This window comes from Halomonas sp. McH1-25, assembly GCF_022348165.1.
Lineage (GTDB): Bacteria > Pseudomonadota > Gammaproteobacteria > Pseudomonadales > Halomonadaceae > Modicisalibacter.
This window is the reverse complement of sequence record NZ_JAKRFI010000004.1, coordinates 342159-448050: the sequence shown is the minus strand read 5'-3', so window position 1 is coordinate 448050 and position 105892 is coordinate 342159. Positions and strand designations below refer to the sequence as shown.

Annotated in this window: 101 protein-coding genes, 3 tRNA genes and 1 pseudogene (1 of these 105 running past the window's edge); 59 read left to right on the top strand and 46 right to left on the bottom strand. The window is 62.2% G+C overall.

Going from position 1 to position 105892, the window contains the following annotated elements; all coding sequences use genetic code 11:
• From MHM84_RS13625 to MHM84_RS13615, 3 genes and pseudogenes are all read left to right on the top strand, one after another.
• Positions 1–296 (top strand): annotated as a pseudogene (locus tag MHM84_RS13625) (tripartite tricarboxylate transporter permease); the annotation flags it as partial.
• A 98-nt stretch (positions 297–394) separates the two neighbouring features.
• Entirely contained in the window at positions 395–1435 is a 1041-nt protein-coding gene (locus MHM84_RS13620) for an AbrB family transcriptional regulator (protein WP_239266896.1), read from the top strand.
• A gap of 34 nt (positions 1436–1469) precedes the next feature.
• Positions 1470–1751: a hypothetical protein gene (locus tag MHM84_RS13615; protein WP_239266895.1), complete on the top strand. Its 282-nt coding sequence runs from the start codon at positions 1470–1472 to the stop codon at positions 1749–1751.
• Between the two features lie 120 nt (positions 1752–1871).
• Here the strand turns inward: MHM84_RS13615 and MHM84_RS13610 are convergent, their stop codons facing one another.
• Entirely contained in the window at positions 1872–3215 is a 1344-nt protein-coding gene (locus tag MHM84_RS13610) for an alginate lyase family protein (RefSeq protein ID WP_239266894.1), read from the bottom strand.
• Between the two features lie 525 nt (positions 3216–3740).
• Between MHM84_RS13610 and MHM84_RS13605 the strand changes: the two genes are divergently transcribed.
• Both MHM84_RS13605 and MHM84_RS13600 read left to right on the top strand, forming a co-directional pair.
• A complete protein-coding gene (locus tag MHM84_RS13605; RefSeq protein ID WP_239266893.1) occupies positions 3741–4745 on the top strand; it encodes a virulence protein RhuM/Fic/DOC family protein in 1005 nt (334 codons plus the stop codon).
• A 330-nt stretch (positions 4746–5075) separates the two neighbouring features.
• Positions 5076–5684 carry an AraC family transcriptional regulator gene (locus MHM84_RS13600; RefSeq protein ID WP_239266892.1) on the top strand — a complete coding sequence of 203 codons (609 nt, stop codon included), beginning with the start codon at positions 5076–5078 and terminating at the stop codon, positions 5682–5684.
• A 93-nt stretch (positions 5685–5777) separates the two neighbouring features.
• On the opposite strand, the gene MHM84_RS13595 is transcribed toward MHM84_RS13600, so the two are convergent.
• From MHM84_RS13595 to MHM84_RS13555, 9 genes are all read right to left on the bottom strand, one after another.
• Positions 5778–6509, bottom strand: a complete 732-nt coding sequence (locus MHM84_RS13595; protein WP_239266891.1) for a pirin family protein — start codon at positions 6507–6509, stop codon at positions 5778–5780.
• Between the two features lie 137 nt (positions 6510–6646).
• On the bottom strand, positions 6647–7279 hold the full coding sequence (locus MHM84_RS13590; protein WP_239266890.1) for a response regulator transcription factor: 633 nt from the start codon (positions 7277–7279) through the stop codon (positions 6647–6649).
• A 2-nt stretch (positions 7280–7281) separates the two neighbouring features.
• Positions 7282–10389: a sensor histidine kinase gene (locus tag MHM84_RS13585; RefSeq protein WP_239266889.1), complete on the bottom strand. Its 3108-nt coding sequence runs from the start codon at positions 10387–10389 to the stop codon at positions 7282–7284.
• Positions 10390–10411: 22 nt separating this feature from the next.
• Positions 10412–11185, bottom strand: coding sequence for an alpha/beta hydrolase (locus MHM84_RS13580; RefSeq protein WP_239266888.1), 774 nt, complete (start codon positions 11183–11185; stop codon positions 10412–10414).
• A 120-nt stretch (positions 11186–11305) separates the two neighbouring features.
• Positions 11306–13144 carry an amidohydrolase gene (locus MHM84_RS13575; RefSeq protein ID WP_239266887.1) on the bottom strand — a complete coding sequence of 613 codons (1839 nt, stop codon included), beginning with the start codon at positions 13142–13144 and terminating at the stop codon, positions 11306–11308.
• Complete coding sequence (locus tag MHM84_RS13570; RefSeq protein WP_239266886.1) at positions 13141–13719, bottom strand: antibiotic biosynthesis monooxygenase; 579 nt, start codon at positions 13717–13719, stop codon at positions 13141–13143. Before MHM84_RS13570 ends, MHM84_RS13575 begins: the two co-directional genes overlap by 4 nt.
• A 61-nt stretch (positions 13720–13780) precedes the next feature.
• On the bottom strand, positions 13781–14467 hold the full coding sequence (locus tag MHM84_RS13565; RefSeq protein WP_239266885.1) for a hydrolase: 687 nt from the start codon (positions 14465–14467) through the stop codon (positions 13781–13783).
• A 260-nt stretch (positions 14468–14727) separates the two neighbouring features.
• Positions 14728–15564 carry an alpha/beta hydrolase gene (locus tag MHM84_RS13560; RefSeq protein WP_239266911.1) on the bottom strand — a complete coding sequence of 279 codons (837 nt, stop codon included), beginning with the start codon at positions 15562–15564 and terminating at the stop codon, positions 14728–14730.
• Between the two features lie 476 nt (positions 15565–16040).
• Positions 16041–16883: an SDR family oxidoreductase gene (locus tag MHM84_RS13555; protein WP_239266884.1), complete on the bottom strand. Its 843-nt coding sequence runs from the start codon at positions 16881–16883 to the stop codon at positions 16041–16043.
• Positions 16884–16995: 112 nt separating this feature from the next.
• Between MHM84_RS13555 and MHM84_RS13550 the strand changes: the two genes are divergently transcribed.
• From MHM84_RS13550 to MHM84_RS13540, 3 genes are all read left to right on the top strand, one after another.
• Complete coding sequence (locus MHM84_RS13550; protein ID WP_239266883.1) at positions 16996–17889, top strand: LysR family transcriptional regulator; 894 nt, start codon at positions 16996–16998, stop codon at positions 17887–17889.
• A 144-nt stretch (positions 17890–18033) separates the two neighbouring features.
• Entirely contained in the window at positions 18034–18897 is an 864-nt protein-coding gene (locus MHM84_RS13545; protein WP_239266882.1) for an oxaloacetate decarboxylase, read from the top strand.
• A gap of 82 nt (positions 18898–18979) precedes the next feature.
• Positions 18980–19375 (top strand): hypothetical protein, encoded by a 396-nt coding sequence (locus tag MHM84_RS13540; RefSeq protein WP_239266881.1) that lies wholly within the window; start codon positions 18980–18982, stop codon positions 19373–19375.
• A gap of 44 nt (positions 19376–19419) precedes the next feature.
• On the opposite strand, the gene MHM84_RS13535 is transcribed toward MHM84_RS13540, so the two are convergent.
• The 3 genes from MHM84_RS13535 to MHM84_RS13525 all read right to left on the bottom strand — a co-directional run bounded on the left by MHM84_RS13535 (position 19420) and on the right by MHM84_RS13525 (position 22735).
• Positions 19420–20505 (bottom strand): beta-propeller fold lactonase family protein, encoded by a 1086-nt coding sequence (locus MHM84_RS13535; RefSeq protein WP_239266880.1) that lies wholly within the window; start codon positions 20503–20505, stop codon positions 19420–19422.
• Between the two features lie 365 nt (positions 20506–20870).
• Positions 20871–22298 carry a sorbosone dehydrogenase family protein gene (locus tag MHM84_RS13530; protein WP_239266879.1) on the bottom strand — a complete coding sequence of 476 codons (1428 nt, stop codon included), beginning with the start codon at positions 22296–22298 and terminating at the stop codon, positions 20871–20873.
• Positions 22295–22735 (bottom strand): DUF2231 domain-containing protein, encoded by a 441-nt coding sequence (locus MHM84_RS13525; RefSeq protein WP_239266878.1) that lies wholly within the window; start codon positions 22733–22735, stop codon positions 22295–22297. Before MHM84_RS13525 ends, MHM84_RS13530 begins: the two co-directional genes overlap by 4 nt.
• A gap of 344 nt (positions 22736–23079) precedes the next feature.
• On the opposite strand from MHM84_RS13525, the gene MHM84_RS13520 reads away from it, so the two are divergent.
• Both MHM84_RS13520 and MHM84_RS13515 read left to right on the top strand, forming a co-directional pair.
• Complete coding sequence (locus MHM84_RS13520) at positions 23080–24855, top strand: mechanosensitive ion channel domain-containing protein (RefSeq protein ID WP_239266877.1); 1776 nt, start codon at positions 23080–23082, stop codon at positions 24853–24855.
• Between the two features lie 104 nt (positions 24856–24959).
• Positions 24960–25265, top strand: a complete 306-nt coding sequence (locus tag MHM84_RS13515) for a nucleotidyltransferase domain-containing protein (protein ID WP_239266876.1) — start codon at positions 24960–24962, stop codon at positions 25263–25265.
• 42 nt (positions 25266–25307) lie between these two features.
• Here the strand turns inward: MHM84_RS13515 and MHM84_RS13510 are convergent, their stop codons facing one another.
• The 5 genes from MHM84_RS13510 to MHM84_RS13490 all read right to left on the bottom strand — a co-directional run bounded on the left by MHM84_RS13510 (position 25308) and on the right by MHM84_RS13490 (position 28401).
• Positions 25308–25901, bottom strand: a complete 594-nt coding sequence (locus MHM84_RS13510) for an SCO family protein (RefSeq protein ID WP_239266875.1) — start codon at positions 25899–25901, stop codon at positions 25308–25310.
• A gap of 23 nt (positions 25902–25924) precedes the next feature.
• The gene (locus MHM84_RS13505) at positions 25925–26392 is read right to left on the bottom strand and encodes a copper chaperone PCu(A)C (RefSeq protein ID WP_239266874.1); all 468 of its coding nucleotides are present in this window, start codon (positions 26390–26392) and stop codon (positions 25925–25927) included.
• Between the two features lie 150 nt (positions 26393–26542).
• Positions 26543–26821: a hypothetical protein gene (locus MHM84_RS13500; protein WP_239266873.1), complete on the bottom strand. Its 279-nt coding sequence runs from the start codon at positions 26819–26821 to the stop codon at positions 26543–26545.
• Between the two features lie 146 nt (positions 26822–26967).
• Positions 26968–27369 carry a hypothetical protein gene (locus MHM84_RS13495; RefSeq protein ID WP_239266872.1) on the bottom strand — a complete coding sequence of 134 codons (402 nt, stop codon included), beginning with the start codon at positions 27367–27369 and terminating at the stop codon, positions 26968–26970.
• 117 nt (positions 27370–27486) lie between these two features.
• A complete protein-coding gene (locus MHM84_RS13490) occupies positions 27487–28401 on the bottom strand; it encodes a LysR family transcriptional regulator (RefSeq protein WP_239266871.1) in 915 nt (304 codons plus the stop codon).
• Positions 28402–28514: 113 nt separating this feature from the next.
• On the opposite strand from MHM84_RS13490, the gene MHM84_RS13485 reads away from it, so the two are divergent.
• Positions 28515–29255 (top strand): SDR family oxidoreductase, encoded by a 741-nt coding sequence (locus MHM84_RS13485; RefSeq protein ID WP_239266870.1) that lies wholly within the window; start codon positions 28515–28517, stop codon positions 29253–29255.
• 27 nt (positions 29256–29282) lie between these two features.
• Positions 29283–29501 (top strand): 4-oxalocrotonate tautomerase family protein, encoded by a 219-nt coding sequence (locus MHM84_RS13480; RefSeq protein WP_239266869.1) that lies wholly within the window; start codon positions 29283–29285, stop codon positions 29499–29501.
• A 216-nt stretch (positions 29502–29717) separates the two neighbouring features.
• Here MHM84_RS13480 and MHM84_RS13475 read toward each other — a convergent pair whose 3' ends face one another.
• Complete coding sequence (locus MHM84_RS13475; protein ID WP_239266868.1) at positions 29718–31514, bottom strand: NAD(P)/FAD-dependent oxidoreductase; 1797 nt, start codon at positions 31512–31514, stop codon at positions 29718–29720.
• Positions 31515–31856: 342 nt separating this feature from the next.
• Here MHM84_RS13475 and MHM84_RS13470 point away from each other — a divergent pair, with 342 nt between their 5' ends.
• A complete protein-coding gene (locus MHM84_RS13470; RefSeq protein WP_239266867.1) occupies positions 31857–33851 on the top strand; it encodes a sigma-54-dependent Fis family transcriptional regulator in 1995 nt (664 codons plus the stop codon).
• A gap of 120 nt (positions 33852–33971) precedes the next feature.
• Here the strand turns inward: MHM84_RS13470 and MHM84_RS13465 are convergent, their stop codons facing one another.
• Genes MHM84_RS13465 through MHM84_RS13455 form a run of 3 tightly spaced genes read right to left on the bottom strand, consistent with a single transcriptional unit; the run spans position 33972 to position 37005 of the window.
• Positions 33972–34304, bottom strand: coding sequence for an AzlD domain-containing protein (locus MHM84_RS13465; protein WP_239266866.1), 333 nt, complete (start codon positions 34302–34304; stop codon positions 33972–33974).
• On the bottom strand, positions 34283–34984 hold the full coding sequence (locus tag MHM84_RS13460; protein WP_239266865.1) for an AzlC family ABC transporter permease: 702 nt from the start codon (positions 34982–34984) through the stop codon (positions 34283–34285). The genes MHM84_RS13465 and MHM84_RS13460 overlap by 22 nt, the downstream gene beginning before the upstream one ends.
• Positions 34981–37005 (bottom strand): helix-turn-helix domain-containing protein, encoded by a 2025-nt coding sequence (locus MHM84_RS13455; protein ID WP_239266864.1) that lies wholly within the window; start codon positions 37003–37005, stop codon positions 34981–34983. Before MHM84_RS13455 ends, MHM84_RS13460 begins: the two co-directional genes overlap by 4 nt.
• Positions 37006–37246: 241 nt before the next feature.
• Between MHM84_RS13455 and MHM84_RS13450 the strand changes: the two genes are divergently transcribed.
• A complete protein-coding gene (locus MHM84_RS13450; protein WP_239266863.1) occupies positions 37247–37633 on the top strand; it encodes an ester cyclase in 387 nt (128 codons plus the stop codon).
• Between the two features lie 82 nt (positions 37634–37715).
• Positions 37716–38156: an N-acetyltransferase gene (locus MHM84_RS13445; RefSeq protein WP_239266862.1), complete on the top strand. Its 441-nt coding sequence runs from the start codon at positions 37716–37718 to the stop codon at positions 38154–38156.
• Positions 38157–38224: 68 nt separating this feature from the next.
• Here MHM84_RS13445 and MHM84_RS13440 read toward each other — a convergent pair whose 3' ends face one another.
• The gene (locus MHM84_RS13440) at positions 38225–38476 is read right to left on the bottom strand and encodes a hypothetical protein (protein WP_239266861.1); all 252 of its coding nucleotides are present in this window, start codon (positions 38474–38476) and stop codon (positions 38225–38227) included.
• A gap of 97 nt (positions 38477–38573) precedes the next feature.
• Here MHM84_RS13440 and MHM84_RS13435 point away from each other — a divergent pair, with 97 nt between their 5' ends.
• The 3 genes from MHM84_RS13435 to MHM84_RS13425 are packed head-to-tail and all read left to right on the top strand — an operon-like array spanning position 38574 to position 40555.
• A complete protein-coding gene (locus tag MHM84_RS13435; RefSeq protein ID WP_239266860.1) occupies positions 38574–39392 on the top strand; it encodes a helix-turn-helix transcriptional regulator in 819 nt (272 codons plus the stop codon).
• Positions 39393–39404: 12 nt separating this feature from the next.
• Positions 39405–39833, top strand: coding sequence for a VOC family protein (locus MHM84_RS13430; protein ID WP_239266859.1), 429 nt, complete (start codon positions 39405–39407; stop codon positions 39831–39833).
• Positions 39834–39841: 8 nt separating this feature from the next.
• Entirely contained in the window at positions 39842–40555 is a 714-nt protein-coding gene (locus tag MHM84_RS13425) for an Atu4866 domain-containing protein (protein ID WP_239266858.1), read from the top strand.
• Positions 40556–40742: 187 nt separating this feature from the next.
• Here the strand turns inward: MHM84_RS13425 and MHM84_RS13420 are convergent, their stop codons facing one another.
• Positions 40743–41915, bottom strand: coding sequence for an MFS transporter (locus tag MHM84_RS13420; RefSeq protein ID WP_239266857.1), 1173 nt, complete (start codon positions 41913–41915; stop codon positions 40743–40745).
• 113 nt (positions 41916–42028) lie between these two features.
• On the opposite strand from MHM84_RS13420, the gene MHM84_RS13415 reads away from it, so the two are divergent.
• A complete protein-coding gene (locus MHM84_RS13415; protein WP_239266856.1) occupies positions 42029–42883 on the top strand; it encodes a helix-turn-helix transcriptional regulator in 855 nt (284 codons plus the stop codon).
• 38 nt (positions 42884–42921) lie between these two features.
• Here the strand turns inward: MHM84_RS13415 and MHM84_RS13410 are convergent, their stop codons facing one another.
• Positions 42922–43473 carry a thioredoxin domain-containing protein gene (locus MHM84_RS13410; protein ID WP_239266855.1) on the bottom strand — a complete coding sequence of 184 codons (552 nt, stop codon included), beginning with the start codon at positions 43471–43473 and terminating at the stop codon, positions 42922–42924.
• Positions 43474–43617: 144 nt separating this feature from the next.
• On the opposite strand from MHM84_RS13410, the gene MHM84_RS13405 reads away from it, so the two are divergent.
• Both MHM84_RS13405 and yghU read left to right on the top strand, forming a co-directional pair.
• Complete coding sequence (locus MHM84_RS13405; RefSeq protein WP_239266854.1) at positions 43618–44238, top strand: NUDIX hydrolase N-terminal domain-containing protein; 621 nt, start codon at positions 43618–43620, stop codon at positions 44236–44238.
• A 95-nt stretch (positions 44239–44333) separates the two neighbouring features.
• On the top strand, positions 44334–45212 hold the full coding sequence (yghU, locus tag MHM84_RS13400; RefSeq protein ID WP_239266853.1) for a glutathione-dependent disulfide-bond oxidoreductase: 879 nt from the start codon (positions 44334–44336) through the stop codon (positions 45210–45212).
• A 9-nt stretch (positions 45213–45221) separates the two neighbouring features.
• Here yghU and MHM84_RS13395 read toward each other — a convergent pair whose 3' ends face one another.
• Positions 45222–45812 (bottom strand): NAD(P)H-dependent oxidoreductase, encoded by a 591-nt coding sequence (locus MHM84_RS13395; protein WP_239266852.1) that lies wholly within the window; start codon positions 45810–45812, stop codon positions 45222–45224.
• Positions 45813–46029: 217 nt separating this feature from the next.
• On the opposite strand from MHM84_RS13395, the gene MHM84_RS13390 reads away from it, so the two are divergent.
• Together MHM84_RS13390 and MHM84_RS13385 are read left to right on the top strand one after the other, a co-directional pair.
• Positions 46030–46482 carry a DUF2846 domain-containing protein gene (locus MHM84_RS13390; RefSeq protein WP_239266851.1) on the top strand — a complete coding sequence of 151 codons (453 nt, stop codon included), beginning with the start codon at positions 46030–46032 and terminating at the stop codon, positions 46480–46482.
• A gap of 78 nt (positions 46483–46560) precedes the next feature.
• On the top strand, positions 46561–47070 hold the full coding sequence (locus MHM84_RS13385; protein ID WP_239266850.1) for a hypothetical protein: 510 nt from the start codon (positions 46561–46563) through the stop codon (positions 47068–47070).
• A gap of 124 nt (positions 47071–47194) precedes the next feature.
• Here the strand turns inward: MHM84_RS13385 and MHM84_RS13380 are convergent, their stop codons facing one another.
• The 3 genes from MHM84_RS13380 to MHM84_RS13370 form a co-directional block, all read right to left on the bottom strand.
• Positions 47195–47503 carry a hypothetical protein gene (locus MHM84_RS13380; protein WP_239266849.1) on the bottom strand — a complete coding sequence of 103 codons (309 nt, stop codon included), beginning with the start codon at positions 47501–47503 and terminating at the stop codon, positions 47195–47197.
• Positions 47504–47671: 168 nt separating this feature from the next.
• On the bottom strand, positions 47672–47959 hold the full coding sequence (locus tag MHM84_RS13375) for a hypothetical protein (protein ID WP_239266848.1): 288 nt from the start codon (positions 47957–47959) through the stop codon (positions 47672–47674).
• 264 nt (positions 47960–48223) lie between these two features.
• On the bottom strand, positions 48224–49069 hold the full coding sequence (locus MHM84_RS13370) for an MBL fold metallo-hydrolase (protein WP_239266847.1): 846 nt from the start codon (positions 49067–49069) through the stop codon (positions 48224–48226).
• 343 nt (positions 49070–49412) lie between these two features.
• Between MHM84_RS13370 and MHM84_RS13365 the strand changes: the two genes are divergently transcribed.
• Positions 49413–49904, top strand: a complete 492-nt coding sequence (locus MHM84_RS13365) for a ferritin-like domain-containing protein (RefSeq protein ID WP_239266846.1) — start codon at positions 49413–49415, stop codon at positions 49902–49904.
• Positions 49905–50019: 115 nt separating this feature from the next.
• Here the strand turns inward: MHM84_RS13365 and MHM84_RS13360 are convergent, their stop codons facing one another.
• The 4 genes from MHM84_RS13360 to MHM84_RS13345 all read right to left on the bottom strand — a co-directional run bounded on the left by MHM84_RS13360 (position 50020) and on the right by MHM84_RS13345 (position 53229).
• Positions 50020–50631 carry an rRNA adenine N-6-methyltransferase family protein gene (locus MHM84_RS13360; RefSeq protein ID WP_239266845.1) on the bottom strand — a complete coding sequence of 204 codons (612 nt, stop codon included), beginning with the start codon at positions 50629–50631 and terminating at the stop codon, positions 50020–50022.
• A gap of 161 nt (positions 50632–50792) precedes the next feature.
• A complete protein-coding gene (locus tag MHM84_RS13355) occupies positions 50793–51839 on the bottom strand; it encodes an aldo/keto reductase (RefSeq protein ID WP_239266844.1) in 1047 nt (348 codons plus the stop codon).
• A gap of 278 nt (positions 51840–52117) precedes the next feature.
• On the bottom strand, positions 52118–52306 hold the full coding sequence (locus MHM84_RS13350; protein WP_239266843.1) for a DUF3008 family protein: 189 nt from the start codon (positions 52304–52306) through the stop codon (positions 52118–52120).
• A gap of 194 nt (positions 52307–52500) precedes the next feature.
• The gene (locus MHM84_RS13345; RefSeq protein WP_239266842.1) at positions 52501–53229 is read right to left on the bottom strand and encodes a YebC/PmpR family DNA-binding transcriptional regulator; all 729 of its coding nucleotides are present in this window, start codon (positions 53227–53229) and stop codon (positions 52501–52503) included.
• A 230-nt stretch (positions 53230–53459) separates the two neighbouring features.
• On the opposite strand from MHM84_RS13345, the gene dbpA reads away from it, so the two are divergent.
• Together dbpA and MHM84_RS13335 are read left to right on the top strand one after the other, a co-directional pair.
• Positions 53460–54860: an ATP-dependent RNA helicase DbpA gene (gene dbpA, locus MHM84_RS13340; RefSeq protein WP_239266841.1), complete on the top strand. Its 1401-nt coding sequence runs from the start codon at positions 53460–53462 to the stop codon at positions 54858–54860.
• 12 nt (positions 54861–54872) lie between these two features.
• On the top strand, positions 54873–55730 hold the full coding sequence (locus MHM84_RS13335) for a PA4780 family RIO1-like protein kinase (protein ID WP_239266840.1): 858 nt from the start codon (positions 54873–54875) through the stop codon (positions 55728–55730).
• Here the strand turns inward: MHM84_RS13335 and MHM84_RS13330 are convergent.
• Positions 55727–58015: a DUF255 domain-containing protein gene (locus tag MHM84_RS13330; protein WP_239266839.1), complete on the bottom strand. Its 2289-nt coding sequence runs from the start codon at positions 58013–58015 to the stop codon at positions 55727–55729. The genes MHM84_RS13335 and MHM84_RS13330 overlap by 4 nt on opposite strands.
• A gap of 132 nt (positions 58016–58147) precedes the next feature.
• Between MHM84_RS13330 and MHM84_RS13325 the strand changes: the two genes are divergently transcribed.
• The 4 genes from MHM84_RS13325 to MHM84_RS13315 all read left to right on the top strand — a co-directional run bounded on the left by MHM84_RS13325 (position 58148) and on the right by MHM84_RS13315 (position 61076).
• On the top strand, positions 58148–59155 hold the full coding sequence (locus MHM84_RS13325) for an NAD(P)-dependent alcohol dehydrogenase (protein WP_239266838.1): 1008 nt from the start codon (positions 58148–58150) through the stop codon (positions 59153–59155).
• Between the two features lie 75 nt (positions 59156–59230).
• Positions 59231–59974 (top strand): carbonic anhydrase family protein, encoded by a 744-nt coding sequence (locus MHM84_RS13320; RefSeq protein ID WP_239266837.1) that lies wholly within the window; start codon positions 59231–59233, stop codon positions 59972–59974.
• A 12-nt stretch (positions 59975–59986) separates the two neighbouring features.
• Positions 59987–60121 carry a hypothetical protein gene (locus MHM84_RS21460; RefSeq protein WP_275445764.1) on the top strand — a complete coding sequence of 45 codons (135 nt, stop codon included), beginning with the start codon at positions 59987–59989 and terminating at the stop codon, positions 60119–60121.
• A 94-nt stretch (positions 60122–60215) separates the two neighbouring features.
• The gene (locus tag MHM84_RS13315) at positions 60216–61076 is read left to right on the top strand and encodes a pirin family protein (RefSeq protein WP_239266836.1); all 861 of its coding nucleotides are present in this window, start codon (positions 60216–60218) and stop codon (positions 61074–61076) included.
• A 54-nt stretch (positions 61077–61130) separates the two neighbouring features.
• Here the strand turns inward: MHM84_RS13315 and MHM84_RS13310 are convergent, their stop codons facing one another.
• Complete coding sequence (locus tag MHM84_RS13310) at positions 61131–62159, bottom strand: MerR family transcriptional regulator (protein WP_239266835.1); 1029 nt, start codon at positions 62157–62159, stop codon at positions 61131–61133.
• 147 nt (positions 62160–62306) lie between these two features.
• On the opposite strand from MHM84_RS13310, the gene MHM84_RS13305 reads away from it, so the two are divergent.
• Positions 62307–63533 (top strand): MFS transporter, encoded by a 1227-nt coding sequence (locus MHM84_RS13305; RefSeq protein ID WP_239266834.1) that lies wholly within the window; start codon positions 62307–62309, stop codon positions 63531–63533.
• Between the two features lie 99 nt (positions 63534–63632).
• Here the strand turns inward: MHM84_RS13305 and MHM84_RS13300 are convergent, their stop codons facing one another.
• Positions 63633–64925 (bottom strand): diguanylate cyclase, encoded by a 1293-nt coding sequence (locus tag MHM84_RS13300; protein ID WP_239266833.1) that lies wholly within the window; start codon positions 64923–64925, stop codon positions 63633–63635.
• Positions 64926–65157: 232 nt separating this feature from the next.
• On the opposite strand from MHM84_RS13300, the gene MHM84_RS13295 reads away from it, so the two are divergent.
• Positions 65158–65898, top strand: coding sequence for a sulfite exporter TauE/SafE family protein (locus MHM84_RS13295; RefSeq protein WP_239266832.1), 741 nt, complete (start codon positions 65158–65160; stop codon positions 65896–65898).
• A gap of 11 nt (positions 65899–65909) precedes the next feature.
• Here MHM84_RS13295 and MHM84_RS13290 read toward each other — a convergent pair whose 3' ends face one another.
• Positions 65910–66836 carry an AraC family transcriptional regulator gene (locus tag MHM84_RS13290; protein WP_239266831.1) on the bottom strand — a complete coding sequence of 309 codons (927 nt, stop codon included), beginning with the start codon at positions 66834–66836 and terminating at the stop codon, positions 65910–65912.
• Between the two features lie 182 nt (positions 66837–67018).
• On the opposite strand from MHM84_RS13290, the gene MHM84_RS13285 reads away from it, so the two are divergent.
• Positions 67019–68077: an NAD(P)-dependent alcohol dehydrogenase gene (locus MHM84_RS13285; RefSeq protein WP_239266830.1), complete on the top strand. Its 1059-nt coding sequence runs from the start codon at positions 67019–67021 to the stop codon at positions 68075–68077.
• Between the two features lie 74 nt (positions 68078–68151).
• Here the strand turns inward: MHM84_RS13285 and MHM84_RS13280 are convergent, their stop codons facing one another.
• Positions 68152–68961, bottom strand: a complete 810-nt coding sequence (locus tag MHM84_RS13280) for an acyl-CoA thioesterase II (protein WP_239266829.1) — start codon at positions 68959–68961, stop codon at positions 68152–68154.
• A gap of 94 nt (positions 68962–69055) precedes the next feature.
• Here MHM84_RS13280 and tadA point away from each other — a divergent pair, with 94 nt between their 5' ends.
• A complete protein-coding gene (gene tadA / locus MHM84_RS13275) occupies positions 69056–69514 on the top strand; it encodes a tRNA adenosine(34) deaminase TadA (protein ID WP_239266828.1) in 459 nt (152 codons plus the stop codon).
• 14 nt (positions 69515–69528) lie between these two features.
• Here tadA and mltF read toward each other — a convergent pair whose 3' ends face one another.
• The gene (gene mltF, locus MHM84_RS13270; RefSeq protein ID WP_239266827.1) at positions 69529–70986 is read right to left on the bottom strand and encodes a membrane-bound lytic murein transglycosylase MltF; all 1458 of its coding nucleotides are present in this window, start codon (positions 70984–70986) and stop codon (positions 69529–69531) included.
• Between the two features lie 166 nt (positions 70987–71152).
• Here mltF and purL point away from each other — a divergent pair, with 166 nt between their 5' ends.
• A complete protein-coding gene (gene purL / locus MHM84_RS13265) occupies positions 71153–75076 on the top strand; it encodes a phosphoribosylformylglycinamidine synthase (RefSeq protein WP_239266826.1) in 3924 nt (1307 codons plus the stop codon).
• A gap of 217 nt (positions 75077–75293) precedes the next feature.
• Here the strand turns inward: purL and eat are convergent, their stop codons facing one another.
• The 3 genes from eat to MHM84_RS13250 are packed head-to-tail and all read right to left on the bottom strand — an operon-like array spanning position 75294 to position 78998.
• Positions 75294–76724 carry an ethanolamine permease gene (eat, locus tag MHM84_RS13260; RefSeq protein ID WP_239266825.1) on the bottom strand — a complete coding sequence of 477 codons (1431 nt, stop codon included), beginning with the start codon at positions 76722–76724 and terminating at the stop codon, positions 75294–75296.
• A 38-nt stretch (positions 76725–76762) separates the two neighbouring features.
• On the bottom strand, positions 76763–77593 hold the full coding sequence (eutC, locus tag MHM84_RS13255) for an ethanolamine ammonia-lyase subunit EutC (protein ID WP_239266824.1): 831 nt from the start codon (positions 77591–77593) through the stop codon (positions 76763–76765).
• Positions 77583–78998, bottom strand: coding sequence for an ethanolamine ammonia-lyase subunit EutB (locus MHM84_RS13250; protein ID WP_239266823.1), 1416 nt, complete (start codon positions 78996–78998; stop codon positions 77583–77585). The genes eutC and MHM84_RS13250 overlap by 11 nt, the downstream gene beginning before the upstream one ends.
• 192 nt (positions 78999–79190) lie before the next feature.
• Between MHM84_RS13250 and MHM84_RS13245 the strand changes: the two genes are divergently transcribed.
• The 10 genes from MHM84_RS13245 to MHM84_RS13200 all read left to right on the top strand — a co-directional run bounded on the left by MHM84_RS13245 (position 79191) and on the right by MHM84_RS13200 (position 87384).
• A complete protein-coding gene (locus tag MHM84_RS13245) occupies positions 79191–80231 on the top strand; it encodes a helix-turn-helix domain-containing protein (RefSeq protein WP_239266822.1) in 1041 nt (346 codons plus the stop codon).
• A 151-nt stretch (positions 80232–80382) separates the two neighbouring features.
• Positions 80383–82173 (top strand): DEAD/DEAH box helicase, encoded by a 1791-nt coding sequence (locus MHM84_RS13240; RefSeq protein WP_239266821.1) that lies wholly within the window; start codon positions 80383–80385, stop codon positions 82171–82173.
• An 88-nt stretch (positions 82174–82261) separates the two neighbouring features.
• Positions 82262–83188: a ScpA family protein gene (locus MHM84_RS13235; protein ID WP_239266820.1), complete on the top strand. Its 927-nt coding sequence runs from the start codon at positions 82262–82264 to the stop codon at positions 83186–83188.
• Positions 83188–84069: an SMC-Scp complex subunit ScpB gene (gene scpB, locus MHM84_RS13230; protein ID WP_239266819.1), complete on the top strand. Its 882-nt coding sequence runs from the start codon at positions 83188–83190 to the stop codon at positions 84067–84069. Before MHM84_RS13235 ends, scpB begins: the two co-directional genes overlap by 1 nt.
• On the top strand, positions 84066–84938 hold the full coding sequence (gene rluB, locus MHM84_RS13225; protein ID WP_239266818.1) for a 23S rRNA pseudouridine(2605) synthase RluB: 873 nt from the start codon (positions 84066–84068) through the stop codon (positions 84936–84938). The genes scpB and rluB overlap by 4 nt, the downstream gene beginning before the upstream one ends.
• 70 nt (positions 84939–85008) lie before the next feature.
• Positions 85009–85084 (top strand) — tRNA-Lys (locus MHM84_RS13220).
• 18 nt (positions 85085–85102) lie between these two features.
• A tRNA-Lys gene (locus tag MHM84_RS13215) sits at positions 85103–85178 on the top strand.
• Between the two features lie 48 nt (positions 85179–85226).
• Positions 85227–85302, top strand: a tRNA-Lys gene (locus MHM84_RS13210).
• Between the two features lie 238 nt (positions 85303–85540).
• Complete coding sequence (gene nadA, locus MHM84_RS13205; RefSeq protein WP_239266817.1) at positions 85541–86560, top strand: quinolinate synthase NadA; 1020 nt, start codon at positions 85541–85543, stop codon at positions 86558–86560.
• A gap of 197 nt (positions 86561–86757) precedes the next feature.
• Complete coding sequence (locus tag MHM84_RS13200; RefSeq protein ID WP_239266816.1) at positions 86758–87384, top strand: CBS domain-containing protein; 627 nt, start codon at positions 86758–86760, stop codon at positions 87382–87384.
• 74 nt (positions 87385–87458) lie between these two features.
• Here the strand turns inward: MHM84_RS13200 and MHM84_RS13195 are convergent, their stop codons facing one another.
• On the bottom strand, positions 87459–88904 hold the full coding sequence (locus tag MHM84_RS13195) for a M48 family metalloprotease (protein ID WP_239266815.1): 1446 nt from the start codon (positions 88902–88904) through the stop codon (positions 87459–87461).
• A 97-nt stretch (positions 88905–89001) separates the two neighbouring features.
• On the opposite strand from MHM84_RS13195, the gene MHM84_RS13190 reads away from it, so the two are divergent.
• A complete protein-coding gene (locus tag MHM84_RS13190) occupies positions 89002–89247 on the top strand; it encodes a sulfurtransferase TusA family protein (protein ID WP_239266814.1) in 246 nt (81 codons plus the stop codon).
• A complete protein-coding gene (locus tag MHM84_RS13185) occupies positions 89244–90344 on the top strand; it encodes an AI-2E family transporter (RefSeq protein ID WP_239266813.1) in 1101 nt (366 codons plus the stop codon). The genes MHM84_RS13190 and MHM84_RS13185 overlap by 4 nt, the downstream gene beginning before the upstream one ends.
• Before the next feature lie 7 nt (positions 90345–90351).
• Here MHM84_RS13185 and MHM84_RS13180 read toward each other — a convergent pair whose 3' ends face one another.
• Entirely contained in the window at positions 90352–90828 is a 477-nt protein-coding gene (locus tag MHM84_RS13180) for a peroxiredoxin (protein ID WP_239266812.1), read from the bottom strand.
• Between the two features lie 288 nt (positions 90829–91116).
• Here MHM84_RS13180 and dapA point away from each other — a divergent pair, with 288 nt between their 5' ends.
• The 4 genes from dapA to purC all read left to right on the top strand — a co-directional run bounded on the left by dapA (position 91117) and on the right by purC (position 94707).
• On the top strand, positions 91117–92001 hold the full coding sequence (dapA, locus tag MHM84_RS13175) for a 4-hydroxy-tetrahydrodipicolinate synthase (RefSeq protein ID WP_239266811.1): 885 nt from the start codon (positions 91117–91119) through the stop codon (positions 91999–92001).
• 83 nt (positions 92002–92084) lie between these two features.
• On the top strand, positions 92085–93059 hold the full coding sequence (gene bamC, locus MHM84_RS13170) for an outer membrane protein assembly factor BamC (protein WP_239266810.1): 975 nt from the start codon (positions 92085–92087) through the stop codon (positions 93057–93059).
• Positions 93059–93871, top strand: coding sequence for an MBL fold metallo-hydrolase (locus tag MHM84_RS13165; RefSeq protein ID WP_239266809.1), 813 nt, complete (start codon positions 93059–93061; stop codon positions 93869–93871). The genes bamC and MHM84_RS13165 overlap by 1 nt, the downstream gene beginning before the upstream one ends.
• A 122-nt stretch (positions 93872–93993) precedes the next feature.
• On the top strand, positions 93994–94707 hold the full coding sequence (gene purC / locus MHM84_RS13160; protein WP_239266808.1) for a phosphoribosylaminoimidazolesuccinocarboxamide synthase: 714 nt from the start codon (positions 93994–93996) through the stop codon (positions 94705–94707).
• 27 nt (positions 94708–94734) lie between these two features.
• Here the strand turns inward: purC and tsaA are convergent, their stop codons facing one another.
• The gene (tsaA, locus tag MHM84_RS13155) at positions 94735–95487 is read right to left on the bottom strand and encodes a tRNA (N6-threonylcarbamoyladenosine(37)-N6)-methyltransferase TrmO (protein WP_239266807.1); all 753 of its coding nucleotides are present in this window, start codon (positions 95485–95487) and stop codon (positions 94735–94737) included.
• 162 nt (positions 95488–95649) lie between these two features.
• On the opposite strand from tsaA, the gene MHM84_RS13150 reads away from it, so the two are divergent.
• A complete protein-coding gene (locus MHM84_RS13150) occupies positions 95650–96216 on the top strand; it encodes a cupin (protein ID WP_239266806.1) in 567 nt (188 codons plus the stop codon).
• A 42-nt stretch (positions 96217–96258) separates the two neighbouring features.
• Positions 96259–96774, top strand: coding sequence for a GNAT family N-acetyltransferase (locus MHM84_RS13145; protein ID WP_239266805.1), 516 nt, complete (start codon positions 96259–96261; stop codon positions 96772–96774).
• On the opposite strand, the gene nadC is transcribed toward MHM84_RS13145, so the two are convergent.
• Positions 96752–97606 (bottom strand): carboxylating nicotinate-nucleotide diphosphorylase, encoded by an 855-nt coding sequence (gene nadC / locus MHM84_RS13140; protein ID WP_239266804.1) that lies wholly within the window; start codon positions 97604–97606, stop codon positions 96752–96754. The genes MHM84_RS13145 and nadC overlap by 23 nt on opposite strands.
• A 77-nt stretch (positions 97607–97683) precedes the next feature.
• Between nadC and ampD the strand changes: the two genes are divergently transcribed.
• The 6 genes from ampD to MHM84_RS13110 all read left to right on the top strand — a co-directional run.
• A complete protein-coding gene (gene ampD, locus MHM84_RS13135; protein ID WP_239266803.1) occupies positions 97684–98241 on the top strand; it encodes a 1,6-anhydro-N-acetylmuramyl-L-alanine amidase AmpD in 558 nt (185 codons plus the stop codon).
• 316 nt (positions 98242–98557) lie between these two features.
• Entirely contained in the window at positions 98558–101236 is a 2679-nt protein-coding gene (gene aceE / locus MHM84_RS13130) for a pyruvate dehydrogenase (acetyl-transferring), homodimeric type (RefSeq protein ID WP_239266802.1), read from the top strand.
• A gap of 71 nt (positions 101237–101307) precedes the next feature.
• On the top strand, positions 101308–103356 hold the full coding sequence (gene aceF, locus MHM84_RS13125; protein ID WP_239266801.1) for a pyruvate dehydrogenase complex dihydrolipoyllysine-residue acetyltransferase: 2049 nt from the start codon (positions 101308–101310) through the stop codon (positions 103354–103356).
• A 288-nt stretch (positions 103357–103644) separates the two neighbouring features.
• The gene (adk, locus tag MHM84_RS13120; RefSeq protein WP_239266800.1) at positions 103645–104304 is read left to right on the top strand and encodes an adenylate kinase; all 660 of its coding nucleotides are present in this window, start codon (positions 103645–103647) and stop codon (positions 104302–104304) included.
• A gap of 124 nt (positions 104305–104428) precedes the next feature.
• Entirely contained in the window at positions 104429–105115 is a 687-nt protein-coding gene (tsaB, locus tag MHM84_RS13115) for a tRNA (adenosine(37)-N6)-threonylcarbamoyltransferase complex dimerization subunit type 1 TsaB (protein WP_239266799.1), read from the top strand.
• Between the two features lie 76 nt (positions 105116–105191).
• Positions 105192–105892, top strand: the 5' portion of a protein-coding gene (locus MHM84_RS13110) for an undecaprenyl-diphosphate phosphatase (RefSeq protein ID WP_239266798.1). Its footprint extends 115 nt past the window's final position; only the first 701 of its 816 coding nucleotides appear in the window; it begins with the start codon at positions 105192–105194; its stop codon lies beyond the right edge, outside the window.

Here is a 105892-nt window from a genome sequence, read left to right as displayed (position 1 = left end):
CGGCGTTCGATCTGTACTTCATGGTCGCCTTCGGGGTGTTCGGCTACCTGCTGCGCAAGCTGGAGATTCCCATGGTGCCGATCATCCTGGGTCTGCTGCTGGGGCCGGAGATGGAGAAGAACCTGCGTCACACGCTGGACATCGCCGACGGCGACTGGACGGCGCTGTGGGACAGCGGTCTGGCCATCGGGCTGTGGGTCGTGGCCATCGTCGGCCTGGTGCTGCCGGTCATCGTCGGGCCGATCCTGCGTCGTCGCATGCAGGCGGCGGCTGGGCACGGCAACCAGACGGATTGAGTCAGCTTTCAGTGTTATTGGCACACCTCGCCAAACTTGTGTCGGGGGCATTTTCGTGTCGTGCTTATAGGCCTGTCGCGAAAGGGTAGCTATTGCTCATGAGAGGAAGGACAACGGCATCACTGGTTAAAGCGCTGGGAATCGGCGCCATCGGTGGTGTGGCATTTCAGGTGCTGGGGTTACCTCTGCCCTGGATGTTAGGTCCTTTGTCAGCCAATCTCGTGGCCTCGGCGCGGGGCATCGATGTCGCAGTCCCCGAGCGCTTGCGTGAGGCCTTTCTCGGTGTGCTGGGACTGGTTCTGGGAAGCCAGGTGACACCGCAGTTGGCCCAGCGTCTGCTCGACTGGCCTGTCTCAGCCATGTTGCTGTTGCTCGGGGTCGCGGCCTCCACCGCCGCAGCGGCGGCCTGGTATCGTCGGTGCGGATTCGATGCCGTCAGCGCCTGGTTTGCCTCGGCCCCCGGTGCCATGACCGCCATGATCATGCTGGGCGACAGGGTTGGCGGCGATCCGCAGCGTATCGCCATTGCCCAGTCGTTGCGGGTGATTCTGGTGATCCTGCTATTGCCGGCGCTGTTCTGGACCTTCGAAGACAGTACGGCCTCGGCGGATGCCGCGCGGGGCGGCCAGGCCGAGCATCTCTGGTTACTGCTGACCCTGCCCGTCGTGATTCCCCTGGGGCGTTGGCTAAACCTGCCGACACCATCGCTGCTGGCCCCGTTGCTGCTGGTGGCCGTATTGGGATTTTTCGGCATCGCCAGCCTGCAATTGCCGGCCTGGGGGATGGACCTCATGCTCTGGATGCTGGGCAGTGCCATCGGGGCACGGTTCCAGGGGCTGACGGGCAAGCGTTTGGGGCGCTATGCCTTTCAAGCCGGAGTTGCGACAGCCCTGGCCCTGGCCGTGCTTGCGGTATTTGCCGAACTCATTCATCTAAGTGTTGGCGTGCCCCGTGACGTTGCACTGTTGGCGCTTGCGCCGGGAGGCATCGGTGAGATGGCGATTGTCGCCGTGGCACTGGGGCTGGACCCGATGTTCGTGGCGTTTCACCATTTGCTGCGCATGGTTGCATTGATGATCGCTGCCCCGCTTTGGGTGCGATGGTTAAACCGGAAAAAACGCATGAGTGATGAGCTATGAGTGTGCGGAACTAAACCCGCAGCTTGAGGCCGCTATGGCGTTGGTGCGCAAGGCGGCCAACAGCCCAGCGCTGGATATCTCCGGGGGGCGGGGCTTGGTGGATATTGCGGCGAGATACGCGCAGACGTTTCTGTTGCTGCAACGCTATGACGAGGGCCTGCTGAGCGAGCCACAGGCGCAGCCGGGTGGTCGATTGCCGTCGCTGGAAGAGGTCCGGGCTGCGCTGAAAAGCTTGAAGACAGAGCTGATAGGGCGGGGCGAGCCGGCCTATCCCAGCGTCAGTGTAATCCCTTATTTTACATGCGGAGCCGCATAGCAGGCGAAATAGGGGCAGCCCGAGGCTTGCTCGTATGTATGATATGCGACGCAGAAGTAGCTAGCGCCTCGGCACCGTAACGAGCATATGCCTGCCTCGGGCTGGAGAAAATAGCAGCCCTTATTCGGTATCGGGAATTATCAATTCGACCTTTTCCTTGACGGTCTCCTGAAGCACTATCAATTGTTGAGCATCTGGGTCCATAAAATAAAGGCTAATATGACCTCCCGCCCCTCGATTACTGACAGGGCGATATTGATTCAAGAAATCATTAACGCGCGAGTCTTCAAAATGGGAGAGGTAAATCTCCATCCAAGTGAAATACTGGCTATCATCGAGGAAGCCAAGATATTGCTCCTGGGTAGCATAACCTTCCAATTCAGCTGGGTCTTCAACTACGGTAAGGAAAAAGTCGACGGCGTCGCTGATGTTTCTTCCATCAATTTCCTTGTCGAAAACATCGTAACCTTGGCGAGAAATAACTTGCATGTTTGTCACTAGATAAAGCAAGGCATAGTTTTGATAATGAACTGCCCTGCGTCCGCGCTGTATTTCCAAGGGAAGCGCCCCGTCCTTCGTGAGATCCGAGAGGGCAGAATAGACAGCGCTGACTCCGTAGCGGAAAAGTTCATTGTCTTCAGTAAGAATACCGACTATCGAGGAGTAAAGGGCGCGACGATAAAAATGGTTGTTGCAACAGCTACCGTTATCTCCACCGATAATTGAAGAATGATTGTGAGCCAGCAGATTGAGCCATTTGTCAATTGTTGTTTTTTCTTGCTCCATCCCTTCAATGCGAGGGCGGACTACGGAATAAGCCATGGCGGCCGCAAAAATCATGGATTCCGTCGAATACCAGGCTTGTCCATCACCTTGTTTATCCTGCCCTGAGTAATAGAAGTCTACCAATGCCTCGGATTCGGCCCATTTGTTTAAAAACTGTATGAGACATCTACCGTAATAAGCGTCACCCATGGTCGCAACATAGTTTCCCGCTAAGCTGCTTACTATATCTTCGAATTGAAAAAGGGGTTCGGTGGCTCGCTCCCAAGCATCAGGTTTTGGATAAAATCCTGGAATGCGTATTTCTTTATCCAATGGTGGTATGGAAAGAAGATAACGGCAGCTTTGCCCTAGCTGTAATTTGTCCTTCAAGCCAATTAATATCGAATTATGCGTGTTTTGTAATTCGTTTATGCGCTTGTCGACATTAAAGTATGAAGCATCAGGGTCGGTTACTTCGTAACTTCTTAGATCCAGTTTTTGACGTTCCTGGTAAGTGAGAGCTTGTGCCTCATTATGTGTTAAACCACTAAATAAAGGTACGGCAAAAGCTAGGGAAAGCACGCGTGCTAGTGTCGTTAGGTTAAGTTTCTTTATCTGCATGGTTTGATCATTCCTTTGATCAGATTGGTCCAGCATATTTGCTGTATTGGGGTTACGCAGAGTAACATATTTCAGCATTTTGCAAAACATACCTTGATAGCGTGCTTATTTTTAGCTTTTGGAATTTCATTGGAAATCCATGCGTCTGACCATGCATGGCGTGAGCGTGGTGCCCGTTTCAACGACCTGCTGCAAGTCCTGGACAACACCGCTGGCGTCGATTGGAATGACGCTGATCACATGCTCATGTAGGCCGCTGCAAACAGGTAAGCGTCGTTCTGGTCGGTATACCCGATCGCCTACATGCCGGGGTATACCTGTTATTGCTGACGGCGGTGATGGTGGTGATGGTCGTCATGCACTGAGTCGAATCGGGGCTTCACGAAGGCTGCATGTTCTCAGACTCTGGGCTATGGCAGCGTGCCGTGGCGAACTCCAGCATATCTTGGGCATACAGCCCCAGTGGCCCGATGGTGTTCATTATCGACGGTTCGATGTCGTAGGCGATCTTGCCGGATTCGTCGGATGAGGCATATATGCGCGTATTGCTCGAGCGGGCGTGTTATCGTCGGTTAAGAGTGGCACTACTCGAACAAAATTGATATGAGCGAACAGCTGCAAATTCTCATCTACGAAGATGCTAACAAGGCCGTCGACGTTCGCCTGGACGGCGGCCGCGAGACGGTATGGCTGACACAGCGGCAGATGGCCGAGGTGTTCGATACATCGACGGACAACGTTAGTCTCCACCTCAAGAATATCTACGCCGACGAAGAGTTGGACGAAATCGCAACTACCGAGGAATCCTCGGTAGTTCGCCAAGAGGGCCGACGTCAGGTACGGCGGCGAGTTCGCCTATACAACCTCGACGCCATCATTTCCGTGGGTTACCGCGTCAATTCTCGGCGCGCGGTTCGCTTTCGCCAATGGGCTACGCGCGTCCTGCGCGATCACCTGACCCAGGGCTGGACCCTGCATCAGCAGCGCTTCGAAGCCAATGCGCGGGAGTTGGAAGCGGCGATGACGTTGATGCGCAAGGTGGCCCACAGCCCAGCGCTGGATATCTCCGGGGGGCGGGGCTTGGTGGATATTGCGGCAGGGTACGCGCAGACGTTTCTGTTGCTGCAGCGATATGACGAGGGCCTGCTGAGCGAGCCACAGGCGCAGCCGGGTGGTCGATTGCCGTCGCTGGAAGAGGCCCGGGCTGCGCTGGAAAGCTTGAAAGCGGAGCTGATAGGGCGGGGCGAGGCGACCGAGTTGTTCGCCCGTGATCGCCACGATGGTTTGGCGGCGTTGCTGGGAAACCTGGATCAATCGGTGTTCGGTGAGCCGGCATATCCCAGCGTTGAGTCCAAGGCTGCGCACCTGCTCTATTTTGTCATCAAGAACCATCCTTTCGCTGACGGGAACAAACGTAGCGCGGCGTTTTTGTTCGTCGACTTCCTGCATCGTAATGGGCGCTTGCTGAACACAGCGGGTGAGCCGGTGATCAACGATATCGGCCTGGCAGCACTCACACTGCTAGTGGCGGAATCCGATCCGTCTAACAAAGAAACGATGATTCGGCTGATCATGAATATGCTCGTTGCTGACTCAGCGTCCGCTTAAATCACCGAAGCATAATAACCAACTGCTTGAACGCACTCAGCGTATGCCTTGGCCTATCAGAACTCCCAAGATAGTGATCGCAATTCCGGTCAGTTGTGCCGCTTGCGGCTCGATGCCCATGGTCATCTGGATCAGCAGAGCGAAGATGGGCACGAAGTTGAAGAATATCGAGGTCTTCCCAGGGCCACGGACCGCAATGCCGACACTCCAGCCGCCAGGGTGAACGAGCCACACTTTTGGGTGGTTCTGGTGCCCCCCATAGTGGGCTTTGCCCACTACACGGCGGCGCGGATGATTGGCTCTCGGATTGATTCCCGGGAGACCGAAATCATGAACATGAGGCATAGCGCTACGGCCGCTGTCGTTATGTACACGGACGCACTGGATGGCGTTCCTACGGGGCAGTGCCTCGCCGGTACATCAGCGGAAACCGTCGAGACCGTGCTTCGGTTGATTGGCGATGCCCAAAGCGTCTTGCGTAACGATAGCGAAACCGCGATCGTGCGGTTGGCCCAGGCGATCGATCTACTGGGTCAAGCTGGCCGAACCGGTTCGGCGAGCACCCGCTTCAGTGGGGGGCTGGCGGGATGGCAAATCAAGCGTTTGGATAGCTTCATCGATCTGCATATCGAGTCCACCATCCGTACGACGCAGTTGGCGACGGTCCTCGGGCTGAGCGTCAGCTACTTTTCCCATGCGTTCAAGCAGGCCATGGGCGTTGCCCCCCAGGTCCACGTTGCGCACAGGCGTATCGAGCTGGCTCGTCAGGCGATGCTGAGGAGCCGGCTGCCGTTGGCCGAAATCGCGCTCAATCATGGGTTTTGCGACCAGTCCCACTTCAGCCGCACGTTCCGTCGTGAAACGGGGCTCACCCCGCAGAAGTGGCGGCGGTTGTACGGCCAACCGGAGAGCACCGAAGGGCATAGCGTCGTGAGTTGATTCGACGGTAACGCATTATTGCTAGCAACGGGCGCCCGCGCGGCGCCCGTTGCCCTATTGCTCAAGGCGGTTGGCTAGGACCGGCTAGCCCCTTCAGTCCATCTCGGGTAGCTCGTTGGGGCGTAGGTCGAATACCAGCACTTCGGCCTGCTCGCCGTTGGCGATCAGCAAGTCTTCGGCGTATCGCAGCCTCATGCCATCGCCTTCGCTCAGCCGATTCCCGTTGACGGTCAGCGAGCCGCTCGCGACGTGGACGTAGACGTGCCGCTCGCCAACGAGAGACAGCTGTTCTCGCTCGCTTCCGTCGAACAGGCCAGCGTAGACCCGCACGTCCTGATTGATGTTCAGCGAGCCGCCTTCGCCATCGGCCGAGAGGATGAGTCGCAGCTTGCCGCGCTTCTCTTCCTCGCTGTAATGCTGCTGTTGGTAGCGCGGTGTGGTGCCCTTGGTGGCAGGAACTATCCAGATCTGCAGGAAGTGCACCGGCTGCGTCTTGCTGGCATTGAATTCGCTATGCGCGACACCGGTACCGGCGCTCATCAGTTGGACGTCACCGGGACGAATCACCGACCCCGTCCCGAGCGTGTCCCCATGCGCCAGTGCGCCTTCGAGGACATAAGAGAAGATTTCCATGTCGCGGTGTGGGTGCTTGGCGAAACCGCCACCGGCTGCCACTCGGTCGTCGTTGATCACCAGCAGATCGGAAAACCCCACCTGATGGGGATCATAGTAAGAGGCGAAGGAGAAACTATGGCTGGACTTCAGCCAGCCATGATCCGCCTGGCCTCGGTCGAATGCCTTGCGAATCTCGGTCGTGTCGATCATTTCGCTATCTCCATGGAGCGACTGACCCTGGGGCAGGGCAGCCAAGCGTGCCGATAGGGGGCTTCATCACGCTTACCATGCCCGAAGGCGGCGACCTCGGCTTGGATCGGCGTGCGGTAATTGTCTGGTTGTGCGGTTCAAAGCTCGATGAAGCCGCGCTGGATGCCGATCGCCACCGCGTGAGTGCGATTGGTTGCGGCGAGCTTCTCCATGATGCTGCGTAGATGCCCCTTGATGGTGTCTTCGGTGATCCGCAGCTGAGAAGCGATCTGCTTGTTCGACTTGCCCTGCGCGACGCACTGCAATACCTGAATCTCGCGGGCGCTCAGGCCATCCTTGTCGAGATGGCTGGCGAGCTCGGCGGCTATTTCCGGTGGGAAATGGCGCTTGCCGGCGGCCAGCAGTCGTATGGTGTCGACGAGTTCCTTGCGCAGCGTGCTCTTGAGCAGGTACGCCATGGCGCCCGCCTTGATGGCATGCAGCGCCCGCACGTCGCCGCGGTAGGTGGTGAGTATGGCGATACGCGCCTCGGGAAATTCTGCGCGTATCGCGGTAATCGCCGCGATGCCGTTGATGTCCGGCATCTGCAGGTCCATCAGGGTGACGTCCGGGCGCAGCGTTCGAAACGTTTCCAGCGCTTCGCGGCCATCGCTTGCCTCGGCCACTAGGATCATGTCGGTTTGTCCGTCGATGACCGCGGCAATACCTTCGCGTAGCAAGGGGTGATCATCGACCACCATGACGCGGATGGGGGGCTTCGCTGACGACACGTTTAGCTCCTTTGATTGCGCAGACGCTGCCACCAACGCTGAAAGCGGGAGGGCAGGCGTCGGTAGGCCGACGAGGCCGGTATGCTGAGGCGAATCTCGGTACCCTTGGGACTGGTGCGCTTGATCGTCAGCTTCGCACCGACATTGCGTGCGCGTTCGTGCATGCCGCGCAGGCCCCAATGCGCCGGGCGTCCGAGTGGTGTGAGATAGGCCGCATCGACGCCGACTCCATCGTCGCTGACCCGCACCTCGAACTCTCGCAAGCCATAGGCGACATGTAAGTGTATGCATGTGCCACTGGAGTGCTTGAAGGCGTTGACGATGGCCTCGTGACCGATGCGGTAGGCTTCCTCCCGGACGAGAGGGTGTAGTGGCCGGCGACTCCCTCGGGCGAATGCCCTGAACTCGGCCGCGCCCTCCAGCGCGCACTCGCGGCCTACCCTGGCCAGGGCCGCGAGCAGGCTCGTGGATGAAGCCTCGGCGCTGCGAAGGTCCAGCACCCGGTCGCGCCCCTCGCTGAGCACCTGGTCGGCACGGTCGAGGGTCTGATCCATCTTGACCCGCGCCGGTGCATCTTCGGGAATCGTTTGCGCGACGGCCTGGAAACGCAGCATCAGCCCCTGAACGCCTTGCAGCAGGGTATCGTGCAGCTCTCGGGCTATGCGCTCGCGCTCGGCGTGCCGCTCCTCCAGGCGCGCGCGCAGTTGCTCGGCCGAGCGCCGCATGCTGGCGCGGTAGAGCCGCCACAGCAGGACGGCCAGTAGCAGGCCGGCAGCGAGGAGGAAAGGCGGCTTCAGGTAGAACACCTGCGGTACGCTGAAATTCAGCGTCGCCTCGTCCTGGCTGGCGATGCCGTCCTGGTTGAGAGCGACGACGCGGAAGCGATAATCGCCCGGAGCAAGCCCGGTATAGATGGCCTGACGCTGGGGCCCGGCGTGGTGCCAGCCACGATCGAAGCCGTCCAGGCGGTAGCGGAAGTGCATCGCCTCCGGCGCCGACAGGCTGAGTGCGGTATAACCGATCTCGATTCGTTGCATCGTGGCCGGCACTGTCGGTGACGTTGCCGAGACCTCGCCACCGTCGACACTCACGGACTCGATGGCCACTTTCGGCGTGGCGACGCGCTGAGCGTGGCGGGTGGGATCGATCTGGACGACGCCGTTGGCGGTAGCGAACCAGAGGCGTCCGTCGCGACCGCGGACCGCGGTCGGCAGTGGAAGTACCTGATGCGGATCGTTGGCCAGGCCGCCCATCACATCGTAGCTTCGGTAGCGAATATCATGGTCGGGATTCGCCATGGCCTGCGCCAGTTCGGCGGCCGGCAACTGATAGATACCCGATTTCGCATGCACCCATAGATCCTCTCCTGCAAGGGCGGGATGCACTTGCGAAGGCACGGTAATGATCGCGTAGATATTGTCGAATAGCCCATTGTTGGGTAGCCGCAAGCCGTGGAAGCGTCGTCCGTCGAAATACGCCATGCCGCGTTGGCCGCCGACCCAGGCGTGCTTGCCGTTGGGGGCAATGGCGGTGACATGGCCGATGTCCAGGCCATCGGCGCTGCCCCACTGGCTTGTGTCGCTACCCTGCCGGGTTACGATCAGGTTGTCGCGATAGCCGAACCAGAGCCTGCCCCGGCCATCGGCCGAGGCGCTTACGGGCATTGTCTGGCTGGGCCGGGAGGTGGGCGCCGGCATGGGCTGCCAGTGTCCGTCGCGCCAGGCGAACAGGCCCAGCCGGTTGATCGAAACCCATAGCGTGCCACTCGCGTCCAGTGACATGGCGCGCACCGAGGAATCCAGCGCCGCAGCGGTTGGCAGTGGCGTGAGCGGCTCCAGGCGGTCGCCGCGCGATCGCCAAATCCCGTTGGGCCCGCCCATCCAGATGCGTCCCTGGCCGTCCGTTAGCGCCGCGGTGACCGGCGGCGGCATGTTCAGCGTGTCCAGGCGGCCCTCCCTCAAGCGCATCGCGGGCAGGTTGCCGCTACCGACCCAGAGGCTGCCATCGGCACCAGCGGCCAGCGCGGGGTTGATCGCATTGTGAGGCAGCGGGGCGGTGGTCACGGCGCGTGGACGAAAGCGATCGAGCCCCGAGCTGGTTCCCACCCAGATGTTGCCTTCGCTGTCTTCCAGCAGCGGCCAGATGTAATCCGAGCTCAGGCCGTCCCGGCTGGTATATTCTTCCACCGCCGCACCGTCCGCGCCTGGCCATGCGGAGGGCTGGGCCATATAGCGGATGCCATTGCCGACGGTGCCGACCCACAACGCGCCGGTGCTGTCGAACAGCAGGCCGTTGCTGCCGCCGGCCGGATTGGGCAGCCGCGAGATTCCGCGAGTGGCGGGGTCGAACCTCTGCAGCGTGCCGTCATAGCGGTCGGTCACCCAGATGGCGCCATCCGGCGCCTGGGTCACCTGGCTCGCCCAGTCCACCGCCAGTCCCGAATCGACGAAGGCAGGCGCGCCGTTGGGCAGGTAAAACAGGCGCTCTTCATTGGCGGCCCACAGCCCCCCGTTGCGGTCGACGAATACCGAGCGTGCATGGCGACCCGGAAAATGCAGCTGTGCGGAAACGCGCTGCCACTGCTTGCCATCGAAACGCGCCAGGCCGTCATTGGCGGCGGCCCAGATGTTGCCCTGCCGGTCTTCGGCGAGTTCGTAGACGACCCCGCCGGGCAGGCCTGCCTGGGGTGGGTAGCGGGTCATCTCATCCGCCGAGATGCGACGCACGCCACCCGCGCGTAGCCCGACCCACAATTCGTCGTCGGTTGCCAGCAATGCCGAGACGGTGCCCAGTGCCTGGCCGTCGGGAGGTTGATAGCGGGCGAAGCGCATGCCGTCGAAACGAAGCAGCGAGTCATTGCTACCAAGCCATAGATAGCCGTCGCGCGTCTGTGCCAGGGCGCCTACTTGGCTCGGACCGTCGTCGGCGGCGGTCCAGCGGCTGTGTTCCAGCTGACTGATGACACGGGCCGAGCCCGGAGACGACCAACTCAGAGCGACGAAAATCAGCCATAGCAGGACAGCGGTCTTGACGATGGCCGCGGAAGCGACAGGCGTAGCACACTTGCCGAAGTCCCCAGGCAAGACGGCTCTATTGGTTGGAACCTTCATGTATCAGCGCCCGGTAAGCTTATTAGAATCGTCCTGACTGGGCCTGTGACCATTCGATCGAGTAGTCCGCTACTTCTTCCCAGTTCGGCTCGGCGATCAGCCAATGGCTGCGACCGGCGAAACATTTGTATGAAGTGGGCGCAATCGAGCGGTGATGATGATGATAGATGGATACCACGAGGCTGGCTCGGATGACACGGTCATTTTTTCCAGCGATCAACAGCAGGGGAGCACGTTGGTCATTGGCGAAGTCGACGCCGCTGTCGATACCCAGCACGGCTTGGTAGAGAATGCGCCGCGGGATCGCCACGCAGTACCGCCGGTATGCCGCATATTGTTCCTGAGGCGACAGGTATTGCGCGACCCTGGCAGCGAAGTGCGCGAAGGTCATCTCCACCTGCAACTCGTGCAAGCCGCCCTTGAGCAGTAGCGGTAAAAGGGCGAAGGCCAGGATGTCCCGCCGGACGCCGCGCGGCGGGACGGGAGCAATGGCGATCCCGGCCGAGCCCAGGCCGCGGTCGAGCAGCATCTGGACGACCAGGCCGCCGAACCCGTGACCGACGAGCAAAGGCGCAGCGGGCAGGCCCTCGGCTATCGATGCGTAGTGATCGATCAGTTGGGCGATGCCCAGGATGGCCGGCCGTGTCGCTGGTGGCATCCCTTCGGCTGGAGGGCGCGGCGCGTGCCAGGGCGGCACGATACAGGTGTATCCGCAGGCTGCGAAGCGGCTCTTGAAATGCTCCCAGATAGCCGTTGTCAGCCAGGCATCGTGAATGAACAGCACTGGCCTGTTCATGGTCGATACTTGGCGTGCGATTCGTGGCGTAACCGCAAATAGCATATCGGGCCGGGTGGTATCGCATGTCCGTTTCCACTACCCGGCGCCGAACACTGGGTCGTACTCATAACGTCATGCTTAGAATGCGAAGCAGGAACAGCCGAACGCACCCCAGAAGCCCTGGAAATCACTGACGGGCACCGACGAGGTTCGTACGCTGTCGTGGTTGTGCGCATGAATCGCGCAAGGCCCCGAGCAGTGATGCACTTGCGCAAGCAGTGGCGACTCGTGTCTCCAGTGCCCCGGTACCCTGGCCACCGGGGACCAGTCCGGAGTGACGGGCAGCGCTGGCGGCGCCAGTGCGTCGAATTCATCGGCACCATGGACGACCTTGCCACCGACGACAGTCAGCACCGATTCGATCCACTTGATTGCCTCCTCGTCGACGCTGAAGAAGTCGGCGGAGAGTGCTGCGAGATCAGCCAGCTGGCCGACCTTGATCTGCCCCTTCTGGCCCTGCTCGGATGAAAACCAGGCGCTGCCCTGGGTGAATAGTTGCAGCGCGACGTCCCGGTCCAGACCGTTGGAGTAGAGCTCCAGGCCGCCAACGGTGCGCCCGCTGACCAGCCAGTACAACGATGTCCAGGGGTTGTAGCTGGAGACCCGGGTGGCATCGGTGCCCGCACCGACGGGGATGCCTTCGGCCAGCATTCGCTTGATCGGCGGGGTCTGCTGCGCCGCTTGGCTGCCGTAGCGATCGACGAAATATTCACCTTGGAAGGCCATGCGGTCCTGGATGGCGATGCCACCGCCGAGGGCGCGCACCCGCTCGATATTCCTCGGCGTGATGGTTTCGGCGTGGTCGAAGAACCAGGGCAGGCCGTCGAAGGGAATGTCGCGATCGACCCTCTCGAACACGTCGAGCATGCGCGAGATCGATTCGTCATAGGTCGCATGCAGGCGGAAGGGCCAGCGCTGCTCGACCAGGTGGCGAACCACCGGTTCCAGTTCCTGCTCCATACTGGCTGCGAGGTCCGGCCGCGGCTCGAGGAAATCCTCGAAGTCGGCCGCCGAGAACACCAGCATCTCGCCTGCGCCGTTGTGGCGGAAGAAGTCGCTGCCGTCACCGGGCTTGACCATGCCGCTCCAGGCCTTGAAGTCGGCCAGCTCTTCCTTGGGTCGCTGGGTGAACAGGTTGTAGGCGATGCGCACGGTCAGCTGGTCCTGCTTCGCCAGCTCGCTGACCACTGCGTAGTCGTCCGGGTAGTTCTGGAAGCCGCCACCCGCATCGATAGCGCTGGTGACACCCAGGCGATTCAACTCGCGCATGAACTGGCGCGTTGAGTTGACCTGATATTCCAATGGCAATTTCGGTCCCTTGGCCAGGGTCGCGTAGAGAATCATCGCGTTGGGCTTGGCGACCAGCATGCCGGTGGGCTCGCCGCTGGCATCGCGCTGGATTTCGCCGCCGGGCGGGTTCGGCGTGTCGCGGGTATAGCCCACCACTTTCAATGCCGCGCGGTTGAGCAGGGCACGGTCGTACAGGTGCAGGATGAACACGGGGGTGTCGGGGGCGGCCCTGTTCAGCTCGTCCAGGGTAGGCATGCGACGCTCGGCGAACTGGAACTCGTTCCAGCCACCTACCACGCGTACCCATTGCGGCGCAGGTGTGCGATCGGCCTGTTCCTTGAGCATGCGCAACGCATCGGCCAGCGAGGGAACGCCTTCCCAACGCAGTTCCAGATTGTAATTGAGCCCGCCGCGAATCAGGTGAAGGTGCGAGTCGTTGAGCCCGGGGATCACGGTGCGCCGTTTCAGATCGATGACCTGGGTCGCGTTGCCGCGGGTCGCCAGGGCCTGTGCATCATCGCCGACGGCGATGGTTCTGCCGTCCTTGATGGCGACGGCGCTGGCTCGCGGGTTCTCTCGGTCCACGGTGTGCACGCGGCCATTGAACAGGATCATGTCGGCGTTCATGTTGCCTCCTCGGACTGTGGTCCGTTTAGCCAGCTAGCGAAAAGGCGCGTTGCCAGGGGCATGAACACATACACCACCAGCAAGACGATGGTCAGGGTGATCAGCACACCCCGCGACAGGTAGCCGCCCAGCACGGGTTGCCAGCCGAACAGCGGTTGCCATAGCAGCGGCACCAGCAGGCTCAGCGGCAGAATCACCAGAAAGGTGACGCATGCCTGCTTCCAGCGTGGCGGGCGGCTTTCGCCGTCGTTGGGCACGAACCAGAATTCCTTGTCCGTGCTGACCTCGGTCTGGTCGCCGTCGGCCAGCAGGTGTTCGACCTCGGCGACCAGCTCTTGCCGCTCGGCCGAGTCGAGCCATGCCTGCATATGCCGGACGTGACTGAATCGCAATACGCTGGTGAACAGCGGCAGGCCTTGGCTCTTGCTGCGTATCACGTTGACGCCGAGATGGCCGCTCATCTGGCTGGCGGTCTTGACGATGCGACGCAGCCACGTTTCGTACTGCTGGTTCATCCCGGCCTTGACTCGGTGTCGAACCACCAGTGTGACGATCTCGGAAGCTTGTTGGGTCATGGTCTGGTGCTCCAACCTGGATGGTGGGCCGGAACGGCGTTGCGTCGTCCCGGCCAGGCGGTCAGATGGAGGCAGCGACCGGTGCCAGCGTCGGGCCATGGCCGACGCGTTCTTCGGCCTTGTGAACCATCGTGTAGGCGTAATCGATACCCATCCCGTAGGCGCCGGAGTGCTCCTTGGCCACGGCCATGACTTCGTCGTAGGTGTCGCGGTTCTTCCAGTCGCGCTGCCACTCCAGGAGCACCTGCTGCCAGGTCACGGGAACGACGCCTGCCTGGATCATGCGCTGCATCGAGTAGTCATGTGCGGCCTGGCTGGTGCCGCCCGAGGCATCGGCGACCATGTAGATCTCGTAGCCAGCGTCGTGCATGGCCGACAGCGCGAAAGTCGTGTTGCAGACTTCAGTCCACAGCCCGGAAACCACCACCTTGTTTCGTCCGTTCTGCTTTAGTGCGTCACGAACCTTCTGGTCGTCCCAGGAGTTCATCGAGGTACGCTCGAGTATCGGCGCATCCGGAAAAACGCCGAGCAGCTCCGGGTAGGTATGACCCGAGAAGCTTTCGGTTTCGACGGTGGTAATGATGGTGGGGATCGAGAATACCCGGGCGGCTTTGGCCAGACCCACGACATTGTTTTTCAGTACCTGGCGATCGATGCTTTGCACACCAAAGGCCATCTGAGGTTGCTGGTCTATGAAGATGAGCTGACAGTTGCTGGGTGTCAGTACTTCGAGTTTTGGATTAGTCATTTGTGCCACCTGTCATGTTCAGAGTATCGATTCGATAAGGCCGGAAGATGCCTGGACGGTCATTAGCTACAACACGCATCGCCGCGGACTGAGCTTGTGGATTGTCCGTGAGAGGCGTTAAGAGTTTCGCCGAATCGCTTCGAAACTCATTGAAAAACTGTGTGGTTCTGGAACGGTCGTGCTGCGGATGTCGAATTGAAGGTTGCTTTGCACTAGCAGGAAAGGCGCCTTGCGAAACAAGGCGCCTGCCTATGTTCAAGTCAGTCTTGAATGAAGGCGAGAAGATCTTTATTGATGACATCGGCATGCGTAGTGCACATGCCATGTGGAAAACCTTCGTAGATATTTAAGGTGCTATTCTTAAGGAGTTTGTCTGCCAGTATTGCCGAGTCTTCTATCGGGACGATTTGATCATCGTTGCCATGCATGACAAGCGTCGGTATGGATATACTTTTCAAGTCTGCCGTGAAGTCCGTTTCGGAGAAGGCTTTGATGCCGTCATAATGGGCTTTTGCTCCGCCCATCATTCCCTGACGCCACCAGTTTTGAATGATTGCCTGAGACGGTTCTACATCGGGGCGATTGAAGCCATAGAACGGACCGCTCGCGACGTTCAGATAGAACTCGGCTCGATTCGCGGCAAGCTGAGCACGGAAGTCGTCAAAGACCTCAATGGGCAGGCCACCTGGATTGTTCTCGGTCTTGAGCATGATTGGCGGGACGGCCCCAATCAGTACGAGCTTGGCAACCCGGCCTTGCCGCTCGCCATGGTTGGCAACGTAGTGTGCCGCTTCCCCTCCGCCCGTTGAATGGCCAATATGCACCGTCTCCTGTAAATCCAGATGTTCTATTACTGCAGCGACATCCGCAGCGTAATGGTCCATGTCATGGCCCTCGCCGATCTGGGATGAGCGTCCATGCCCGCGTCGATCATGGGCAACGACACGATAGCCCTGGCCGACGAAATAGAGCATCTGGGCGTCCCAGTCGTCAGAACTGAGTGGCCACCCATGATGAAACATGATGGGTTGGGCAGATTGGGGGCCCCAATCCTTGTAGTAAATCTCAGTGCCGTCAGTCATCGTGATCATGCCCATCTCATTACTCCTTGCATTGGTCTTGGATTTTGAAACAGCAATACGCGAGCAGCCTGTAAGCGAGGCTAATGCCGCGGTTCCAACCCCGAGTATCAGTAGATTTCGTCGAGTTATATTCAAAACATCCCGTTCCTCGGGTATGTTCATTCGCCAAACTCCCTGGCCATTCATTAAGTTATTTGACGCTATTGGCATGCAGCGTAACTGCTGAATTGCATGTTTGAGGACATGATGGTGCACTGCGGGAATGGGTTCTGGTACGAGCGTGCTGGAATGTAATGAGAGTGCTCGCGGATGGTTGAAGCCTAAGCCTGTTGACAAGCGTAGTCTGTCTTGAGTTTGGGTTGGACAATGAGGGGAGTTTGATGGTGATTTGCGAAATTAGAGGCGATTCAAAGCGAATTCAGTAAGTTAGTAAAACTCCTGTCCGTCATCCTTGCCGAACAGGAGCGTGAATCAATGTAGTCGCGAACTCATCAGGCGTCGGCATCGGTGGAAGCGGCAACGGCGCGCTGCGACTCCAGGGCAGCCAGACGTTCACGATAGGCATCGCCGACCCGCTGCCAGGGCTCGCTCCCATAAACCTGGCGTTTCGGTGCGGGTACCAGGTCGGCGCTGTCGATCATTGCCCGCGCGACCTTGTCACCATCGCTGAACCTGCCGAACGTGCCATTGGCCAGGGCGCGACGCACATCGCCTGCCGGGGTCTTGTCGTAAACCGTCATCGGCTCGGGGCTGACCAGGCCGGCAGCGAAGTTGGTGGCGGTGGGTCCGGGCTCGGCGAGTGTGATGGCGATGCCAAACGGCGCTACTTCCTGTGCGACCGACTCGACGAAACCTTCGATACCCCATTTGCTGGCGTGATAGAGACTGAAATTGGGATAGGCAATCTGGCCGCCTTCCGACGACACCTGAATGATGCGACCGCCGCCCTGTTCGCGTAGATGAGGCAGCACCGCGCGAATAAGCTGGATGGAGCCGATCAGGTTGGTCTCGAGCTGGTGTTGAATCTGCTCATCGGTCAGCTCCTCTCCGGCGCCGAACAAGCCATAGCCAGCGTTACTGACCACCACATCGATTCTGCCGAGCTCGGCGAAGGCCCGCCCGGTCGTCGCGCGAATCGCCGCCGTATCGGTGACATCCATCCCCGCCACCCAGAGCCTGTCGCCATAGCGGGTTTTCAACTCATCGAGACGCTCGGGCCTGCGTAGCGTCGCAGCGACGCGATCGCCACGTTCGAGCAGTTGCTCGGTCATTGCTCGACCAAGCCCGCTGGATGCGCCAGTGATGAACCATGTTTTTTGCATTGCCTGAGTCATGGCAACCTCCTGAGATTGATCATCGCCCCATCGCGATGACGGCTCTTATCCTGGCGCGCCACGATTGTTGTTACTATCGGGGCAACGTTGCATGGATTAGTGAAATATGGCCATGAATCGCAAGCCAAGCCTGGATGACATCCGGGCGCTGACCCTGATCGCCGGCTATGGCAGCTTTCGGCGCGCAGCCGATGAGTTGGGCCTGTCGCCCTCGACGTTGAGCCATCAGATGCGAACCCTGGAACAGGAGCTGGGCGTGCGTTTGCTTCACCGCACGACTCGCAGCGTCTCGCCGACTCAGGCAGGGGAGCGCTTGATCGCACGGATGCAGCCCGTGCTGCATGACTTCAACACCGCGCTGGAAGCCATCGATGACGAGCGCGGTCGTCCCAGTGGTGAGCTGCGTATCAATGCCAGCGAAATTGCGGCGCGCGTACTGTTGGAAAGCGTCGTGCCGAGTTTCCTCGCGCGTTATCCGGAGGTGAGCCTGGATCTGGTCACCGAGGGGCGGCTGATAGATATCGTCGAGGCGGGCTTCGATGCGGGCGTCAGACTGGCGGAATCCGTTCCGCAGGACATGATTGCGATCCCTTTCGGGGGAGATACCCGATTCATCTGCGTCGCCTCACCGGGCTACATTGCGCAGCATGGCGCGCCGAAAACACCGGAAGACCTTCAGAATCACACTTGTATTCGCCAGCGAATGCCGAGCGGCAAGCGCTATCGATGGGAGTTCGAGCGTCGCGGGCAGGAAAAGGTCATCAACGTGCCGGGAACACTGACGCTCGATCATCCCGGCCTGATGGCGGATGCGGCTGCCCGCGGTCTGGGGATTGCCTACCTCGCCGAACACGTCGTGCGTGACCGGCTCGAGCGCGGCGAATTGATCACCCTGCTCGACGACTGGTGTCCGCCGATTCCCGGCCTGTGTCTCTATTACTCCGGTCATCGTCATGTGCCGGCAGGGCTCAGGGCATTCATCGATGAGTTGAAAAGGCCTCGATGACTCAGTAGCGCTTCAGACACCGGCAGGGAACGACAAGCCGCATTCGACGATATTGGTGCCGCCCACACGAACGTATAAAGTGGTGAGCCATTTATCTCAATTCAGCGGGCCCGCAGGATGCGGCCCGGGCGATTCGGAGTTGTCATGGCTACCCCCTCCCAGCACGATCTGCGCTATCGGTTTCGCGAGCTGCTCGAACGCGACGAGTGCTTTTTCACCGCATCTACCTTCGACCCCATGTCGGCGCGAATCGCCGCCGATCTGGGCTTCGAGGTCGGTATCCTGGGCGGCTCGGTGGCCTCGCTGCAGGTGCTGGCCGCTCCCGATTTTGCCCTGATCACGCTGAGCGAGTTCGTCGAACAGGCCACCCGCATCGGTCGCGTGGCGCGACTGCCGATCATCGCCGACGCCGACCACGGTTACGGCAATGCGCTCAATGTGATGCGCACCATCGTCGAGCTGGAGCGCGCCGGGGTGGCGGCGCTGACCATCGAGGACACCCTGCTGCCGGCCAAGTACGGGCGCAAGTCCACCGATCTGGTGCCGCTGGAAGAGGGCATCGGCAAGATCGAGGCGGCGCTGGAGGCGCGTATCGATCCCGCCATGGCCATCTTTGCCCGCACCAATGCGGGCGTGTTGAGCACGGAGGATGCCATCACGCGCGCCAAGGCCTATGAACGGGCCGGCGCCGACGGCATCTGCATGGTGGGCATTCGCGATTTCGACCATCTGGAAAGCATTGCCGAGCACTTGAACGTGCCGCTGATGCTGGTCACCTACGACAATCCCGAGCTGCGTGACCGTGAGCGGCTGGCCCGGGCCGGGGTGCGTGTGGTGGTCAACGGCCATGCTGCCTATTTTGCCGCCATCAAGGCGACCTACGATTGCCTGCGTGAGCAGCGCGGTATCGCCGAAGGCAATCTCAGCGCCTCGGAGCTTTCCACCCGCTACTCGACGCTGGAGGAAAATCGCGAGTGGGCGCGGCGCTATATGGACGTCAAGGAGTGAAGTGGGCATCCGGTGCTCGCCCTGTATTCTAAGCTTGGCATGATCCATGCGTCTCTTGTGGCCGACAATACTAGGGATTCAAATGTTCTTCACGCTACTGCTGGCTACCCTGGGCATCGCGATCGCGGTATCGACAGGGGCGGTGATGCTGTTCAACAAGCCTGTCGGCAAGATTCTCGAGCGAATCGTGAAGGATGAGATCAGTGACGCCTGGCACCGGTATATCACCTTCGCCGGCTTCGTGGTCGGGGTGTCAGGTGGGGTGCGGATTTATGACCTGGAGCGGTATATCAGCGCACCTCACCGGGATGCCGAAGTGCTGGTACTGACTGCCGAGCGCTGGACCCTGGAGATTTATCGCACGATCATCGAGACGCTCCAGAGCATCGCCTGGATGTACCTGATCGTGTTCATCGTGGCTCTGCTCGCCTATGTCATCGTCAGGGGGCTGGAGTTGCGCCGCGGTCGGGAGGAGTAGGCAGCCATGGCTTCTTCATCAGGCAAGGAATCCCTTGGTCATCGTCAGTCGTACGATACGATTTCGACCCAATTGGCGTTTTTACCCGTCGGGGCCTTGTCGGCCAGCTCGATCTTGCCGTCTTCGGAGTTGATGCGATAAAGGCCCACTTCATCGTCGAGCTGTCCCGTCACGACCATGTAATTTCCTGTCGCATCGATCTGGAAAGCGCGTGGCTGAGTTTCCACCTCGGTGCTGTGCAGGTAGGTGAGTTTTCCGGTCTCGGGATCGGCCTCGAAGGCACTCATGATACTTCTGGTGCGCTCGGAGATGTAGACGTGGCGTCCGTCGGGGGTGATCTGGATGTCGGCTGCCCATATGCGCGGCGTGTCGTCGCCTTCTTCGATCGTTTCCCGTGCCATGCCCGGGGCAAGATTTAGCGTTTCAGGAATGCCCAGTTCGGTTGACTGGCGCGTCAGTGCGCCGGTGCTGGGGGCGTAGGAATACGTCGTTACGGCGCCGGTGAACTCGCCGAGAACATAGACATAGCGACCATTGGGGGAGAAGAGGAAATGGCGAGGTCCGCTCTTGTCGGGCGTCTCGGCTGCCCCGGGATCGTTGGGGGCCAATTGTCCCGTTTTTGAGTCGAAGCGGAATTGGGCAATCTGATCATCGCCCAGATTGGAGGCGAAGGCGTAGCGGTTGTCCGGTGAGGCATGCATGGCGTGAGCGTGGTGGCCCGTTGCAACGACCTGCTGGAAGTCCTGAACGACACCGCTGGCGTCGATGGGACTGACACTGACCACATCGCCCACATAGGCCGCTGCTAACAGGTAGGCGCCGCTCTGGTCGGTGTCGATGTTGGCCATGCTGGCGGGCAGTGACGCGCTGCCTTGCTGAGTCAGCGTGCCGCTTTGTGCATCGATGCGGTACGTCAGTACCCGGTAGGGTTCGCTGCGTACCGAAGCGTACAGATATTGCCGATCGGGACTCACTGCCATTGGCTTGACCATGTCACCGGCCTGGGTGGTCGCTAGCGGCATCAGCTTGTCGGCGTTGCGGTCGAGAACGTAGCTCGCAATAACGCCATCGTCGGCATTGGAGACATAAACGTAGGTCGCGGCTTGTGCCGTCAGGCATGCATCCAACATAGCAGATCCCGTGAGTAAGCTAGCTGCCAGCGTGGCTACCCTTTGCATGGGTATCCTCAGTGTATTGGCCGTCGCCATCCTCGTGTAGCTCGATGACCCCGAGCCCCATCAGTGGTGCCCTTGGCCATCGCTGTCTGCGGCGTTATGGCCGCTGCGCTATGTGCACTGGCGGCGTGATTGACTCGTCGCGAAGAAGGCTAGCCGAAGCGTAACGGGTGGCCGCCCTGCTCGAAACGCTGCGGGCCATCCGGACCGAACGCCATTTGCCGTCAGGCTCAACGGTGCACGAACTCCCCGGCAGCCACCGCCTCGGCCAACCAACGAAAGATACCGATGCGCGTAGCCATCTTCGACTCATGAGTCGTTCAACTGGATATGTTGGACTCATCTTCAGCCATAGATTCTTCTCCAGCCGTAGTGCGTTCATCCTCAGGCGGGGCGGGTTCCTCCTGCGGCGCATTGGCGCCATCCCGCGTCACCCGCCAAACCGCATTGGTCAGATCGTCGGCGACGATCACCGATCCATCCGGTGCAACGGTCACACCCACCGGACGACCGCGCGTTTTGCTGTCGCTGGTGAGGAAGCCGGTCACGAAGTCGACGGGGTCGCCGGCAGGCTGGCCGTTCTCGAAGGGCACGAAGACCACCTTGTAGCCCACGGGATTCGCGCGGTTCCAGCTACCGTGCTCACCGATGAACACCCCCTCCGCGAATTCGTCGCCCACGGCGGGCGTGGAGAAGTCGAGGCCGAGCGGGGCGACGTGCGAGCCCAGGCTGTAATCCGGCGAGATCGCCGACTCCACCTTCTCCGGATCCTGCGGCCGCACGCGTGGGTCGACGTGCTGCCCCCAGTAGCTGTAGGGCCAGCCGTAGAAGCCGTCTTCCTGAACGGTGGTGAGATAATCGGGCACCAGATTCGGCCCGAGCTCGTCGCGCTCGTTCACCACTGCCCAGAGCTGATCGGTCCCTGGCTGAATGGTCAGTGCAGTAGGGTTGCGCAGGCCGGTGGCATAGGGCCGGTGCGCGCCGGTCTCGGCGTCGATCTGCCAGATTTCGGCGCGATTGACTTCCGCGTCCATGCCGCGCTCGGTGATGTTGCTGTTGGAGCCGATGCCGACGTAAAGAAAGCGTCCGTCCGCGCTCGCGGTCATCGCCTTGGTCCAGTGATGATTGATCACTGACGGTAGCTTCGTCACGACTTCCGGCGGGCCGCTGGCCTGGGTCTGGCCTTCCCGGTAATCGAATCGCACCAGCGCATCCTGGTTGGCCACGTAGAGATCGTCGTCGACCAGGGCGAGACCGTACGGTGCGTTGAGGTCCTCGGCGAAGACGGTCTGTTCCTCATAGGTGCCGTCACCGTCGTTGTCGCGCAGCAGCGTCAGCCGGTCGCCGCTTTCGACCGAGGTGGTCCCCTGGGCCTTGATGTACCCGGCAATGACATCCTTGGGCTTCGATGTCGGGGCGTTGCCGCCGCTCCCCTCGGCCACCAGGATGTCTCCGTTGGGCAGCACCAGTGTCTGGCGCGGCACCTTGAGGTCGGTGGCGATGGCAGTGATCGAATAGCCATCGGGCACCGTCGGTGTCTGGTCGCCCCATGGCGCCGGCTCGGGGATCGTCATGTCGGGCAACAGTCCGCGCTGCGGTTCCGGTAGGTCCGGGTTGGGTCCGTACTCGGCTTCCGGTTCCGCCGCGTTGGCGTTGGCACCGCCGGCAAGCAGGAGCATCGCAAGCAGGGGCATCGCAAACAGGGGCATCGAGAGAGGAGCGACGTCGCGAATGCGGGAAAACCTCATGAATGACCTCCGGCGCCGAGACGAGAGAAACCGATCCAGGTCGCCACACACGCCAGTACGCTGACGACGATCGAGAGTACGAAGCCCGTGGGCATCATGCCCCAGGCGTCCCGGGCGTGAACCAGCGCGTTGAAGAACCCCAGTATCCAGGTGATCAGCAGCAGGAAGAAGTACACGAGAGCGAGGCGGCGCCGGTCACTGGCCCGAAACACGCCGATCAACGCACAAAGCAGCGCAAGACCATTGAAGACGAGACCGCCCGCGATCAGCCAGGAAGCAAAGGTGCTCCACTGGATGAGGTACGTCTGCGAGTAGGCATAGTCGCTCAAAGCTGCGCCGAGAAAGAGCGGAAAGGTGCCGCCAAGCAATAGGCTATGCAGCGGATTCAATCCGCGTCGATACGTTCGTTCGGTCGTGCGTTCGGCAGTGGCTGTCACGGCAAACTCCTTGTGCTGATCGAGCAGGGGGAGGCACTTCGCGTAGGCGGTCAGGGCCTTTCCCGGCGCTGAAAACGCGTGCGTTACGCGAGTGTAGTTGACTCGTGAGGCCTTCACCAAAGCGACGCCCACGGCCGGTCGCGCGAGGAAGCTCAGCTATTTTCCGACGCTTGCCACCCAGCCTGAATCCCGCGGTCTGCTGCTGAACGAGACCCTGAGCGCTAAGCTGTACTGCGACCGGCCACCGATTCGGGTAGCCTGATGTGCAGATGCAGGCCCGGCCGGATCGAGAGCGATCCGGTAGGTGACAAACACGGATAGTTCATCTGAATCGGTAAGTGCGTATGAAACTAAACGGCTCGTGGTTGCTGTCGGCATTGCTGGCGGTGACATTCATGTTCTCCGGCCTGTGTGTGGCGCAGACGCAGGGAGGCATACAGGGACAGGGGGGCTCGCAGGCACAGGGAAGCGAGAGCGGGCAGGAACCATGGTTCTCTGTCGAGTCGTTGAACGAGGGACTTGGCGAAGTGCCCGAGGGGCTCGAGCGAGGGACGCCACGCGAAGCGATCCGCAACTTCCTGGAGCTGACCGAACAGAACAAGTATGCGGCGGCGGCACATGTCATCAACCTTTCCGGGCTACCCCCGGAGGAGCAACAGGAACGCGGGCCTGAGTTAGCCAGACAACTCGCCGAGGTCCTCCAACGAGGCGAATGGCTGAATGTCTCCAGTCTCTCGGGGCGCCAGGATGCGGCCATCATGTCTCCGACGAGTCAGAATCCCCTGGCCGGCAAGCCACGCCGCAATATCCAGTTGGCCTCATTGACGGCCGATGGCGAAGCCTATGACGTTCGGCTGGGCCGCTACCGGGTGGGCGATGCGGATCCGGTCTGGTTGATCATGCCGGACATCGTGTCATCGATACCGGCGCTTTATGAGCAATATGGCCCTTCATTGCTGGAGGAATATATCCCCGAGCGTTTCAAGGCCTCGTTCGGGCCGCTCAGGATTTGGGAATGGATAGCCATTCCTATCGTGCTGCTGGCGATTGGCCTGTTGGGCTGGGGAATCTACAGCCTGGTCGGGCTGATAGCGGACCGGTTGCCTTACGGCTCACCCAGCATCTTTGCCAGACGGATCAGAGGGCCCTTGGCGCTGATCGTCATGTCGCTGGTGACCCAGGCGCTGCTCGACTATGTGGTGTCTTTCTCGGCCGTGATAACCACGTCCTTCCGGGTGTTGTTGATCGCTATCCTGGCCTGGGGAGCCGGTGCGGTGGCGCTGCGTCTCATCGATACCATCATGTTGAGAATGACGCGGCGCCTTGTAGGACAGATCGATGACACCAAGCCCAAGGACGAGCGTAAGTTACTGACGTCGCTCTACGCATTGCGCCGGGTCATCATTCTGATCATGGTCACTGCCGTATCGATTTACGTGCTTAGTCAGATCCAGATCTTCGAGTCGCTGGGCTTGTCTCTGCTGGCGTCGGCCAGTGTATTGACCGTACTCATCGGTATTGCGGGCCAGGCCGTGCTTGGCAATATCATCTCGTCGTTTCAGGTGTCGTTGGCCAAGCCCATCCGCATCGGCGATCTGGTGATGTTCGAAGGCCAGTGGTGCTACGTGGAGGGCATCTTCTATACCTTCATCCGCTTGAGAGTATGGAATGAACGTCGCCTGATCGTGCCGGTCACCTACTTTGTCTCCAGACCTTTCGAGAATTTCTCAGTCAAGAGTGCCAAGGAGTACCGCAGCCTGGAGATGATTCTGCACTTGAGCGCGGACATAGAGTGCATACGTGAAAAGTTCATCGAGTACGCCAAGGAGGAAGACAGCGTCATCGAGCACCACAAGCTGCTGTGTTACGTGACGGGACAGACCGGGACGGCGCTGACGGTCACCTGCTACCTCATGACCACCGACCCGATGTCCGGCTGGGGCGCGGAAATGAATGTCAGGGAAAAACTGCTGGCCTTCGTTCGCGACAACTATCCCGAATGGTGGCCGAGAGAGGTGGTGGTCATCAGCCATCAGGATATCGCGCGCGGCGAAAGTGCAACCACCCGCATGAACGGCACGGAGAGTGGAGCAGAAGAAAGCGCCTCCGAGTCCGAGTGAGGCAACCGCCAGGTGGCGGTGAATGCCACCGCCTGGCGCCTCGATGGGCGATATTTAGGCGGTTGGTCTATTCTTCATGCCTAACCCCGTTGGGAGCCGACCTGATGCGTCTGACAGATTACCAGCGCCGCGTCATATGTCGGGCTGCCAGCGAGTGCTTCGGGGCGTCGTCTCGTGTCCGCCTGTTCGGCTCGCGTACCGACGACAGGGCACGAGGGGGAGACATTGACCTGTTCATTGAAACCGATATTTACGATACCTGCGCGATTGCCCGCGCCGAGATCGATTTTCAGGTTCGGATACAGCAAGCCTTGGGCGATCAGCAGATCGATCTGCTGATCGACTATCCCGGACGCAGCACCCATCCTTCGATCTTTGCCGCTGCCGAGCACACGGCGATTCCGTTGTGAAGCAACCGAGGCAACGACCGAGTGTAGCCTGTCGAATATACGTCAGCTCTCGGAGGACGCGCCTCGTTCTGCCAGCCGGCTGAGATCGGCGGCCACTGCGGGGATAGGGTCGTCGTCGCGAATCAACAGCTTGGCCTCTCCCTGCGAATCGAAGGCGAAAACGGCACTGGAGTGGCGCACGTCATAGTTGCCCTCAGGGTCTTTCTCGCCGTATTCGTAAGTGACGCGATAACGGTTGGTCAGCTCATCCAGTTGGGCGGTGCTGCCCGTCAGTCCAATAAACTGCGGACCGAAGATATCCGTGTAGCGCTTCAGGACATCGGGGGTATCGCGAGCGGGGTCGACCGAGACGAACAGCACTTGAATGTCGTCACGCAGCGCTTCGTCGATTTGTCGGGTGGCGGCTGCGAGCCCTGCCAGGGATGCTGGGCAAACGTCGGGGCAGTGAGTAAAACCGAAGTACAGGAGCGTGGTTTTTCCGGCGTAGTCCTCAGCCTTCACGTTCCGGCCATTTTCGTCCGTGAGTTCGAAATCGAGGGGCGGCATGAACTCCGACACGTCCTCGGTACGCCAGATTTCATCGCCGCAGCCTGTCAGCCATAGCGATGCGAGCATCGGGAGTAACCATTTAACCATATCTGTCTTCCTGAAATGCCAGGTTACATTGAGGCAGGCGATACCACGTCAAAAGTGACGGGGAGAGGTTCTTCCCCGTCGAACTCTAAAACGACTTCGACCCGATCGCCGACAGCCAGCGGACGTGTACGCTTCATGAACATGAGGTGATAGCCCCTGGGGGCGAACTCGAGTGTCTCGCCGGGGGCAATCTCAAGCTGGGATACCGCATGCATGCTGGCCATTCCGTCCTCGTTCATGCTCCTGTGCATTTCGACGCTGTCGAAGGCATCGCTGTCGGCACTCACCAGCATGGCAGGCTCATCGCCGGCATTATGCAAACGAAAATAACCGGCCCCAGGCATATCGCCTGGCAGCAAGCTCAGCCGGGCGTCAGTGACCTCCAAGTCGCTGGCCTGGGCGACGCTTGCCAATAGCAGCAGCGCCAGCGGCCCCCAGGCAAGTCGATGAGCGAGTCGTTGCAGCCGGCCGGCTTGTCTTTCGTTTGCCATGATGTGCGTTCTCCGTGTTGGGCCACCGGCTCCCCGGTCAGGCCAGGCAAGTGCTGTATCGATAGCGCCTCGGTCTCGGCACACGTCAGGCGCGATGAATGTTGCCAGTGGATGTCTTGCGCGATGGCGGAAGATAGCGAGCGGTCAGGCTCAACAGAAGTCCAATAAGTTGCAGTAAGTCTGGAATTGGCGAGAGTTGACATCCAGCGTTAGGCGGTCGCTGAGGGTGTCATAGAAAAAGGAGGCATAGCTGTTCGGCGAGTCGCTCGTACGGTACAAGCCACAGACCGCATAGCCCGCTTTCACCTTCTGAAGATTGGCGAGTTTAACCTCGCTGGACGTCTCGAGCGTTGCCGCTATGGCCTGCTGAATCCCGCGATCGCGGAAGTGGTCGGCGATACCTTGCCCGCCGAAGATGGCGGCGGCCAAGACCAATAGCAGGACCACCGGAAAGACAATCAGCAGTATAAAGGATCGAGAGTTAGGCATGCGTGGAATGTTATATGGGCCGTGAGCCGATGGACAAGCTGAGCATGGCTGTAGGGCTGTGGCGTTTGGTCGCAGCGAACGGTGTATTACCAACCCAGCCAGCTACGCAGTCGCTGGCCCGGAGATGCGTGGCTGGTCGTGGCCCGAGTGGCGTTGCCCGATAGTCGATCCGTGGCGAGCTTGAGCGGCGACATGATCGCCTCGAGGTGATGTTGGCAGAGCCGGCGATTGACTGAAGCGGGGCATTGCGCCATCAGCAGGCTGCAATGGTAGATGGCGGTATCCAACGCTTGGCTGACCTCCCTGAACGGGGCGGCCTCTTGGCGGCAGCGCTGTAGTTCACCGGAGAGCATCTGGAGCAGTTGCGCATCCAGCCAGCACGGCGTGTCGTCTTCCCGGGACGAGGTCATCACCGAGGCCTGGATCGCTTGAAAGGAGACATGCAGAAAGACACAGGTGTAATACAGCTGGGAACGCTCTGCCGTCATGAGCAACACCATGATTAACATTAATGATACTAATTCGCATTGTTGTTGATGTGTTGCTTCCTGTCAATTGCCCAAGTGGCTCGCTTCTCTTTTCGTCACCTCGGGCCCGCCGGCTGCTCATGCTGAACGGTCGCGGTCGAAGCGCTCGCCATACACCGCCGCCGCCCAGTCAATGAATACCCGTACGCGTGGCGAGAGCTGGCGTCGCTGCGGGTAGATCGCCCACAGCGGCAGCGCCGGCTTGTCCCAGTCGGCGAGTACTTCCTCCAGCTCGCCACACTCGAGCATGCGTTCGACATGAAAGCGCGGCAACTGAATCAGCCCGCATCCATTCAGGGCGGCAGCCACATAGCTCGAGGCGTCGTTGACCGTCATCCAGCCGCCAGCCTCGAAGGACTGGCTCCGACCGTTCACGATCACATCCAGGGTACTGTCGACGGCATTGCTGCCGGAGAAGAAGCGCACCACCTGATGGTCTCTCAGTTCGCCGGGATGGCAAGGGTAGCCAGCGCGGGACAGATAGTCCGGGCTGGCGCAGATCACCTGCGACAGTTCGGCCAGCTTGCGGGCGACCAAGCTGGAATCCTCCGGCACGCCGGCGCGAAGGGCGCAGTCGATGCCTTCCCCGACCAGATCCACCCGACGGTCGCCGCTGGTAAGCACCACATCCAGCCTCGGATAGCGGCGGCGAAACTCCTGGATGCGCGGCAACACGATTTGCTGTGCCTGTGCGCCATGCATCTCTACTCTCAGCACGCCTCTTGGATTGGTAGCGATGGGCTTGATGGCCGCCTCGGCTTCCTCGAGTTCACTGAGTACATGCACGCAGCGCTCATAGAAAGCCTGGCCTTCCGGGGTGGGGCGTACTTGGCGGGTGGTGCGCTCCAGCAACCGGGCACCCAGGCGCGCTTCGAGCTGCTGAATGGCCAGGGTGGCCGTGGCGCGGGGAATCTCCAGGCCGTTGGCGGCGCGGGTGAAACTGCCGGTCTCGACGATGCGGGTAAACAGCGCCAGTGAGTCGAAGCGATCCATGAGCATTGTTGTGACTGAGTGAATGGTGTTGTCAGTATAACGCCGATTATTTATGCCTTATGAATCGCGATACTGGTTTCCGTGTTGAATATCTACAAGACAGGAACCCGATCATGACGCATACCAATGAACGCGTGGCCATCGTCACTGGCGCTTCGCGCGGCATCGGCCGTGCCGTTGCCTTGAAACTGGCCGCCGAGGGTTTTGCCGTCAGCGTCAACTACGCCGGCAATACCCAGCGTGCCAATGACGTCGTCGCCGAGATCGAGGCCTCGGGGGGCCGGGCGATGGCGATACAGGGGGATGTTGCGGACCCCGCAACAGTTGAGCATCTGTTTGCTGCAACACAGGAAGCCTTCGGCCGTCTCGACGTGGTGGTCAATAGCGCCGGCGTCCTAAAGATGGGCAACATCACCACCGAGAATGTCGAGGTGCTCGACAGCACGCTCGCGACCAATCTCCGTGGCAACTGGCTGGTCATGGCAAAGGCGGCCGAAACGCTGAGCGAGGGCGGTCGAATCATTGCCTTTTCTTCCTCGGTGCTCGGCAAATCGTTTCCCGGGTACGGAGCCTATATCGCCAGCAAGGCAGGCGTCGAAGGGTTGGTGAAAGTGCTCGCCAATGAGCTGCGCGGCCGTGAGATCGCCGTCAATGCCGTGGCACCCGGCCCCGTGGCCACGGAGATGTTCTTCGAAGGTAAAACCCACGAGCAGGTCGCACAGATCGCTGCCTTGGCTCCGTTCGGGCGCCTGGGTCAGCCGGAAGAGGTCGCCGATGTCGTGGCGTTTCTGGCCGGACCGCAGGGTCGCTGGGTCAATGGCCAGGTTCTGCGCGTCAACGGCGGTATGGTCTGACAATCGAATATCCGGAAGGAGACGCTCATGCCATTTGCCAACTACAAGTTTCCCGAAGGCATTCTCGATCATGCCCGCAAGGAGGAGATCATTCATCGCACTACCGCGATGTTCGTTGAGTACTTCGGCGAAGACGTTCGTCCCTATACCATGGTGCTGGTCGAGGAAGTCGCCGATGGCGGCTGGGGACGGGCGGATGAAACGCTAACACTGGAGAAGATGGGATTAACCGTCAGGAATACGTAGCGTGAGATAGTGACGTATGACCTTGCCGGTTTTGTCCGGTGGCGTCGCCCACTTGCCGGGCGGTGTCGTTGGGTCACACCACCACCAGGCGGCGGTTGCTGCCGCCTGGTGGCCTTTCATCGTCTTCTATGCCCTCGTGCCGTCATGTGCTGGGCTGCATGATGATTATCACCTTGCCCTGATGCGGGCCTGTATTGGGTACCGGCCCGTGTCGTTTCAGGCCAGGTGATGGACTTCCTGCAGGCCGTATACGGGGGTGGGGATGCCCTCCATGCGCGCCTTGAGCTGCAGCGCCAGGTACTGCGAGTAGTGGCGTGACTGGTGCAGGTTGCCGCCGTGGAACCACAGCGCCTCCTGTTGGGTGGGCTTCCACATGTTGCGCAGTTCGCCTTCCCACGGGCCCGGGTCCTTGGTGGTGTCGGAGCCCAGTCCCCAGCATTTGCCGACCTTGTCGGCGACCTCCTGCGAGATGATGCGTGCCGCCCAGCCGTTCATGGAGCCGTAGCCGGTGGCGTAGACGATCAGGTCGGCGGGCAGTTCGGTGCCGTCGGTGAGCGTCACCGAGCGCGGGTTGATGCGCTCGATGCCTACACCGCTGCGCAGCTTGATCTCGCCGTTGGCGACCAGGTCGCAGGCACCCACGTCGATGTAGTAGCCGGAGCCGCGGCGCAGGTACTTGAGAAACAGCCCCGAGTCGTCGTCGCCGAAGTCGAGCATGAAACCGGCGTCCTCGAGTTTCTTGTAGAACGCGGCGTCGCGTTCGCGAATCTGGTCGAAAGCGGGGCGCTGGAAGTCGGGCAACAGCTTGTAGGGAATCGAGGCGAAGATCAGGTCGGCCTTGTCGTGGGTGATGCCACTCTTCACCGCTTCTTCGGAGTAGAGCGGGCCGAGGGCGTGTTCCATCAGCGAGTCGGACTTCACCACGTGCGTGGAGGAGCGCTGCAGCATGGTCACGTCGGCGTCGTTTTCCCACAGCGCCGCGCAGATGTCGTGGGCGGAGTTGTTGGCGCCCACCACGATCACCTTCTTGCCGCGATAGGCATCCGGCCCCGGGTGCTGGCTGGAGTGTTGCTGCTCGCCCTCGAAGGTCTCGGCCCCAGGGAAGTGTGGCACGTTGGGCATGCCCGACATGCCAGTGGCCAGGATCAACTGCTTGGGCCTGAGGGTGACTCGCTCGCCGTCGCGGTTGACGTTCACCGTCCACTCGCCGCTGGCCTCATCGAAGCTGGCATCCTCGCACTCAGTGGAACTCCAGTAGTTGAGTTCCATGATCTTGGTGTACATCTCCAGCCAGTCGCCGATCTTGTCCTTGGGCGCGAACACCGGCCAGTTCTCGGGGAAAGGAATGTAGGGCAGGTGGTCGTACCACACCGGATCGTGCAGGCACAGCGACTTGTAGCGGTTGCGCCAGGCATCGCCGGGGCGCGGGTGCTTGTCGAGGACGATGGTCGGCACGTTGAGCTGGCGCAGGCGTGCGGCGAGGCCGATACCACCCTGTCCTCCGCCGATGATCACGCAGTAGGGCTGGCGGCTGTAGCCGAGTTCGCGCTCCTCGCGCTGGCGCGACTCCAGCCAGGTCTCGCGTGACTTGTTGGCGCCGTGTTCGGCGCCCTTGGGGCGATGCAGACCGCGCGGCTCGGGGTAATCCTTGAGCTCCTGCATGGTGGTCAGCAGTGTCCAGCACATGCCGTCCTTCAGGCGCAGAAAGCCCTTGCCGCGGGCGACGCCGGTCTCGAAGGTGAACCAGGCCTCGGTCACGCCATCGGTCTCGGTGGCCTCGCCGTCGATCCGCCAGTTCGACGGGCGGGTTTCGCCCAGCGTGGCATTGAGCATCGACTGGATGGCGTCCTTGCCCTCCAGGGTCTTGATATTCCAGGTGAAGGCGACCAGGTCGCGCCAGTAGCACTCCTCGTTGAACAGGTCCATGACCCGTTCGATATCGCGTTGCTCCAGGGCGCTCTCGAAATCGTCCAGCCAATGTTGGACTTGCTGGGTTGGCGTGCGTGTCGTCATCGTTGTTCTCCGCATTGTTCATGGGTGACACGCCCCTGCCATGGCAGGAAACGTGCCAGCGGCGGTGCAAGCACGGCAAAGAGTGCCAAGTGGCTGAAAATTCACAGAAGAGAAGATGGGAGTGGCCACAGCACTAGGGACCGTGCTCGCCATCGATGTGACACCTGTCATGTAACGTGCCGGCCACGGCGTTACATGTGTAACGCTCGACCAAGGGCGAAGGGCGTGCCGATTGACTCCCGGCCCGGGCGGCATAGGCTGAACATGGGACTGCCACACAACAACAAGGCCCGCCAGCGCTGACAACAGGTAGCTCGACGAGGCGGGCACGGAGAGGCAGCGATGCAGCTACGCCACGAACAACGCCAGCATATCGAAACCCTGATTCGCCTCAGTGAAGGACAGGCAAAGCATCTGGATGGCTGCCGCGAGGTGATCCGGCGCTCCTGGGAGCGCTGTGTAGGCGAGTATCGTCTCGATCCGGGGCGGCCCCGGCCGGTACGCGTGCTGACCCAGCAGGCCCTCAAGGAGCACCGCGAGCCGGTGGACGAGCTGCTGCACGTGGCCCGGGCCGGCGTCGACCAGCTCTTTGCCCAGATCGCCCCGCTGGGCTATGTGCTGCTGCTGACCGACCGACGCGGCATTACCGTGGACTTTCGTGGCCAACCCGGCCAGGACCCGGCCCTGCGCAAGGCCGGGCTCTACCTGGGCGCCGACTGGGACGAGCGTTACGCGGGCACCTGCGCGGTGGGCACCTGCGTGCACGATGCCCAGGCCATCACTTGCCACCAGAGCGAGCACTTCGACGCTACGCATATCAGTCTGACCTGCACGGCAGCGCCGATTACCGATCCGCAGGGCAACGTCATTGCCGTGCTGGACATCTCGGCGTTGCAGTCACCGCGCAGCCACGAGAGCCAGAATTTCGGGCTGTCGCTGGTCAGTCTCTACGCCCGCATGATCGAGGACGCCTATTTCCTGCATCGCTATCGTGACTGCCTGATCCTGCGCTTCGATACTGCCCGCGAGTTCGTGCATCTCAACGGTCGCGGCCTGATCGCCATCGAGGAGGACGGCAGCGTGATCGCCGCCAATGGCGAGGGACGCTCCCTGCTCGACGCGCACCTGCGCCGCTGGCCGGCCTGGACGCCGGGCTGGGTGCCGTCGGCCACGCAACTCTTCGAGGCCGAACTCGGCGACCTGTTGAGTATTCCCGCCACGCGCGAGGACCAGATTCGCGCCTTTCGCGTGCGCGCCAACGACACCACGTGCTTTGTCACCTTGGTCGAGCCGCGCAGCCGGCGCCTGGCGCCGCGGGCCGTGACGCCGTCGCCCACGCCGGTCCCGGCGCTGGACCGGCTGGCCTCGGACGACCCGGCCATGCACCGCGTGCTCAAGCTGGCGCGGCGACTACGCAACGAGACGGTCAGTGTGCTGATTACCGGCGAGACCGGAACCGGCAAGGAAGTGCTGGCACGTGCCCTGCACGACAGCGGCAGCCGCGCCGACGGCCCGTTCGTGGCGGTCAACTGTGCGGCGATTCCCGAGTCGTTGATCGAGAGCGAACTGTTCGGCTACCTGCCGGGGGCCTTCACAGGAGGGCGCAGCAAGGGCATGCGCGGGCTGATCCAGCAGGCCGATGGCGGCACGCTGTTCCTCGACGAGATCGGCGACATGCCGCTGGCGTTGCAGACCCGCCTGCTGCGTGTGCTGGCCGAGCGCGAGGTGATGCCGCTGGGCGCCGAAAAGGCCGTGCGCGTCGACCTGCGCGTGATCACCGCCACCCACCGCGACATGCGCGAGCTGATCGCCAACGGGCGCTTTCGCGAGGATCTCTATTACCGGCTCAACGGCGCGCAACTGCGCCTGCCGGCGCTGCGCGATCGTGCCGACAGGCATTATGTGATCCGCAGCGTCTACGAGGCGCTGGTGGCCGATCGCGACAGCAAGGTGAGGCTGCGCGCCGATGCCATGAGTGCGCTGCTGGCCTATGCCTGGCCGGGCAACATTCGCCAGTTGCGCAATGCGCTGGGCTTCGCCCTGGCCACGGTCGATGGCGAGGAAATCACTGTCCACGACCTGCCGGAGGAGTGCCAGGGCGGGCTGGCCATCGCGCCGCAGGTCATCGATGCCACGCCGCAGCCGGCAAGTGCCGATGACGACGACGCCCAGGCACTGCATGCGTTGCTGCAGGAGACCGGCTGGAACGTCAGTCTCGTGGCGCGCCGGCTCGGCGTGTCACGACCCACCGTCTACCGGCGCATGCGCCGCCACGGGCTGGTGCCGCCCAACCGGCGTGAGGCAGGTGCCTTACTGGAGGCGGGGAAAAGCATGTAATGGTGCATGATTCTGATCACGCTAGGCATGACTGATCTGGTCGATGGGATTTTAATGGCAGGTTGGCGTACGAGAGACAATTTCTATACGCAATAGGAACGCCGAATTCATATGGCCGATTTATGCCGTGGCAAGATACTGGCAGGCCCCATATGTGAGCGCTCCCGGGAGCGTCGGGCCGGCGATGCCGCCCCGCCAATGTTTGTAAATCCCAATTGCGGCCAGGGCGGCAATGATGCTCAGGTGCTTGCCGTTATGCACCGACAGCAGAGGCAGCAGCGAGACCACGAGCAGCGATGCGATGGCAGCAGGTCCTATCGCTTCCAGCATTCTTCGTAACGCTGACGGCATGTTGAACGTCTTTTGGGGTCGGCTTTGCCATATCGGTACCCAACGCAACAGGAAGGTCGCCAACCCACAGAGAAGAATGATCATGTCGAGGCTTGAGAGCATGTTCTCCTCCGCTTGGCTGAAAGCGCTGCACCGGTAAGTAGCCCCAGCGCCAGCGCATGGTGGCTAGGTAGCACCATCATCAGCAGAGCCGTCGCTAGGGCAGTGATCAGTATGGTTCCTGCCCAAGCCTTCACGCCGATTTCCAGCAGTAGCGCGAAAAACAGCGCCGGTAGCACGAAGCTCAGGGTGTCTTCGATGACGCCGGGCAGGGTGCCGACATGTTTGCCCAGGGTGACGCCCAGCAGCGTACCCAACACCCAAGTCAGGTAGGCCCCCGTTTGCAAACCGAGATACCAGGCGTGCCGTGAGCTGGGAGCGATCCGCTCGAGTCGGCTCGATGCGGCGGCAAACACTTCATCCGTGAGTCCGAAAGCCAGCAATGGTGAGGGGAGTTGTCTGCCTTCCGAAGCCAGCCGAGGCATTAACGCGGGCCCGTAAAACAGGTGCCGAGCGTTCATCAGCAGAACCGTGCCGAGCGTACCGATCAGGCCGGCGCCGGAGGTCAGCAAGGTGATCAGCACGAACTGGCTGGCACCGGCAAAAACCGTGACAGAGATGAGTAGCGTGGATGCCGGGCTGAGTCCCGCCTGTAACGCCGTCAGGCCAAAAGAGAAGGCGATGGGCAAATAACCCACGCCGATGGAGGCACTGTCAGCCAAGCCTTGGAAAAAAGCTTTCATGGCGCTTTCTCCTTGGGCCCGTTGCTGGGTTTGCGAAAGGTGAAGACGTGGGTGCCGCCTTGCCATTCTTCGGCTCCGACAGTGGCGAACACCCGACGATGCCTGATGGGCTCGAGGCCGCACAGAAGGGCTAGCTCATTGAAGCGACGGGCATGTGTCTTGCGCTCCACTTCATAATCGAAGCCGGCCACCATGGCTTGAAGCTCAAGGCGGAAGAAGCGGAGGTAGACTCCAAGCGAACCAGTCGATGACAAATCCTGAATGGGCTTCTGCACTCGGGAAAGAAGGTTGCGGCAAGCAGTGACCGCTCTCGTCGTTTTGCCATGGGATGCGTCGAGGGTCGCCAGGCATAAGGTATGCTTGATGTCGTCGAAGATGTCTCGTTCCCCGGCGCCGTAGTCGACGGACTCGCTCTGCCCAAACCATGCCATGCTGGCAAGCAAATACGCACTGTGATGCAGGACGAGTCCTCTCTGACGAGAGTCCTGGTCATGAAAATCGGGCAGGAACTCATCGGCGATACAGAGTATTCCTCCCGGAGACAGCAATGACATGGCCTTCTGAAGCATGAACGCCGTATTGAAGTGGTGAGACGCGCCGACTGACGTTATCAAATGCGTAGATGCCGGAGGGATGTCGACGTCCAGGAAGCCGGCTTGGTGTGGCTTGACCTTTTCGTCATGCGAAAAATTGGCAGTCAGGTAATGAAAGGCCGTGTCGTCGGGTTCAATCGCAGTGACGTCAAGCTCGGGAAGCAGTTCTCGCAGCATGAGCAAGGCCGAGCCAGGGCCCGTACCAATATCAATGGCTTCGTGAGCCTGATCCAGACGAGTGGAATGCCTGATGTCCTCTGCCATGGCGACGACCTGGCGTGCATAGCCCGGGTGCAGCAGCTCGAAGGCAGCGTAATGATCGACATCGACTCGGCTGGAAAAGGCTTCTTCGTCTTCAGAGGGCGCATGCCGCTCTTCGAAGGCTCCTTTCGGTGACAGCCCATGGGGAAGCCGAGGGTCGCCTCGTTGCAGTGCAATTTCCGCCGCTAGGCAGGAAAGAGTCATCGAAGGGGATTGGGTTCGATCGGCGATCGCCTGCCGTTGCCCATCCTGTATGGGCAATAAGAAATCTTCGGCCATGCGGGCCAAACCCTGGGCCCGAGCCAGTATCGTATCCTCCTCGGTCTGGGGAGCAACGGCCTTGAAGGCGGAGGTCGCGTGAAGCGGAATGAATGCCAGATAGGCTCCGAGGTCGTCTCTTCCACAGGCGTGAAAAAGCGGCCAGCGATAGTCGCCCGTAGCCAGGCAGGCGTGTCTGGAGATTTCCTCTTGTACGAGGGTGGTGCTTTCGGGCGCGTTTCGAAAGCGCAGCAACGTACCGTTGATGCCCTGCGTCGCCTCAATGGCGTGCCGATGAATCAGGCTTTTAGCCCCCTCCCATGCCCGCTCCGTCATCGGCCAGTCCATGACCTGGCCCAATTCCTGTCCGCTATGGCCCAGTTCAGGGTATTCGATGAATACCATTGCCCTGGTTGAATGCCCCGCAGCACCGTAGACATGGGCTACATCGGCCTCGTAGTCGTAAGCTTCTCCCGCGCGGACCCGTTTGGGGCGAGTTGCATCGCCGACCAGCATTTCCCCCTGCAATACCACGATCTTCTCTTTGACCCCTGGGGCATGGGCCGATGAAGTCTTGAGATGGCCTGGAGCCAATTCGAGAATGTAGGTTTCGATAAGTGGCGAGGCGCTGCTTCGTTCTATAAAACGAACGCTGGCGCCCTGGCCCGTCAAAGCCTCCTCGAAACGAGGGCCTGTCTCATCGGATGGCGTAAGCAGCGAGCCGAAGGGGACGTCAAGCGCGTTGGCCAGCGCCCATAATGTATCTATCGTTGGATTTCCTTGGCCTGCTTCCATTCTCGACAATGTCGATTTGGCGATGCCGGAGCGCTGCGCAAGGCCTGAAAGCGTCAACCCGCTCCGGCTGCGAGCGAGCTCGAGGTTGCGAGCTAGGATAGGCAGCAGGCTCATGAATCGTCCCTGTTAAAGTTATATTGTTCTTTTTATAGAACGACTGAGTCGTTAACGCAACACCAGCCTTTGGCAGAGCTTTTAATCACGCCTGTGAGGACATCGGGCGATTGCCATGCCGCGAGGCAATTGTTCGTCAGCGATGGTTGGCAACTCGCTTTCAGACTAACGGAGTGGCTGGCGGATAAGTGTGCCATAAGGTGGAATGTGAATTTCCGCTTCCACAAATGGGATAACAGGCATGGCTGAAGAAACGCTTTCCACGATCTACCGGGACTACATCGCTTGTCTCAACAGGCAGGACTGGCCGAATCTAAGCGCGTTCGTCGATGACGACGTGCACCACAATGGTCGGGCGATTGGCCTTTCGGGTTATCGCGAGATGCTGGAGAAGGATTTCGACGCCATACCGGATCTGTATTTCGAGATTCAGCTATTGATTGCCGACTTGCAAGGCGTCGCGAGCCGTTTGGGCTTTCACTGTACGCCCCAAGGAAGCTTTCTTGGCCTGCCGGTGAATGGCAGGAAAGTGCGCTTCACCGAGAACGTTTTCTATACGTTCAAGAACGGAAAGATCGTTCAGGTATGGTCGATTATCGATAAACTGGCAATCGAGGCTCAGCTATGAGGGTGTTCTGCCTCCCTCGCTTGTGCGCGTTGCGCCGATCAGCCAAGATCGTGCGGACTCCATTCCATTAGAAAACACGAAAATGACTGATCGTCGTTGCAGGATCCGGCTAGGCACGTCCCGTGATATACCGGCCATGGCCTCCGTCTGGCTGGAAGCCTCATGTGAAGCCCACGATTTCGTGCCTGATTCGTTCTGGCATTCCCAACGGTCGGCCATGCAGGAAGCCTACTTGCCGGCTGCCGAAAACTACGTCTACGAGCAAGACGGCGATATAAAGGGGTTCGTCTCGTTGCATGAGACGGCGCTGGCCGCCCTGTTCGTGATGCCCATGAGCCAGAGCCGGGGCATTGGCCGGGCGCTGCTGGACCACGCCAAGTCGCTGCGGCCCATGCTTGAGCTGCATGTCTATCGCAAGAACGCTCGGGCCGTGCGTTTCTACGAGACGAACGGATTCGTCATCGTGGGCGAGAGCGAGGATACGCATACCGGGGAGCCGGAATGGCTCATGCGCTTTGGCTGAGATTCGAGTTTACACTCTCGCGTATTGCGGGCCGCCGCCCCCGTCGTGCCGACGGCCCGCTGCCGAGCCTAGTACGACTCGATCAGTTGCTGCAGTGCCGGGTCGCGCACGGTCAGCACCTCGAACAGACCCAGGGCACGCAGTACGGGCAACGCCTCGAGTATGTCGCGTTCCAGCGTTGTCCGCTCGTCGGGCGGGGTCGTTGGATCGCACCAACGTTTGGCGTTGATGAGAAAAGCGCCGACGTTGCCTTTGCGAATGACGATGCCGTCGCGTTCGATCTGGTTCATGTGGTCGGGAAGGATGTCTTCAGCTCGCATGGGTAGGTCCTCGTTGAGATGGCAAGGTCACTCTACGCTCATGCGGTCGGCATTATTGCGCTATAAAAGACAACTGATAGCGCAATGAGGCCATTATATGTCGTCTCCTCTGGTTGCCCATGCCATAGCCTCGTCTAGCGAAGGGCCGCTGGTCGTCGCAACCGTGCTGCACTCCGAGACGCTTCGCACGACACAGCGGCATTGTCATGCCCGTGGGCAACTCCTGGGCTCCTTGAATGGCCTGGTGTCGGTCGATACCGATAGTGGTCAGTGGGTGGTCCCGGCAACGCATGCCGTATGGGTGCCGCCCGGTGTCGTGCATGGCCTGCGTTCCCATGGTGCGTTTTCGGGATGGAGCGCCTATGTCGTGCCTTCGGCCTGCACTGATTTGCCCGACCGGCCCTGTACGCTTGGCGTCTCGGGCCTGCTGGGCGAAGTGGTGGCACGACTGGTGCAGGTCTCGGAAGAAAATCCGAATGCTGCGCAGCATCGACTGGCCGAAGCGCTCCTGGATGAAATCCGCACGTTGCCCCATGAAGCGCTGGGACTGCCGATGCCGAAAGACCCGCGAGTGCTGAAGGTGGCTCGGGCACTATCGGAACGGCCAGACGACACCCTGCGACTGCAGGAGTGGGCCGCTTGGGTGGGCATGGCGCCACGCACGCTGTCGCGACGCTTCGTTAGCGAGACGGGATTTACCCTGACTGAGTGGCGACAGCGGGTGCGTTTGCTGCGTGCGCTGGAAATGCTGGCGGCAGGCCATGCGGTGACACGGGTGGCGCTGGAACTGGGTTACGAGAATGCCAGTGCTTTCATCGCACTGTTTCGGCGTACGTTCGGAGCCACGCCGAAGCAATATACTATGACTATAACAGACCTTGACCGCCGGCCTAGGATTCAGGCTGGCCCCGAATAGCGAGGGAGTTCCATGGAACAGCGCATGAGTCTGATCACGCTAGGCGTGGACGATCTGGCGCGGTCACGCCAGTTTTACGAAACGGGGCTGGGTTGGCGGGTTGGGCAGGCCGTCGAGAACGAGGTGGTGTTCTTTCAGCTCAACGGCCTGATCCTGTCGCTCTACCATCGCAACGCCATGGTGAAGGATATCGGGATTAGCGACAACGGTGACGGGTTCGGAGGTATCACTCTTGCCTACAATGCGCGCAGTCGCGAGGAAGCGGACGTCGTGTTGAGTGAGGCGAAGCAGGCCGGTAGTCGTCTGGTGAAGCCCGCCCAGGCAACCACTTGGGGTGGCTACGTCGGCTACTTCGCCGACCCCGATGGGCATATCTGGGAGGTGGCTCACAATCCCTATTTCCCCATCGATGCCGAGGGCAGGACGACATTGGGCGGGTAGTGCTGACGATGCGCGGGAGTGAATTCGCCGAACTCCAGGCCTTTCTCGCCGTGGCCGAGCAGGGCAGTTTCGTGCGTGCGGCGGAGGCGTTGCAGGTATCCCCCTCGGCGCTGAGCCAGACGATCAAGGGGCTCGAGTCACGTCTGGAAGTACGGTTATTCAACCGGACGACGCGCCGGGTGGCGCTGACTCAGGCCGGCGAGCGGTTGCTGCAACGGCTTGGCCCGGCGATGAGCGAGGTCGAGGCTGCGGTTACCGATGCCGTGGAATTGGGCGAGCGCCCCCGCGGCCGGTTGCGGATTCATGCCTTCCGGGTGGGATATCAGCTTTATCTAGAGCCGCTGCTGGCGGCATTCGCCGAAGCCTATCCCGATATCGAACTCGATCTGACCCTGGACGATCAACCGGTGGACATGGTCGAGGCCAGTTTCGATGCGTACGCGGCAAATCAGACGAACCATGAAGGAGGTCCGGCAATGACAGATCATCCCTATGTCGGCATGTGGGCCACGGCAGATGGCCACGTGCGCCATGAACTACTGCCGAATGGTCGTTACGACGAAGCGCGTGGCAATCGCGAGAGCGCCTATCAAGGGCGCTATGAGGTTACCGGTCACCATATCGAGTATTGGGACGATACCGGCTTTACCGCCGATGGCGACTTCATCGATGGGGTGCTGCATCATGGCGGGATGGTGCTGTACCGCCAAGGGGCTGACTGAAACCGGATCGCGCTATTTGAATCAGCCTAAGGCAGGCACCGTTCCTTACTACGAGAGCGAGGACCATATCCCCCGCAGCGAGGCCGAGAATGAGCACCACGCCCACCTGATAAATTTCTTCGAGCGCAGCTTGAGGGAATGAATGCCTGGTCCGTTCTATCTCTGGGCGTGTTGTCGATCCCTGCGCTCAGTGAGATACGGCGCGCCGTACCGATGTGCGCAGGTACAAGCCTTGTACGCCGATTCCCAGCAGGGCGATGCATCCTGCGCCAATCGACAGCATGTCGACCGGCACATGCAAGGCCAGGACCAGACCGCCGATCGAGGCGCCCATGGCACTGCCCAGATAAAGCGCCGATTCATTCAGCGCCACCGCCAGGTTGCCGTCGCCATGGCGGTCTCGCGCTTTCATCAGTTCGTTGTTCTGCGGAACCTGAAGCGCCCATCCCACGGCGCCCCAGAGCGCGATGGGAACAAGCGCGAACCAAGCATCTAGAGCGATGAGAAACGGCAGGGAGATCAGCGCAACGCCCAGCAGTAGCAGGATGGCGAAGATCAAGGTGTGCCCCTGGAAGCGATCCATCAACGTCCCGATCAGGAAGCTGCCGAGCACTCCGCCGACACCCCAGACCCACAGGAATGCGGTCACCGGCAGATCACCATGAGCCGTCACCAGCGGGGCGATGAAGGTGTACATGCCCAGGCTGGCAATGGCGGCCAGCAGCGAGATCGAAAGCAGGCCGATGACGTGACGGTCGGCCAGGATGGCCAGCTTCTTGTGCACAGGCACTGTCGGCGTTGTGGGTAGCGGCGGGAGCCGGTACATCAGACCGACGAGCGCGATAAGCCCTATCGCCGCAATCAGCCACAGGGCCGCTTGCCACCCCCAACGCTCCGCGAGCAATAGGCTGAACGGCACGCCGAGGACAGTGCCGCTCGCCATGCCGCCCATGATGATCGAAATGGCCTTGCCGCGTTGCCCATCCGGTGACACGCCGACGGCCGCCGCAATGCCTATCGCCAGATAGGTGCCCGCCGCCATTCCGGCGACAACGCGCAAGGCTATCAGGGTCACGATATCCGTCGCCATGGCGCTGGTCGCGTTGGCGACCACGAACAGGCCCAGCATGGCGAACAGGCCACCACGCTGGCGATGGGCGGGCAGCAGGGCGACACACAGGGGCGATCCTAGCCCGTAGGCCAGGGTGAATGCCGTGACGAGTTGCGCGGCCACGGAGACGGAAACCGCAAACTCGGCCTGGATCATCGGGATCAGGCCGGCGGTCACGTAGGACGCCATTCCCAGCGCGAAGGCGCCGGTGGCGATGAGAGAGGTCGTGCTGCGTGATACGTGTGCCATGCGTACGTTTCCTTTTCGGTAAAAGGTGCGGTGGAACGGAAAGTACGGGCAGTTTGCTGTTAGGCTTAAAGGGTTACAATTTAACCGTTTATGCTATTACTAAAGGCAACAGCATGGCTCTCGAGCGGACACGGCACGAACTCGGCGAATTTCTACGCACCCGGCGCGAGCGAATCTCGCCGGAAGAGGTCGGGCTCCCCATGGGCACACGCCGGCGCACGCCGGGGCTACGGCGCGAGGAGGTCGCAGCGCTCGCGGGTGTCGGGCTGACCTGGTACACCTGGCTGGAGCAGGGGCGCGAGATTGGCGTGTCGTCCACTTTCCTGGACAACCTGGCCAAGGCGTTGAAGCTGGATGCGGCGGAGCGGCGTCATCTGTTCATGCTGACCCATCAGCGCCCGCCCATCGAGCCGGGCAAGACGTGGTGCCAGGTGCCGCCGTTGGTGAGACGCCTGATGGACGATCTGTCGACGCGGCCCAGTTACGTATTGAATCTGCGCTGGGACGTGCTGGCCTGGAACGGCGCGGCGGACCGTATATTCGATTTCGCGGCGCAACCGGCAGCGTATCGCAACCTGCTGTGGATGCTGTTCGCCGAACCCGCGTTGCGCCGGGTGATCGCCGATTGGTCGGCTCAGGCCCCGCGCATTCTCTCCAGTTTCCGGCGCGACTATGCCCGCGCCGATGGCGATCCGGCGATCGGCTCCCTGGTCGAAGAACTCAAGAAGGTCGCGCCGGAATTCAGGCAGTGGTGGCATCAACACGACGTTCACGCGCCCTGCCAGGGTGTCAGGACGCTCGATATCGACGGGCTAGGTGCAGTCGGCTTCGAGCACACCAGCCTGATCGTCGACGAGAGCCGTCATCTACGCCTGGTGGTGTATGCCGTTCAGGAAACGGACCCCCAGGCCTCCGCCTTCGCCCGCTGGGTGAACGGCGAAGCAGCCAGCAGACAAACGCCGTCATGACGTCATTCATGAAGTGACGCAGCGTTGGCAAGCTGCTGTCACCGAAAGCGCTTTACCCACTCGCTCACGTCATCGTCGCTGCTCATGCTCTGGTCCACCAGACCGTCGACCATGAAGGTCGGCGTGCTGTGGATGCCGTTCTGACGGGCATACTTGGCATGACGTTTCACGGCGTTATCGAGGTCGGGAATCTCGAAGGCCTGGGTGAGAGCGATGCCGCTGTATGCTTCCAGTCGCTTGAGAATGTCGTTGGGCGTCGCGTCGCGATTCGGCCCGGTGCAGTGGTTCTCGAAGACGAATTCATCGCGATGGGCGGCCACGGCAGCCATGACTTTCTTTGCCGTCTCCTTGCCGCCGTCGAGTGTCGAGGCGGCGACGATGGCACGGGTAACGATGGGGGAGAGGAGGTGCCAGGGCTGGGGGTTGAACCAGAGCTTTACGCGTACGCTGGACGCTCCGGCCTGGTCCAGGAAGTCGTCCAGCTTGTCGAACGTCTTCACCGAGAACGGGCAGGTCGGCTCCAGAAAGACTTCGAAGAGATGCGGGCCGTTGCCCCACACGAGCGGATCGGCATGCCAGTCGCTGGCCATGGTGACCTCCTTATCTCACGCACTGTTGAATACATCACTAACCGTAGCAGAGAGGGGGCGGGGCTTGTCTCGGGCGCAGTGCACGAGCGGGGAAGATGTGCCAAGGTTTTTTACCAGACCGTGTATCAGCGAGGAAAACAGTTCATGCCACACGATTGGGTCGCCTTCGCCAAGCAGCTTCGCTCCATTGCGCAGACGGGGCAAACCTACACCGACAATAAGTACGAGCTCGAGCGTTACCGCCAGCTCGAGGTGCTGACCAACCGGATGTTTGCGGTGCTGGCCGACGTGCCCATCGACCGGGTCGAGAATTTCATCATTCCCGATGCGGGCTACGCCACGCCCAAGGTGGATGTACGCGGGGCGGTATTCGAGCGGGGCCAAGTGCTGCTGGTGCGCGAGATCAAGGATGGCCGCTGGGCGTTGCCCGGCGGCTGGGCGGACGTCAACGAAGGGCCGTCGTCCTGCGTGCTGCGCGAAATCGTCGAAGAGTCGGGCCATCGCGCCAGCAACCCACGCCTGGCGATGCTCAAGGATCGCAGCCTGCATCCCTACACGCCGGTATCGCCGGATCACATTTACAAGCTGTTCTACCTGTGCGACCACGAGGGCGGCGAGTTCGTCGCCAACAACGAGACCGATGCTGCCGATTTCTTCGATCTCGACGACCTGCCGCCGCTCTCCGAAGGGCGCACCCTGGCCGAGGATATCCATCAGTGCTGGGAATTTCATTGCTCCAGCGCGCCAGGTATCTACAGTGATTGAATGCGCTCGGCGTTATCGAGCGGTTTATGGTCGAAGGGGGTGGGTTCCTGGGCTATTTTGATGCGTGAACCGGTCAACCTTAGCAAGGAGATTGCATGAGTCAGGATAACGACTATACCCCACCGACGGTCTGGACCTGGGACAAGGAAAGCGGCGGCCATTTTGCAAGCGTCAATCGCCCCATTGCCGGGCCGACGCATGATAAGGAATTGCCGGTCGGCAAACACCCATTCCAGCTCTACTCGCTGGCCACGCCTAACGGCGTCAAGGTCGGCATCATGTTCGAGGAGCTGCTGGCGCAGGACTTCGACGCCGAATACGATGCCTGGCCGATCCAGATCGGGGACGGCGACCAGTTCGGCAGCGGCTTCGTCAAGGTCAATCCGAATTCCAAGATCCCGGCATTGATGGACTACAGCACGCCCGAGCCCACGCGGGTGTTCGAGTCCGGGGCGATCCTGCTCTATCTCGCCGACAAGTTCGGTACCTTGCTGCCCGAGCCCGAAGATTACGTCGCACGTACCGAGGCGCTCAACTGGCTGTTCTGGCAGATGGGCAGTGCGCCATTCCTCGGTGGTGGTTTCGGTCATTTCTACACCTATGCACCGACCAAGATCGAGTACGCCATCGACCGTTACACCATGGAGGTCAAACGCCAGCTCGACGTGCTCAATCGTCGCCTGGCCGAGTCGCGCTATTTGGGCGGGAACGAATACACCATCGCGGATATCGCCAATTGGCCATGGTACGGACAACTGGTGCTGGGGCGGCTCTACGAGGCCGGCGAGTTTTTACAGGTCGAGTCCTACGAGCATGTGCAGCGCTGGGCCAAGGAGATCGACGCACGCCCGGCAGTGAGGCGTGGCTATATGGTCAACCGCACCTTCGGCCCGCTCGAGGAACAGCTGCACGAGCGCCACGATGCCAGCGACTTCAGGCTGAGAACGCAGGACAAGCTCGAAGCCAAGGACTAGAGAGCTGGATCAGAACGGCGGTGGCGTGCGCTGCCGCTGTTGTTTCGCCGCTTGCGTCCACCAGGCCAAGTCATCCGCAAAACGCGCGAAGGATTTTTCCAGCGACTGACCGGCATCGCCGATGGGTTGGCCATCGGCATCCAGGGTCTTGGTGATCGGACCGACGGTCACCGAACTGGAGATGACGACCATGCCCATCTCGGCCAGTGTGCCGTGCCATAGCAAGCCGGCACGCGCACCGCCCAAACGACCGGCCGAATAGCTGACGATCCCGGCCGGTCGCCAGAACCACTCTTCCAGGAAGTGATCGGTCAGGTTCTTCAGGCCCGGCTGCATGCCCCAGTTATATTCGCCGGTAACGAATACGAAGCCGTCCGCCTCGCGAATCTTTCCCGCCAACGTCTCCATCGCCTCTGGCGCTTCGCCCTCCGGGTATTCCTTGTACATCCGGTCCAGCATCGGCAAATCGACCTGCTTGGCGTCGATCAATTCCGCCTCGACTCCACGAGACTGCAAGGTACGCACTACGTAGTCGGCAAGACGGATGCCGTTACGGTCGGAACGATACGACCCATAGAACACCAGGATCTGGTCGGCCATGGCAGGTTACCTGTTTGTGGTTGGGATGGTGGATGGACTCTTATTGTGAGATTAGCTCTTCAAAGTCGCTGGTTCCACGAAGCTATAAAAGTCGAGGTTCGCCACTATTTTTCGGAGTTTTCTAAATAAGCTGTCGCCATTGCCGATACGTTCTTGGCGGCACATCGGTAGGGTGCGCCTCGCATCAATAGCCAAACGAGCGAATAGGGAGCTTGACATGTTCAGGAATGTAATTGCCGGGGTAATGTTGCTGCTGACACTGGGCGTATCGGGATGTGCCTCAGTGCCGATGGGACCTTCGGAAGAAGATTTGGCGTTGAAGCAATTTCCTGCACCACCAGAGAATATGGCTGGGCTATATGTTTATCGTGACAGCTTCATGGGACAGGCGCTTAAAAAGACGGTGGCTCTGGATGGTAAGACATTGGGCGAAACGGCCAATGGTATCTATTTCTATAAAGTGATTTCACCGGGCAAACACACGTTGGCGACCGAGTCCGAGTTCAGTGACAATTTGCTGTCTTTCGAGGCGGATGCCGACAAGAATTATTTTGTTGAGCAGTACATGAAAATGGGAGTGTTTGTCGGCGGGGCAGGATTGAAAATGATCGACGAAACGACAGGCATGAGTGCTGTGCGTGAATGCTGCCGGCTGGCTGCCTCACAGTAGCCGTTCAGCATTTAGGCATGCCTGCATCGTTTGCCAAAGATGTACAAGCCAGTGTCCAAGTGGAGCGGAGAGTAACCATTGAAGTTTGAAGAAAAAACGTTTTATGTCGCATGGCCGGATTACGTCGATCTTAAGGTAAGCATTCGTTGGACGGCACCCGCCATGCACGACGTGCTGTTTTCGAACCACGTCGCAGAAGATGATGAAGCCTACTTTTATGCGATCACGGCCCGGTGCCGGGGAGCCTGGTACGCTTATTACATTGGCATGGTGTATGACCAGAGTGCATCGTTGCGACATAGGCAAGGCGACCATGTTGAACGTCTTGCAGAACTAAAACGAAGGCATCCGGACCTGAACTTCGGTATTTCTCTAGGGGTGCCGGACTTCAATGAAGTATGTTTTGATCGTCGCATGATTGAAGAAATCGAAGGTTTGTTAATCTATTCCAACTGGCATGAGGACATGATTAATATCCGTAAGGTCGACTTCTTCTGTTCTCCTCGCCAGATTCATGTGAAAAATACAGGATTCAGTGATCACCTCGAAAAAGAAGTGTTCTATGGTGTGACCTATCGTAGCGACTGACTATAGTCAGATCAGGACGGCCAGCCTCAATCCAGGTAAGTGCATGAGACGCTCTCATGCAAACGCCCCATAGGATCGCGTCTTATGGGGCGTTGTGCTTTTACTACGGTAGCTCACGTGACACTTACTCTCGCTCTTCCTCGAACAGGTCCGCCTTGGCATCGCGCATGACATCCTCGCACGCCGCTTGGTGGGCGAGTTGGGTGAGGAGGCCCTGGGTCACCTCGAAACCCTTGCCAAGACAGGTGTCAATGTCTTCACGGCTCACCGCCGGCGTGACATCGCAGTCGATTTTCAGGGTGCGTCCGCCGCCGTCGAGCTTGTCTGCGAACTCACGCAGCCGCCAAGCGACACGCTCCTTCCAGCTGGCTGATTCCTCTGCGCCTTCGTTCACGTTAAACGTGCACCGCCATTCAGGTTTGTAGACCTTCATGAGAACCTCCTGCGCTGGTTTGCAATAGTCAGTGATCGTGCGTGCTTTCCACTCCGTAATAACGATGTCGCTATATCAGCATACCGATTTTTTCGCGCCAGCACAGGAGGGGGGGCGTAACAGTCGGTTGGTGCGGCGTAGCCTGTAGGTTATGACTCACTCCGCCCTTCAGGCAAAGAGGCTGTCGCTTCGGTCACGGCTGGGTGCAGTCAGGGACTGCTGGGCGATGAGATGGTCGGCCAGGGCCCGGGAGGCCAAGGCAAATTCCACCCGCGCAGCCATCAGGGCGCTCAAGTCCCGTGAGGCCCGGTCCTGCTCCAGGCGATCGAGGCGTAGCTTGGCATTCGACAACCGTTGAGCCAGGGCAGGATCAAGAGTCAGGTTGGCCGGCGTGCTTGGTTGGGTGGGGCAGACAAGAGCGTCGGCCAGCGACGCGAAGGTAACCGCGGTGTCCATGGTACGAACTCCTTGCCCGAACGAGATCCGACGTCTTTGCCGGATATTGAGAGGACGTCCGGCCAAGGCGGGAGCATATACGTGGAAATGGCTGCCGCAGGGACAGCGGGTCGGTGGGCGTGGCGGCGAATGTCTTGTTATGAGGAGGGAGATTACCTAGAAGATAGCGCGTTCGCGGAAGGTCGCAATAGGGAAATTACCGCCTGGAAAGACCCGGCAACGCTGAGCGCGACACGCCGGAAAAGGCCGGCATGTCGCTTACGTTCAGTGTGTGTCGTCGACGCTATTGCCATGCGACGGCAAGGCCAGCTTGTCGAAGTTCAAGGCCAATGTTTCCAGCCCCTTCTCGAGTTCATCGCCGGACATGGGACGACCGTGACCGGTCATGGCCACGCTGGGCTTGAGCGCTGACAGGCGCTTGACGGATTCGCGGGCATCGTCCCAGTCGGGCGTGAAGTAGCGCGGCGGCCCACTGATCTCCTTGTGTTGGGTCATGACCTGGTAGAGCTTATCCTGGCGCACGGTCACGAAGGCATCGCCGACGAGCATGGCGCGATCCTCGTCGCGGAAGAACGAAACGTGCCCCGGGGTATGCCCCGGCGTCGCCACCCAGCGCCACCCCGGCAATTCGGGAACGCGACCGTCTTCGGGTAGCAGATGGATGAACGGGCGCAGGTTGACCGGGGCATTCGGGAAGTACCCCGACAATTTGGCAATCAGCCCGCCTTCGACGTCGGTGTCGGGATAGGGATAGCTTTCCTCGCCGGTCAGGTAGGGCATCTCCTGAGGGTGCGCATAGATCGGCACGCCCCAGTGTTCCGCCAGCTCCACCGCCGAGCCGACATGATCGAAGTGGCCGTGGGTCAATAGAATGGCCTTGGGCCGCGCATCCTTGCCAAAGCGCTGCATGGCGGCGTCGATGATCTCTTCCTGGGAGTCGGGCATGCCTGCATCGACCAGCACCCAGTCGTCGCTTTCCGGATGGCCCACGAAGTAGACGTTGACGATTTGCACCGTCAATCCGGCCACGTCGGGTAGCACCTCAAAGAGATCGCCGCTCCTGATGGACGTCATTGGCATGTGTTTGTGGCGCAACGGATTGTCGGCCATGAGAATTCCTCCCTGATAGGTTTCATTACCACGCATCCGGCGTGGGTCGTGCCACAACGAAAGGGAATTTTTCTGAGTCTAGTCAGTGGGCTAACCCTGCATAGGAAGAACGGGGTGTAAAAAGGACATTATTGTGTGAGCGAGCGTTTCCCGGTCGTGGCCTCGGCAACGTTGCTTTAGAGAAGGTCAGAAAGCCGCGCTTAAGGTTTCCCGATGTATCGTTTGGTGACAAGAGCGAAAATCACCGCTATCGGATGCTTGCCAGGCAAGTAACCCCTGCTAGCTTGAGTAAGCGACATCGCCTGATCAGTAAATGGATTCACTGTCGAGACGGAGCGATTTTATGGTTATCAAGACCCCTAACGATTTGTTCGTGCGCCTGCTTTCCGAAATCAACAGCGCAGAGAAGCAGATCACCCGTGCCCTTCCCAAGATGGCACGTGCCGCAGACGACCCCAAGCTGGCCGAGGCGTTCAAGGAACACCTGGAAGAAACGCGCGGTCAGGTGGAGCGCATCGAGCAGGCGGCGGACACCATTCCCGATATCCGCGTCAAGCGCATCAAGAGCTATCCCATGGAGAGCCTGATCGAGGAGGCTCAAGAGCTGATCGACTCGGGAGAGAAAGGCCCGGTGCTGGATGCCGGCCTGATCGGCGCGGCCCAGAAGGTCGAGCATTTCGAGATCGCCGCTTACGGGACGGTCATTGCCTTGGCCGGACAGCTGGGCTACACCGAAGCCAAGAACATCCTGGCCGAGACCCTCAAGGAGGAGAAGGCCACCGATGAAAAACTGACCAAGCTGGCCAAGCAGGACGTCAATCAGAAAGCGGGTTAACGTTATCTAGAGCGTTTTTCCAGGGGCAGGCCCAATCAGGGTCTGCCCCTGCATGTATCTGCGTCCGTCGCTCTCTCCCGGTCTTCTCGGCCCGTCCCGGCATTCGCCGGCCTGTTCAGGGCGTGCAGTGGTAGAAGTGTGCCGGTAGGAAGTTCATGGGTTCGAAGCTCTTCGTCACCTTCGAGAAGGTCCTGTTCAGGTGAGGCATGATATTGGGCGAGAACTGATAGAGCAAAAATGCCCCATCCGGAGAAATGGCCTGCTTCGTGGCGTGCAGGATATTGTCTTTCACCGCCACGGGTAGGGTACTGAGCGGTATGCCCGAGACAACGTAGTCGACTGCACCGAAGCCCCGTTCCTGAAGGATCGTCTGGATATCCTCCGCCGAGCCATGGATGACCTGCATCCGTGGGTCCGGATAGGCGCGCTGAACATAGTCGACGAAGTCCTCATTGGTTTCGATCACGATAAGCGCAGCGTCGGGTCGCATTTGGCGCAGGATTTCCTTGGTGAAGGTGCCTACCCCCGGGCCGTACTCTACCAGGACAGTGGCACGCTGCCAGTCGACGCAGTTCAGCATGCGCCGGACCAGGAAAGGCGAACTGGGAATGATCGAGCCGAGCATCTTGGGATGCTTGAAGAAATTGCTGGCGAAGAGCGCCATCTGGCGACGTGAAGAGAGCTGAGAGCTGGTGTCGTGGCGGGGCGGTTGTTCGTTGATATTCATGCAAATCGCTCGACAAGTGGACGGAGGGCAACTTCTTCACGGTAGCCTACCGGTCGAGGGAGGGAAAGACGCGCGCCGGTAGAAGAACTGTAACGATACCGTAAGAGCCCTGTCATGAAGCGCCCGGTCGTGACGAGCCGGGCGCGCTGCCTTCATGACGATTACCGCCGGTGCGCGTCGTCGATCTGCTGACGGCGAGCCTCCCCCTGACGTTCCAGCATCCAGCCTGGATACTCCGGCGGCAGGGCGCTGACGGTGTCGAGCTCGGTGAGTTCCGCGTCGCTCAGTCGGACGTCGCTGGCGGCGATATTGTCGTCGAGCTGATCCACTCGCTTGGCGCCGACGATCACGCTGGTCACGGCCGGCCGATGCAGTAGCCAGGCCAACGCGATCTGCGCCACGGAGACGCCGTGGGTATCGGCGATGCGGCGCATGACGTCGATGCAGTCGTAGGCGCGCTCGACGTCGACCGGCGGGAAGTCGAACGTGGTGCGGCGGCTGCCGGCTTCGGCCTGGCCATCGCGACTGTACTTGCCACTGAGCAGGCCGCCGGCCAGCGGGCTCCACACCATCAGACCGAGATTTTCGCTGTTGAGTAGCGGGATGAGTTCGCGTTCCAGGTCGCGTCCGGCCACGGTATAGTAGGCCTGTAGCGACTCGAAGCGCGACAGCCCGTGGCGTTCGGCGATGCCCAGCGCCTTCATGATCTGCCAGGCGGCCCAGTTGGAGACGCCGACATAGCGCACATGGCCGTGCTGCACGAGCAGATCCAACGCGCGCACGGTCTCCTCGATCGGCGTGGCCGGGTCGAAGCCGTGCACCTGGTAAAGATCGATGTGATCGAGTTGCAAACGCCGCAGGCTGGCCTTGACGCCTTCCATGATGTGATAGCGGGTCAGGCCGCGGGCGTTCACGCCGGGGCCGGTCGGGCCGAACACCTTGGTGGCGACCACCACCTCGTCGCGTGGCACCCGAAGATTCTTCAGGGCCTGGCCGGTCATGATCTCGGAGTGGCCCTCGGAATAGACGTCGGCGGTATCGATGAAATTGATGCCGGCATCGAGGGCGCGACCGATCAGTTTGTCGGCATCGGCTTGTTGCAGGTCGCCGATCTGGCTCCACAGTTCGCCTTGGCCGCCGAAGGTCATGGTGCCGAGGCACAACTCGGAGACGAACAGCCCGGTATTGCCGAATCGTGTATAGCGCATGCGTAAAACTCCTGAGCGAATGGCGCCGGCGTGTCGGGTCATATCCGGGCGATGCCGGCTGGGGATACCGTGACAGGCTGGCAAATCGAGAGGGAGAGTGCGCAACCAGTATGGGTCGCTCGGCGTGGAACCAGCCAGTGCAATCCTGTCGGATCCTTGCCTGATCCTACGCAACGCTTGCCGATCTGGCTGCAACCGCGTAGCCACGAAGAAGGGCCGCACCGTGGCCGATGCAGCCCTTTCATGTACTCGATGCAGGCGACTCAAGACATGCCGGTTCAGGACTTGCGATTGTGTTCAGGCTTGTCCTTCTGCGAGGAGGAGGCCATCTTTTCCAGTTCCTCCTCGTCCATGGAGTCGTACATGGATTTTGCCGCGCCTTCGAGCTCGCTGACCTTCTTCTCGCCACGCTTGGCGGACAGGGCAGCGCCGGCCGCCATCTGTTGCGCTTGGGACTTCGCTGGCATCGTCAAACCTCCTGTTTCACGAGGTGCCGTGACTGCGACACCGATCCATCGGGCCATTGACTACAGGCAGATCATTGCCCGCATTTCCAGCGTAGTCAGTCCCGCGGAGAGGCGCCAAGCGAAGCGAGCCCGACGATAGCGACAAATGCATCGGCCCGCACAAAGGCGGGCCGATGGATACCAGTCTTGCCAGCTTATGCCGTCTCTTCGATCTCGGCGCTATGGTAGACGTTCTGCACGTCGTCGAGCTCGTTGAGCATATCGAGAAGTTTCTCGAACAGCGCCACGTCGTCACCGCTGATCGGCGTGGTGGTCTGCGGCAGGAACTGGATCTCATCGATCTCGAAATCGATGTCGCCGAAGGCGTCGGTCAGCGCCTGCTTGGCCTTGGCGTACTCGGTATGCGGCGCGAAGACGGTAATCCGGCCGTCCTCGTTCTCGATGTCGGTAACGTCGACATCGGCTTCCATCAGCGCTTCGAGCGTGGCTTCCTCGTCGTCGCCATTGAAGGCAAGGATGGCGCTGTGGTCGAACATGTGACTGACGCTGCCCGGCGTGCCGATCTTGCTCTTGGTCTTGGTGAAGCACATGCGTACATCGCCGAAGGTACGGTTGGGGTTATCGGTCAGGCACTCCACGATGACCATGCAGTTGCCGGGCCCGAACCCTTCGTAACGTGCCGGAGAGAAGTCCTCGCCGCCACCGCCCTTGGCCTTGTCGAGCGCCTTATCGATCACGTGAGAGGGGACCTGGTCCTTCTTGGCGCGATCGATCAGCCCGCGCAGTGCCAGGTTACCGTTGGGGTCGACTCCGCCCGCCTTGGCGCAGACGTAAATCTCGCGACCGTACTTGCTGTATACCTTGGTCTTGGCGGCGGCCGTCTTGGCCATGGATTCCTTGCGGTTCTGGAAGGCCCTACCCATGTCTTTGTCCTGTCAGGTTGTCATCGACGCGCGAATTTTACTCAACATCCGCCCAGTGTGGCAGGTTTATTTCCGTCCTGGCCAGCCTGCACCGATACGCACGGATGACAGACGCTACCGCGCGTTTCTGGTAGTCTTACTGGCTTCCCGACCATGGCGGCATCGTTGTCTCGGCCCTTCCCCTTTGTCCCAGCTCGCCGCTTTGCCTATCGCCCCTACAGGATCTGAGCTTGTCTGAACCTATCCCCTCCGAGGTCTTTGCCTCCTTGCCGTTGCCATCCGAGTTGCTGACTGGGCTGGAGTCCCTGGGCTATCGCACCATGACGCCGATCCAGGCGGAAAGCCTTCCCCTGATACTCGATGGACGCGACGTGATCGGCCAGGGCAAAACCGGCTCGGGCAAGACCGCCGCGTTCGGTCTCGGCCTGCTGTCACGTCTCGATGTGACACGTTTCCAGGTACAGGCGCTGGTGCTGTGCCCGACCCGGGAACTGGCCGATCAGGTCGCCGACGAACTGCGTCGGCTGGCGCGTGCACTGCCGAACGTCAAGGTGCTGACCTTGTGCGGTGGTGCACCGATGGGGCCGCAGTTGAATTCGCTGGCGAGTGGCGCACACGTGATCGTCGGTACGCCCGGGCGGGTGGAGGCGCATCTGCGCAAAGGCACCTTGGAGCTGGCGGGGCTCGACACGCTGGTGCTCGACGAGGCCGACCGCATGCTCGACATGGGCTTTCAGGACACGCTGGAAGCCATCGTGGCGTGCACTCCGAAGACGCGCCAGACGCTGCTCTTCAGCGCTACCTATGCCGAGGGCATTCGTCCCATCGCCGAGCGGCTGATGAAATCGCCGGTGAGTGTCGAGGTCGAGGCGACCCATGGCAGCGAGAGCATCCGCCAGGCGTTCTTTCGCGTGGATGACGACGCCGCCCGCTTCACGGCACTGCGCCTGCTGCTGCTGGCGCATGCGCCAGCGTCGAGCGTCGTGTTCTGCAATACCAAGCGGGAAACGCAGGAGGTCGCCGACGCGCTCTGCCAACATGGCTTCAGTGCCCTGGCGCTGCATGGCGATCTGGAGCAGCGTGACCGTGACCGGACGTTGATCCTGTTTGCCAACCGGAGTGCATCGATTCTGGTGGCGACCGATGTAGCGGCGCGTGGGCTGGACATCGAATCGCTGGACGCGGTGTTCAATTATCGCATCGCCCAGGATCCCGAGGTGCACGTGCACCGCATCGGTCGCACCGGCCGGGCCGGTGGCCAGGGTGCGGCGTACACGCTATACACTCCTGACGAAGGCATGCGTTTGGTGCGTCTGGCGGATTACGTCGGGGGCGATATCGATGACTCGCCGCTGCCGTCGGCCAGCCTGCTCGAGAAGCGCCCGCCCGCGCCGCGCATGGCGACACTCCAGGTCGATGGCGGCAGGAAGCAGAAGCTGCGCCCCGGTGATATTCTCGGTGCGTTGACCGGCGACGGCAGCATCGCCGGGACACAGGTCGGCAAGATCAAGGTGCTGGAGCGCAGCGCTTATGTGGCCGTCGAACGTGAGGTGGCCAAAGAAGCGCTTGAAAAGCTCGCAACGGGAAAGTTAAAAGGCAAGTCGTTTCGCGCGCGTCGTGTGAACCGGTAACTGCAAGGTGCTATGAAAATACCCAAGAGGCTACAACCGCTGCTCGATGAAGGCATGATCGACGAGGTCGTGACCCAACTGATGAGCGGCAAGGAAGCGCAGGTCTATGTCGTGCGCTGCGGTGACGAACTGCGCTGCGCCAAGGTGTTCAAGGAAGCCAAGCAACGCAGCTTCAAGCAGGCGGTGGAGTATCAGGAAGGGCGCAAGGTGCGCAACAGTCGCCGTGCCCGGGCGATGTCCAAGAAGACCCGCTATGGCCAGCGCGAGCAGGAGGACGCCTGGCTGAATGCCGAAGTCGATGCGCTCTACCGACTGGCGTCCGCCGGCGTGCGTGTGCCCAAGCCCCATGCATTCGTCGATGGCGTGCTGCTCATGGAAATGATCGCCGATGAAGAGGGCTATGCCGCGCCCCGTCTGGACAACGTGACCCTCACGGAAGATCAGGCGCGCGATTACCATGATAAGGTCATCGCCGACGTGGTGCGCATGCTGTGTGCCGGGCTGGTGCATGGCGACCTGTCCGAGTTCAACGTACTGGTCGACCGGCACGGCCCGGTGATCATCGATCTGCCGCAGGCCGTCGATGCGGCCGGCAACAACAACGCCGCGCGCATGCTCGAGCGTGACGTCGACAATATGCGGGCCTATTTCGGCCACTTCGCCCCGGAATTGCTGGACACCGAGTACGGCAAGGAAATCTGGGCGCTGTACGAGTCCGGCGAGTTGCACCCGGACGTGAAGCTGACCGGGCGCTTCGCGCACGACACCTCGAACGTCAACGTCGATGAGCTGATGGCCGTCATCGACGATGCGCTGGAGGAAGAGGCCGATCGTCGCGAGCGGGCCCGCGACGATCAGGACGAAGACTAGACCGGCACGTTGCCGTGGACCCAGTGGACCACGAACCGGCAGCGTTCCACCGGTAGGCAGGCTGTCGCGTTGCAGGGTTGTACCTGGAGTTCGAGTATCAGCGGGTTGGCGGAACGCTCGCGGGCGGTGAGGTCGATATCGAGCCGCCCGGTGTACCCCTCATCTTCCGAGTTCACGCGTTCCGGCGTGGGGTAGTGAAGTTCCACGTCCTGCCAGTCGTCCCGGTTGACCACGCTCAGACGTGTGGACTCGGGGCGTTGCAGGTCATGCTGCTGAATGTGCCAGCCCGGTGCCATATCCAGTCGCAGGACGACCTGTAGTTGGGTGTCGCTGGATTCGACGATGCGACAATCGGCCCGAATTGCGCCGCCGGCCAGGTACTGGAGCGGTTCCGGCGCGGGCGACTCCCACTGACGTAACCCCTGCAGAAACACTGGGCTGGCTAACGGCGCCTGTACGACACGACCGGAAAACGCTTCGATCTGGCGTTCGATACGCGTGCGTAGCTGCACGTCTCCGCTGCGCCGATAAAGCGCGACAAGCACCGGCAATAGCAACGAATTCCCTGCGACGGTCGCCCCATCCATCAACTGCTTGCTGCGCACCGGTTGCGGACCCACGCTATCCAGCGGGGAAATGTAGTAACCGCCACGCTGACTGTCGCCATGGTAGGCATCCAGTTCGTCGAGCAGCACGAAGGTGCGCTCCAGCCATTGCTCGTCCTGGGTCATGTCGTAGACACCGATCAAGGCATGCAGAAAGTGCGCATAATCCTCGAGCTGGGCTTTGATCGAGGCGACGCCATCCAGGCTGGTCCGCCACAGCCGCCCCTCGTTTTCGTCGTGGTGATTGCGCCAGAGATCCTCGGCGGCAGCGACGGCGGCCTGTCGATAGTCGTCGCGCTCCAGGACCAGTGCAGCCTGGGCCAAGGCGGCGATCACCATGCCGTTCCACTCGGTGATCTGCTTGCGGTCGCATAGCGGGGGCGTGCGTTGTGCACGGACGGCATAAAGACGGCGCTTGATATCGGCCAAGGCTTCGTCGAGTGCGTTGCGCGACATGCCCAGCGTGTCGGCGACCGTATCGAGCGGATACGGCAGATGCAGCACGTTGGTGCCCTCGAAATTGCCGGCACGGGTAATCCCGTACACTGCCTTGCACAGCGCCAGCGCCTCGCTATCCAGTTCGTGGGCAAGTTCGGCGTAATCCCAGACGAAGAACTTGCCTTCCAGCCCTTCACTGTCGGCGTCGGTGGCGGAGTAGAACCCGCCGCGCGGTGAGCGCATCTCGCGCAGCACGTAATCCAGGGTCTCCTCGGCGACGCGGCGATACTCGGCGTGTCCGGAAAGCTGCCAGGCCTGCAGGTAGACGCTGGCCAGCTGCCCCTGGTTGTAGAGCATTTTCTCGAAATGCGGGATCTGCCATGCCCGGTCGGTGGCATAGCGGTGGAAACCACCCCCGACCTGGTCATAGATGCCGCCCCGCAGCATGCCATCGAGTGCCTGGCTGATGACCTGCCAGCTCGTCTGTTGGGCCAGCGGATGCATGTCGCGCCGGCTCTCTTCCAGTAACAGGAACAGGTTGGGCTCATGGGGAAACTTGGGCGCGTCGCCGAAGCCACCATACTCGGTGTCGGTCTGCTCGAGCAGGCTGGCGACGGCCTCATCGACCAGCCCCTCCGGCAGCTCGGCGGTCACGGTCGTGGTGAGTTGCCGGCGAATGGCGGCATCGAGAGTGCTGGCATCCTCGAGCAAGCGTTCGCGGTTGTCGTGCCAGATTTCCTGGACCTGGCCGAGCAGTCCCATGAAATGGTCCTTGGGATAATAGGTGCCGCCGAAGAAAGGCATGCCGTCCGGGGTCAGGAAACACGACAAGGGCCAGCCGCCGTGTCCGGTGATCAATTGCACGCCGGTCATATAGATGCTATCGAGGTCGGGGCGTTGTTCCCGGTCGACCTTGATCGGCACGAAATAGCGATTGAGCAGCTCGGCGACCTCCTTGTCGTCGAAGCTCTCGTCTTCCATCACATGACACCAGTGGCAGGTGCTGTAGCCGATGGACAGGAACACCGGCTTGTCTTCCTGGGCGGCCTTGACGAAGGACTGGCTATCCCATGGGCGCCAGTCGACGGGGTTGTGGGCATGCTGCAGCAGGTAGGGGGAGTCCTCGAGGATAAGGCGGTTGGTGTAGAGCGGCTCGCCCTGATCGTCCTTGTGCTGGGTACGCAGCGGGTAGCGGTCGCGTTTTCGCTGGCGCGCCTCGCGCAGTGCTTCCGGCGTGGCCATTGTCAGTCTCCTGTTCCTTGGATCGTTGGGCGAAGTGTAGCAGTGACATCGAATCGTCCCGGGCTGACGATTCCACAAGCGGTTTAACACGTTAAGCTGAAGGACTCATGGACAATCAGTAAGGAGACAGTCATGAAGGTCGTTACCCTGCGCAGTCCCGGCGGACTGGATCGCCTCGAGATCAGTGACCAGGCCGGGCCCGGCGAGCCGGGCCCCGGCGAGATCCGCGTGCAGCTCCACGCCAGCTCGCTCAACTTCCACGACTATGGCGTGGTCTCGGGCGCCATGCCCACCGAGGACGGTCGCATTCCGATGTCCGACGGGGCCGGCGAGGTGGAAGCGGTCGGCGACGGTGTCGATGAGTTCAAGGTCGGTGATGCCGTGGTGTCCTGCTTCTTCCCGTATTGGCAAGATGGTCCGGCGCGGGTCGGCGATTTCAAGACCACGCCCGGCGATGGCGTCGACGGCTATGCCCGCGAGCAAGTGGTGCGCCCGGCGTCCTGGTTCACTCATGCGCCCAAGGGCTACAGTCATGCCGAAGCCGCGACGCTGACCACCGCGGGGCTGACCGCGTGGCGAGCGCTGGTGGTCGATGGCAACCTCAAGGCTGGCGACACGGTGCTGGCGCTGGGCACCGGTGGTGTGTCGATCTTCGCGTTGCAGATGGCCAAGGCGATGGGCGCACGCGTTATCGCCACGTCGTCCTCCGACGAGAAGATCGAACGGCTCAGGGAACTCGGCGCCGACCATACTCTCAATTACAAACGTGAACCGGAGTGGGGCAAGCGCGTCAAGGAGTTTACCGACGGGCGCGGCGTCGATCACATCATCGAGGTGGGTGGCCCCGGCACGTTGCCGCAGTCCATCGAGGCGGTACGCATCGGTGGGCATATTTCGCTGATCGGTGTGCTGACCGGCCGTGGCGGCGACATACCCACCGCCAAGCTGATGGCCAAGCAGGCCCGCCTGCAAGGGTTGATCGTGGGCAGCCGCATCCACCAGCAGGAAATGGTGCGCGGCCTGGAAGCGAGCGGCCTGCGCCCGATCATCGACCGCTCGTTTGCTCTCGACGAGATCGCCGACGCCTTCCGCCACGAGGAATCCGGCCAGCACTTCGGCAAGATCTGCCTGGAGTTCTAAAGATACTGAAAATCGTGGAGCGGCTGGTAGGTAACTGGCCGTTCCACTGTGTTGTACCGCTGAAATGGATGTGACATGCCAAGGATTTCTGCACTGACCGCCCTGTTGACCATGACGCTGTCGTCGTCCCTCTTCGCCGCCAGTGGCAGCGAGTGGTCCTACTCGGGCCAGGCTGGCCCCCAGCATTGGGGCTCGCTATCGCCGGAATTCGCTACCTGCGGTTCGGGCAAGAACCAGTCGCCGGTGGATCTGGCCGGGATGATCGAAGGTAACCTGCCCGAGCCCGCCTACGACTACAGCGAGCCGGGCGAGACGCTGATCAACACCGGTCATACGTTGAAAATCGCCTATCCCGAGGGCAACGCCCTGACGCTCGACGGGCGCCGCTATGCCCTGAAACAGGTCCACTTCCATACCCCGAGCGAGTACACCATCGACGGCCAGCGCTATCCGATGGAGGCGCACCTGGTGCATGCCGACGCACAGGGTAACCTGGCCGTCATTGGAGTCATGTTCGAGAAGGGGCAGTCCCATGAGGCACTGGCCAGGATTCAGGATTCGCTCCCCGGCCGGGGGGATGCGCGTCTTGCCCTGTCGGGGAAGGAACTGTCAGCGACTGCGTGGCTGCCGGCGGCGCGTGATTATTATCGGCTCAACGGCTCGCTGACCACACCGCCATGCACGGAAGGCGTGCGCTGGCTGGTGATGAAGGACCCCGTGACGGCTTCGCCGGCGCAGCTCGAGGCCCTCCGGGAAGCGATTGGCCATGCCAATAACCGACCGCTGCAGCCCGTGAACGCCAGATTGATCGTGGAGTAGGAGAATGCCGTCATGGGTAAATGGGTTGCCGTAGGTATCGCCATCGGCGCCGCCTTCGGAGCGATGTATGACAATATCGCCCTTGGTGTCGGTATCGGTGTGGCGCTGGGGGCGGCTTTCGGCGCGACACAGCGCCCAAAGGGGTAACCTGACGTGATCAGCGCCCGGCCATCCATGCCTTGAAGGCCATTGATCCCTCTTGTCTGAATACACAGCGTGTTGTTTGAAAGCGAGGTTCGCCATGCCCAGCCGTACAGTCAATCGGCAGTATCCCGCCTACCGTGACGATATCGGTGATTTGATCACCCGGCGTCCCGTACCGGGTCCGGCCATCGATCAGGTCGACCCTTTCCTGTTCCTCAATCATCACGGGCCGCAGGACTACCGGCCCGACAATCAGGGGCTGCCGTTCGGCCCCCATCCGCATCGCGGTTTCGAGACCGTCACGTTCATCCTCGCCGGCGAACTGGCGCACCGGGACAGCGGCGGACACGAGAGCGTGATCGGCGCCGGAGGCGTGCAGTGGATGACCGCCGGCTCGGGGCTCATTCACGCCGAGCTGTCTCCCGAATCGTTCAAGCGCCGCGGTGGCCCGCTGGAGATCCTTCAGCTCTGGGTCAACCTGCCGGCACGGCTCAAGATGACTCAGCCCGCTTATGTCGGCATGCAGCGCGAGCAGATCCCGGCGATTGCGGCCGACGACGGGCGGGCCACGGTCAACCTGGTCTCGGGGCACTTCGACGGCCGGAACGGCCCGATCGAGTCATTGACCGACGTTACCATGATGACCGTGACATTGAGCACCGGCAGCCGGGTCAGCCTGCCTGCGCCCGCCGGACGAGCGGTGTTTCTTTACGTCGTCGCCGGCGAGCTGGATGTGAACGGTACGCCGGTGGAACCGTGGCATCTGGTCGAGATGAACGATGACGGCGATGACGTGGCGTTGGTGGCGCGCAGTGAGGCAGTGGTTCTGTTCGGTCATGCCGAGCCGCTGCGGGAGCCCGTGGTATCGCACGGTCCATTCGTGATGAATACGCACGAGGAAATCCGCCAGGCCGTCGAGGATTACCAGAGCGGCCGTCTCGGTGCGGTCACGCTATAACGGCCGAGGATAGGCGGTAGGACGGGGCGTCGATCAACGCCCCGCTCCCTTTCATCACTCAGTTGACGAGAGGCTGGCTATCGCCTGGCCGAGGTAGGCAAGTACTTCATCATCCACCCATGCGCCCTGGCGAAGCGCCGGCTCATCCTGGTGGGCCCGGCGTAGCTTTTCGTGGGTGCGCGGGTCGTCCCCGGCATAGGCGCGGAACAGCGCGAACCAGCGCCGGGCCAGGCTCTGCGCTTCGGGGGCATGCGGCGCGATGCCGTCGCGCATGGCCTGGCGGAGTTCCGCGATCAGTGGTGGCCACTTGGGCAGTTGCTGCGGATAGCGAGCACTGACGAAGGTAAACTCTTCATCCGAGAGATAGCGCCGGTAGACTGCCAAACGATCTTCGGCGAAGGCGCGCTGCACGTACGCTGCCATGGGGGGAGTGATGCCTAACTGGGTCTGCAGGGCGGGCTCCTCGCGGTGCATGGCGTCGAGCTTGCCGAGCAGGGTCGGGTCGCCGGCGGTGTCCCGCTCCAGGGCGATCATCCAGCGGCGAGCCAGGTCGCGGGCGGCTGCGTCCTGCGGCGGGACGTCGCGTTGCATCAGGTCGTCGGCCTCATCGGCCAATGCCCGCCATTGTGCTTCGCGCTCGGCGTCGGGGCGGTAGAAAGGCAGGCGCTCAAGCTCGTCAGCCGTGAAGTGGGTGTCGTACATCGTCATCAACTCCAATGTGGTTAGCCAGCCGGCCGGGTCGGGCACCTCGTCGCGGGCCAGTTGATCGCCAAGTTGGACAAGGCGCTCGCGCAGTGTCGCCTTGCGGGCGAGTTCCGCGTCGAGGGCGGCGATCTGACGGGCGATCACGGCGGGCAACGTCGCTTCCGGCCGGTCAAGGACGGTGCCGATATCCGCCAGTGACATACCCAGCTCGCGCAGCGCCAGGATGCGATGCAGGCGGGCGATATCGTGGGCGTTATACAGGCGGTAACCGGCGTCCGAGCGCACCGAGGGCGAGAGCAGGCCGATGGTGTCGTAGTGATGCAGGGTACGGATGGTGAGCCCGCAGCGGCGGGCCAGTTGGCCTACACGTAACAGCATCGAATGTCTCCCGTGGTCAGTACGCCAAGGCATGCTGGTGGCTCACGTCGCGTGAGGGTCAAGCGTCGATGAGGAATTCTCGCTTGTCGGGTTAGCGGAAAACGCCGAGCATACAATGATCCTGCTAACGACACGGAGAGGACTGTCATGTCTTCCGCCCGCCTGCCTGCGGCCACTTGGTGGTTGATCCTGAGCGGCTGTACGATCCTGATGCTCTCGTTCGGTTTCCGTTCCAGTTTCGGACTGTTCGTTCAGCCCCTCGATGCGGCCAATGGCTGGGGGCGTGACATCATCGGCCTGGCGTTGGCCATCCAGAATCTGGCCTGGGGCGTGATCGCAGTCATCGCCGGTGGGCTGGCCGATCGCTTCGGCAGCGTAAGAGTGATCCTTGGCGGTACGGTACTGTATGCGCTGGGCTTGTGGCTGACCGCCGGGGTCAGTGACGTGTGGGTGCTGAATGCCGGGGCCGGCCTGTTGGTCGGTGCCGGCGTGGCGGGCACGGCGTTCGGCATCGTGCTGCCGGCGATGGCGCGCGTGGTGGACGAGTCCCGGCGCCAGATGGTGCTGGGTATCGGCACGGCGGCGGGCTCGATGGGCCAGTTCCTGCTCGCCCCGGTGGCCCAGAGCCTGATCGACTGGCTGGGCTGGAGCGGTGCCCTCAACGCGATGGCATTGATGTCGCTATCCATGGCCCTGCTGGCCATGCCACTGGCGGCAAGTGACCGGCCGGCCGCGTCTGCCGGACAGATCGTCTCGCCCGAGGCGTTCCGCGACACGCTCAAGTTGGCGCGTGGCCATGCTTCGTACTGGCTGCTGACCGCCGGCTTCTTCGTCTGCGGCTTCCATCTGGCGTTCATCACCGTGCACATGCCGCCCTTCCTGATGGATGCCGGCTTCGACCCGGACGTCGCCGCCTGGTCGATCAGTCTGATCGGTCTGTTCAACGTGGCCGGCGCCTTCCTGGCGGGTGTCGTCTCAGGCAAGGTATCCAAGCGTCTGGTACTGATCGGTATCTACGGCGGGCGTGCCGTGGCTATCGCCCTGTTCATGCTGATACCGCTGAGCCTGACCACGGTACTGGCGTTCAGCTGCGTGATGGGGTTTCTATGGCTGGCCACGGTGCCGCCCACCACCGGCCTGGTCGCGACCATGTTCGGCACCCGCTACATGGCGACACTGTATGGCGTCGTCTTTCTCAGCCATCAGTTGGGTAGTTTCACCGGAGTATGGCTGGGCGGCTGGCTGTACGAGACGACCGGCACCTATGACGTGGTGTGGTGGGCAGGCGTGGCATTGAGCCTGGTGACCATGGCACTGCACTGGCCGATCCGCGAGACGCCGGTGAGCGGAATCCGGCCGACGGCGGTGGCGTGATGATTGGCTGCTTGGTCATCATCGCAATGCACCTGACAGCGATGATGGCGACATCCGTTGCAACATCGCATGCTCACTTACTGTGAAGTGACGGACAGGTCAATCGCTGACGCAGTTGCGTCCGGCTGCCTTGGCCCGATACAGCGCCGTATCCGCTTCGGACAGGACAGGCAGGACGTCCGCACTCATCGGTCCTTCGGAAACGCCGGCACTCACCGTCACTACCGGCGCGATGGGCGAGGCTTCGTGGGGAATGGCGGCGGCTTCCACCGTTTCGCGCAGCCGCTCGGCAACCAGCATGGCGGTGTGTCGGCCGGCATCTGGCAGGACCATGATGAATTCCTCGCCACCGATGCGCGCCACCAGATCCCCTTTGCGATACAGGGAATTTTGCAGAAGCTGGGCGACCTGCGTCAGGCAGCGGTCGCCGGCGGGATGACCGTAACGGTCGTTGTAGCGCTTGAAATGGTCGATATCGAACAGGATGAAGGCAATCCGCTCGAAACCGCGGTTGTCTGCCAGGTTATTCAGGTAGCGGTTCAGTTCACGGCGATTGGCGATGCCCGTCAGCGGATCGGAATACGACAGACGGGTCAGTTCAGCATTGCTGGCCGATAGCTCCGCGCGACGTACCCGCTCGCGCAGATTGAGCAGATAGCCCCGGCGCTGGTCGCGCTCCAGCATGTAGTTGGCAAACAGCGTGAACACGGCGCAGGACGACATCATGACAACATTGATAATGACCGCCTCGCCGGTCAGCGTTGCCGGGCCGGGACGAATCAGGGCATACAGCACGATGATCGCCAATGAGGTTGCCACGGCGAACCAGAACCGCAAGCGGACCACGACATTGCCGAACAGGATCACCAGTACCAGGCCCGGATGGTAGAAGGGGGATTGTGGGGCATCGGTGAGTGCGAGTAGGTAGTACAAACTCAAGGCCGATAGCAGCACGATGCCCGCTTCGAGACACTCCCTGAGCAACGGGCGTAGCTCACGCGACATGGCGATCAGCAGCAGCAATGCCAGCGGCGTAACGATGCCGGAGCGTACCATGACGGCCGTGCCGAAGATGTCGGGAAGCATGAGCAGGTCGGTGATCAGGAACAGGTTGTAGATCACGATGGCGATAATGCTACCGACCAGCAGATGGCGTGCCCGGCTCTGGCCGGTTTCGCGCTCGAACAGTGCCTCCAGGACTGGTGTGAAACGCAGCCAGTAGATGTCGCGCTTGAGATTCAACTCGACCTCGGGGCCGAGTTGCGCCGATGCCTGATCGGCCTGTTCCTGGAGCGCTGCGGCTTGTGGCGTTGCAGACTGCAACGAAGCCTCAGGCTCAGCGACAGGTGCATCATGGGCAGGGGGCGGGCGATGAACCTGGAGCGTGGGCATGAAAGCGAAACCTGTGAAAGATCATCCGTGCCATGAGAGGACGCTAATGAAACGGGGCGCTGTCTGAAGGCCGACGGCAGGGTTAGGTTACCGACTTTTGCTGTGATAGGCAGGTAAGCTTCTTTAAACGATCGTCATGTTCGCTTGGGAGGGAAAACGCTAGGGGAGTCGTGGGGGAAAGGAGCGTCAATGATAAGATGCTAACTTTCACCAAGCCGTTGGGCAGTCTACCGTGTCGATTCCCCTTTCCATCGCTTTCTTCGTTGTCGTCTTCCTCACTGCGGCTCTGTCGGGCGTGTTTGGCATGGCCGGTGGGCTGATCCTGCTGTGGTTTCTGTTGCTGGTGCTACCGGCAACCTCGGCCATCGTCGTGCATGGCGTAATCCAGCTGTGCTCCAATGCCTCGCGAGCGTGGTTCTCCAGGCGCTACATCGAATGGCGTATCGTCTCCATCATCGCCTCGGGTGGGGCCGTGGCGGCACTGCTGCTGGCGCTGGTCGACTATTCGCCGAATACCACTATCGTCTCGCTGCTGATCGGGCTGATGCCGATCCTGGTGTGGATGCCCAAGCGTTGGTTCCACTTCGATGCCTCGCGACCCGGGCATGCGTTCGGCTGCGGGCTGGTGGCAGGTGGGTTGACCATCGCCGCGGGAGTGTCCGGGCCGACCATCGACATCTTCTTCATCCGCACCCACATGGATCGCCGCCAGATCGTCGCCACCAAGGCAGCGATTCAGGTCATTTCGCATGCCATCAAGATCGTCTTCTACGTCACGGCCACCCTGGCGTTGACGGCCGCTCAATGGGGCGTGGTGCTGCTGGCAATTCCTTTTGCCATTCTGGGAACGCGCTCGGGCAATATCATTCTACGTCGCCTGACCGATGCCAACTTCCGTTACTGGACGCGTTGGATTGTCACCGTGATCGGCGGTTTCTATTTCCTGCAGGGGCTCTGGCTCCTGCTGGCCTGAACGGGCTGGACCTAGCCGGGACGTTCATTGGCTGGACTGTTGCCGAAATAGCGCTTGTAGTCTCGGCTGAACTGCGACGGACTCTGGTAGCCCACCGCGGCGGCGGTGAGATTGACGTTATGGATGCGCTGCCCCAAAAGCACGCGGGCCTTGAGCAAGCGCAGGCGCTTGAGATACTGCATGGGCGCGAGCTGGGTGGTGCGCTTGAAGTGATGATGGAAATGCGACGGACTCATGTTGACCTCGTCCGCCAGCCGCTCCACGGAAATCGGCTCGGCATAATGGCGGTGCAGATAGGCCAGGGCATCGGCAATGCGCGAATACTTGCCGGCGTCCTGAAGCAGTTGCCACAGCGAGTCGCTCTGTGGTCCGCGCAGGGCCTCGAACAGTACTTCGCGAACCCGTCCCGGCCCCAGCGCTTCGCAGCATAGCGGATCGTGCAGGCACTCCAGCAGGCGCAGCACGGCATTGCCCATCGAGGCGTTCATGGGCACGGCCGCCATGGGCACCGGCGATCTGGCCGGTGGCGTCATGCGCCGCGCCTGCATGGAGCGAACCAGCTCGTCGAGCACGAGCCGGTCGATGCCAATCGACACGCCTAGCAGCGGCTGGTCGGGAGACACGAGTGTCTCGCACTCGAAGGGCAGCGGTAGGGCCTGGATCAGGTAGTTGCCGGCCCCATAGTGAATGACGCGGTCCTCGAGATAGCCGATTTTTCGACCTTGGGCGATCACGATCAGGCTGGGCTCGTAAATCAACGGTGTGCGCGGCTGGCTGCACTGCATGGCCACGACCTGCACATCGGGCAGGGCAGTGGAAATGAAGCCTTCGCCGGTGGCCAGCGGAGCAATCAGGCCAGCCATGCGTTGGCCCAGGCCATCCGGTGCCTGGGGAGGATCACTGAGAGCGGCGCCGGTCGGTGAAAGCAGCGTGTCCATGAGCTGGCCTCGTAGAGTGAAATATTCCTGATCGTACGATTGTGCATGAAAAAACCCGTCTTGGGCGGCAGATGTTCGGCGGTCGCAGAGAATCGGGCAGAAATGACGCAGGATCCGGCATGGCAGGGAACGTCAGGGACAGTCACACTGCAGGCGTTATTCCTATGGACAAGGAGTCCCGCATGTCAGAAGCCAAAGGTTACGCCGCCCACGATGCCACATCGCCCCTGGTGCCCTGGTCGTTCGAGCGCCGCGAACTGCGCGCCGACGATGTCGCCATCGATATTCTCTACTGCGGTGTCTGTCACAGCGACCTGCACTTCGCCAAGGACGACTGGGGGATGGCCGCCTATCCCGTGGTGCCCGGCCACGAGATCGTCGGCCGCGTCACTGGCGTGGGGCCCGAAGTGAGCCACTACAAGGAAGGCGATATCGTCGGGGTGGGCTGCATGGTCGATTCCTGTCGCCAGTGCCATGCCTGCAACGACGGCCTGGAGCAGTACTGTGCCGAGGGTTTCACCATGACCTATGGCAGCCAGGACCGCCACGATGGCACCCTGACCCAGGGCGGCTATTCCGACAAGGTGGTGGTCAGTGAGCGTTTCGTACTGCGCATGCCTGAAGGCATCGACCTCAAGTCCGCTGCGCCGCTGCTGTGTGCGGGCATCACTACCTATTCGCCACTCAAGCACTACGGCGTCAAGCCCGGCGACAAGGTCGGCGTGATCGGCATGGGCGGTCTGGGTCACATGGGCGTCAAGCTGGCCAAGGCCTTCGGTGCCGAGGTGACGCTGTTCACCCGTTCGCAAAGCAAGGTCGACGAAGCCAGGAGCAACGGCGCCGATCATGTGGTGGTCTCCACCGACGACGAGCAGATGGCGGCGGTCGCCGAGACCTTCGATTTCATGCTCGATACCGTGCCCAATGAGCATGATGTGAATCCTTACCTGGCCGCGCTGAAGTACGACGGCAAGCACATCCTGGTCGGCCAGATGCAGCCGCTGGAGCCGGCAGTCATGGGGGCCAACCTGATCTTCCGCCGCCGCGTGCTGGCCGGTTCGCTGATCGGCGGCATCCCCGAGACTCAGGAGGTGCTCGACTTCTGCGCCGAGAAGGGCATCACCTGCGATGTCGAGATGATCGACATCAAGGATATCAACACGGCCTGGGAGCGGATGCAGAAAGGCGACGTGCGCTATCGCTTCGTGATCGACATGGCATCGATGAAAGACGTTGCCTGATCGATTGGCTGGCATGAAAACGACGCCGCCGGTTCAAAAGAACCGGCGGCGTTTTTCGTGGGGACTAGAGCGCCTCACCCGCGCATGCGAATCAACCCTTCCTGCGCGCTCGACGCCACCAGATACCCTTGAGTGTCGTAGAGGCTACCGCGCGAGAAGCCGCGGGCGCCTCCTGCCCAGGGGCTGTCCATGTCGTAGAGCAGCCAGTCGTTGATCTTCACGTCGCGGTGGAACCACAGCGCATGGTCGAGGCTGGCGATCTGCAACTTGGGGTCGCCGAAGCGCGTGCCGTGGGGCACCAGACTGGTGGTCAGCAGGTTGAAATCGGAGCTGTAGGCGAGCAGGTAGCGATGCAGGGCCGGCTCGGCGGGCAGCTCCCCGGCAAGGCGAAACCACAACCGCTTGCGCGGCGGGACGTTGTTGTCGTCGGGCAGGTGGAGGAACTCCACCGGGTGGCCCTCGAAGCGGTGGACCTTGGCGTCGCCACGCTCGATCAGTTCGTCGGGCAGGGGGACGTCGGGCATGCTGCGCTGGTGATGGTAACCGTCCTCCTCGCCATGGAACGAGGCGCTGCAGAAGAAGATCGTCTTGCCGTGCTGAATGGCGCTGATGCGCCGGGTGGTGAAGCTCCCGCCGTCACGCACGCGGTCGACCTGATAGACTACCGGATGCTTGGCATCGCCCGGGCGCAGGAAGTAGCCGTGCAGCGAATGCACGCGGCGCGAGGGATCGACCGTCTGGCTGGCCGCAGAGAGTGCCTGGCCAAGCACCTGACCGCCGTAGAGTTGGGGAAAGCCCAGATCCTGACTGCGACCGCGAAACAGGTTCTCCTCGAGCATTTCCATGCCCAGCAGGGACACCAGTCTGTCGAGTGGGGTGGTCATGAAGCGCGTTCCTCAGCGATTCCGGGGCCGGCGCCGACCTCACGGATTTTCATACAATTGTTTCAATGTCTGCAGCATACCGGAGAACGTGGCGATGCGCAGTGACGAATTCTACATGCATCGCGCCCTCGATCGGGCACGCGAAGCGCTCGAGACCGGCGAGGTGCCGGTGGGCGCCGTGGTGGTCGATGCCGCCGGCGAGATCGTGGGGGGAGGTTGCAATGCACCGGTATCGTCCCACGATCCTTGTGCGCACGCTGAGATACGCGCCCTGCGCGACGCGGCGGCACGCCTGGGCAACTATCGACTCGACGGCTGTACGCTGTTCGTCACGCTGGAGCCCTGCATGATGTGCTGCGGCGCCATCATTCATGCCCGCCTGTCCCGCGTGGTCTACGCGGCGGCCGAACCCAAGACCGGCATGGTCGAGTCCCGCGCCAACCTGATTGCGCAGCCGTGGCACAACCATCACGTCTGCGTCGAGGGCGGATTGCTGGCCGCCCGTTCGAAAAAATTGCTGCAGGCGTTCTTTGCAGCGCGCCGCGAGGCCTGACGGCTCACGGCGACTCACAAGACCGGCGGCACGATGTCGAACAACGGCGCGTCCTCGCCCTCGCCCGGCGCACGCTGGTTGAGCTGGAAGAATTGCTGCTGGCTGCGGTCGACATAGTTGAGGACTTCGTAGTAGCGCCGAATGTTGCGCACGTAGATCACCGGCTCGCCGCCACGCGCATAGCCGTGACGCACCTTCTCGTACCACTCGCGTTTCTGCAGCAGGGGAAGGGCCTCGCGCACGTCAGTCCACGCATAGGGGTCGCCGCCACGCATCTCGGCAATCTTCTGCGCATCGTAGAGATGGCCGAGTCCGACGTTATAGGCGGCCAGGGCCATCCAGGTGCGATCGGGTTCCTTGATTTCTTCCTGCAGGCGCTCCTTGACGCTGCGTAGGTAGCGCGCCCCGCCGTCGATGCTCTGTTCGGGGTCGAGCCGGTTATCGACGCCGACCTGCTTGGCGGTGGGCAGCGTCAGCATCATCAGGCCGCGCACCCCGGTCGGCGAGGTGGCCTCGGGCTCCCAGTGCGACTCCTGATAACCCAAGGCCGCCAGCAGTTTCCAGTCGAAACCGGTCTGGCGCGCCGCTTCCTTGAAAAGCGCTTCGTACGTGGGCAGGCGTTGGTGGACGTGACGAATGAACAGGCGAGCCCCAACGTATTCCAGATAGTCGTCATGGCCGAAGTAGCGCTCGATCAGCGTGTCGAGCAGGCCTTGCTCGCGCAGTTCGTCGATGAAACGGTTGACCTCGCGCAGCAGGCCCAGACCACTGCTGGCGGGAACGGCCCAGGCCAGGCTGAGCGGCTTGCCGAGCGGGAAACCATCCTCGACGCCGGGAAAGAACAGCCGGTTGAGCTTGAACTGGTGGGCGTAGATCACCGCCGCGTCGAGTTCGCCGGCCTCGATCATGTGCAGCAGGTCGGCGACTTCGAGATCGGCGGATTCCTTCCAGCTCAGTTCGGGGTAGGCCTTCTGCAGCTCGCGCAGGGCCAGGCTGGCCCCCGAGTCGGCGATGGTACCGATCGACAGGCCGAGCAGCTCCTCGGGGGTGTCGACGGGGGGCATACCACGCCGGAACACCACCAGCGGCTGCAGTTCCAGGATCGGGCGACTGAAATGCACGCCGCGCTGCGTGGCGTCGAGCGGCAGGGCGGCCGAACCCAGGTCGACGCTGCCCTGGCGTACGGCGTGCAACACGTCGCTGATGGTACCGGTGGTTTCCAGCGACAGGCTGACCCCCAGGTGCTCGGCGAAGCGCCGGACCAGTTCGTACTCGAACCCGGTCGGCCCCTGTCGGCCCTGGTAGTAGGTCGTCGGTGTGTTGCGCGTCAACACCTGGATGAAGTCCCGGGCGCGAATTTCCTCGAGCAGGGGACCTTCCGGTGGTGAGGGAAGGCGGGGGACCAGCGACAGCACCAGGGCCGTGGCCAGCAGAGCCCACCGGCGCGGAGTGCGGGCAAGCGCCTTGAGCATGCGTTGCAGTCGGTAACAATGGACGCCTCACCATACCGGCGTGTCGCCGAGCTGTCACCTGACGGCGTTCCACGATTTCTCGCCGGAGCGGCTTTCCAGTATCATAGGCGCTCATTGCCGCCGCTTGCGGCCCCCCATTCGGCTTTCTTCAGAGGCTTCTTCCGAAATGCTCGAACTGCGAGGAGCGCCCGCCCTTTCCGATTTTCGTCATGCCAAGCTGTTGGCTTCGCTGCGTGCCCAGGTGCCCGAAGTGGAGTCCCTGCATGCCGATTATGTCCACTTCGTCGATATCGATGGCGAGTTGGACGCCGACGCCCGCACCGTGCTCGATAGCCTGCTGACCTACGGCAGGCTCTTTGATGCCGACGAGCCCCGCGAGGGCCATCTGTTCCTGGTCGTGCCGCGCCTGGGCACGCTGTCGCCATGGTCGTCCAAGGCCACCGACATCGCCCGCAACTGCGGCCTGACGCAGGTCCGGCGCATCGAACGCGGCGTGGCCTATCGCGTCAAGCTGGGTGGCGTGCTCAGCGAGGAAACGTTCAACGCCATCCTCGCCACGCTGCACGACCGCATGACCGAGTCGGTGCTGGCCAATGCCACGGATGCGGTCAAGCTGTTCGCCCATCACGATCCCGCGCCACTCGGTCAGGTGGACATTCTGGAGGGCGGACGTGCCGCGCTGGAGGCCGCCAATGGCGAACTGGGCCTGGCGCTGGCAGACGACGAGATCGACTACCTGGTGCAATCCTTCCAGGACCTGGGGCGCAATCCCAGCGACGTCGAACTGATGATGTTCGCCCAGGCCAACTCCGAGCATTGTCGCCACAAGATCTTCAATGCCGACTGGATCATCGACGGCGAAGTGCAGACGCACTCGCTGTTCAAGATGATCAAGAACACTTACGAACACTCGCCGGGTGACATTCTTTCGGCGTACAGCGACAACGCCGCGGTCATCAAGGGGGCCGAGGCGGGGCGCTTCTTCGCCACGCCGCTGACCGGCAAGGCGGACGAGACGGCCAGCTACCGCACCGAACGCGAGCCGATCCACATCCTGATGAAGGTGGAAACCCACAACCACCCGACGGCCATCGCGCCGTTTCCGGGGGCGGCGACCGGTTCCGGCGGCGAGATCCGCGACGAGGGCGCGACCGGCATCGGTGGCAAGCCCAAGGCCGGTCTGACCGGCTTCGCGGTCTCCAACCTGCGTATTCCCGAGTTCGTCCAACCGTGGGAGGCCTTCGACTACGGCAAGCCCGAGCGCATCAAGAGTGCGCTGGACATCATGCTCGAGGCGCCGATCGGCGGCGCGGCATTCAATAACGAGTTCGGTCGTCCCAACCTGACCGGCTATTTCCGCACCTATGAACAGGACGCGGTAGGCGCCGAGGGCATCGAGCGGCGCGGCTACCACAAGCCGGTGATGGTCGCCGGCGGCTATGGCAACATTCGCCCGGGGCACGTCGAGAAGGGCGACATTCCGGTCGGCGCCAAGCTGATCGTGATGGGCGGCCCGGCGATGCTCATCGGCCTCGGTGGCGGCGCGGCGTCGAGCATGGCCTCCGGCTCGTCGAGCGAGGACCTCGATTTTGCCTCCGTGCAGCGCGAGAACCCCGAGATGGAACGTCGCGCGCAGGAAGTCATCGATCGCTGCTGGGCGCTGGGCGAGAGCAATCCTATCCGTTTCATCCACGACGTCGGTGCCGGCGGGCTGTCCAATGCTCTGCCCGAACTGGTCAAGGATGGCGGTCGCGGCGGACGCTTCGAACTGCGCGCCGTGCCCAATGCCGAACCGGGCATGAGCCCGCTGGAGATCTGGTGCAACGAGGCCCAGGAACGCTACGTGCTGGCGGTCGCTCCGGAGGACCTCGAGACCTTCGATGCATTGTGCGAGCGCGAACGCTGCCCTTACGCGGTGGTCGGCGAGGCCGTCGATGAGCATCACCTCAGCGTCCACGACGGACACTTCGAGAGCCAGCCCATCGACCTGCCGATGAGCGTGCTGTTCGGCAAGCCGCCCAAGATGCAGCGTGAGTTCCAGCGTCAGCCTCTGGCGATGCCGGGCGCGGATTTCGACAACCTGGACCTGCGCGAGGCGCTGGATCGCGTGTTGCGCCTGCCGGCGGTGGCCTCCAAGAGTTTCCTGATCACCATCGGCGACCGCTCGATTACCGGCATGGTCGCCCGCGACCAGATGGTCGGCCCGTGGCAGGTGCCGGTGGCCGACGTGGCGGTGACTACCGCCAGCTACGACACCCACGCCGGCGAGGCCATGGCGATGGGCGAACGTCCGCCGGTGGCATTGATCGACCCGGCAGCGAGTGCCCGCCTGGCCGTCGCCGAGGCACTCACCAACCTGGCCGCGGCGCCGATCGGGAAGATCGAGGACGTCAAGCTCTCCGCCAACTGGATGAGCGCCGCCGACCATCCCGGCGAGAACCAGTCGCTGTACGACGCCGTGCATGCGGTGGGCATGGAACTCTGTCCGCAACTGGGCATCGCCATTCCGGTGGGCAAGGACTCGATGTCGATGCGCACCGCCTGGCAGGATGACGACGCCGAGCAGAAGTCGATCACTGCGCCGCTGACGCTCAATGTCACCGGCTTCGCCCCGGTGACCGATGCGCTGAAGACGCTGACGCCGCAACTGCGCCTGGATCAGGACGAGAGCGACCTGATTCTCATCGACCTGGGCGGCGGCAAGAATCGCCTGGGCGGCTCGGCACTGGCCCAGGTCTACGGCCAGGTGGGCGACGAGTGTCCCGACCTCGACGATGCCGAGGACCTCAAGGCGTTCTTTACCGTGATCCAGGGGCTGAACGCCGACGACAAGCTGCTCGCCTATCACGACCGCAGCGACGGCGGCCTGATCGTGACCCTGCTGGAGATGGCCTTCGCCGGCCGTGGCGGTCTGGAGATCAAGCTCGACTGGTTGATCGACGACGGCTACGCCGCGCCCAGCGCGCTGTTCGCCGAGGAGCTCGGTGCGGTGATCCAGGTCAACCGCAAGGACACCGAGTTCGTGCTGGCTCAGTTCGCCGCGGCGGGTATCGATACCTGTGGCGTCATCGCGCGCCCGCGCTATGACGATCAGGTACGCGTGACGCTGTTCGAGGAGCCGCTGCTCGAGACCACCCGCGCGCTGACTCAGCGTACCTGGGCCGAGACCAGCTACCGCCTGCAGGCACTGCGCGACAATCCCGACTGTGCCAAGTCCGAGTTCGACGATCTGCTCGACCTGCGCGACCCGGGCCTGTCCGCCGAGCCGACCTTCGACGTGAACGAGGACATTGCTGCGCCGTTCGTCAATACGACGCGACCGCGCATGGCGATCCTGCGCGAGCAGGGCGTCAACGGTCAGCTCGAGATGGCGGCCAACTTCGACAAGGCCGGCTTCGAATCCGTCGACGTGCACATGAGCGACATTCTTGCCGGTCGCGTCACCCTCGACGAGTTCAAGGGGCTGGTCGCTTGTGGGGGCTTCTCGTATGGCGACGTGCTCGGTGCCGGTGGCGGCTGGGCCAAGTCGGTGCTGTTCAACGCCCGCGCCCGCGAGCAGTTCACGGCGTTCTTTGCGCGTGACGACAGCTTCGCGCTGGGTGTGTGCAACGGCTGCCAGATGCTTTCTCAGCTCAAGGAGCTGATACCCGGCACCGACAACTGGCCGCGTTTCGTGCGCAACGAGTCCGAGCAGTTCGAGGCGCGCGTGTCGATGGTTCAGATCGAGAAGAGCCCGTCGGTGCTGCTCGCCGGCATGGAAGGCTCGCGTCTGCCCATCGCCGTGGCCCATGGCGAGGGCCGCGCCGAGTTCCGCGACAGCGCGCATTTGCGCAGCATGCAGGGCAGCGGCCAGATCGCCGTGCGCTATATCGACAACTACGGGCAGGTGACCACGCGCTACCCGGCCAACCCCAACGGCTCGCCGGCGGGTATCACCGGGCTGACCAACGACGATGGCCGCGTCACCATCCTGATGCCGCATCCCGAGCGTGTCGCCCGTGCCGTGACCAACTCCTGGCGTCCCCAGGAGTGGACGCAGGATGGCGCGTGGATGCGCCTGTTCCGCAACGCGCGGGTGTGGGTGGGCTAAGCGTCCCGACGTCGAATGGGCAAGCCGGGGGCAGGGCGCCGCAAGGGCGCTGTAAACCCCTCCATGGGCGCTACATTTGCCATCCATGGCAAATGACCCTTGCTTTGCCCTGCCCCCGGCTTTCGGCTGCATGACGCTCTGCTGAATGCCGCGTCATAGGCTCAAACGAAACCGCGACCCTTGGCTGGGCCGCGGTTTTTTTCATGGCTGAAGGGAATCAGGTCGGCGTCGCGGCGGGCGGTGCGTCGCTGCCCAGGCTGCTTTCCGCATCGGCGACCAGCTGGAACTCTTCTTCGGCCGTCTTGGCGACCAGCTTATGGCGGCTGTAGAGGAAGTAATACGCCGCACCGATCACGAACAGCACGATCGTGTAGTTGAAGGCACGTGGGTCGAAGGCGTAGACCCCGGTCAATGCCACCAGCGACAGTACCAGGGCGACCGAGGACGTCACGATGCCACCCGGCGTCCGGTAGGGACGGGGCAGGTCGGGGCGCTTGATCCGCAGCAGGATGTGGCTGATCGCCATCAGTGCGTAGGAGAGCGTGGCGCCGACCACGGCCATGCCCAGAATCAGGTCGCCTTCTCCGCTCAGCGAGACCAGGAAGCCGAACACGCCCGGTACCACCAGTGCCCAGGTCGGCGCCTTGCGGTGGCTGGTCAGCGACAGCACTTTCGGCAGATAGCCGGCACGCGACAGGGCGAAGACTAGCCGGCTATAGCCGTAGATGATCGAGAAGAACGAGGCGATCAGGCCGGCCAGGCCGAGCACGTTGACCACCGTGGCCAGCGTGCCGTTGCCGGCGGCGTTGAGCGCATCGACCAGCGGCACGCCACTGGCGCCGATGGCTGCGGCACCCGCCGCACCGGCCAGCAGGAACACCACCAGCACCGCCGTGAACAGCAGGAAGATCATGGCGCCGATGATGCCCTTGGGCATGTCGCGGGCCGGATCCTTGGATTCCTCGGCGGCCAGCGGCACGCCCTCCACGGCCAGGAACAGCCACATGCCGAACGGCAGCGCCGCCCAGATGCCCGCCCAGCCGAACGGCATGAAGGCGTTGGCGCCCGCCGCCTCGGTGGGTGCGATGTCGAACAGCCGGCTGGCATCGAAGTCGCCCAGCAGGGCAATGGCGGTAGCGACGATGGCGAACACCGCCAGGCCGCTGATCACCATCATCACCTTGAGCGCTTCGCCCACCCCGGCCAGGTGAATGCCGATGAACACCGCATAGAACAGGGCATAGACCAGCGGTCCGTCGATACCCAACAGCGCTTCAACGGCGGCGCCGATGAAGATGACGATGGCCGCCGGCGCCAGGGCGTACTCGATGAGTACCGCCAACCCGGTCAGGTAGCCGCCCGCCGGGCCCATGGCCTGACGGGCAAAACTATAGCCGCCGCCCGATGCCGGAATTGCCGCCGACATCTCGGCCAGCGACAGCACCAGGGCGAAGTACATCAGGCCCATCAGCGCGGCGGCAATGACGAAGCCGCCCCAACCAGCCTCGGCGATGCCGAAGTTCCAGCCGGCAAAATCGCCGGAAATCACGTAGGACACGCCGAGTCCGGCCAGCAGGATCCAGCCGGCGGTTCCCTTGCGCAGTTGTCGCTTGGCCAGGTAATCCTGGTCGACGGGTTGGTCGCTCATGCGGTACGTCCTCGGGTCTTGTTGTTAGAGAAGGGGGATTAGGAAATCAGGAAGTTGCGAATGCTGCCGCCCTGGTGATCGATCGTCTCGTCCTCGGTGCGGTCCTTCAGATGGACCCCGGAGAGCTGCTTCTGGCGCGATTCGCGCAGTAGGTAGAGCAATCGCCGGCTGGCGTCGGGATAGGCCAGGCCCGCCGGGCGCACGTTGGAGATGCAGTTGCGGTAGGCGTCGGTGAGACCGACCTTGGGCGCCCAGGTCAGATAGAGTCCCAGACTGTCGGGCGAGCTCAGGCCGGGGCGCTCGCCGACCATGACCAGTACCGCCCGGGCATTGAGCAACTCGCCGATTTCATCGCCGATGGCGACCCGCCCTTGCTCGACGATGGTCAGCGGCGCCAGTCGCCAGTCGTACTGGCTATCGTCATCCAAGGCGTCGATCAGTGCGCGCAGAAATGGCTCGGCGTTCTGCTGCACGGCCAGCGAAGACAGGCCATCGACAATCACGATGGCCAGATCGAAAGGCGCCTGGGGGATATCTTCATTGTGACTCAGGCGCTCGCGGGAGGCCTCGTCGAGGCGCCGGCCCCAGTCCGGACGCTGCAGGTAGGTCATGCGGTCCGCGGCGCGGCTGTGCACGACATGCGGTGGGGCGTCGTTTGTCAGGCCGGTCAGGTCTCGACACAATGCCTCGACGTCTAGCGGCAGGTGCACTGCGTCCTGGGCGCGGGCGTGGGCCAGTTGGAACTCCAGAAGCCGGTCGGTTGGCAGGCTGATGCCGGCCCGGCCCAGGCCGATGCGCGCAGCGGTGAATTCGCTCAGGCGTCGCCAGGGATTGGTGATGACACCGTTGCTCGGCAACTTATCGGTCATGGTCGGCTCCGGCGGGCAGGTTGGCCAGCGAACGGGCGAAGGAGTCCGGCAAGGCGTCGTTGAGCCGATGATTGGCGACGTCAGCGAAGATCGCCATCTCGGCCAGCCAGCGCTCGAATTCGGGGGCCGGGCCCAGGCCCAGGACGCGGCGGGCGTAGAGCGCATCGTGGAACGAGGTGGTCTGGTAATTGAGCATGATGTCGTCCGAGCCGGGGATGCCCATGATGAAGTTGCAGCCCGCCACGCCGAGTAGCGTGAGCAGGTTGTCCATGTCGTTCTGGTCGGCCTCGGCGTGATTGGTGTAGCAGATGTCGCAGCCCATCGGCACGCCGAGCAGCTTGCCACAGAAATGGTCCTCCAGCCCGGCGCGGATGATCTCCTTGCCGTCGAACAGGTACTCGGGGCCGATGAAGCCGACCACGGTGTTGACCAGCAGCGGATCGAAATGGCGCGCCACGGCGTAGGCGCGCGCCTCGCAGGTCTGCTGGTCGAGGCCGTGATGGGCGTCGGCGGACAGCGCGCTGCCCTGACCGGTCTCGAAGTACATGACGTTGTTGCCCAGCGTGCCGCGCTTCAGCGACAGGGCGGCGTCCCGGGCCTCGGCCAGCACGCTGAGGTCGAAGCCGAAGCTGGCATTGGTGGCTTCGGTGCCGCCGATCGACTGGAAGACCAGGTCGACCGGCGCCCCCTGCTCGATGGCCTCCAGGGTATTGGTGACGTGAGTCAGCACGCAGGATTGGGTCGGAATGGCGTACTTGCGGATCACCTCGTCCATCAGGCGCATCAGCTTGACGCTCTGCGCGACGTTGTCGGTGGCGGGATTGATGCCGATCACCGCATCGCCATTGCCATACAGCAGGCCATCGAGAATGCTCGCGGCGATGCCGGTCACGTCGTCGGTGGGGTGGTTGGGCTGCAGGCGCGTCGACAGCCGCCCCGGCAGGCCGATGGTATTGCGAAATGCGGTGATGACGCGGCACTTGCGGGCCACCAGGATCAGATCCTGGTTGCGCATGATCTTGCTGACGGCGGCGGCCATTTCCGGCGTGATGCCGGCGCGCACGCCAGCGAGAATTTCGGGAGTGGCGAGGTCGCTGAGCAACCAGTTGCGAAAGTCGCCGACGGTGAGGTGAGCGATGGGGGCGAACGCGTCGGCGTCGTGAGTGTCGACGATCAGGCGGGTGATCTCGTCGCTTTCATAGGGGATCAGCAGATCCTCGAGAAAGGTCTTCAGTGGCAGTTCGGCCAGCGCCATCTGCGCCACCACGCGCTCTTCGGCGGATGCAGCGATCACGCCCGCCAGGCGATCCCCCGAGCGCGACGGCGTCGCCTTGGCCATCAACTCGGCCAGGTTCTTGAAGCGGTAGCGTTGGCCGCCTAGCGTGTAATGGTACTCCTTGGCCATACGATGCCTACCTCGACAGGCGTCCTTCGGGGCGTACCCGATCATTCGGGACGGAACGGAACTTGCTTCCCTAAGGTAGCGAGGCCGTCGCCGACGCCGTTATCGATTTTTGGCAAACCTGAATTTTCCTTGCAAAAACAATCAGAAGCCGTGTGGTTCGTGACTGACGGGCCACCGAGGAGGACGCACAAGGTGCCTATACACGTCCATGCAGGAAAAAATGCACCAACAAGAGGCACCTGGGAGGCGGGAGATGCCGACGAGCATGCCCATAACCTCACCGACTGGCGCCAGGAATATGACCAGATCAGTGCCGGTGCTTTCTATGGGCGGATCGATGAAGTCCAGTTGGATGAAATGCAGGTCTTCAGGGAACACACCAACCGGGCCCTACGCCAGCAGTGCAATGTCTGGCCGGAGTCGCTGTGGATCGGCATTCCGGCGGCACAGGTCTGTCGCATCAACGGACGGCCGGTGGGCGAGGCCGAGGTGATGTGCCAGCCCGGGCATCGTGACTTCGAACTGATCACGCCGGGGAGCTTCACCATCTATGGCCTGGTGGTCAGTCGCCGTCTGTTGGCGAGCGCTGCCGGTGAAGCCGGCCTGGCACTGATGGAACGGGCCCCGTCGACGCACATGCGGCTTCGCTTGCCGGCGCAGACGCGTAAATCGATTGCATTTCTGATCGAGCGACTGCTGGGGGCCGAGCGCCAGACGCCGGTGTCGCAGGTGCATCGCGATATTCTGATGATGGCGCTAGTCGAATTGCTGCAACTGGAAGTGCCCTGTAACGACGTACCGCCGAGCTATGCGCACCGCAAGCGTGTCGTGGACCAGGTCAAGCATTACCTCGACGACCCTGCACATGCGCCGGTGAGCGTGACCGAACTGTGCGAGCTGACTCATGTCAGCCAGCGTACGCTGCAGTACTGCTTCACCAGCATCCTGGGCATCAGTCCGGTGCAGTTCCTGCGCACGGCACGCCTGAACCGGGTACGGCGCATCCTGGTACAGCCGGGTGACACGACCACGGTGACCGGGGCGGCCAACGACTGGGGGTTCTATCATCTCGGCCAGTTCTCGCAGGACTATCGGCACTTGTTCGGCGAGTCGCCCTCCGCGACGCTGACCCGTTGTCGTGGCGCCCCGGCACTGGTGCCGAAAGTCGCTGTTCAGCGGGGCGTGGAATCGACACCCAGCTTGCGCTCCAGGCCGTCGAGCATGTGCACGTAATGTCGGCTCAGGCTATCGAAGCGGCTGAAGTCATAGCCGCGTTGGTCGAATCCCGCAGCCGCATCGGGGAGTTCCGTGTCGCCGGCAGGGGGAGGTATTGCTCGGAAAGCGAAAAGCTTAGAATAAGCGCTCGCTTCGATTACGGAATGTCATGCCAGCAGAGCCCCGCCCCGTGTCGCCTCCCGAGCTACGCCCTTATCAGCGCCAGGCCGTGTCGCATGTCGTCGAGCACTTTCGCGCCTGCGACGCACCGGCGGTGGTGGTGCTGCCCACCGGCAGCGGCAAGTCGCTGGTCATCGCCGAGCTGGCGCGCCTGGCACGCGGCCGGGTGCTGGTGCTGGCCCACGTGCGCGAGCTGGTCGAGCAGAACCATGCCAAGTACCGGGCCTATGGCCTCGAGGCGGATATCTTCAGTGCCGGCCTGGGCCGCAAGGAGGCCGCCCGCCAAGTGGTGTTCGGCTCGGTGCAGTCGGTGGTGCGCAACCTGGCCAGCTTCGACGACGGCGGTTTCACCCTGCTGGTCATCGATGAGTGCCATCGCGTCTCGCCGGACGAGAACGCCAGCTACCGCCAGGTTATCGACCACCTGCAGCGTGCCAACCCGCGCCTCAAGATCCTGGGCCTGACCGCGACGCCGTTCCGGCTGGGGCAGGGCTTCATCTATCACCGCCATTATCACGGCATGGTGCGCGGCGAGGCCGCCTGCTTCTTCCAGACCTGCGTGTTCGAGCAGCCGCTGCGTCTGATGGTCAAGCAGGGCTATCTGGCACCGCCGCAGCGCGTGGATGCCGCCGTGGCGCGCTACGACTTCTCGCAGCTCATGCCCAACGTGCGCGGGCTGTTCGCCGAGGAGGAGCTCAATCGCGTGGTGCGTGGCAATCGCGCCACGCCGACTATCGTCGCCGAGGTCGTCGAGCGGGCCCGGGAACGGCGCGGCGTGATGGTGTTCGCGGCCACCATCGAGCACGCCGAGGAGATCATGGGCTACCTGCCCGAGGGGCAGGCGGCGCTGGTCACCGGCAAGACGCCATCGCGCGAGCGCGAACGGTTGATCGACGAATTCAAGGCGCAGCGGCTCAAGTACCTGGTCAACGTCGCGGTGCTGACCACCGGCTTCGACGCGCCGCACGTCGACCTGATCGCCATACTGCGTCCCACCGAATCGGTCAGCCTCTATCAACAGATCGTCGGGCGCGGCCTGCGCCTGGCGCCGGGCAAGAAGAATTGCCTGATCCTCGACTACGCCGGCAATCCCTGGGATCTGTACGCCCCCGAGGTCGGGACGCCCAAGCCGGCATCGGACGCCGAGCCGGTGCAGGTCGGGTGCCCGGATTGCGGGCATGCCAACCTGTTCTGGGGCAAGCGCGATGGCGACCTGGTCATCGAGCATTACGGACGGCGCTGCCAGGGCTTGATCGAGGATGAGTCAGGCCGCTCCCGGCAGTGCGATTTCCGCTTTCGCTTCAAGGTGTGCGAGCAGTGCGGCGCCGAGAACGATATCGCCGCGCGTAGCTGCCATGGCTGCGGCGAGCGGCTGGTCGACCCCGACGACAAGCTCAAGGACGCCCTGCGCCTCAAGGATGCCCGGGTGCTGCGCGTCAGCGGCATGCAACTCGCCGCCACCGTCAACGGGCGCGGTCTGCCGCGCCTCAAGGTGACCTACCACGACGAGGATGGCGCCACGCTGGACGAGTGGTTCGCGCTGGAAACGCCGGCCCAGCGCGGTGCGTTTGCCGCCGCCTTCCTGCGCCATCACCTGCGCGCGCCAGGCAGCCCCTGGTGGCCGGCCTCGCCGGATGACGTCATCGCCGAGCGACGCCGGCTGAAGGTGCCGGACTTCGTGATCGGCCGCCGTGTCGGACGGCATTGGCAGGTTCGCGAGAAGCTGTTCGACTATGTGGGCCGCTACCGCAAGGCGGACAATGCCGAATCACTGGGCTGATGGGCCGTATTTCGAATGCTAGGAGTCGGCATCACTTGGTAGACTACGCGTTTGTCCGTCGCCGCCCGTATCGAAGGTCCCGCTGCCCGTGAGTGAAACGCCGGAAAGTGTCGCAACGCCCGAATCGACCGCTGCCCAGCAGACGGCGGCGGTGCTGGCGCGCCTGCACGACCAGCCGATCACCGAGCTGCCGGAGGATCTCTACATCCCGCCGGAGGCGCTGCGCGTATTCCTCGAGTCCTTCGAGGGGCCGCTGGATCTGCTGCTCTACCTGATCCGTCGCCAGAACCTCGACATCCTGGCCATAGACGTCGCCGCGATCACCCATCAGTACATCGAGTACATTGAGTTGATGAAGGCGCTGGAGATCGAGCTGGCCGGCGAATACCTGCTGATGGCGGCGATGCTCGCCGAGATCAAGTCGCGTACGCTGCTGCCGCGCCCGCCCAAGGCCGAGGGCGACGAGGACGAGGAAGACCCGCGTGCCGAGCTGATCCGCCGCCTGCAGGAGTACGAACGGCTCAAGCTCGCCGCCGAAGGACTCGACGAGCTGCCCCGCGTGGGGCGCGACTGGTTCGGCGCCCAGGCGGGTCTGCCGGCGCTGGAAAGCCGGGTCATCCATCCCGAGGTCGAGCTCGACGAGCTGCTGCGTGCCCTGTCGGGTATCCTGCGGCGTGCCGAGCTGACCCAGGCGCACACCATCAGCCGGGAAGTGCTCTCCACTCGCGAGCGCATGCTGCGCATCATGGAACGCCTCAGTCACGAGCATTTCACGCCGTTCGTGGCACTTTTCACACTCGAGGAGGGGCGCGCCGGGGTGATCGTCACCTTCATGGCGATTCTCGAATTGGCCAAGGAGTCGATGATCGAGATCGTGCAGAACGAACCCTTGTCGCCCATTCACGTTCGCGCCCGCCAGCCGCTGGACGAGGAGGGCGCCTACGCAGCCGACCCCGCCGACACGTCGAGTGAACCGGACGGCGAAGGGGAAAGCGCCTTCGAGGAGGCGACCTGATGGCCAGCGTGCGTCTCGACGAGATTCTCGAAGCGGCCCTGCTCGCCGCCGGCGAGCCGCTGGCGGTGGAGCGCCTGGAAGGTCTGTTCGACGACCACGAACGCCCGCAGCGGCGCGAACTGCGCGACGCGCTGGAGGCCTTGGGCAACCGCCTGGAGAATTCTGCGCTGGAACTCATCGAGACCGCCTCCGGCTATCAGGTGCGCATTCGTCAGCGCCTGTCGCCGTGGGTGTCGCGACTCTGGGACGAAAGGCCGCAGCGCTACTCGCGGGCCTTGCTGGAGACGCTGGCGCTGATCGCCTATCGTCAACCGGTGACGCGCGGCGACATCGAAGAGGTGCGCGGCGTGGCGGTCAGCAGCTCGATCATGCGCACCCTGAGTGAACGTGGCTGGATCCGCGTGGTCGGACATCGTGACGTGCCGGGGCGTCCGGCCGTCTATGCTACGACAAGGCAGTTCCTCGATGACTTCGGTCTCAAGACCCTCGATGCCTTGCCGCCGATGCACGAACTCAAGGAGTTCGACCTGCCCGAGTCCCCGTTCTACGAGGATGACATCGACGTTCAGGCCCGCCAGGCCGGCGAACGGCAGGAACACGCAGAGAGCGCTGACGTGCCCGATGCTGATGCGCAGAGCGACGATCCTGGGCACGACGCTGACGCTGGCCAAACCGAATCACTGCAGGACTCGACGGCCGGGACGGCCGACGACACGACACACGCCGGGACGGCGTCCGCACGGCCGGAACTGAGCTTCGCCGATCTTGAAGCCCGTCTGGCCGAACGCGCCCGCAACCAACAGCCCGTCGATCGCGAAGGCGACGAAGACGGCCTGGCCGGCGCGGAAAATTCATCCGACGAGAACACGTCCGAGTCATGAACAGCAACACACCACCCGCTTCAGAAAAACTCCAGAAAGTCCTCGCGCGCGCCGGGCTGGGCTCGCGCCGCGAAATGGAAACCGCGATCAGCGCCGGGCGCGTCAAGGTCAACGGCAAGGTCGCCAGCCTGGGCGATCGTGTCGAGATGCGCGACAGGGTCACCTTCGACGATCGCCCCATCAACCTGCGTGACGTCAACGAGGTGCCGCGCCGGGTGATCATGTACAACAAGCCCGAGGGCGAGCTGTGCACGCGCAAGGATCCCGAGGGCCGGCGCACCGTGTTCGACCATCTGCCGCGCCTCAAGGGCGAACGCTGGATCGCCATCGGACGACTCGACATCAACACCAGCGGCCTGCTGCTGTTCACCACCGATGGCGAACTGGCCAACCGCCTGATGCACCCGTCGACGCAGATCGAGCGCGAATACGCCGTGCGCGTGATGGGCCAGGTGAAGCGCGAACAAATCGTGGCGATGGTCGAGGGCGTGATGCTCGAGGACGGCCCGGCACGCTTCACCGACGTGCAGGAGTTCGGCGGCGAAGGCATCAATACGTGGTTCCACGTGGTCATCATGGAAGGCCGCAACCGCGAGGTGCGCCGCCTGTGGGAGTCCCAGGGCCTGACCGTCAGCCGCCTCAAGCGCGTGCGCTATGGCAACATCTTCCTCGACAAGCGCGCCAAGGCCGGGGAATGGACCGAACTGACCCAGGGCGAAATCGATGACTTGTCGGAACTGGCCGGGTTGGAGAAACGCAAGGTGCCCGACCTGACCCCCGACGAGAAGAACCGCTGGAGCCGCGACAAGCACAAGCGTCGCCCCGTTCAGGCCATGCGCAAGCCCAAGCACACCAAGCCGAAGCGCTGACAATTGATAATTCGGCAAATTCCTCTTGCCAGGATCAGGCGCGCTAAGTAACATATGCGCCCTGTCGAGAGGGTCGTTAGCTCAGTTGGTAGAGCAGTTGGCTTTTAACCAATTGGTCGTAGGTTCGAATCCTACACGACCCACCATCTCGACGGCCCGGCGGCGGGTCGTTAGCTCAGTTGGTAGAGCAGTTGGCTTTTAACCAATTGGTCGTAGGTTCGAATCCTACACGACCCACCATCACCGCCGCCGCATAGGTCAGGTATCGATTCGATGCCAGCCTGTTGCGGGTCGTTAGCTCAGTTGGTAGAGCAGTTGGCTTTTAACCAATTGGTCGTAGGTTCGAATCCTACACGACCCACCATGCTTCTTGATGCCCTCGTATCCCCCGGATGCGAGGGCATTTTTCTATGTATCTTGTTCGGTACCCTGGATATCGCCGCCGCCATCGATGTCCAAACCAGTATCCGGGACTGGGAAAGGTGCGCGAGGCGCAGTACCATCCCGGCAGGTGCGTCGAGAGCGCGAAGACGATCAGCTCCGGCGCTTCTGTAACGCAGGGGGAGCCCCTGCCAGTCACAGTGGTAGACACGATGACGACCATGACAACCCGCGCACTGGTGCGTGAGCACCTGGCCCGCGCCTACTGCCCCACGCGGATTCCCGCCGAGGATGAAGCGCGCGTCGACGAGATCAAGCGCCTGCTGAAGGCACGCAACGCGGTCCTCGTCGCCCACTATTACACCGACGATGCCATCCAGCACCTCGCCGAGGAGACCGGCGGCTGCGTGGCGGACTCCCTGGAAATGGCCCGCTTCGGCGCGCGTCACGAAGCCTCCACTCTGGTGGTGGCCGGCGTGCGTTTCATGGGCGAGACCGCCAAGATTCTGTCGCCCGAGAAGCGTGTGCTGATGCCTACGCTGGAGGCGACCTGCTCGCTGGACATCGGCTGCCCGGCGGACGAGTTCAGCGCATTCTGCGACGCCCATCCCGAGCGTACCGTGGTGGTCTATGCCAACACCTCGGCAGCGGTAAAGGCGCGTGCCGACTGGGTGGTGACGTCGTCGATTGCGGTCGACGTGATCGAGCACCTGCACGCCAGGGGCGAAAAGATTCTGTGGGCCCCGGACAAGCATCTGGGCGGTTACATCCAGCAGAAGACCGGTGCCGACATGCTGCTGTGGGACGGCGCGTGCATCGTCCACGACGAGTTCAAGGCCAGGGGCATCCAGGATATCAAGGCGCTCTACCCGGACGCTGCGGTACTGGTGCACCCCGAGTCGCCAGCCAGCGTGGTCGAGATTGCCGATGCGGTGGGTTCCACCTCGCAACTGATCAATGCTGCGCGCGAGTTGCCCCATCAGCGCCTGATCGTCGCCACTGACCGCGGCATTTTCTTCAAGATGCAGCAGGCGGTGCCCGAGAAGATCTTGTTCGAGGCGCCGACCGCCGGCAACGGCGCGACTTGCAAGAGCTGCGCCCACTGCCCGTGGATGGCGATGAATGCGCTCGATAACCTGGCCGGCGCGCTGCGCGACACCAGTGGCGAGATCTTCGTCGATGCTGGGCTGCGCCAGCGGGCGCTCAAGCCGCTGGAACGCATGCTAAACTTCAAACGCTGATCCGCATCGTGCTGGTGCAAGGCGCCCCTGTCGGATGACTCGCAGGGGCGTCGTCGTATGGGGAAGAGGGTGTTAGTGGTAAAGGATGCGGAGTATTCTGGTAACTGGCATATTGTATGCAGCCTAATCAAGTGTCAGATCACCGCCATGGTCGATACCCTGTCGACAGCAATCCATGGCTCATGCCAGGAGGTAACATGTCCAGTACGACACTCGCTTCGCCAACTGCACGTTATGTGGCGCTTACCCTGGAAAGCCTGGGGCCGGTCAGTCGCATCGCTCAACCAACTGCATCGACTCCCTCGCTCGGCCTGGATAGCCCTGCCCGCGCGCTGCTGACCGATTTCCAGGTGACACGGGCACACTGTATCGCTGCCAGCAGCCCGACGACACGGGCACTGGAGGCGATGAAGCAGGCCGGCGTGCGGCTGCTGATGGTGGTGGACGCTCAAGAGCGATTCACCGGTGTCATTACCGCCCGTGAGCTGATCGGCGGGCGTTTGGTGACGCTGGCCATGCAACGACGTCAGATCGATCGGGAAGACGTCACCGTGGAGATGGTCCAGACGCCGCACGACCAGTTGCATGCCTTGCCGCTGGCCAAGCTCGAGCGGGCCAGGATCGGGGATCTCGTCGAGACGCTACGCTCTTCGGGTGATCAGCATCTGCTGGTGACCGAACCTGATGCCGATGGCCAGCCGAGAATTCGCGGTCTGATTTCGACGACCGACATCAGCCAGGCACTGGGAATCAAACTCGATCGACCACCCGAAGCGCGCACGTTCGCCTCGATCTGCCAGGTCATTCTCGGTCACGCGGGCTGAACCCAGTCTCTCGACTCCATGCAGCGACGCCCCGCCAGTGACTGGCAGGGCGTCGTGTGCGATACCATGGACCGCTAGAACTGCCGCAGCGTTTCGCGATAGTCCATGAAGTCTTCCCGTCGCTGGCGGATCCGGCTGGCCATGCTGAAGTCGTCGCTGCGTTTGGCGACGTCTTCGGCCACGTCCAACTGCTTGATGGCCCGGTCGATGTGGCCGGTCAATTGCAGGCTCTCGGCACGCGCCAGGTGCCCCCAGGTCTCGTGACCACTGCGGCCGGCCGCTTCGGCGAGCAGCGCAAAGACCTGCGGCGTTTCCGAATATTGCTGGCTGAGTTCGCGCAGCACGTCGAAGGCGTCGCCGGGCGACTGCTGCAACAGAATCTCGGCGCGTAGCAGGCGGGCCGGGAAGTAGTTCGGCGATAGGCGCAGAATGCGCTCGGCGCGGGTCAGTGCGTCGTCGCGACGGCCGGCGTTCAGGGCGATCTCGACGGCGGTGGCCGGGATCAGCGACAAGTCGGGTAACTCGCGAGACAGGGCATCGAGTGTGGCGAGGGCTTCGTCGATGCGTTCCTGGCGGGCGGCGATCAGCGCCTGCAGGTAACGCTCGGCGCTGGTGGGCGAATCGTCCTGGCGAAGCTGTGCCATGGCCTGGGCGGGATTGTCGCCGTTGAGTTCCAGCAGGGCGCGGGCACGAATCAACGCATAGGCCGGATCGCTGTCGCGGCGGGTGGATGAGGGCAACTGGTCGGCACGGCTCTGGGTATCGCTGATGCGCGACTCGGTGACCGGGTGGGTCAGCAGGAATTCGGGCGGGTTGCCGCCCTGCAGGCTGGTCAGGCGCTGCATGGCGCGGAACATGGCGGGCATGGCCTGGGGGTCGAAGCCGGCCTGGGTCATGGCTTCCAGGCCGACCCGATCGGCTTCCTGCTCGAAGCGCCGCGAATAGGCGAGCTGGTCCTGGATGAAAGCGGCCTGCGAGCCCATCATCGCCGCCAGCCCGGCATTGCCGCCGCCCCCGGCGGCGATTACCATGCCGGCGAGCATGGCGGCCATGGTCGGCAGTTGAGTTTCCTCGACGCGCTCCATACGCCGTGCATAATGCCGCTGCGAGAGGTGGCCCAACTCGTGGGCAAGTACCGAGGCGAAGGCATCCTCGCTTTCGGCGAAGGCGAACAGACCGGCGTTCACCCCGACGACGCCACCGGGGACGGCGAAAGCGTTGAGCAGGCGGCTGTCGACCAGGGTGGTGACGATACGAATGTCGCCGAGGTCGCTGTATGGCAGCAGGCGCTCGATCAGCGAGTCCACGTAGGTCTGGGCGATCGGATCCTGCCAGGTGTCGGTCTGGGCGCGGAACTGGCGCAGCCAGGCACGACCGAGACGGTGCTCTTCGTTGCCGGACACGCTGCTTGCCCCACTGCCCAGCGAGGGCAGGCCATAATCGTCGGCCACGGCTGGCATGGCGCAAGGGACAAGTGCCAGGGCACCGATCGTCAGGCAGGATTTAAATGTGCGCAGCATGGCCATCCTCGTTGGAAACTCCCTAGGCTCCGACATTGATTCGCAGGAAAAAGTGCCTTTAAATCGATGCCTCTCAACCATTTTCCCGGGAGGTGGCATGGCCCTGCAACCCGACGATGTACTCGATGCGCGTGGCCTGCACTGCCCGCTACCCTTGCTCAAGACCAAGCAGGCCTTGTCGCGCCTCGCTGAAGGCGAGTTGTTGCACGTATTGGCGACCGACCCCGGCTCCTGGCGGGATTTCGAGACGTTCATCGATCAGAGCGACTTCGAACTGGTGTCCCGCGAGGAGATCGATGATGAGTTTCACTATTGGATACGCAAGGGCGGTGTCGTTGCATGACGATGAGAGATGTCCTGAAGGGCTGGGTCGAACGCTACTTCTCCGACGAAGAAGCGGTAGTGCTGCTGCTGGTGCTGATACTCGGCTTTGCCGCCGTGATCTGGCTGGGCAAGATGCTGGCGCCGTTCTTCACCGCCCTGGTCGTTGCATTTCTGCTGCAGGGCGTGGTGGCCTGGCTCGAGCGGCTCGGCCTGCCGCGCCTGCTGTCGGTGCTGTTGGTGTTCCTGGTGTTCCTGGGTACGTTGCTGGCGCTGGCGCTGATCGTCATGCCTCTGGTCTGGAACCAGACCGTCGACCTGATCCAGCAGGTTCCCAGCATGTTCGCCAGTGTGCAACTGTGGCTGGATGAACTGCAGGCGCGTTATCCGACGCTGATCACCCCGGATCAGATGCAGGACTGGATCGCCACGGCGGGACGTGAGATCACTCTGCTGGGACAGCGGGCGCTGACGCTGTCGTTGGCCTCGCTGGGCAACCTGCTGGGGCTGATCATCTATCTGGTACTGGTGCCGATCCTGGTGTTCTTCCTGCTCAAGGATCGCGAAACGCTGACCCGTTTCACGCTGTCACTGCTGCCCAATAAGCGTACGCTGATGACGCGCGTATGGAACGAAATGGACGACCAGATCGCCAACTACGTGCGTGGCAAGGTGATCGAGATCTTCATCGTCGGCATTACCGCCTACGTGACGTTCTGGTTCTTCGGTCTGCAGTATTCCGCATTGCTGGGTCTGGCGGTCGGTCTGTCGGTGCTGGTGCCCTATATCGGCGCGGCGGTGGCCACGGTACCGGTGGCGGCGGTGGCCGGCTTTCAGTTCGGCATCGGCGAGGAATTCGCCTATGTGCTGGTCGCCTATGGCGTGCTGCAAGCCCTGGATGGCAACGTGCTGGTGCCGATCCTGTTCTCTGAGGCGGTCAACCTGCATCCGGTGTCGATCATCCTCGCCGTGCTGTTCTTCGGCGGGATCTGGGGCTTCTGGGGCGTGTTCTTCGCGATTCCGCTGGCCACTCTGCTCAAGGCATTGGTCCAGGCCTGGCCCCGCAGCGTGGCAAAGCGGGACCAGGAAGCGGCGGCGTCGAAGGTAGACCTGCAGTAAATGCACCTCAGGAAGTGGCGTTGAGTTCCCTGGCTGCAGCGAGAACCTCCTCGACGTGGCCGGGAACCTTGACCTTGCGCCATTCGCGAGCCAGCTTGCCCTCCCGGTCGAGCAGGAAGGTGCTGCGCTCGACGCCGAGGTGCTCCTTGCCGTACATCTTCTTGAGCTTGATGACGTCGAACAGCTGGCACAGTGCCTCGTCCTTGTCCGAGATCAGTTCGAAGTTGAAGCTCTGCTTGGCCTTGAAGTTCTCGTGGGCACGCAGGCCGTCGCGGGAGACGCCGAACACGACCGTGTTGGCGGCCTCGAAGGCGGGCATGTTGTCGCGAAAATCGCCGCCTTCCGTGGTGCAGCCCGGGGTGCTGTCCTTGGGGTAGAAATAGATCACCACCTGCTTGCCGCGCAGGGCGGATAGGGTGACGGTAATGTCGCTGGTGGCCTGGGCGGTGAAGTCGGGAACCGGTTGGCCGACATTGACGCTCATGGACGTTTCCTTGTGTCGTGACGAGAGGCCACGATTACACGCAAGCGCGGCGAGTCTGTAAAGTCTCAGCGCGCATGCCGCCGCTGAACCTGTACACGCTTTCGCCGTCTGAGTACCATTGGCCATCTGGCCATGTACCGGTCGTGGCGACCGGGTTTCGATAGGCTGAACAGGATCCATCCCGGCGGAGCGCAAGGCGCCGCCGCGGTTACGTACAAGTCGAGTAGGCCGACGGCCGTCAGGGCCCGTGGCAGCCGGTCAGCGCCGGATTCACAGGAGCATCGCAGGATGATCACAGGCAGCATCGTCGCGTTGGCGACCCCAATGAAAGTCACGGGTGAGATCGATTGGGAGGCGTTGCGTCGCCTGGTGAACTTCCACCTCGACAGTGGCACCGATGCCATCGTCGCTGCCGGCACCACCGGCGAACCCACCACCATGTCGTTTGCCGAGCATTTCGACGTCATTCGCACCGTGGTCGAGGAAGTGCGCGGTCGCATTCCGGTCATCGCCGGCACCGGCGCCAACGCCACGTCCGAGGCGGTCGAGCTGGCGCGCTACGCCAAGGAAGTGGGCGCCGACTATTGCCTGTCCGTGTGCCCCTATTACAACAAGCCGACCCAGGAAGGCCTGTACCAGCATTTCAAGGCCGTGGCCGAAGGCGCCAACCTGCCGGTGATCCTCTATAACGTGCCTGGGCGGACCTGCTCGGACCTGTACAACGAGACCGTGTTCCGCCTGGCCGAACTCGACAACATCGTCGGGCTCAAGGACGCCACCGGCAACCTGGAGCGTGCCGAGGAACTGGTCGATCGCCTCAGGGGCTCGGGCTTCGCCCTGTACTCCGGTGACGACGGCACGGCCTGCGATTTCATGTTGATGGGCGGTCATGGCGATATCTCGGTCACCGCCAACGTCGCGCCGCGCCTGATGCACGAGCTGTGCGAGGCGGCCGTTTCCGGCGATAGCGACCGGGCGCACCAGATCAACACGCGACTGCTGCCGCTGCATTCGGGGCTAGGCGTCGAAGCCAACCCGATCCCGGTGAAGTGGGCGTTGCATCGCATGGGTTACGCCGAGCAAGGCATTCGTCTGCCGATGACCTGGCTGTCCGAGAAGTACCACACCACCGTCGAAGAAGCCCTGCAGCTCGCCGGCGTACTGAACGACTGAATTGCGTTGCAGCGATGCCGCGATCGGATAGCCGGTTCGCGGCCGATCCGTGCCGGTTTGCACGTACAAGAGAAGGTAGATGCATGAATCCCGCCTCCAAGTTGATACCGCTGACCGTCGCCATCGCTCTACTGGCGAGCGGTTGTGCGCGAGACGGCTACTACTACGATCGCAACGAAGAGTACCGTAACGCCCGCATGGCCGAGCCGCTCGATTTGCCCGAGTCACGCCAGCCCGGTCGCTATCAGGATGCCATGCCGGTGCCGAGCGCCAGCAGCGATTTCCTGGCCTCGGGCGACGAGTTCGATGCGCCGCGCCCCCAACCGTTGGCGGCTAGCCGGCAGGGCGAAGACGCCTTCGTCGAGATGCGTGAAGCGGGGGCGGATCGCTGGCTGTTGGTCAATGCCGCGCCTGCCAGCGTCTGGCCCCGTCTGCAGGGCTTCGTCGAGCAGCGTGGCCTGGCAGTGACGTCGCTGGACCCTGCCAGCGGGCGGATCGAGACCGATCAGGCCGAGCTGCGGGTACGCCAGGGTTTGCGTGGCAATACCAGTGAGGTGCGCTGCGAAAATCCTGCGGCCACAGCCGCTACGCCGGCACCTTACGCACAGTGCCTGACGGCATTGAACGATTACCTGACGTCCATGGGCGCCCAGGAGCAAAGCGTATCGCTGGCGGCCCAGAACCTGTCCCGCGACGACCGGGTGCGCCTCGAGAATCAAGCCGGGGAGTGGCAGTTGCTGATGTCGCTGGGCTTCGACCGGGCCTGGTCGGAACTGCATTACCAGCTCGAGAACAGTTTCGATAGCGAGACGCGTCAGCTGGTCGATCAGAACCGTAGCACGGGCGAGTTCCTGGTCGATTACGCGCTACGCGATGCCGACCGGGGCGGGTTCTTTGGTTTCTTCGAAGGCGACGCGCCGGTGCGACGCTATCGCTTGCAGGTAGAAAGCGCCGGGCCGGAATCGACACGGGTCAGTGTCGCACCGACCGACGGCGAGCCGCTGTCCAGCGCCGAATCGCGTGAGCTGCTCGATGCCTTGGCGACGGCCCTGCGCTGATGGCTGCGCCTCGCCAGACTGACGCCTCTTCCGTGCCGACCGGTGCAGGGTTGCGCTTTGCCTCACTGGGTAGTGGTAGCAAGGGCAACGCCACGCTGGTCAGCGACGGCGAGACCCATGTGCTGGTCGATTGCGGCTTCGGGCTGCGCGAGACCGAAAAACGCCTGGCGCGTTTCGGCCTGCATGCGCGGCAGCTTTCCGCCGTGCTGGTCACTCATGAACATGGCGACCACATTGCCGGTGTGGGGGCGCTGGCGCGCCGCCACGGCCTGCCGGTCTACCTGAGTGCCGGTACCTGGCTGTCGAAGCGGCTGGGCGAAGTGCCGCGGCACCATTTGCTGACGCCGCATGCGCGCTTTGCCATTGCGGGGCTGGAGGCCGATCCGATTACCGTGCCGCACGATGCTCGCGAGCCGGTCCAGTTTCGCTTTCGTGCGCATGGTCGGCAACTCGGTGTGCTGACCGACCTGGGGCATCCCACCGAGCATGTCGTCGAGGCCTTCAACGGCTGCGATGCGCTCATATTGGAGTGCAATCACGATCCTCGCATGCTGGCCGAGGGGCCATACCCTCCGAGTCTCAAGCGGCGCGTCGGTGGCAAGTGGGGACATTTGGCCAATGCCCAGGCGCAAGTCTTGCTGCAGCGGCTGGGCCTGGATCGCCTGCAGCGTATCGTCTGTTCGCACCTCTCTGAGCACAACAATCGCCCCGAACTGGCCTGGGAGGCATTGGTTCCTCTGCTCGACGGCGACGAGTCACGCTTGCTGATCGCCGCTCAGGAGCACGGTTTCGATTGGCAAGAAGTCGCCTAGGGCAATGAGCCCAAGCGATATGCAGTAACGTTTTGCATACTTAATCCATGCCGTTTCAGCAATTCTGGAACGGCCTCGAACCTTCTCGGCCCATTTCAAGTTTCACTCGGAGATTGCCTCCCATGGAAAAACGTGACGAGCTCTACGCCGGCAAGGCCAAGTCCGTCTATCGCAGTGACGACCCGGATCGCCTGATCCTGCACTTCCGCGACGACACCAGCGCCTTCGACGGCAAAAAGAAGGAAGCCCTGGCGCGCAAAGGCATGGTCAACAACAAGTTCAACGCCTTCATCATGGGCAAGCTGGAAGCGGCGGGGATTCCCACCCATTTCGACGGGTTGCTTTCCGATACCGAATGCGTGGTCAAGAAGCTGGACATGATTCCGGTGGAGTGCGTGGTGCGCAACCTGGCTGCAGGCGGGCTGGTGCGTCGTCTGGGGGTGGAAGAGGGCATGACGCTCAATCCACCGACCTTCGAGCTGTTCCTCAAGAACGACGAAAAGGGCGACCCGATGATCAACGAGTCGCTGGCCGAGACCTTCGGTTGGGCGACGCCCGAACAGTTGGCGCGTATGAAGGCGTTGACCTTCCAGGTCAATGACGTGCTCAAGCAGTTGTTCCTCGACGGCGGCATGCTGCTGGTCGACTACAAGCTCGAGTTCGGCGTGTTCAAGGGCGAGATCGTGCTGGGTGACGAGTTCTCCCCGGACGGTTGTCGCCTGTGGGACGAGAAGACCCGCGAGAAGCTCGACAAGGATCGCTTCCGCCAAGGACTCGGAGGCGTGATCGAAGCCTATGAAGAGGTCGGGCGTCGACTCGGAATCGAGTTCGACTAACGCTTTGCCTCGTGCGTGCCGCTGACCTCAGTCGAGAGGCTTGGCCAGCGGCACGATCTCCACCACTTCCATGGCAATGCCGTCCGCACCGTCGTCGCAGGCGCGAAAGCGCACGTCGACATCGCGCAGCGGCACGCCATAGATGCGCGATTCGGCGCCTCGCCGATAGGCGGGGCGAGGATCCTGGGCGAGTACCTGCCGGATGAGTTCACGCAGCGAACCGGCATCGTCACGCTCGTCAATCGCGATCATTGCCTGCGCTGTGAAGCGCACTTCGCGCCGGGGTGGCGCATCCGGCGCGAACCCGGCGCGCGCCTCGGGCAGTGACTCCGCCCAGGGCAGGTAAGGCTTGATGTCGAGTACCGGCGTGCCATCGACCAGATCGTGCCCCTGCAGGTAGAGGCGCACGCCGTTGTCGATCTCGATGCGCTCCAGCGTAACCAGCGACAAGCCCAGGCGATTGGGTCTGTGTGTGCTGCGGGTCGCGAAGACACCCACCTTGGCATTGCCGCCCAGGCGCGGCGGACGCACCAGCGCCGTCCAGCGTTGGGGGCTACGATGGAAGACGAAGGTTAGCCACAAGTGGCTCACCTGATCGAGGCCGCGTACGGCGAGCGGATCGTCGTAGGGCGGCAGCAGGTGCAGCACCGCGCGACCGGCAGGTACCAGGCCGGGTTGCCGGGGAATGCCGAACTTGTCGGGATAATCGCTGGCGATCCTGCCTATGGCAGTCAGATCGAAGGCGGCCTGCGGCGCTGGGGATGGTGGGTGCTCGAACATGCAGGCATTATGCCGTGCGTAGTGGGCGCGAGCGAGTCCCCTCGCCATTGTCCTGACAATTGGCCATTGTGTAGGCTGCTCTGTGACAGGAAGTCAGTCACGCCATGTAACGGCGTTGGACCGTCACGCTGAACGAGAACCGAAGCTAAGGAGAGGCGGGTCATGAGTTTTCTGCATGTCTACCACGAAGCGGACGGTGAGCAACCGATCCTGACCACCCACGAAGATGAGCGCATCGCTGCGGAACTGGCAGCCCATGGCGTGCGTTTCGGACGCTGCGAACCGCGCCCCGACCTGGCGCCTGACGCCGACCAGGACGACGTGCTGGTGGCCTATGCCGAAGATATCGATAACCTCAAGCGCGAGGGTGGATTCGCCAGTGCCGACGTGATCGGGCTGAGACCGGACCACCCCGACAAGGCCGCGCTGCGCCAGGAGTTTCTCGATGAGCATCGCTACAGCGAGGATGAAATGTACCTCTTCGTGCGCGGCGGCTGTATCTTCTACCTGCATCTGGAGCAGCGGGTCTACGTCATCGGTTGCGCGGCCGGCAGTCTGATCTCGGTGCCGGCGGGCACGCCGCACTGGTTCGACATGGGGCCGGAGCCCAACTTCACGGCCATTCGCCTGTTCACCGCCAGCGCGGCCCAGGCGGCTCAGGCGACCGGCAGCGAGATCGCCTCGCGCTTTCCGCGCTACGAGGCCTTGAGCGGAGAGCAGGCGGCGTGAGGCGGCCCGTCGACACTCTCACCCATCACGAGACATGACGCCATGCTGGAACGCATTCGTTACCGTGCTGCCCTGCCTGCCGATGCCGCCGATCAGGGCGAAGTCTTCCATCATGCCGTGATGCAGGGCACGGCCGGTCATTACAGCCTGGCGCAGCGTGACGCCTGGGCAAGCGCCCTGCCGCGTGACGCGGCGGCATGGGCGGCACGCCAGGTGCTGTTCACCACGCTGGTCGCGGCCTGTGATGGACGTTGCGTAGGCTTCGTGGAGTTGGATATCGGGGGCGCACGGATCGAGACGCTGTACGTGTGGCCGGCGCTGGCCCGGCAGGGCATCGGGTCGCGTCTGCTCGACTACGCCGAGGATGAAATGCGTGCCCGGGGGGTCGGCCGATTGCGTATCGAAGCCAGCCTGACATTGGCGCCGGGGCTCGAGCGGCGTGGCTGGAGGCGGCTTGGCGAAGAGTGGATCGAACGACGGGGCGAACGGCTGAACCGCGTCGTGCTGGAAAAGCCGTTGGCCCCGCCGGGCGAGGTCAGCGTGTCGCCACCTGGGTGACACGCATCGACAGATCGATGGCCTTGATGTCCTTGGTCAGGGCGCCGATGGAAATACAGTCCACGCCAGTGGCGGCAATGGCTTCCAGAGTGGCTTCGCTGACGTTGCCGGAGGCCTCCAGGGTGGCCCGCTTCTCGGTCAGGCGCACTGCCTCGCGCATATCGTCCAGCGTGAAGTTGTCGAGCATGATGACGTCGGCCCCGGCCTCGAGCGCCTGACTCAACTCATCGAGATTTTCCGTTTCGACTTCCACCGGCAGGTTGCGGGCGATCTTGCGCGCTTCCTTCACTGCCGCGGCGATACTGCCACAAGCTGCGATGTGGTTCTCCTTGATCAGAAAGGCATCGTAAAGCCCGATACGGTGATTATGCCCACCGCCGCAGGTGACGGCGTACTTCTGCGCCAGACGCATGCCGGGCAGGGTCTTGCGCGTGTCCAGCAGGCGCACGCCGGTATCGGCGACCCGGCGGACATAATCGCGCGTGCGCGTAGCGGTGCCCGAGAGGGTCTGCAGCAGGTTGAGGGCTGCGCGCTCGCCGGTCATCAGGCTGCGTGCCGGACCTTCGAGTTCCAGGAAGACGCTGTCGGCGGCAATGGCATCGCCGTCGGCGGCATGCCAGTTGAGAATCACGCGCTTGTCGAGGCGCCGATAGAGTTCGTCGACCCAGGCCACGCCGCACAGTACGGCATCCTCGCGGGTGATGACCTGGGCGGTGGCCCACTGGCGCTCGGGAATCAACTCGGCGGTGATGTCCCCCGGGCCGACGTCTTCCGCCAACAGGCGGGCGGCGCTGGTGCGTATGTCTTCCGCAAGGGCTTCATAGTAATGCATGGCTTTCCGTGCTCTTCGATGTGCGACAATACCGACATTATAGGGTAAAGCCATGGGGATACGGCAGGGGAGTGGACATGCAGGTTAGCCAAGGCTGGCTGGGCGGAGCCCGGCGCGTTGTGTCGCCTAACGTCAATGAGCGACCGCAGGGAGAAGTCTCCGTTCTGGTGCTGCACTCGATCAGCCTGCCGCCGGGATGCTTCGGCGGCGACGCCATCGAGCGGTTGTTCACCAACACGCTCGATCCCGATGCACACCCCTACTATGCTGGCCTCGACGGGCTCACGGTCTCGGCGCACCTGCTGATCCGGCGTGACGGCGAGTGCGTGCAGTTCGTGTCGTTTGATCGGCGTGCCTGGCATGCCGGTCGCTCGTCCTGGTGGGATGAGGGCCGCTGGCGTTGCAACCTCAACGATTTCAGTATCGGTATCGAACTCGAGGGGGACGAGATTCATCCCTACACGGCACGGCAATACCATGCCCTGGCCAGCGCCATTCATGCGTTAATGGCGGCCTACCCGGCGTTGAGCACGCAGCGCATGACCAGCCATGCGCGAATTGCGCCCTTGCGCAAGAGCGATCCTGGCCCGGCATTCGACTGGGCTTACCTGCGCCAGTGTCTTGGTCGGCCTTGAATTTCGTGTAGCCAAGCTACAATGCACATAGGTGGTCCGGTCGGGGCAGCGAAGTGACGTAAGTGTCTAATGCTGCTATGCAATATTGCCTTTGGAATGGTTTTCCAAATTGGCTTCAATTGGCAGCGGCCAGCGTTTGCGGTATCTTCGTGCGCAGAATTTGCGTGCCTGAGGCACCCATCTGTAAAGAAATTACAGACGGTTTATCGGAGACACGGCCCGTAGAAGGTCGCGCCCGCACTGAAGAGCGCCATACGCCCCTCCGCCCGATGTGGGAGGGCAGACTGACACAATATCTTCACTCGGAGAGACGTCTATGAGTCTGGAGGCAAGAGAGGATCTCGATCCGATCGAAACCACGGAATGGATAGAATCCCTGGAATCGGTCCTGGATCGTGAGGGCGAAGAGCGCGCCCAGTACCTGATGAGCCGTCTGGCAGACCGGTTCCGCCGTGATGGCATGCAGGTACCCTTCTCAGTGACGACCCCCCATCGCAACACGATCCCCGTGCATCGCGAAGCGCGCATGCCTGGCGATCTGTTCATGGAACGGCGCATTCGTTCACTGATCCGTTGGAACATGGCGGCGCAGGTCATCCGCGCCAACAAGAAGCACAAGGGGCTGGGCGGGCACCTGGCCAGCTACATGTCCAGCGCGACCCTGTACGAAGTGGGCTTCAACCACTTCTTCCGCGCTCCCAACGGTGAGTTCAAGGGCGACCTGCTCTACATTCAGGGCCACGTGTCCCCGGGCATCTATGCCCGCTCGTTCCTCGAGGGGCGCCTGACCGAAGAGCAGATGGACAACTTCCGCCAGGAAGTCGATGGCAACGGTCTGTCCTCCTATCCGCACCCGTGGCTGATGCCGGATTACTGGCAGTTCCCCACCGTGTCCATGGGCCTGGGACCGATCACCGCGATCTACCAGGCGCACGTCATGAAGTATCTGGACTCGCGCGGCCTGCAGCCGATGCACGACCGCAAGGTCTGGGCCTTCCTCGGCGACGGCGAGTGCGACGAGCCGGAATCCCTCGGCGCGCTGCACCTGGCCAGCCGCGAGAAGCTCGACAACCTGATCTTCGTGGTCAACTGCAACCTGCAACGCCTCGATGGCCCGGTACGCGGCAACTCGCGGATCATCGACGAGCTGGAAGGCGTGTTCCGCGGCGCCGGTTGGAACGTCCTCAAGGTCGTGTGGGGCCGCTTCTGGGATCCGCTGTTCGAAAAGGACACCAAGGGCATCCTGCAAAAGCGCATGGATGAGGCGGTCGACGGCGAATACCAGAACTACAAGGCCAACGGCGGGGCCTATACCCGCGAGCATTTCTTCGGCAAGTATCCCGAGACCGCCAAAATGGTCGAGGACCTGTCCGACGACGACATCTGGAAGCTCAACCGCGGCGGCCACGATCCGTACAAGGTCTATGCGGCCTACCACGAGGCGGTGAACAGCTCCAACGGGCGTCCCACCGTGATCCTGGCGCATACCGTCAAGGGCTACGGCATGGGCGGCGGTTCCGGCGAAGCCGACATGGAAGCGCACCAGATCAAGTCGATGGATACCGATGCGCTGAAGAAATTCCGCGATCGCTTCGGCATCCCGGTCACCGACGAGCAGATCGACAGCGGCAACATTCCCTACTTCAAGCCGGCCGAAGACAGCCCGGAAATGAAGTACATGCATCTGCGCCGCGAGCAGCTCGGCGGTTACCTGCCGTCACGCAAGAGCGACTTCGAGGCGCTCGAGATTCCCGGCCTCGACGACAAGATGTTCGCCAGCCAGCTCAAGGGCTCCGGCGATCGCGAAGTGTCCACCACCATGGCCTTCGTGCGCATTCTCAATGGTCTGGTCAAGCACAAGGGGTTGGGCAAGCAGGTCGTGCCGATCGTGCCCGACGAGGCGCGCACCTTCGGCATGGAGGGCATGTTCCGCCAGCTCGGCATCTACACCTCCGAAGGCCAGAAGTACGAGCCGATGGATTCCGGCCAGATCATGTACTACCGCGAGGACAAGGCCGGTCAGATCCTCGAGGAAGGCATCACCGAGGCGGGCGCCATGTCGGCGTGGATTGCCGCGGCGACATCCTACTCCAACCACCACATGCCGCTGCTGCCGTTCTACATCTACTATTCGATGTTCGGCTTCCAGCGCATCGGTGACCTGGCCTGGTTGGCCGGCGACATGCAGGCGCGCGGCTTCATGCTCGGCGGTACGGCCGGTCGTACCACCCTCAACGGTGAGGGTCTGCAGCACCAGGACGGCCACAGCCTCATACAGGCGTCGACCATCCCCAACTGCCGCAGCTACGACCCGACCTACGGTCACGAGGTCGCGGTTATCGTGCAGGATGGCATGAAGCGGATGTATCAGGACAAGGAAAACTGCTTCTATTACCTGACCCTGATGAACGAGAACTACCCGCACCCGGAAATGCCGGAGGGTTCCACCGAGAACATCATCAAGGGCATGTACCTGCTGCGCGAGACCGAAGGCGGCAAGGCGCGTGTGCAACTGCTGGGCTCGGGCACCATCCTGCGCGAAGTCGAGGCGGCGGCCGAGCTGCTCAAGGACGAATACGACATCGGCGCCGATATCTGGAGCGTGACCAGCTTCAACGAGCTGCGCCGCGAGGCGCTCGAGCTCGACCGCAAGGCGTTCCTCGAGCCGGATGCCGAGCCGGCCAAGCCGCACGTCACCCAGTGCCTGGAAGGTCGCGATGGCCCGGCAATCGCGTCGACCGATTACATGAAGCTGTACGCCGATCAGGTGCGCGCCTGGGTACCTACCGACTATTACGTGCTCGGTACCGATGGGTATGGGCGTTCGGATACGCGTGAAAAGTTGCGTTACTTCTTCGAGGTCGATCGCTATTTCGTCACAGTGGCAGCGCTCAAGGCGTTGGCCGACCGCGGCGAGCTCGACCGTAAGGTCGTCGCGGAGGCCATGAAGAAATACGGCATTGATGCGAACAAGCCCAATCCGTTGGTCAGCTGATCAGGCGGTGGGCAGGCTACGCTTAGAGCGTGGCCTGCCCGTCCCGTGCACGATTTGGAAGGAGCGCGACCTTGAGTAGCGAAATCATCAAAGTTCCCGACATCGGCGGCAGCACCGATGTCGAAATCATCGAGATCGCGGTGTCCGAAGGCGATGTCATCGCCCCGGAAGACACCATGATCACGCTGGAATCCGACAAGGCCAGTATGGACGTGCCTGCGCCGAAGGGCGGCAAGGTGGTCAAGATTCTGGTCAAGGAAGGCGATACCGTTTCCGAAGGCGACGATATCCTCGAACTCGAGGCCGAGGGCGAGGATGGCGGCGAGGCCGAGCAGGAGTCCGAGCAAGAGAGTGCTGCGGCCGCGGAAGACACGCCCGAGGAGAAACCCGCCAAGCAGGCTTCCGGCGAGCAGGCCAAGCCGGCCAGGAAGTCCGGTGGCGGCAAGCGGACGGTGGAGATCAAGGTGCCCGATATCGGCGGCAGCGAGAACGTCGAGATTATCGAGGTGGCAGTGGCCGAGGGCGATGAGGTCAATGCCGAGGATGCCCTGATCACGCTGGAATCCGACAAGGCCTCCATGGACGTGCCCAGCCCCCACAGCGGCAAGATCGTTTCGCTTGCCGTCAAGGAGGGCGATAGCGTCTCCGAAGGCGATGTGATCGGCACCATGGAGATCGCCGGTGAAGGCGGTGGCGACGAAGGCGAGCCCGAGGAAGCGGCCAGCCGCGACGAAGCCGTCAGTGAAACGGCCGAGGTCGACGAGCCCCAGGAGGGCGAGGTCGAGGAAACCGAAGGCGAAAGCCAGCGCAAGGAGATTCGCGTACCCGATATTGGCGGCAGCGAGAATGTGCCGATCATCGAGGTTGCCGTCTCCGAAGGCGACGAGATCAATGAAGAGGATCCGTTGATCACGCTGGAATCCGACAAGGCCTCGATGGATGTGCCCAGCCCCTTCAAGGGCAAGCTCGTCGAGTTGTCGGTGAAGGAGGGCGATACCGTCTCCGAGGGCGACCTGATCGGCTACATGGAAGTTGCGGGGGCCAAGAAGCCCAAGCCCAAGCAGGCCGAGACGCCCAGGCGCGAAGCGGCCGCAGAGCGCAAGCCGGCCGGCAAGTCGCAGCAGGTCGCCGAGGTCGAGGCCACGGCCAAGCCCAGCCCCGAGGCGCAGATGGCGAGCCAGCAGCCGCGCAAGGGCAAGTTGGCCCATGCCGGACCGGCAGTACGCATGCTGGCGCGCGAGCTGGGCGTCGAGCTCTCCGAAGTCACCCCCAGCGGGCCCAAGGGGCGCGTTCTCAAGGAGGACGTGCACGCCTACGTCAAGCAGGTGCTCAAGCAGCGCAAGGACGCACCGGCAGCCGGGGCGGCGAGCGCCACGGCAGGCGGCGGCATTCCGCCGATTCCGGCCATCGACTTCAGCCAGTTCGGCGAGGTCGAGGAGCAGCCGATGGGCCGCCTGCTCAAGGCGGGCGCGACCAACTTGCACCGCAGCTGGCTGAACGTGCCGCATGTCACCCAGTTCGACGAGGCCGACATCACCGAGCTGGAGGCCTTCCGCAAGTCGATGAAGGCCGAGGCCGAAGCCGAGGGCGCCAAGCTCACGCCGCTGCCGTTCCTGGTCAAGGCGTGTGCCTTTGCGCTGCGCAAGTATCCGCAGTTCAACGTCAGCCTGCACCCGGACGGCGACAAGCTGGTGTGGAAGAAATACGTACACATCGGTGTGGCCGTGGACACGCCGGATGGCCTGATGGTGCCGGTAATCCGCGATGCCGACAAGAAGTCGCTGTATGAGTTGGCTCGCGAGTCGGTGGACCTGGCCAAACGCGCGCAGGCCAAGAAGCTCAAGCGCGAGGAGATGCAGGGCGGCTGTTTCACCATCTCCAGCCTTGGCTCGATCGGCGGTACCGCGTTCACGCCCATCGTCAATGCCCCGGAAGTCGCCATACTCGGCGTATCCAAGGCGCAGATGAAGCCGGTGTGGGACGGCAAGGATTTCGCACCGCGACTGATGATGCCGCTGAGCCTGTCCTATGACCACCGGGCGGTCAACGGTGCCGACGCAGCACGCTTCACGGCGTTTCTGGCCCAGGTACTGAGCGACATTCGACGGTTGTTGCTGTAACGGCAGTTCTGCCACGCAAGGCGGCCTTCGGGCCGCCTTTTTTATGCTGGACGCATGGAGAAACGACGGCTGGCGACGCATGGGCAACCAAAGTGCAGTGGCATGATGCCCGGCGGTCGCTAAAGTAGGCGACATGCGTCATCATGACATCCATGACTTAAGTGTGCTTGTCTGGCAACCGTGCCACCGGTATCGTCTAACGCCTCGTTTTTATCCCTGGTCGGCAGTGCCGGCCATGACCGACTTCGATAACAAGCCATTGATTCGACATTCCAAGGAGCAGCACAGATGCGTTTGATTCTGTTGGGAGCCCCCGGCGCCGGCAAGGGTACCCAGGCCCAGTTCATCTGCGAGCGTTTCGGTATTCCCCAGATTTCCACCGGGGACATGCTGCGCGCGGCAGTCAAGGAAGGCAGCGAGCTGGGTCTCAAGGTCAAGGAGATCATGTCCAGTGGCGGTCTGGTGTCGGACGACATCATCATTGCCCTGGTCAAGGAACGCATCAGTCAGCCGGACTGTGCCAACGGCTTTCTGTTCGACGGTTTCCCGCGCACGATTCCCCAGGCCGATGCGCTCAAGGAGTCGGGAGTCAAGCTCGACCACGTGGTCGAGATCGCCGTCGACGACGAGGAGATCGTCAACCGTCTGGCCGGTCGGCGCGTGCATCCCAGCTCCGGTCGCGTCTATCACGTCGACTACAACCCGCCCAAGGAGGACGGCAAGGACGACGTGACCGGCGAGGGCTTGATCCAGCGTGACGACGACCGCGAGTCGACGGTTCGCAATCGCCTCTCGGTCTACCATGAGCAGACCGAACCGCTGGTCAACTACTATCGTCAATGGGCCGAGCAGGATCCGGCGGCTGCACCTGTCTATCATTGCATCGAGGGCATCGGTAGCGTCGAAGACATTCGCGCACAGGTCATCGAGGCGTTGGAAGGCCGATGATCGGCTAGCTCGTCGTGTCGACGGCCCGGACCTTGTCCGGGCCGTCGTCGTTCAAAGGCGGGTTTTGCAGGGCGGGGTGCCGCCGTATAATGCGCACTCCATTTCATGACCCCGTGAACCGCCGATGTCGACGCTGCTGGCCCTGGATGCCTCCTCGAGTGCCTGTTCCTGTGCTGTCTGGCACGAGGGCGAGGTGATCTCCCGCTTCGCTCTCACGCCCCGTGAGCATACTCGCCGCCTGATGCCAATGATCGACGAGGTCCTGGCCGAAGCGGGACTGGCCCCCTCCGATCTGGATGCGTTGGCCTACGGACGCGGCCCGGGCTCGTTCACTGGCCTGCGGATCGCTGCCGGTGTCGCTCAAGGCCTGGCGTTTGGCCTCGACAGGCCGTTGATCGGCGTCTCGACCCTCGAGGCGCTGGCGTTGGCGGCGCATCGTCAGTACCACCTGCGCTACGTGATCCCCGCCCTCGATGCGCGCATGAACGAGATCTACGTGGCGGCCTACCATTGCCATGACGGCCGTCTGGTCAGAACGCTCGACGAGACGGTCATGCCGCCCGAACGTTTACGCCTCCCGGCGGACCTGGAGGACGCCGATTGGTGCGGTGTCGGTTCGGGTTGGTCACTATGGGATAGCATGCCGACATCGGTCCAGGCTGCTCTGAACCAGCGTTTGCCCGACATGCAGCCGGATGCGGCCGACATGGTGCTGCTCGCAGCCGACGACTTCGAGGCTGGCGGCGGCCAGCCTGCGCATGAGGCCGTTCCCATCTACCTGCGTGATCGGGTGGCCTGGCAGAAGCGCTAGGTCTCAACGCTGATTATCGGCACTATGGCCTGGCGACATCGGGCGCGTCTCCTTCCTATGGATACAGGAAACATCAATGGATTGGTTTCAACTGGTGGTACTGGCCCTCATTCAAGGGCTGACCGAATTCTTGCCTATTTCCTCGTCAGCGCACTTGATCTTGCCTTCTCAGCTGTTGGGTTGGCCCGACCAGGGGCTGGCCTTCGACGTCGCCGTCCACATGGGCACGCTAGCTGCCGTGATGATGGCGTTTCGGCGCGATATCGCGGCGATCGTGACTGGCTGGTTCGGTCAATTCGCCGGTTCGGGATCGCTGGCTTCGCGTCAGACCGAGTCCAGCTGGCTGGGCTGGATGGTGCTGCTGGCCACCTTGCCGGCCGTCATCATTGGTGGGTTGTTCAACGATTTCATCGAACTCTCGCTACGTTCGTCGTTGGTCATCGCGATTACCACCATCGTCTTCGGGCTGTTGTTGGGCTGGGCCGATAGCCGGGGCAGCCGTAGCCGCGACCTGGCGACACTGACCATCAAGGCGGCACTGATCATCGGTCTGTTCCAAGCCATTGCCCTGATTCCGGGCACGTCCCGTTCGGGGATCACCATCACGGCGGCGTTATTGCTGGGCTTCGACCGGTTCAGCTCGGCGCGCTTCTCGTTCCTGCTGTCGATACCACTGATCATCGCCGCCGGCACCCTCAAGGGGCTGGAACTGGCCGAGGCGGGCTCGGATGCGGCGATCCATGACGTGTTGATCGGCGCCGGTCTGTCCTTCGTGGC

Bases quoted from the DNA above. Each gene is read 5' to 3' on its own strand.
- mltF (WP_239266827.1), bottom strand. From the start codon at position 70,986: ATGCTCAAGGCGCTTGCCCGCACTCCGCGCCGGTGGGCTCTGCTGGCC.
- MHM84_RS13405 (WP_239266854.1), top strand. From the start codon at position 43,618: ATGCCACACGATTGGGTCGCCTTCGCCAAGCAGCTTCGCTCCATTGCG.
- MHM84_RS13185 (WP_239266813.1), top strand. From the start codon at position 89,244: ATGACGATGAGAGATGTCCTGAAGGGCTGGGTCGAACGCTACTTCTCC.
- MHM84_RS13375 (WP_239266848.1), bottom strand. From the start codon at position 47,959: ATGGACACCGCGGTTACCTTCGCGTCGCTGGCCGACGCTCTTGTCTGC.
- ampD (WP_239266803.1), top strand. From the start codon at position 97,684: ATGCAGGTTAGCCAAGGCTGGCTGGGCGGAGCCCGGCGCGTTGTGTCG.
- MHM84_RS13450 (WP_239266863.1), top strand. From the start codon at position 37,247: ATGGCTGAAGAAACGCTTTCCACGATCTACCGGGACTACATCGCTTGT.
- aceE (WP_239266802.1), top strand. From the start codon at position 98,558: ATGAGTCTGGAGGCAAGAGAGGATCTCGATCCGATCGAAACCACGGAA.
- MHM84_RS13380 (WP_239266849.1), bottom strand. From the start codon at position 47,503: ATGAAGGTCTACAAACCTGAATGGCGGTGCACGTTTAACGTGAACGAA.
- MHM84_RS13460 (WP_239266865.1), bottom strand. From the start codon at position 34,984: ATGAAAGCTTTTTTCCAAGGCTTGGCTGACAGTGCCTCCATCGGCGTG.
- MHM84_RS13360 (WP_239266845.1), bottom strand. From the start codon at position 50,631: ATGAATATCAACGAACAACCGCCCCGCCACGACACCAGCTCTCAGCTC.
- yghU (WP_239266853.1), top strand. From the start codon at position 44,334: ATGAGTCAGGATAACGACTATACCCCACCGACGGTCTGGACCTGGGAC.
- MHM84_RS13180 (WP_239266812.1), bottom strand. From the start codon at position 90,828: ATGAGCGTCAATGTCGGCCAACCGGTTCCCGACTTCACCGCCCAGGCC.
- MHM84_RS13190 (WP_239266814.1), top strand. From the start codon at position 89,002: ATGGCCCTGCAACCCGACGATGTACTCGATGCGCGTGGCCTGCACTGC.
- MHM84_RS13420 (WP_239266857.1), bottom strand. From the start codon at position 41,915: ATGGCACACGTATCACGCAGCACGACCTCTCTCATCGCCACCGGCGCC.
- MHM84_RS13545 (WP_239266882.1), top strand. From the start codon at position 18,034: ATGGCTACCCCCTCCCAGCACGATCTGCGCTATCGGTTTCGCGAGCTG.
- MHM84_RS13390 (WP_239266851.1), top strand. From the start codon at position 46,030: ATGTTCAGGAATGTAATTGCCGGGGTAATGTTGCTGCTGACACTGGGC.
- MHM84_RS13515 (WP_239266876.1), top strand. From the start codon at position 24,960: ATGCGTCTGACAGATTACCAGCGCCGCGTCATATGTCGGGCTGCCAGC.
- MHM84_RS13365 (WP_239266846.1), top strand. From the start codon at position 49,413: ATGGTTATCAAGACCCCTAACGATTTGTTCGTGCGCCTGCTTTCCGAA.
- nadC (WP_239266804.1), bottom strand. From the start codon at position 97,606: ATGCATTACTATGAAGCCCTTGCGGAAGACATACGCACCAGCGCCGCC.
- MHM84_RS13150 (WP_239266806.1), top strand. From the start codon at position 95,650: ATGAGTTTTCTGCATGTCTACCACGAAGCGGACGGTGAGCAACCGATC.
- MHM84_RS13505 (WP_239266874.1), bottom strand. From the start codon at position 26,392: ATGGCAAACGAAAGACAAGCCGGCCGGCTGCAACGACTCGCTCATCGA.
- dapA (WP_239266811.1), top strand. From the start codon at position 91,117: ATGATCACAGGCAGCATCGTCGCGTTGGCGACCCCAATGAAAGTCACG.
- MHM84_RS13410 (WP_239266855.1), bottom strand. From the start codon at position 43,473: ATGGCCAGCGACTGGCATGCCGATCCGCTCGTGTGGGGCAACGGCCCG.
- MHM84_RS13580 (WP_239266888.1), bottom strand. From the start codon at position 11,185: ATGAACAGGCCAGTGCTGTTCATTCACGATGCCTGGCTGACAACGGCT.
- eat (WP_239266825.1), bottom strand. From the start codon at position 76,724: ATGAGCGACCAACCCGTCGACCAGGATTACCTGGCCAAGCGACAACTG.
- MHM84_RS13560 (WP_239266911.1), bottom strand. From the start codon at position 15,564: ATGGGCATGATCACGATGACTGACGGCACTGAGATTTACTACAAGGAT.
- MHM84_RS13555 (WP_239266884.1), bottom strand. From the start codon at position 16,883: ATGACTCAGGCAATGCAAAAAACATGGTTCATCACTGGCGCATCCAGC.
- MHM84_RS13480 (WP_239266869.1), top strand. From the start codon at position 29,283: ATGCCATTTGCCAACTACAAGTTTCCCGAAGGCATTCTCGATCATGCC.
- MHM84_RS13435 (WP_239266860.1), top strand. From the start codon at position 38,574: ATGTCGTCTCCTCTGGTTGCCCATGCCATAGCCTCGTCTAGCGAAGGG.
- MHM84_RS13145 (WP_239266805.1), top strand. From the start codon at position 96,259: ATGCTGGAACGCATTCGTTACCGTGCTGCCCTGCCTGCCGATGCCGCC.
- bamC (WP_239266810.1), top strand. From the start codon at position 92,085: ATGAATCCCGCCTCCAAGTTGATACCGCTGACCGTCGCCATCGCTCTA.
- MHM84_RS21460 (WP_275445764.1), top strand. From the start codon at position 59,987: ATGGGTAAATGGGTTGCCGTAGGTATCGCCATCGGCGCCGCCTTCGGA.
- tsaA (WP_239266807.1), bottom strand. From the start codon at position 95,487: ATGTTCGAGCACCCACCATCCCCAGCGCCGCAGGCCGCCTTCGATCTG.
- MHM84_RS13300 (WP_239266833.1), bottom strand. From the start codon at position 64,925: ATGCCCACGCTCCAGGTTCATCGCCCGCCCCCTGCCCATGATGCACCT.
- nadA (WP_239266817.1), top strand. From the start codon at position 85,541: ATGACAACCCGCGCACTGGTGCGTGAGCACCTGGCCCGCGCCTACTGC.
- MHM84_RS13335 (WP_239266840.1), top strand. From the start codon at position 54,873: ATGAAAATACCCAAGAGGCTACAACCGCTGCTCGATGAAGGCATGATC.
- MHM84_RS13330 (WP_239266839.1), bottom strand. From the start codon at position 58,015: ATGGCCACGCCGGAAGCACTGCGCGAGGCGCGCCAGCGAAAACGCGAC.
- eutC (WP_239266824.1), bottom strand. From the start codon at position 77,593: ATGACCGATAAGTTGCCGAGCAACGGTGTCATCACCAATCCCTGGCGA.
- MHM84_RS13315 (WP_239266836.1), top strand. From the start codon at position 60,216: ATGCCCAGCCGTACAGTCAATCGGCAGTATCCCGCCTACCGTGACGAT.
- MHM84_RS13445 (WP_239266862.1), top strand. From the start codon at position 37,716: ATGACTGATCGTCGTTGCAGGATCCGGCTAGGCACGTCCCGTGATATA.
- MHM84_RS13485 (WP_239266870.1), top strand. From the start codon at position 28,515: ATGACGCATACCAATGAACGCGTGGCCATCGTCACTGGCGCTTCGCGC.
- MHM84_RS13250 (WP_239266823.1), bottom strand. From the start codon at position 78,998: ATGGCCAAGGAGTACCATTACACGCTAGGCGGCCAACGCTACCGCTTC.
- MHM84_RS13325 (WP_239266838.1), top strand. From the start codon at position 58,148: ATGAAGGTCGTTACCCTGCGCAGTCCCGGCGGACTGGATCGCCTCGAG.
- MHM84_RS13310 (WP_239266835.1), bottom strand. From the start codon at position 62,159: ATGCTGTTACGTGTAGGCCAACTGGCCCGCCGCTGCGGGCTCACCATC.
- MHM84_RS13530 (WP_239266879.1), bottom strand. From the start codon at position 22,298: ATGAGGTTTTCCCGCATTCGCGACGTCGCTCCTCTCTCGATGCCCCTG.
- MHM84_RS13425 (WP_239266858.1), top strand. From the start codon at position 39,842: ATGCGCGGGAGTGAATTCGCCGAACTCCAGGCCTTTCTCGCCGTGGCC.
- MHM84_RS13605 (WP_239266893.1), top strand. From the start codon at position 3,741: ATGAGCGAACAGCTGCAAATTCTCATCTACGAAGATGCTAACAAGGCC.
- MHM84_RS13430 (WP_239266859.1), top strand. From the start codon at position 39,405: ATGGAACAGCGCATGAGTCTGATCACGCTAGGCGTGGACGATCTGGCG.
- MHM84_RS13565 (WP_239266885.1), bottom strand. From the start codon at position 14,467: ATGACTAATCCAAAACTCGAAGTACTGACACCCAGCAACTGTCAGCTC.
- MHM84_RS13490 (WP_239266871.1), bottom strand. From the start codon at position 28,401: ATGGATCGCTTCGACTCACTGGCGCTGTTTACCCGCATCGTCGAGACC.
- MHM84_RS13570 (WP_239266886.1), bottom strand. From the start codon at position 13,719: ATGACCCAACAAGCTTCCGAGATCGTCACACTGGTGGTTCGACACCGA.
- MHM84_RS13200 (WP_239266816.1), top strand. From the start codon at position 86,758: ATGTCCAGTACGACACTCGCTTCGCCAACTGCACGTTATGTGGCGCTT.
- MHM84_RS13240 (WP_239266821.1), top strand. From the start codon at position 80,383: ATGCCAGCAGAGCCCCGCCCCGTGTCGCCTCCCGAGCTACGCCCTTAT.
- MHM84_RS13320 (WP_239266837.1), top strand. From the start codon at position 59,231: ATGCCAAGGATTTCTGCACTGACCGCCCTGTTGACCATGACGCTGTCG.
- MHM84_RS13465 (WP_239266866.1), bottom strand. From the start codon at position 34,304: ATGCTCTCAAGCCTCGACATGATCATTCTTCTCTGTGGGTTGGCGACC.
- MHM84_RS13370 (WP_239266847.1), bottom strand. From the start codon at position 49,069: ATGGCCGACAATCCGTTGCGCCACAAACACATGCCAATGACGTCCATC.
- MHM84_RS13550 (WP_239266883.1), top strand. From the start codon at position 16,996: ATGAATCGCAAGCCAAGCCTGGATGACATCCGGGCGCTGACCCTGATC.
- MHM84_RS13455 (WP_239266864.1), bottom strand. From the start codon at position 37,005: ATGAGCCTGCTGCCTATCCTAGCTCGCAACCTCGAGCTCGCTCGCAGC.
- MHM84_RS13355 (WP_239266844.1), bottom strand. From the start codon at position 51,839: ATGCGCTATACACGATTCGGCAATACCGGGCTGTTCGTCTCCGAGTTG.
- MHM84_RS13285 (WP_239266830.1), top strand. From the start codon at position 67,019: ATGTCAGAAGCCAAAGGTTACGCCGCCCACGATGCCACATCGCCCCTG.
- MHM84_RS13350 (WP_239266843.1), bottom strand. From the start codon at position 52,306: ATGCCAGCGAAGTCCCAAGCGCAACAGATGGCGGCCGGCGCTGCCCTG.
- MHM84_RS13280 (WP_239266829.1), bottom strand. From the start codon at position 68,961: ATGACCACCCCACTCGACAGACTGGTGTCCCTGCTGGGCATGGAAATG.
- MHM84_RS13195 (WP_239266815.1), bottom strand. From the start codon at position 88,904: ATGCTGCGCACATTTAAATCCTGCCTGACGATCGGTGCCCTGGCACTT.
- MHM84_RS13520 (WP_239266877.1), top strand. From the start codon at position 23,080: ATGAAACTAAACGGCTCGTGGTTGCTGTCGGCATTGCTGGCGGTGACA.
- purL (WP_239266826.1), top strand. From the start codon at position 71,153: ATGCTCGAACTGCGAGGAGCGCCCGCCCTTTCCGATTTTCGTCATGCC.
- MHM84_RS13510 (WP_239266875.1), bottom strand. From the start codon at position 25,901: ATGGTTAAATGGTTACTCCCGATGCTCGCATCGCTATGGCTGACAGGC.
- MHM84_RS13165 (WP_239266809.1), top strand. From the start codon at position 93,059: ATGGCTGCGCCTCGCCAGACTGACGCCTCTTCCGTGCCGACCGGTGCA.
- MHM84_RS13345 (WP_239266842.1), bottom strand. From the start codon at position 53,229: ATGGGTAGGGCCTTCCAGAACCGCAAGGAATCCATGGCCAAGACGGCC.
- MHM84_RS13395 (WP_239266852.1), bottom strand. From the start codon at position 45,812: ATGGCCGACCAGATCCTGGTGTTCTATGGGTCGTATCGTTCCGACCGT.
- MHM84_RS13475 (WP_239266868.1), bottom strand. From the start codon at position 31,514: ATGACGACACGCACGCCAACCCAGCAAGTCCAACATTGGCTGGACGAT.
- MHM84_RS13575 (WP_239266887.1), bottom strand. From the start codon at position 13,144: ATGAACGCCGACATGATCCTGTTCAATGGCCGCGTGCACACCGTGGAC.
- scpB (WP_239266819.1), top strand. From the start codon at position 83,188: ATGGCCAGCGTGCGTCTCGACGAGATTCTCGAAGCGGCCCTGCTCGCC.
- MHM84_RS13540 (WP_239266881.1), top strand. From the start codon at position 18,980: ATGTTCTTCACGCTACTGCTGGCTACCCTGGGCATCGCGATCGCGGTA.
- MHM84_RS13620 (WP_239266896.1), top strand. From the start codon at position 395: ATGAGAGGAAGGACAACGGCATCACTGGTTAAAGCGCTGGGAATCGGC.
- MHM84_RS13535 (WP_239266880.1), bottom strand. From the start codon at position 20,505: ATGTTGGATGCATGCCTGACGGCACAAGCCGCGACCTACGTTTATGTC.
- MHM84_RS13470 (WP_239266867.1), top strand. From the start codon at position 31,857: ATGCAGCTACGCCACGAACAACGCCAGCATATCGAAACCCTGATTCGC.
- adk (WP_239266800.1), top strand. From the start codon at position 103,645: ATGCGTTTGATTCTGTTGGGAGCCCCCGGCGCCGGCAAGGGTACCCAG.
- MHM84_RS13595 (WP_239266891.1), bottom strand. From the start codon at position 6,509: ATGATCGACACGACCGAGATTCGCAAGGCATTCGACCGAGGCCAGGCG.
- rluB (WP_239266818.1), top strand. From the start codon at position 84,066: ATGAACAGCAACACACCACCCGCTTCAGAAAAACTCCAGAAAGTCCTC.
- tadA (WP_239266828.1), top strand. From the start codon at position 69,056: ATGCGCAGTGACGAATTCTACATGCATCGCGCCCTCGATCGGGCACGC.
- MHM84_RS13415 (WP_239266856.1), top strand. From the start codon at position 42,029: ATGGCTCTCGAGCGGACACGGCACGAACTCGGCGAATTTCTACGCACC.
- MHM84_RS13440 (WP_239266861.1), bottom strand. From the start codon at position 38,476: ATGCGAGCTGAAGACATCCTTCCCGACCACATGAACCAGATCGAACGC.
- MHM84_RS13495 (WP_239266872.1), bottom strand. From the start codon at position 27,369: ATGACGGCAGAGCGTTCCCAGCTGTATTACACCTGTGTCTTTCTGCAT.
- MHM84_RS13610 (WP_239266894.1), bottom strand. From the start codon at position 3,215: ATGCTGAAATATGTTACTCTGCGTAACCCCAATACAGCAAATATGCTG.
- MHM84_RS13600 (WP_239266892.1), top strand. From the start codon at position 5,076: ATGAACATGAGGCATAGCGCTACGGCCGCTGTCGTTATGTACACGGAC.
- MHM84_RS13615 (WP_239266895.1), top strand. From the start codon at position 1,470: ATGGCGTTGGTGCGCAAGGCGGCCAACAGCCCAGCGCTGGATATCTCC.
- MHM84_RS13305 (WP_239266834.1), top strand. From the start codon at position 62,307: ATGTCTTCCGCCCGCCTGCCTGCGGCCACTTGGTGGTTGATCCTGAGC.
- MHM84_RS13290 (WP_239266831.1), bottom strand. From the start codon at position 66,836: ATGGACACGCTGCTTTCACCGACCGGCGCCGCTCTCAGTGATCCTCCC.
- MHM84_RS13585 (WP_239266889.1), bottom strand. From the start codon at position 10,389: ATGAAGGTTCCAACCAATAGAGCCGTCTTGCCTGGGGACTTCGGCAAG.
- tsaB (WP_239266799.1), top strand. From the start codon at position 104,429: ATGTCGACGCTGCTGGCCCTGGATGCCTCCTCGAGTGCCTGTTCCTGT.
- purC (WP_239266808.1), top strand. From the start codon at position 93,994: ATGGAAAAACGTGACGAGCTCTACGCCGGCAAGGCCAAGTCCGTCTAT.